This is a genomic window from Mycobacterium sp. E2699, assembly GCF_001666745.1.
Lineage (GTDB): Bacteria > Actinomycetota > Actinomycetes > Mycobacteriales > Mycobacteriaceae > Mycobacterium.
Genome location: NZ_LZJH01000048.1, coordinates 56242 through 167989, shown reverse-complemented (window position 1 = coordinate 167989; position 111748 = coordinate 56242). Strand labels below are relative to the sequence as shown.

The following is a 111748-nucleotide window of genomic DNA, read 5'->3' as shown; positions in this document are numbered from 1 at the left end:
ACCCGACCCTGCCGAACCCCAACCTGTACCCACTGGGCGACCCGCCGTATTACGCGTTTCGCATCGTCCTCGGCGATCTCGGCACCTCGGGTGGCCTGCGCACCGACGAGTACGCCAGGGTGCTGCGCACCGACGACACGGTGGTGCCGGGCCTGTACGCGGTCGGCAACACCGCGGCACCGGTCATGGGCCGCAGCTACGCCGGCGCCGGGGCGACCATCGGACCGGCCATGACCTTCGGTTTCGTCGCCGCGAAACACCTTGCGAGCCAATCCCTTAGTTCTCATAGGAGGTAGCACATGAAAATATCGCTGTTCTACGAATTCGCCCTGCCGCGGCCGTGGGCGCCGGACGACGAGCGGGTCTTGTTGCAGGACTGCCTCGATGAGGTCGAGGCCGCGGACAAGGCCGGCTTCTCCACCGTCTGGCTCACCGAGCATCACTTCCTCGAGGAGTACTGCCATTCCACCGCGCCGGAGATCTTCCTGGCCGCGGCCAGCCAGCGGACCAAGAACATCCGGCTGGGGTTCGGCATCATGCACCTGTTGCCCGCGGTCAATCACCCCGCCCGGGTGGCCGAACGCATCGCCACCATCGACCTGCTGTCCAACGGGCGGGTCGAGTTCGGCACCGGCGAAGGTTCCTCCGTCGGTGAACTCGGCGGATTCGACGTCGATCCCGCCGACAAGCGCGCGCAGTGGGAGGAGGCCCTCGAGGTGGCGATCCGCTGCATGATCGAGGAGCCGTTCACGGGATTCAAGGGCGAGCAGATCCAGATGCCGCCCCGCAACGTCATCCCCAAGCCGATGCAAAAGCCGCATCCCCCCGTCTGGGTGGCCTGCACGCGGCCGGCCAGCGTCCAGATGGCCGCCCAGAAGTGCATCGGGGCATTGAGTTTCGCCTACACCGGTCCCGGGCCGCTGACCGACCGGGTCAACGGCTACTACAAGGAGTTCGAGGAGAACGGCGTGCCGATCACCCCGCAGATCAATCCCAACATCCTGGCCATCGGTGGTGACCTGTCGATGATGGTCGCCAAGACCGAAGAGGAGGCCCTGCAACGCCTGGGCCAGGGCGGTGGATTCTTCTCGTTCGGGATCATGCACTACTACCTGACCGGGATGCACACGCCGGGCCGCACCGGGGTGTGGAAGCGCTACCTCGAGGAGGTCGAGAAGGACCCCACGCTGGCCTACGGCCCCGGGCGCGGCGCGATCGGATCCCCGGCCACCGTCCGCGAGTTCCTGCGCGGCTACGAGGACAGCGGCGTCGACGAGATCATCCTGCTGCTCAACCCGCGCAGCCACGAGGGCACGATGGAATCCATCGAGCTGATGGGCAAGGAGGTGCTGCCCGAGTTCATCGAACGCGACGCGAAGGCCGTGGCCGCCAAGGCCAAGCGGCTCGCACCGGTCATCGAGAAGGTCGAGGCGCGCCGACCGGCCTCGGCCGCACCGCTGTTCGATGAAACCTACGCGTTCGGCGGGCTGCCCACCGGCCGCGACAAGTTCACCGCCAGCGAGATCCCCGAAGCCATGGCGGAAATCAACGAGGGCCGCGTCCAGGCGGCGCAGCGCCTGAAGGAGCAGCAGCGCGCCAAGGAGCAGTAGGACGCGCGCGATACCGGAAGCGGTTTGAGCCTTGGGACGAATCGAGGAGCTGTGGCGCTACGACGGCCGCCGTGCGGTGGTGACCGGATGCGCATCGGGCATCGGAGAGCACGTGGTGCGGCAGCTCACCGAAGCCGGGGCGGACGTCGTCGGGCTGGATAAGCGCCGCCCCTCGTTGGAGCTCAGCGGTTTTCACGAGGTCGATCTCGCCGACCCGGATTCGATCGATCGCGCGGTGGCGTCCATCGACGGGCCGGTCGACGCGCTGTTCAACGTGGCGGGCGTCTCGTCCGGGATCGGCGACCCGCCGCTGGTGGTCACCATCAACTTCCTGGGGCTGCGGCAGGTCACCGAGGCGCTGATCGGCAAGATGCCCGCGGGGTCGTCGATCGTCAGCGTCTCCTCGCTCGCGGCGGCGGGCTACCGCGACCATCTGCGGGCGGTGGCGCCGCTGCTCAAGACCGCGACGATGCGGGATGGCGTCGACTGGTGTCATGCCCACCCCGACGCGGTGGGCACCGGCTACCAATTGTCCAAAGAGGCGATCATCCTGTACACCATGCAAAACGCCGCGCCCCTCGGCGCGCGGAGCATCCGGATCAACTGCACCGGCCCGGGCGTCACCGAAACCCCGATCCTCGATCAGCTGCGGACCGCGTACGGGCAGGGCTTCCTCGACGACATCCCCAAGCCGCTGGGACGCGTGTCCGGGCCGGCCGAACAGGCCTCGGTTCTGCTGTTTCTCAACAGCGATGCGGCCAGCTACATTACCGGCCAGGTGTTGTGGGTCGACGGCGGAAACGTGGGCGCCGCGATCGCCCGGGAACTCGAGGAAGGACGCGCTCCGTGGCCGGCTTGACGGACTTTCGGAAGGTCGCTCGCGACGTGTCCAACTGGGGGCGGTGGGGAGACGACGACGAGCTGGGCACGCTGAACTTCATCACCGCGGACAAGGTCGCCCAGGCCGCGGGCCTGGTGCGGCACGGCAAGGTGTTTCCGCTCGGCGTGGACTTCGGTGCGTCGGGGCCGCAGGGCGCCTTCGAGTTTCGGCACAACCCGGTGCACGTCATGACGGTGGACGGCGGCGACGTGCACACGCTGGCCAAGTACGGAGCAGAGTGGGCGCGGAATCCGTTGGCGAAACAGCTGAGTGGATACATGACCGCCGACAACCCCTTCCGCTTCAACGACGACATGATCATCATGCCGTTGCAGGCGGCCAGCCAGTGGGACGCGCTGTCACACGTCTACTACGACGACCAGCTCTACAACGGCTTCCCGGCGGATTCGGTGACCAGCATGGGTGCCTACCACTGCGGCATCGACAAGGTCGACGTCAAGGGCATCACGTCGCGCGGCGTGCTGCTCGATCTGGTTCGGCATCGTGGCGCCGAGGTCTTCCTCGAAGCCGGCAACCCGATCACCCCGGAGGAACTGGACGACGTGGTGCGCGCCCAGGGGGTGACCGTCGGGCGCGGCGACATCGTGTTGATCCGCACCGGTTGGTGGACAAGGTTTCTCATGACCGGCAACAAGTCGGAGGGCTACTCCGGGCTGGACTGGCGCTGCGCGCCGTGGCTGCACGATCACGAGGTCGCGGCGGTCGCGGCCGACAACCTCCAGGTGGAGGACCTGGTATCCGGCGTCGACGGGATCACCTTCCCCCTGCACCTGCTTTGCCTGCGCGATATGGGGTTGATCTTCGGCGAGTACTGGGACCTCAAAGCGCTGGCGGACGACTGCGCGGCCGACGGCGTCTACGAGTTCCAGCTCATCGCGCCGCCGCTGAGAGTCGTTGGCGCCGTGGGCTCCCCGGTGAATCCGATCGCGATCAAGTGATGGACGTCCAACGCAGGACGATGCTGGTCGACGGGCTGGTCACCAGCTACCTCGAGGCGGGCGAAGGCGACCCGGTGGTCCTGCTGCACGGCGGGGAGTTCGGCGGCAGCGCCGAACTCGGGTGGGAGCGCAACATCGCCGCCCTCGCCACGCGGCACCGTGTGGTGGCGCCCGACCAGCTGGGCTTCGGACAATCGGCCAAGGTCATCGATTTCGTCGATGGTCGCGGCATGCGGATTCGGCACGTGGCGCGGTTCTGTGAGCTGCTCGGCATCGACTCGGCGCACTTCGTCGGCAACTCGATGGGCGCCATCAACCTGCTCACCGACGCCACGGCGGACGAGCCGAGGCTGCCGATCCGCAGCCTGGTCGCGATCTGCGGGGGCGGGGAGATCCAGCAGAACCGGCACTTCGACGCGCTGCAGCAGTACGACGCGACCCTGCCGGCGATGCGGCGCATCGTCGAGGCGCTGTTCCACGACCCCGGCTACCCGGCCGACGAGGACTACGTGCGACGCCGGTACGAATCGAGCACCGCGCCCGGGGCATGGGAAGCCGTGGCGGCGGCCCGATTCCGCCGCCCCGGTGCAACACCGTCGTCGACCCCGTCGAGCGCGCGGGCCTACGAGCGCATCAACGTGCCAGCGCTTGTCGTCGAGGGGGGAGACGACAAGCTCCTGCCGTCCGGGTGGGGCGAGCAGATCGCCAAACAGATCGCGGGCGGCCGCTCGGAGGTGATTGCCCGCGCCGGTCACTGCCCGCAGATCGAGCGGCCGTCGGCGGTCAACGGGTTGCTGTTGGACTTTTTCGCGGCGGCGGGGCGTCAGAAGGCGTAGTCCAGCCGGGTCTGCATGCCCGCCTCCTGGTGGTAGGTGTTGTGGCAGTGCAACTGCCACAACCCCGGATTGTCGGCGACCAGCACGGCGAGCACCTTCTGCTTGGGCAGCACGATCACGGTGTCCTTGCGGGCGCCCGGGCTACCGTCGGCGTTGACCAGCTGAAAAGTGTGTCCGTGCAGGTGAATCGGGTGATACATCATCGTCGGGTTGTCGAACGTGATGGTGGGCCGTTCGCCCAGTCGAACGTGCAGCGGATCCGTGTCGCTGTAGGGCCGCCCGTTGATCATCCAGTTGTATTGCATCATGTTGCCGCCCAGCATGACCGGGAGGTTGAGATCGGGCTGGGGCGGGCCCAGATTGACGGGTGTTGTGGCCGTGAACATTTCGATGGTGCCCACCCGCTTGCCCAGTTCGGCCGGTTGAAATCCCGCGTCGGGCGGGCTGCCCGTTCCGGTGGACAGCAGCGCGCGCGCCAAATCGTTCTTCCCTTCGGCGAGCGCGACCAACGGGAAGACGCCGTCGGCCGCGGTGACGATCACGTCGTAGCGTTCCGCCATCCCGATCAGAAGTGCGTCGACCTCGGTCGGCACCACGGGGTAACCATCGGTATGGGTGACCGTCATCGAATGGCCGGCCAGCGCGACGCGAAAGGCGGTGTCGGAGCCGGTGTTGATGAAGCGGATCCTGATGCGCTGGCCCGGCTTGGCATTGAAAGTCGTGGGCGCCGCGGGGATGCGGCCGTTGATCAGGTAGTAGGGGTAGTCGATGTCTCCGGCGTCGCCGCCGAGCAGATCGCTCGTCCCGCCGCCGTTGTCCGGCATCCCGGGCATAGCTGATGTCGGCGTCGTCGAGGTCGCGGAGCCGGCGGCCGACCTGGGGGTTGTCGCGGTGGTCGGTCTCGTCGACGACGTCGTCGGCATGCTCGACCGGCTCGGCTTGTTCGGGCTGGTGAGCTCGCTGTAGAGCTGCTGCGGGCTCTTCCCGATGCCGTCCGTCCAATCGTCAAGGACGACAACCCATTCGGCGTCGTAGTCGCCCTCACTCGGGTCGTCGACGATGACCGGCAGATAGAGGCCCATGTCGGCGTCCAGGCCGGTGTGCGGATGGCCCCAGTAGGTGCCCGAATCCGGCACGGAGAACCGGTAAGTGAAGTCCCGGCCGGCCGGGATGTTCGGGGTGGCCGGCGCGGCGCCGTCCATGTCGTTGCGCAACGCGATGCCGTGCCAATGCACCGACGTCGGATGATCGAGCCGGTTCGAGACGGTGACGACCAGCTCGTCACCGACCCTGGCCCGGATCAGCGGTCCCGGGATGGCGTTGCCGTAGGCCAACGTACGGGCGATGGGCCCACCGAGATCGACCTGGGCCGGCTGGGGGGTCAGGCTGGCGGTCACGGTGCGCCCGCTGTGCGGCCGCGCCTTCTCGGCGGCGGCGATGGCGGCGGCCATCTTCGCGGCGGCGCCGGATGCCTGGGTGTCGGATTGGCTGCAGCCCGCCAGCGCCAGGCCGCCGGCGATGCCGGCGGCCATGAAGCCGCGCCTGGTCAACTGAGCCCCGTCGAAGGGGACGCCCCTTATGGGCAGCACGGGCATTGAGCGCTCCTCGTCTGGCGTCGAACCGCCCCGGCGCCTTATACCGTGCTCGGCCGCCGGCTGGAACGCAAGTGCTGAATCGTCGGGTTACCGGGCGTACTGGTAGATCTGGTCCGCCGGTACCGGCGCCACGCCGGGTTCGGCGGCGACCTCGTCGACCCCGGTGATGATCGCAACCCGCGGCATCGCTACACCCCCCGGTCAGTCCCGCGGCGCCTAATGCGCACCGCTGGTCGCCCGGGTGGCCGTCCAATCGCTGAAGCGGGTCGGGTAGATCGTCGCGTCCTCGCTGTCGAGGGGAACGATGGTGTGCTCATCGAGCCGGGTGCCGAAATATTGCGCCTCGGGGTCGCCCACCACATGGCGGGGATCGTCGGCTGCGGCAAGCGCGGTCCGGATGAACTCGTCCATGCCGCGCTTTTCGGGCCCGGCGATGTTGGTCCTGCCGTTGGTCGGGTCGCTGATCGTCGCCCCGGTGACGGCGGTGGCGACGTCCTTGGCCGCGATCGGCTGGAATGCGCCGACCGGCAGGCGGACGGTGTCGCCGTCGGTCGCGGAATCCGCGATGGCGCCGACGAATTCGAAGAACTGGGTCGCCCGCACGATCGAATACGGGGCCCCCGATTCCTCGATCAGCTTCTCCTGGGCGACCTTGGCCCGCATGTAGCCACTGTCCGGGGCGCGGTCGGCGCCGACGATCGAGAGCGCGACGTGGTGCCGCACACCCGCCGCGCGCTCGGCGGCGAGCAGGTTTCGGGTCGACGTGGTGAAGAAGTGCATGACGGGGTCGTCATCGAACGAGGGCGAGTTGGACACGTCCACGACGGTGTGCATCCCCGCCACCGCCTCCGCGAGGCCCTCGCCGGTGACGGAGTCGACGCCCGAACGCGGTGAGGCCGAGATCGCCTCGTGTCCCAGCGCGGTCAGATTGGCGATGACCTGCGAGCCGATGAGTCCGGTGCCGCCGATAACCAAGATCTTCATGATCAAGCCCTCCCAAAGTAGCCGATTAAGCGGTGCACTCAGCCTTCCACTTCCGAAAGTGGATTGATATGCCTCCAGGTGCCGGGCGAGGGCTTAAATCAACTGCTTGACTTAACCCCACCGTCGCCGATTAACTCGTCGTGTGGTCAACGAACTCGCCGGCAAGGTAGCAATCGTCACCGGCGGCGCATCGGGCATCGGTCGCGGCATCGTGGAGAAGTTTGTGGCCGAGGGCGCGCGGGTCGTCGTCGCCGATGTCGAAACGGATAGGGGCGAGGCGCTCGCGACAGGGTTGGGACAAGACACCGTCTTCCGGTGGACGGACGTCTCGGATCCCGAGCAGGTCGGGACCCTGGTGGCCGCGGCCGTCGAGAAATTCGGCGGTCTGCATGTGATGGTCAACAACGCCGGCGTCTCGAGCAAGATGCATCGCCGATTCTTCGACGACGATCTGGCCGATTTTCACCGGGTCATGGCCGTCAACGTCCTGGGCGTGATGGCGGGAACCCGAGATGCCGCTCGGCACATGGCCGCTCACGGCGGGGGATCGATTATCAATATCAGCTCGATCGGGGGGATCCAGGCCGGCGGGGGCGTGATGAGCTACCGCGCGTCCAAAGCGGCCGTCAACCAATTCACCAAGTGCGCGGCAATTGAGTTGGCGTACTTCGAGGTTCGCGTCAACGCCATCGCGCCGGGCAGCATCCCGACGCCGCTGGTGGCGAAGTCGGCGGCGGACGTGGACCCGCAGGAGCTCGAGCGGTTCGAGGCCGCGATCCGCCAGACGATGCGGGACGACCGGCCGCTGAAGCGCGAGGGAACGGCCGAGGACGTCGCCGAGGCGGCGCTGTACTTCGCCACCGATCGGTCGCGGTACGTGACGGGCACCGTGCTGCCGGTGGACGGGGGCACGTCCGCGGGCAAGCCGATCCGCTCCAAGAAGCGCGAGGGCTGATGATGCGACGTCCGCCGTCAAACGTTTAAATCAAGCGCTTGACTTAAAGCGCGGGGCGGGGTTGACTGGCGGAATGACGACCGCGGGCCGCACCGTTCGCACCGAGCGGGCCAGCTCCACCCAGGAGGCGATCCTGGCGGCGGCCGAGCGGTTGTATGCCGAGCACGGCATGTTCGCGGTGTCCAACCGGCAGGTCAGTGAGGCCGCCGGGCAGGGGAACAACGCCGCGGTTGGCTACCACTTCGGCACCAAGGCCGACCTGGTGCGCGCCATCGAGCAGAAACACCGCGGTCCCGTCGAGCGGCTGCGCGAAGACATGGTGGCCGACCTGCTGGAGTCGGGCGGCTCGGCCGACATGCGGGGCTGGGTGGCCTGCCTGGTGCGCCCGCTGACCGACCATCTCGAGGAGCTCGGAAATCCCACCTGGTACGCGCGCTTCGCCGCGCAGGCGATGACCGATCCGGCCTACTACAACATCATCGTCAAGGGTGCGCTCAGCTCTCGGTCGCTGGTTGAGGTCGTCGACGGGATCAACGCCTGCCTGCCCGACCTGCCGGCCGAGGTGCGATTCGAACGCAACATCATGGCTCGCAACCTGTTGATGCACACCTGCGCCGACCGCGAGCGGGCGCTCGCGACGGGTTCGTCGATGCACCAGTCGTCTTGGCGCGCGGCCGCGTCCGGGCTCATCGACGCGATCGTCGGCCTGTGGCTGGCGCCCGTGACGGCGGACGAGTAGGGGGACCGCGATGAAAGTGACCGTGGACCAAGGTATCTGCGCATCGTCGGGTAACTGCGTGATGAACGCGCCCGAGGTGTTCGACCAGCGCGACGACGACGGCGTGGTCGTTTTGCTCAATTCCCATCCAACACCCGAGCAGGCCGAGGGCGCTCGCCGCGCCGCCGCGGCCTGCCCCGCGCTGGCCATTCACATCGAGGAATGAAATGTCGGACACGTTGACGAGCACGAGAACCGAAGCGGATCGCCAGATTCCGGACTATCCGATGGCGCGGGACGCGGGCTGCCCGTTCGCCCCGCCTCCGGACGTCATGGCGCTCGCCGGAGCGAAGCCGCTGTCCAGGGTCCGAATCTGGGACGGCAGCACCCCCTGGCTCATCACCGGCTATGACCAAGTGCGGGAACTGTTCTCCGATTCACGGGTCAGCGTCGACGACCGCACGCCCGGGTTTCCGCACTGGAACGCGGGCATGTTGTCCACCGTGCACAAGCGCCCGCGATCGGTTTTCACATCCGACGGCGAGGAACACACGCGATTCAGGCGGATGTTGTCCAAGCCGTTCACCTTCAAGCGAGTCGAGGGACTGCGCCCGAGCATCCAGCAGATCACCGACGACCACATCGACGCGATGCTCGCCGGGCCGCAGCCGGCCGACCTCGTCACCGCGCTGGCCCTGCCGGTCCCGTCGCTGGTGATCAGCCAGCTGCTCGGCGTGCCTTACGAAGACGCCGACATGTTCCAGCACCACGCCAACGTCGGGCTCGCGCGCTACGCGACGGGGGAGGACACCGTCAAGGGCGCGATGAGCCTCAACAAGTACCTGGCCCGGCTGGTCGAGGCGAAGATGGAAAACCCGGCCGAAGATGCTGTCTCCGACCTGGCCGAGCGGGTCAAGGCCGGCGAGCTCAGCGTCAATGAGGCCGCGCAGTTGGGCACCGGGCTGCTGATCGCGGGCCACGAGACGACGTCGAACATGATCGGGCTGGGTGTGCTTGCGCTGCTGCAGAATCCGGACCAGCTGGCCGTGATCCGCGACGCCGAGGAGCCCAAGATCGTCGCCAACGCCGTCGAGGAACTGTTGCGCTACCTCAGCATCATCCAGAACGGTCAGCGCCGCGTGGCCCTCGAAGACATCACCATCGCCGGCGAGGTCATCCGCGCCGGCGAGGGCATCATCATCGACCTGGCCCCGGCGAACTGGGATGCGCGCGTCTTCACCGAGCCCGATCGGCTCTACCTGCACAGGTCGGGGGCGGATCGCAACGTCGCGTTCGGATACGGCAGGCACCAGTGCGTCGGTCAGCAACTCGCCCGCGCGGAGTTGCAGATCGTCTACCGCACGCTGTTCCGCCGAATCCCGACGCTGGCGTTGGGCATCCCGTTCGAGGAGGTGCCGTTCAAGCATGACCGGCTCGCCTACGGCGTCTACGAATTGCCGGTGACCTGGTAACCGCGCCGATTTCAATTCCGAATGGAAGGGTCAATGATGACGACTCAAACAAGCACCGTTTCGCTTTACCCGCCCGGAGGCTTTGGCGCACCGAAGGATCGCCGCGGGCACGCCAGCGGCAGCAACGTGGGGCTGCCGGAAGGGACGGTGGTTTTTTCCGCCGACAACCACGTGTCGCTGGCCGCCGACATCTTCTACGAGCGCTTCCCGGAGGAGCTGAAGGACAAGGCGCCACGAATCTGGTATGAGGACGGCGCCTATCAGGTCGGGCGCAAGGGGCAGTCGTTCCTGCCGGGTGACTTCAGTGCGGTGCTGATGCAATACGACGACCTGCCCGGCGCCGCCAGCACCAACATCGAGGCCCGCATCCAGGAGCTGCACGACGACGGAGTCGACAAGGAACTGGCGTTCCCCAACGCGGTGCTCGCGCTCTTCCACTACCCGGACAAGAAGCTTCGCGAGCTCGCATTTCGCATCTACAACGAGTACATCGCGGAGCTGCAGGAGCGCTCCGACGGGCACTTCTACGGCGCCGGGTTGATCAACTGGTGGGATCCGCAGGGCGCGCGCCGGACGCTGGACGAGCTGAAGTCGTTGGGCCTCAAGACGTTCCTGATGCCGCTGAACCCGGGCAAGGACGACGACGGCAACCCGATCGACTACTCGAGCACGTCGATGGACTCCGTCTGGGACGAGATCGAAGCCTCCGGCCTGCCGATCACTCACCACATCGGGGAGACGCCGCCGAAGAGCCCGACCGAGTTCAACAGCGTCGTCGTGGGGATGATGATCAACATCGACGGATTCCGGGAGACGTTCGCCAAGTACATCTTCGGCGGCATTCTGGACCGGCACCCCTCGCTGCGCCTCGGCTGGTTCGAGGGCGGAATCGCCTGGGTGCCCTGGGCGCTGCAGGATGCCGAGCATCTGGTGGCCTCCTATCAACACATGTTCAATCGGCCTTTGGAGCACGACGTGCGCTACTACTGGGACAACCACATGAGCGCATCGTTCATGGTCGACCCACTGGGGTTGCAGCTGATCGACAAGATCGGTGTGGACAAGGTGATGTGGTCCAGCGACTACCCGCACAACGAAAGCACCTACGGTTATTCGGAAAAGTCGCTCGCCGCGGTCGTCGAGGCGGTCGGGCCGGAGAACGCGGCGCGCATCGTCAGCGGCAACGTCACGAAGTTCCTGGGGTTGTAGTGACGGCCTTCGCGCAAGCGGGCGGGCTGGCGATCCCCGAGGCGCCCGACCTGACGCGCATGCGCCGCGAGACGGGAACTCGGCTGCGGGCGGCGATGGCCGAGCGCGGTGTGGACGCGCTGATCCTGCTGGGCAACAGCGCGGTGGTCTACGCCACCGGGACGAGCTGGCCGCTGGGCGATGCCGGGCTTTCCTACGTCGAGCGGCCCGTGGCCGTGGTGGTCGCCGGTGATGAGTGGCCGCACCTGTTCCTGCCGTTCCGCGAGGGCGCGGCCCACGAGTCGGAGCTGCCGCCCGACCACCTGCATGGGCCTGTCTATCTCGAATTCGAAGAAGGGGTAAGCGATTTCGCCCGCAAGCTGGCCGATCTCATTCCGGCAGGGGCGGTGGTCGCGGTCGACGAGTGCACCGGTGCCATGTCGCGCGCGACGAAGTCGTTGTTCCCCAACGGCGGTCCCGCCGACGCGTCGGCCATCGTCAGTGCCGCCAAGGTCATCAAGACCCCGGACGAACTGGCCTGCATCCGCACCGCCGTTCGCATCACCGACGAGGCGATGGTCGATGTGCACAAGGCCCTGGCGCCCGGCGTCCGGCAGATCGACCTGTCCGCCGGCTTTCTGCGGCGAGCCTTCGAACTGGGCGCCATGGCCAGCATGCTGGAACCGATCTGGCAGGTGATGCCGCCCAGCAAGGCGGAAGGGGTGTGGACGACGCACGGCGATCTGGCGTTGCCGCTGCTGAGCACCGAGCGCGAACTGGTCGAAGGCGACGTGCTGTGGACCGACGTCAGCATCACCTACCACGGCTATTGCTCGGACTTCGGGCGCACCTGGCTGGTGGGCCGCGACCCGTCGCCGCGTCAGCAGGCCCAGTTCGACAAGTGGCAGGAGATCATGACCGCCGTCGAGAGCGTGGCGCGCGCCGGGGCAACCGCCGGTGACCTCGGCCGAGCGGCCATCGCGGCCAACGGCGGCAGCCGGCCCTGGCTGCCGCACTTCTACCTCGGCCACGGCATCGGCGTCAACGCGGCCGAGATGCCGATGATCGGAACCGATCTCGGGCAGGAGTTCGACGACAACTTCGTCCTGCAGCAGGGCATGGTGTTGGTGCTCGAGCCGGTGGTCTGGGAAGACGGCACCGGCGGCTACCGCAGCGAAGAGGTCGTGGTGATCACGGAGGAAGGCTCGACTCGATTGACCGACTATCCCTATGCCCCCTATGGCCCCCATGTCAGTTGAAGTTCGCCCTGACGATCGGACGCTGCGCCTGGGCCGCCGCGAGCGGGTGCTCGAGCAGATGGCGGCCCACGACCTCGACGTCCTGGTCCTCGGGCGCCAGGCCAACATCCGCTACGTCACCGGCGCCCCGCAGCTCTGGGTCGCCGGCACCCGGCCCTTCGGCCCGTCCTGCGTGCTGGTGCGCGAAACCGGCGCCATCCACCTGCTCAGCACCTGGGACGAAGGCGTTCCCGACGACATCCCGCACGAGAATCTCTATGGCATCTCGTGGAACCCGGGGAACACCATATCCGCGCTGCAGCGTATCGACGGTGCGGCCGCCGCGCACCGCGTCGGAACCGACGCCATCTCACCGGCTTTCGCGCAGCTGCTGCCGACCGCGTTCCCCAATGCCGAGCTGGTCGACGGGGAACCAGCCATGCGCGCCGCCCGGCGCATCAAGACGGCCGAGGAGGTGGCGGCACTGCGGGCGGCGATAACGATCGCCGAATCCGGCCTGGCCGCCGCGGTGGCCGAGCTGCATCCGGGCGTGCGCGAACAAACGCTTGCCGGCGTCATGCTTGAGGCCATGGCGGCCGGCGGCGTGAGTACGCCGTCCAATCAGGAATTCGCCTGGATCACTTCGCCGGAGAGCTCGTGGCGGCGGGTCAACGGTGACGGCCGCGTGAAAGGCGGTGATCTGGTGGCGTTCTCGGCGGGTGTGCTTGCCGGGGGCTACATGGGCGAGGTCGGCCGGACGTGGCCGGCGGACGGCGCCGGCGGCGCGGCGCTCTATCGGCGCTGGGATGGCCTGTGGGCCAGGCTGTTAGGGGCATGCCGGCCCGGCGCCGCGGCCAACGAACTGCTGGCCGCCTACGACGCCGCGGGTGAGCCCGAGCCCCCGATGCCGGTGGCCCGGGGCCTGGGCATGGGCTTCGACCCGCCGGTGGTGTCCAAGCACCTGCCACGCACCGCGGCCGGCGAGCGACTGGAGCCGGGCATGGTGCTCGCCGTGACGGGCTACGTCTGGGAGCGGGGCGTCGGGGCGGTGTTCGGGCGCGAGGCGGTGCTGATCACCGCCGACGGCCCCGAAGTGCTGACCACCAGCCCGCATCGGCAGGGATGATGTCGCGACACATAAACCGTTGCGACGACCCGCCGATGACCTTCGCAACCACTTATGTCTCGCGGCCCTGACGCGCCATCCGAACCGGATGACCAGGTGGACAAGGTCATCCGGTATGAGAAGGACGCCAAGACGCGCATCGCGACGATCACCTTCGACCGGCCGAGCCACCTCAACGCGCCCACGATCGCCGCGCGGCTGCGCTATGCCGACCTGCTGCACCGCGCCGGCATCGACGACGACGTCAAGGTCCTGGTGATCCGTGGCGAGGGTGACGACCTCGGGTCGGGCGCCGACCTGACCGAGGAAATGCGGGTACGGGATTCCGACGACCAGGGCCCGCGGCTCGCCGAATACCGCGTAGGCGGCGACGAAGTGACTTTCCCCCCACCCGGTTCGTTTCGCAACGGCGGCACCCTCGGCCAGTGGTATGCCAACCCGAACTCCGGCATCCGCGGCCTGCAGGACTTCAAGAAGATCAGCATCCTCGAGGCCAAGGGCTACTGCTACGGCTGGCACTTCTACCAGGCGGCCGACGCCGATCTGGTGATCGCCAGCGACGATGCCCTGTTCGGGCATCCCTCCTTCCGATACTTCGGCTGGGGCCCCCGCATGTGGTGGTGGGCGCAGACCATGGGCATTCGCAAGTTTCAGGAAATGGTCTTCACCGGAAGGGCTTTCACCGCCGCCGAGATGTACGACTGCAACTTTCTCAACAGGGTTGTGCCGCGAGATCAGCTCGAGGCGGAGGTGCACAAGTACGCCCTGGCGTGCGCGCGCAACAGGCCCACCGACACGGTCTTCATGCAGAAGGTGTTCTTCGAAATCATGAAGCAGTTCCAGGGTGAATATCTGGGCAGCATGCTCGGCGGCTTCTTCGAGTCGGTGGGCGGGAAGGTCCGGCCGGATTCCGACGGCGACTTCATGCTCGATGACGCGATCCGGCGGGGCCTGAGCGACGCGGTCAAGGACAACGACGGCAAGTTCCCGGCGGACTGGCGCCTCAGCAAGAAGGGGCGCAGCAAGAAGGACGTCAAGCGGAAGAGAAAGCGCTAGTGCCGCAGCCCCCGCCCGGATTCCCGCTGGCCGGCTACACGGTGGTCGACCTGTCCACCGGGATAGCGGGCGCCTACTGTACGAAGCTGCTGGCCGACGGCGGCGCCGACATCGTGAAAGTCGAACCGCCGGAAGGTGATCCGCTGCGCTCGTGGTCGGCCTCCGGCGCCGCCATCCCGCCCGGCGCGGATGGTGCGCTGTTCAGCTTCCTCGCCGGCGCCAAGCACAGCGTCGTCGCCGATCCCGGCGTCGACGACGACGTCGATCTGGTCGACGGCCTGCTTGCCACCGCGGACGCGGTGGTGTGGTCCGGCGGTTCGAAAGTGGTTGAAATTCCACACTTTACGCCCGTAGCCATCCGCGGCCGCCACCCGCACCTCGACATCATGTCGATCACCCCCTTCGGCCTCGAGGGACCCTGGCGGGACCGGGCGGCCACCGAGTTCACCCTGCAGGCCTGGTCCGGGGGGATCATCGGACTCGGACGCGGCGAGCCGGACCGCGCACCGGTCTTCGTCGGCGGACAGGTCGGCGAATACCTGGCCGGGGTCTACGCCAGCGTCGCCCTGCTGGCGTCGCGGCACGGCCGAAACGGCGGCGGTCCGGGCCGGCTGCTGGACCTGTCGATGCTGGAAACGCAGATCCTCAGCCTGACCTACTATCCGGTCACCTACTTCGAAATGCTCGGGCGGCCATGGCGAGACCAGCGGCGACTGACCGTGCCGGGCGTGGCCCGCGCCAAAGACGGGCTGGTGGACCTCGGGTGCGGCACCGCGCAGCAGTGGTTCGACCTGTGCGCGATGGTGGGTCACCCCGAATGGATCGACGAGGAATCCCCGCTGACGATCACCGAGCAGGCCAACATCCATGCCGACGAGATCTACGCGTGGGTCGAGAGCAACAGGGTTGACGACATCCGGGAATTGGCGACGGCGTTCCGAATCCCGAACGCCCCGGTTGCCAACGGCGCCAACGTCGCAACGCTGGACCACTTCCGCGAACGCGGTTCGTTCGTCCGCAACCCGCGCGACGGGTTTGCGCAGCCGGGACATCCGTACCGCATGCGGCCGGCCCGGCTTCGTCCGCCGGCCCCCGCGCCGCGGCTGGGCGAGCACACGTCGCGCTACCGGGCTGCCCGCCGCGCTCCCCGTGCCGCACCGGGAACTCCCCGACCAGTAAATCCATTGCCGCTCAGCGGGATTCGCGTGCTGGACATGACAACGTTCTGGGCGGGCCCGTGCGGCACCCACTTCCTGGCCATGCTCGGAGCCGAGGTCATCCACCTGGAATCCGCCCGCCGCCCCGACGGCACCCGGCTGATCGCCGGCCTACCGGTCACCGAAGCCCAATGGTGGGAGAAGTCACCGATATTCGCGGCGCTGAACACCAACAAGAAGGGGCTGACGCTGGACCTGCAGAGTCCGCGCGGCCGGGAGCTGTTGTGCCGGCTCATCGCCACGTGTGACGTGATCGCCGAGAACTTCACGCCCCGGGTGCTGGACCAGATCGGGCTCGATTTCGCTGCGATTCAGGCGATCAAGTCCGACGCGGTGCTGGTGCGGATGCCCGGGTTCGGCCTGGACGGCCCCTGGCGCGACAATCCGGCGTTCGCGTATGTCATCGAGGCGGCGGCCGGTGTGAGCTGGATGACCGGTTACGCCGACCGGACCCCGTACGACCCGTATTCGATCGGCGATCCCAACGCGGGCATACATGCCCTCAACGCGTTGCTGCTGGCGCTGGAGCACCGTCGCCGCACCGGTCAGGGCGCGCTGGTGGAAGCGGCCATGGTGGACGCCGCGTTGAACATCTCCGCCGAGCAGGTCATCGAGTATTCCGCGTACGGGGCGCTGCTGCAGCGCGCCGGCAACCGCGGACCGACGGCGGCGCCGCAAAACCTCTACCGCAGCGCCGATATCGACGAATTCGGCCGCCCGGACAGTTGGGTCGCCATCGCGGTCGCGACCGACGACCAGTGGGAACGGCTCGGCAAGGCGCTCGGATCGCCCTCTTGGGCAACGGATCCCGAGCTGTCGACGGCGGCCGGCCGAGCGGCGCACCACGACCTGATCGATGAACACCTGGCCGACTGGTGCGGGCCCCGCAGCCGCGACGAAATCGTCGGCACCCTGTGGGACGCCGGCGTGCCCGCGGCCAAGGTCATGCAGCCGCACCGCCAAACCGAGCTGGAGCAGCTGGCATTTCGCCACTTCTTCGAAGAGGTGGATCACCCGGTGGGCGGTCCGGCGAGGCTCAGCACCGTGCCGATGAGGTTCTCGGACGGGCCGGCCAGCTTCCACACCCGGCATGCGCCGCTGCTCGGCGAGCACAACCGCGAGTTGCTCTCGGAGCTCGGCTTGGCCGACTCGCAGATCGCGCAACTGGAAGCCGACGGCGTCATCGGCAGCGCACCCGCGATGCACGCCGTGAACCAGCCCGGCGGTTGAAAGCTCGCCGGCGCGGGCGCAATCACTGCTTCCGCAGGGTGAACTGGTTGAGGTCGGTGTAGCCCTTGCGGAAGAGATTCGCGCAGCCGGTGAGGTACTTCATGTACATCTCATAGACCTCTTCGGACTGGATCGCGATGGCCTCGGCCTTGTGTGCCTCGAGGCCCGCGGCCCATACGTCGAGGGTCTTCGCGTAGTGCCGCTGCAAAGACTGGCGACGCTTCAGCTTGAAGCCGGCCTTCGCCGAGAACTCTTTCACCATGTCGATGGTCGGCAGGTAGCCGCCGGGGAAGATCTCGGTCTTCATGAAGTCGCTGAATTCGACGATCGCCGGAGTGAGTGGCAGGCCGGACTCGATGATCTCCTTCTCCGACAGGACGGTGATCGTGTGCAACAGCATCGTGCCGCCGCTCGGCAACAGCTCGTAAGTCCTTTCGAAGAAGGCGTCGTACCGGTCGTAGCCGACGTGTTCGAACGGGCCGATCGCCACGATCCGATCCACCGGCTCGTGAAACCGCTCCCAGCCCTCGAGCAACACCCGCTTGGAGCGCGGGCTGTCCGATGCGGCGAACAGCTGCTCGACGTGCGCGACCTGGTTCTTGGACAGCGTGATGCCGACGACGTTGACGTCGTATTTCTCGATGGCTCGCATCATGGCCGCTCCCCAGCCGCAGCCAAGGTCGAGCAGCGTCATGCCCGGCTTGAGGTCCAGCTTGCTCAGCGAGAGATCGATCTTGGCGATCTGCGCCTGTTCCAGGGTCATGTCGTCGCCCCCAAGCCAGTAGGCGCACGTATACATCTGAGTGCGGTCGAGGAACAGGCGGAAGAAGTCGTCGCTCAGGTCGTAGTGCGCCTGCACGTCCTCGAAATGCGGCGTCAGCTCTTCGGCCATGTTCCCGGTGCCCTTCCTGGTCGGTCGTGGTCCACTGTAGGGCGAATCCGGCCGGCGTACGAAGGGCTCACGGCGGCCCTTGCCGGTCCCGGTCCCGGTCGGGTCGTCACATCTTTCACCGCTGCGGTGTCTGAAGGGTATGAACGCACTGTTCCATCGAATCTTGTTGGCCGTTCTTGGCGCCGGCGGCGCCGTCACGGGTGTGTGGGCCTACGTGGCGCCGCGCCACTGGTATGACGATTTCCCCGGTCTGGGCATGAGCTGGCTCCCGCAACTCGGCCCGTACAACGAGCACTTCGTCAAAGACGTCGGGGCGATGTTTCTGGCATTGGCGACGCTCACCGCCGTGACGTTCCTCTTGATCGCCAACCAAACCCTGGTCAGGGTCACCGCGCTGACGTGGCTCGTCTTCAACACACTGCACTGCATTTATCACCTGTCGATGCTGCAGATGTACAACACCCGGGATGCCACCGTGAACGGAATCCTGTTGCCGCTGGCCGTGTTGGCGGCCGCGGCACTGTTCATCCCGGTGCGCGTCTCTAGTGGGCCCAGCCCTCAGCGGCCTGCTGGTCGAACGTACGGTCAATCCGCTCGAACCGACGCTTGACCGAGGCGCGCGCCGCCTCGTGCGGCAGGATGTACAGGCGGTTGGCCAGGATCGCGTCGGCGGTCAGCCTGGCCACGTCGACCACGTTCACGCCCTCGTCCTGTGCCGGCAGCGGACCGAACGCGCCCTCGGGCGAGGACGCCAGCCCGTAATCCGCACCGCGGATTCGTTCCGAGTTCGAGACCAGCTTGGTCTCGACCACCATCGGGCACAGCACCGAAACGCCGATGCCGTTGTCCTTGACCTCACGCGCCAGCGTCTCGGCCAGGCCCACAACGCCATATTTGGCAACGCCGTACGCCCCCAGGCCCGTGTTGGGCACCAGTCCGGCGAAGGACGCGGTGAACGCGATATGGCCATCCGTGCCCTGCTCCAGCAATCTCGGCAGGAACGCCTCGACGGCATGGATCGAGCCCCACAGGTCGATGTCGATCACCCAGCGCCAGTCGTCGTGCGTCATCGCCGCGATCGGCCCCGCGACGACGATTCCGGCGTTGCTGAACAGCACGTCGACCTGGCCCAGCAGGCGAAAGGCCTCGTCGGCGAGGTGACGCATTTCGCCCAGGTGCCGGACGTCGCACATCACGCCGTGCGCGTCGTACCCCTGGGCGCCCAGGTGCGCCACGGCCTGTTCGAGCGCGGGCCGGTCGACGTCGGCGAGCACGACCCGCGCTCCGCGGCGGGCAAATTCCGTGGCGGTGGCCAGACCGATGCCACTCGCCCCGCCGGTCACGACGGCGCCGCGTCCCTCAAATCCGGCAATTCCAGTCACCGACCGGATGCTACTTAAGGCAGCTCCCCGCATCGATGGGCAGGGTCACCCCGGTGACGTAGCGGGACTCGTCGGAGGCGAAGAACAGCACCGCGTTGCTGATGTCGATCGGGTCCACCCACGGGATCGGCAGCGTGTGGAACATCTGGCAGATCGGCGCCATGTCGTCGGGGCCCGGGTTCTCGAGATCAGGCCGGAACATCCGCCACGTCCCCTCGTTCATGATCATCGCGGTGCTCACGTGGGTGGGGTGTACGGAGTTGACGCGAATCATCTTCTGCCCCAACTCAACCGCGAAGGCGCGCATCAATCCGACGACACCGTGCTTGGCGGCGACGTAGTGCCCGGTGTGCGGGTAGGCCTTGAGGCCGCCGACCGAGCTGGTGAGGATGATCGACCCGCCGCGGCCGCCGGACACGATGTGCGGGACACCGGCTTTCACGGTCTTCCACACGCCCGAGAGGTTGACGTCGATCATCTCCGTCCAGTCCTCTTCGCTGGTCTTGTCCAGCGTTTCACCGCCGTTGCCGATGCCCGCGTTGGCCACGATGATGTCGAGCCGGCCCAGCTGCTCCACGCCGCTGTCGACGGCGGCCTTCAGCGCGGCGTAGTCGCGCACGTCGACTTCGGCCGTGACGATCCGGCGGTTGTGGCCCTTGACGAGGTCGGCCGTCTCCGCCAGATCCTCGGGCGTCGACGCCGGAATCGCCGTGTCAGCGAGGCCCTCGCGGATGGGCTTGCAGATGTCCACGGCGATGATGTCGGCGCCCTCCTGCGCCAGCCGCACCGCGTGACTGCGGCCCTGACCGCGCGCCGCCCCGGTGATGAAAGCGACTTTGCCTTCGACACGTCCAGTCATTGGCTACTACCTCATTTCCTGATTCGCTCAGCCGAGAACGGCCGGCATGGTCTCCCATCCCCGCACGGTGGAAGTCGGGGACAGCTGGCGTCGGCGAGGTCGGCGCCCCACTCTTCGACGCGCTCCAAGGTCCCTTCGAGCGCGATGCCCCCGCCGGGCCGAGGCAGTATGGGTGCGGCGCGCTGAGTGTCACGGGGTCAATCGCCTCTCGCCGGAACCGCGTTCCCCCGGAAGCGCGGATCGTGCCGCCTGTGACTCTGTCATCACCCGACAGCGGGTGTCAACGACGAATCCGTTTCCGTCAATCGTCGTTCTAGATATTAGAGAATAGGATTCTCGTTGGGCAACCGGCGTGCGCTATTTGCTCGGATCCCTTGCGGACGGGCCTCGGCGCGCGGCGTCAGCCGACGAATCCGCGTGAGCAGAAATCCCACACCTCGTCGGCGGTGATGGGGTGGGTCGTCGCGTCGTCGGAGCCGCCGCTGGATTGCGCGATGAACATGACGGTCTGCATGGTCATGGCGGCCATCCGGCGCGCGTTGACGCCGCTGCGCAGCTTGCCGGCGTCGGCGGCCGCCTCCATGAGCTCGGTGAGCAACGCCAGCAGCGGTGCGTGGGCAACCTTCACCTCGGCCGGGTGCGTGACCAGTAACCGCGGGGCAAAGTCGGTGAACAGCGGCCGCTTGGCCGTCGGGTCGGGGCGCGACGCCTCGTACAACAGCTCGACGGCGACCTTGAGACGCTCCAGCGGGTCGGTCTGGCTCTCCGTGGCCGCTCGGATCTGGTCGGCGGAACGGCTCAGGGCGTCTTCGAACAGGGCGAGCAGCAGCTCGTGCTTGCCGTCGAACTGCAGGTAGAAACTGCGCAACGACTGGCGGGAACGGTCGACGACCTCCTGGACGGTAAAGTCGGTGCTGCCCTTCTCGATGATGATCGCCTGCGCGGCGTCGAGGAAGCGCTGAACGCGTTGCGCCGCCCGCAGTTTCGCGGTTTTGATGGACCGTTCGACGGCGCGCTGCTTCCAGGCGGGCTCTTCGCTCGGGCTCGTCACGGGCGGCTCAGACGATTGCCGCGTGGGGAGAACATGGTTGGACTCTACCGGAGAACGCCGTGCCATCGGTTCGCTCGACCCCCTATGGACGCCGTGTCGGAGATTGTAACTTTCTCACGGCGAGAATACTATTCTCTTAGACGCGTGTATGGAAGCGCAAACGCAAGAGCAGACCCCGCCATGCCGGAGAATCCGGGAACCGCCGTTCGGGGAGTCTTTCTGAGAGTCCTTCAAGGAGTGCCGTGCAGCTGACTTTTGACGCCGACGTCGAGGCGTTCCGCGCCGAGTTCGTGGCCTTTCTGGACGCACATCTGCCGTCGGAGGCCGAGGCGGTCGAGCGGCCAAGGTCCAGTTCGCACATCCCCGAGTGGGCCCGGCGCTGGCAACGGCTGCTGTTCGACAGCGGGTGGCTGCTGCCCGGGAACCCGCCTGAATTCGGTGGCCGCAACGCCACGCTATTGCAGCAGTACGTCTATCTGGAGGAATTGGGCCGTCGGCGCATCTATCAGAGTTTCAACCCGCAGGGCGTGGGCATCATCGCGGCGTCGTTGCTGACGTTCGGCACCCGAGAGCAGAAACAGCGGTGGGCGGTGCCGATCCTGCGGGCCGAGATCACCGCATCGCTGGGGATGAGTGAGCCCGGCGCGGGCTCGGACCTGGCCTCGTTGCGGACGCGGGCCCTGCTTGATGGGGACCACTTCGTGGTGAACGGGCAGAAGGTGTGGACGTCAGGCGCGCACGACGCGGACGTGCTGTTGGCGTTCGTGCGCACCGATCCGGACAAGCCGAAACACAAGGGCATCAGCGCGTTGATGATTCCCACCGATACCCCGGGCGTGGTGCGCCGCCCCTTCGCGTCGATGTGTGACGACGACGAAATCGACTTCAACGAGGTGTTTTTCACCGACGCGCGCGTGCCGGCCGAGAATCTGGTGGGTGAACTCAACGGGGGCTGGCGCGTGGCGACCGGTTCGCTCGGCCACGAACGGGTCATGCTGTGGATGGGTTATGTCGACTTATTGCACGAGCTGACCATCGATTTCAGCCCGTCGGGATCGCTTGAGCGCGACCGCTACGCGACCCTGGTGATGGATTCCTATGCGCTGCGGCTGTTGGGGTCGGCGGCCCTGGCGCGCGCGGCCCGCGGGGAAGAGGACGTGCCCGCGCAGTCGGTGCTCAAGCTGCTCGGCTCCGAGGCCCTGCAACGCGCCTCCGAGGCCGCGCTCGACGCCGCGGGCACCGACGGGCTCGTCTATCACGCCGTCACCGCCCCGTTCGCCCCACTGAACCTCGACAGCCACTACCGCAGCTGGTTCGATCGATACGCGCGAACCTTCGCCGCGACCATCGCCGGCGGCACGTCAGAGATTCAGCGGAACATCATCGCCGAGCGGGTGCTCGGCCTGCCGCGCAATTAGCGGGCGTCCAACCAGGCGTAGTAGCCGATCGCGACGAGCCCCGCCGCGATCGCCACCGCGCCCAATACCATGCCCGCGAGGGCGATTCGGGGATTGTCGGCCTCGCCGCGCTGCACGCGCCGGCGTGCGACGTCGCCGGTTATCACCGCCGCGATGCCGAAGGGCACACCGATGAGCAGCCAGCAGGTGAGGAGCGCGACGAGGCCCACAAGCAGCGAAGCGACTCCCACCTCGTTTCGGGGTGCATCGGGCTGAGTCATCGCGTCCTGTCCTCGTGGTTGCCAGACGAGTGTACGCGCAGGAGCGCGGTCGGCGGTTACAGCTGAGCCAGCCGTGGCGCAAAGCCGTTGGCTCGCAGTATCGTTCCGGCTTCGCGGGTCAATTCCCGGCTGCAGCCGAGCAGGGCATCCAGCATCAGCGACCGCTTGACGTGACGGTGCAGCGGGTGCTCCGCGGTGAAACCGATGCCGCCCAGCACCTGCTGACAGTGGCGCGCGGCGGTCAGCGCCGCCTGGCCGGCCGCGGCTTTGGCGAGCAGGGAAGCCAGCCCATCGGGGTCGTCCGGCTCAGCGGCGGCGTTCAGCGTCGCCTCGGCGCCCTCGATGGCGACGAGGGTCTCGGCCAGCCGGTGCCGGATCGCCTGGAACGAGCTGATGTGCCTGCCGAATTGGACGCGATCCAGGGCGTGCCGGCGGGCCAGGGACAGCATCGCCCGGCTGGTCCCGATCAGCCACCAGCCGACCGCCCGCCGGCCGGCGGCCAGTGCGGCCTGCGGCAGTGGATCCCCCTGCGCCACACGGTGTATCGGCAGCTCGCCGTCGATCGCCGGGCCGGAACCGTCGCTGCGCTCCCACACCACCCAGCCGCGGCCGGCAAACGGCAGCGGCAGGGTGCCGCCGGCCGCGCCCAGCACGACGTCGTTGAGGACGGGGGCGTGCGCGCCGGTCTCGCCCAGCAGCCTGAACACCAAAGGTATTGCGATGTCTGGTATCTCATCGAGCATGTCGCGCCAGCCGAGGTCGGACAGCGCCGCGTCGAGCTTGGCGCCGCTCGCGGCGGTCATGGTGGTGCGCAGGGAATCGGCCAGCATGCGCAGCGCCTCGGGGTCCACGATCACTCCTTCCCGAGGTCGAGCAGCCGGCGGGCGATGATGTTGCGCTGGATCTCGGCGGTTCCGCCATAGATGGTGGCCGCGCGCGAGTACAGGTACTCCGCGCGCCACGGCGTGTCGTCAAGTTCAAGCGTCGCGGGCAGGAGGTCGCGGACGGTGTCGTAGAGCCGTTGCTCGGCGGTGGCCAGCAGCACCTTGTCGATGGAGGTGTCGGCCCCCAGCCGCGCACCCTCACCCAGCCGGTGCTGGGTGTCACGGGACCGGCAGCGCACCGTGTGCAGCGCGAGATAGGCGGCGCCGAGCGCGGATTCGTCGGTGTCCCCGGCTGCCGCAGTCTCGGCGATGAGTTCGTCGAACCGCGAATACAGGTAGGCGATGCGCTGCCAGAAGCAGGTGGAACGCTCGTAGGGCAGCAGGTCCATCGCGAGTCGCCAGCCATCGCCCGGCCGGCCCAGCATCCGGGCCGCCGGGACCACCACGTCGTCGTAGTACACCTCGCAGAACTCGTCGACGCCGTGCATAGTGCGCAGCGGACGAATCGTGATGCCCGGGGTGTCCAGGTCGACGAAGAACGCCGTGATGCCATCGTGGCCGGGAGCGGTGCGGGTGAGCAGGACGCAGCGCGTCGAGAACTGCGCGAAGCTGGTCCAGACCTTCTGTCCGTTGACGATCCAGTTGTCGCCGTCGGGCGTGGCGCGGGTGGTCAGCGAGGCGAGGTCGCTGCCGGACCCGGGCTCGGAAAAGCCCTGACACCATTGCTCGCGACCGCTCAGCAGCCGCGGCACCATCTCGGCGGCGAGTTCGGCCGGTGCGTAATCGATCATCGTGGGCGCGAGCACCTCGAGCATCGAGTACGGACCCGGCTCGGCGAGACGCCGGCCGACGACCTCTTCGCCGACGATCGCGCGCAGCACGGCGGGCCCGCCCAGCCCGCCCACTTCTTGCGGCCAGCCGTAGCGCATCCACTCGGCGTCATAGAGCGCCCGGCTCACCCGGGCGAATTGCTCCATATGGCCCTGCAGCGAGTGGTCGGCCCCCGGCGTCAGGTCGTTCTCGTCGAGCCACGCGCGCAGGCCCGCCCGGAACTCCTCGACATTCACGGCTCGGCTTTCAGGGCTGCGGGCGGCCGACCGCGTGCGGGCGCCCGGAATCGTGCACGCCGCTGCGCCGGATGAACGTCATGGCGCGGGTCTTCAGCCGCCACCCGTCGGCCGTGCGGGAGTAGGTGTCGCGGTAGTAGCCGATCCGCATGTCGTGCGTGGCATGGTCGATGAAGCACAGCGGCTGGGTGCCGCTCGCGGAGTCGCCGTCGATGTTTTCGACCAACGCGGTTCCGGTGAGGAAAAGGCCCTTTGGGGCCGCGGCCACCAGCTCGGGAAACCTGTCCAACTTGTAGGTGGATCCGAAGGCGCTGTAGGTCCCGTCCGGCGTGAAGACGCCGATGAGCCCGTCGATGTCTTCCTGGGTGATGGTGACCGCGTAGCGGGCCAGCAGCTGCTGGATCTCGACCAGGTCGTCAGTTCTGGTGGGTTGACTTGTCGACATAGACCTTGCCGCCTTTCATGACGAAACTGACGTTCTGGGTAACCCGTATGTCTTGCAACGGGTTTCCCGGAACCGCGATGATATCGGCGAGCTGGCCCGGCGCGAGCCGTCCCCGGTCGGTGGCGTTGATCAGCTCGGCGGCGGTCACCGTGGCGGCGCGCAGCACCGCCAGCGGCGGCAGGCCCCAATCCACCAGGGTGACCAGCTCATCGGCGTTGCGGCCGTGCGGAATCGCGGGGGCGTCGGTGCCCACCGCGATCTTCACGCCCGCCTGGTAGGCGGCCAGTATCGAGGTGCGCGCCTTGGGAAACATCTCGGCGGCCTTGGCCTGCAGCTCCGGCGGGGCGTGCGAAACGTCCATCGCGTCGCCGTCGGCCAGCCGCCGGGTGCTCACCAGGAAGGTGCCGTGCTCCACGAGCTGCGCGATCGCCTCGTCGTCGATCAGAAAGCCGTGCTCGATGCAGTCGATGCCGACGGCGACGGCATGCTTGACCGCGTCGGCCCCGTGGGTGTGCGCGGCGACGCGCAGCCCGCGCCGGTGCGCCTCGTCGACGATGGCGCGCAGTTCGTCGTCCGAATAGTGTTGCGCGCCAGGCGGTCCCGTCAGGGACATCACACCCCCCGAGCAGCAGACCTTGATCAGCTCGGCGCCGTGTTTGATCTGATAGCGCACCGCCTTGCGGATTTCGTCGATCCCGTTGGCGATGCCCTCCTCGACGGTGAGGTCCAGCACGTGCGGCGCGAACGCGGCGAACATCGTCGGATCCAGATGCCCGCCGGTCGGGGTGATGGCGTGTCCGGCCGGTACCACCCGCGGTCCGTCGATCCAGCCCGCGTCGATCGCCTTGCCCAGCGCGACGTCGAGGAGATAGCCACCGGTCTTGACGAAAAGCCCGAGGTTGCGCACCGTGGTGAACCCGGCGCGCAACGTGCGGCGCGCGTTGCCGACCGCCCGCAGCACCCGCGTCGGCGGGTCGTCCTGCACCTGGGAGAGGCCGGGTTTCTCCCCGCGCCCGCCCATCAGGAGGTTGACCTCCATATCCATCAGGCCCGGCAGCAGGATTCGGTCGCCCAGGTCGATCAGTTCGCCCTCGGATTGCCCACCGATGCCGACGATCCGGTCGCCGTCCACTCGCACGATGCCGGGCGAGATGATCTCGCCGCTGTCGACGTCGAGCAGCCCGGTGGCCTTGAGCGTCAACACCGGTTAGATCACCGGTTCCCGGACGCATTCCACCCAGGCCGCGCCGCTGTCGGGTACCCGCGCCTGTTTCCACGCCTCGATCGGGAACGACACCATGACCAGCGACTGCATGATGTGCATGAGCGTACGGGCGTCCTCGGGCAGATCGTCCAGCGGGAACTTGTCGCAGTAGGCGATGGCGTCGTTGAGGCGGGGGAATGCCGCATCGTAGAACGCCTGCATCTCTGTCATGCTAGACGCCAGCCGCTTGGCGTAGCGCTCGGGCTCGGTGGCCAGGTCCCAATCCAAAAAGGGTGCCAGGTCGGCGAATTCAGACGGTAACTTTGCCATTGCCCTGGTACTCCTTCGCCCAATTAGCCACATAGTCACCGGTCGTCTTGTGCAGGTGACGGATCAGGACTTCCTGATCGCACAGCAGGAATTCCGTGACGGCCCGGGTGCCGATCATCGTCTGGGTTGCTTCCAAGGTGTTGGCGTCCTGCAGCGCGTACTCCTTGAACGTCACCGCCGCCAGCTCCTGGGCCAGGCGTTCGCGCGCGTTGCGCGGCGGAACGAAATACAGCGTGCACTCGAAGACGTGCTTGTCGACGGCGGTCGGCCAGTAGTGGTAGGTCAAAAACCAGCCGGGCTCCCAGATCAGCAACATGAAGTTCGGGTAGAAGAGCAACGAGTCGATGCCCCACTGCGGCACCCGCTTCACGTTGACGCCCGGCGGCAACTCGAGGTTCTCGATGATCTCGGGCTTGTCCCACGGGCCGAACAAACCGCTGCGCAGTACCCGGTCCATCGGCTTGACCATGCTCATGTCCGCGGGTGGCGCCTGACCGCCCCAGGTCGATTGCAGGCTGTGCGGGCCGGCCAGTTCGTAGTGCAGCGCCTCATAGCCGTACTTCTGGATCTTCGCGGCTTCTTCCTTGGTGTACTGCCCCTGGTGCAGGATCGGCGCGTGGTAGAACTCGACGAACGCATCGATGAACAGCTTCCAGTTGCTGCCGACCTCGGCCCGGTAGGAGTAGGTCTCCGTCATCTCGCCGAAGGGGTAGCCCTCGATGCTCTTGGCCAGCGGCCCGAGGTAGTCGGTGAGCGGCGCCGCGTTGTTGTCTAAGTTGATGAAGATGAACCCTTCCCACACTTCGCAGCGGACGGGCACCAGGCCGTACCGGCTCTTGTCCACGTCGAAGAACTCGTCCTCCTGCTGGACGAAGGTGAGGTCGCCGTCGAGGCTGTAACGCCACGCGTGGTATTTGCAGGTGAACTGCCGGCAGGTGCCGGCGGTCTCCTCGTGCGGAAAGTCGTTCCACACCAACTTGTTTCCGCGGTGGCGGCAGATGTTGTGGTACGCCTTGACCGCCCCCTCCTTGGTCTTGACGACGATGACCGACATGCCCTTGCCCGCCGAGGGCAGCTCCTTGGTGAAGTAACTGCCGGTGCGCGGCAGCCGCTGCACCCGACCCACGTTGAGCCAGGTCTTCTTGAAGATCGCCTCGCGCTCGGCCTCGAAGAATGCCGGGTCGACGGAATCGGTGTAATCGACCGGCGCGGTGCCCAGTTCGGGGTAGTTCTCTGTCCAGCTGCCTGCGGCCGGCTTGGGGAAATGGGGCAAGGCTCTACCTATCTATTCCGGGTCTCGGTGTTCTCGATTTGAACGCCAAAAGCGTTGATGGCCATCGCGAGCGCGATGTAGCCGCCGATGGTGAACACCAGGTCCATCCGCTGGCGTTCGTCAAGCCGTTCGCAAAGGGTGGCCCACGTCCGGTCCGAGATATTCGACTTCTCGTCGAGCTCATCGACGGCGGTTAATACCGCGCGCTCGAACTCGTCGTCGGCTTCGCCGGATCGCGCGGCCGCGATCTCGGCGTCGGTCAGTCCCGCCTTCATGGCGATGTCGACGTGGTGTGACCACTCGTAGGCGCATTCGCGCCGATGGGCGACCCGCAGGATGGCCAGCTCGCGGATGCGCGCCGGGAGGGATGACTCGAGCAGCAGATATCCGCCGAACCGCAGGTATGCGCGCGCCAGCTTCGGGTGGCGCGCGAGCGTCGACATGAGCGTGCCGGCGTCTTCGGGATTACGCCGTTCCGGTGGCAGCATGCCCGACAGCGCCTGCTCGACGGCGTCGTCCCATTGATCGGCAGGCAGCGGCTGCAGACGCATCCGCGGTCTCCTCTCGGCGTCCTCGCGACCAACTCTCGGTCAAAGAGAATCAGATTCTCATTTCTAACTAACAGAGTTGCACGATTCGGTCGGCGGGTCAATGCCGGCGGCGAAGATATCCCCCGGCCCATCGGCCGTGCTGCGTCAGCGGCGATGCTGTCGGTCCGGCGCTGCGGCGATCCGTCGCCGGCCGCGCAAGTCCGGCATTTCTGTTGGCGCTTCGTGGCTTCGGGGACTGCACCCGGCCCGGTTACTTAGTCGCTGGTCAGACGGGCGCGCTGTCCCGGCGGCAGTGCTGGATGTTGATTCTCTCTGCACGAGAAGATAGTTTTCAAAATAGTGATCTTGGCGCCGGGCGGTGACCCGCCGATGCCGTGCCGGAGCGGCGCGTCCGAATCGCTCAGCTGGATCGGACTTGGAGAGGACTGGCCATGAACAAAGAAGACATGATCCTGATCAGCGTGGACGACCACACCGTCGAGCCGCCGAACATGTTCAAGAATCACCTACCGTCGAAGTACCTGGACGATGCGCCGCGACTCGTGCACAACCCGGACGGCTCCGACATGTGGAAGTTCCGCGACACGGTGATCCCGAACGTGGCGCTCAACGCGGTGGCCGGCCGCCCCAAGGAGGAGTACGGCATCGAGCCGACCGGCCTCGACGAGATCCGGCCGGGTTGCTACAACGTGGACGAGCGGGTCAAGGACATGAACGCCGGCGGCATCCTCGCCTCGATCTGCTTCCCGTCTTTCCCCGGCTTCGCCGGGCGGCTGTTCGTCACCGACGACCACGACTTCTCGATCTCGCTGGTGCAGGCGTACAACGACTGGCACATCGACGAGTGGTGCGGGGCTTACCCCGCGCGGTTCATCCCGATGGCGATCCCGGTGATCTGGGACGCCGAGGCGTGCGCCGCCGAGGTGCGCCGCGTGTCGAAGAAGGGCGTGCATGCGCTGACCTTCACCGAAAACCCCGCCGCGATGGGCTACCCGAGCTTCCACGACGAGTACTGGAACCCCCTGTGGAAAGCCCTGGTGGACACCGACACCGTGATGAACGTGCACATCGGCTCGTCAGGCCGGCTCGCGATCACGGCGCCGGATGCGCCGATGGACGTCATGATCACGCTGCAGCCGATGAACATCGTGCAGGCCGCCGCAGACCTGTTGTGGTCGCGGCCGGTCAAGGAATACCCGGATCTGAAGATCGCGCTCTCCGAGGGCGGAACGGGCTGGATTCCTTATTTCCTGGAGCGCGCGGACCGGACCTACGAGATGCACTCCGCCTGGACGCACCAGGACTTCAAGGGCAAGCTGCCCAGCGAGGTTTTCCGCGAACACTTCCTGACCTGCTTCATCAGCGACAAGGTCGGCGTGGCGCTGCGCAACATGATCGGTATCGACAACATCTGCTGGGAGGCCGACTACCCGCACAGCGACTCGATGTGGCCGGGCGCGCCCGAAGAGCTGTGGGATGTGTTGTCCCTCAACAACGTTCCCGACGACGAAATCAACAAGATGACGCACGAGAACGCGATGCGGTGGTACTCGTTCGACCCGTTCACGCACATTTCGCGCGAACAGGCGACCGTCGGTGCGCTGCGCAAGGCCGCCGAGGGGCATGACGTGTCCATCAAGGCGGCGGGCCACGCGAAGGACTCCCGAGGGGGCTCGTCGTTCGCGGAATTCGCGGCTAACGCGAAGGCCCTCACGGGCAACAAGGACTAAGCCGCACCGGCGCCGAGCAGTCCCCCGCAAGCGGGAGGTACCCCCAGCAAAAGCGCCAAATTCGTCGGCGTGTCGGGCACTTGTGTCTGCTCGCGCTGAGAGGAGATCCAGCAGTGCCCGGCGCCGGAATGAACTTCGAGCTGACCGACGACCAGCAGCTGATCCGCCGGTCGGTGGCAGAGTTGGCGCGGAAGTTCGACGACCAGTACTGGATGGAAAAAGACCAGGCGCACGAGTTTCCCACGGAGTTCTATCAGGCCATCGCCGATGGCGGCTGGCTGGGCATGACGATCCCGACCGAGTACGGCGGCCACGGCCTCGGAATCACCGAGGCCACAATCCTGCTCGAGGAGGTCGCCAAGTCCGGCGGCGCCATGAACGCCGCCAGCTCGATTCACCTGTCCATCTTCGGCATGCAACCGGTGGTGGTGCACGGCTCCGACGAACTCAAGGCGCGCACGCTGCCCAAGGTTGCGACGGGCGAGGTGCACGTCTGCTTCGGGGTGACCGAACCGGGTGCGGGGCTGGACACCTCGCGCATCACGACGTTCGCCAAGCGCGACGGCGATCGCTACATCGTCAACGGGCGCAAGGTGTGGATCTCCAAGGCCATGGAGTCCGACAAGATCCTGCTGCTGACCCGCACCCAGAGCTACGAGGAAGTCACCAAGAAGACCGACGGGATGACGCTGTTCATCACCGATCTGGACCGCAGCCGCGTCGACGTCCGCCCGATCCGCAAGATGGGCCGCAACGCCGTCAGCTCCAACGAGTTGTTCATCGACAATCTCGAAGTGCCGGTCGAGGACCGAATCGGCGAGGAGGGCAAGGGTTTCCAGTACATCCTGGACGGCCTGAACCCGGAGCGGATGTTGATCGCCGCCGAGGCGCTCGGCATAGGGCGGGTGGCGCTGGACAAGGCGGTGAAGTACGGCAACGAGCGTGAGGTGTTCGGCCGGCCCATCGGCATGAACCAGGGCCTGCAGTTCCCGCTCGCCGATTCCCTGGCCCGCCTCGACGCCGCCGAGCTGATGCTGCGCAAGGCGACGTGGCTCTACGACAACGGCAAACCCTGTGGGCGCGAAGCCAATACCGCCAAGTACCTGTGCGCCGACGCCGGCTTCGCCGCCGCTGACCGGGCGTTGCAGACCCACGGCGGCATGGGCTACGCGGAGGAGTACCACATCACGCGCTACTTCCGTGAGGCCCGGCTGATGAAGATCGCGCCGGTCAGCCAGGAGATGATCCTGAATTTCCTGGGATCCAATGTGCTGAAACTACCGCGGAGCTATTGACCAGGGCGCGCCGCAGAAGCCCGATTGCATGGCTCAGCGCACCGACGGTCGACCCCCTTCCGCGGGGTGATATCAAGATCCAAGGACCAAGAGCCATCGGAGAGCACATGCGTGAGACAGTCATCGTCGAGGCGGTACGGACGGCAGTGGGGAAGCGCAACGGCGGGTTGTCCGGCATGCACGCCGCCGACCTGTCCGCGGTGGTCCTCAACGAATTGCTCGCTCGTGCCGGGGTTGGACCGGAGATCGTCGACGATGTGATCTGGGGCTGCGTGTCCCAGGTCGGCGACCAATCCAGCAACATCGGGCGCTACGCGGTCCTGGCCGCCGGCTGGCCGGAAACCATTCCGGGAACCACGGTCAACCGGGCGTGCGGTTCCAGCCAACAGGCGCTGGATTTCGCCGTGCAGGCGGTGATGTCCGGTCAGCAGGACGTCGTCGTGGCCGGCGGTGTCGAGGTGATGAGCCGCGTCCCGCTCGGTGCGGCCAGGGCGACCGGCATGCCGTACGGCCCGAAAGTCCTTGCGCGCTATGACGATTTCTCGTTCAACCAGGGCCTGTCGGCGGAGATGATCGCCAAGAAGTGGGGTTTTTCCCGCAGTCGGCTCGACGACTACTCGGTCCAGTCCCACGAGCGGGCGGCCGCGGCCCAGGACGCCGGCGCGTTCGCCGACCAGATCGTCCCGGTTTTCACCGACGACGGGACGGTCGTGGCCGACGAGGGGGTGCGCCGCGGAACAACCGCCGAGAAGCTGGCGGGGCTCAAGCCCGCCTTCGTCGACGACGGCCTGATCCACGCGGGCAACTCGTCGCAGATCTCCGACGGGGCGGCCGCGCTGCTCGTGACCACCTCGGAGATGGCGGTCGAGTTGGGTTTGACGCCGCTGCTGCGCTACCGCGCCGGCGCCGTCACCGGGGCGGACCCGGTGCTCATGCTGACCGGTCCCATTCCGGCCACCGAGAAGGTGCTGACCAAGGCCGGTGTCGCGCTGGCGGACGTGGGAGTTTTCGAGGTCAACGAGGCGTTTGCGCCGGTCCCGCTGGCCTGGCTGGCGGAAACGGGGGCGGACCCGCGGCGGATGAATCCGCTGGGCGGCGCCATCGCGCTGGGGCACCCGCTCGGCGCCTCCGGTGCGGTGCTGATGACGCGCATGGCGCACCACATGCGCGACAACGGCATTCGCTACGGGCTGCAGACGATGTGCGAAGGTGGCGGCACCGCCAATGCCACCCTGGTGGAGCTGGTCTCCTAAAACGGCCCTGCGCGCGGACCGGCGAGACCCTTGTCACAGCGACCAAACCAACCTACTGTGTGTTCAGTAGGTTGATCCGCGAACCAGGGAGCCCGTTTGCCCGTCGCCCGCCGATACGACACGTTGCTCGCCAAAGGCGAGGACCGCAAGCAGCGGATCCTCGACGTCGCCCAGCGCCTGCTCACCCGCAACGGCTGGCGTAACACCACCCTCGCCCAGATCGCCGGGGAGGCCGGTGTCACGCCCGCCGGGCTGCTGCATCACTTCGAGTCCAAGGAGCAGCTGCTGAACGCGGTGCTGGACGCCCGCGACGCCGACGACGACTCCCATGCCGACCGGACGGGTGATCTGCTGGTCGAGATCGCCCGAGTCGCCGACCGCTTCACCCGGGCGCCCGACATGGTGGGCACGTTCACCGTGCTGCTGATCGAGAACATCGATCCCGACGCCCCGCTGCACGACCGCATGCTGTCCCGCCAGCGCGAGGCGATCGACATCGTCGGCGACCTCATCCGGCGCGGCCAGGCCGACGGCCGCTATCGCACCGACATAGACCCCGCCGTCAAGGCCGTAGAAATTCTCGCCTTCGTCCACGGAATGGAAACAATATGGTTGCTCGACCCTTCGATACCGCTGACCGACGCGTTCAAGGAGTACGCGGAGGCGTTGGCGCGGGACTTCGCGCCGCCGAAGACGAGCGAGCGGACATGAGGTATCGGCTCGACGTCGTCGCCTCGAGCGTCGTCGACGTCGTGCGGTTCGCCGGCGGCTGGCTCTTCGACCGGGCGATGGCCGGCTGGGACGTCACGGTGCTGCTCACCGACCTGGCCGACCACCCCGACACCCGGCCGCTGCAGATCCTCGGCGCCCAGCCGCTCGACCTCGAAGACGCGCTGGCCGCGGTGGACTCGCACCCCCGCCCCCAGGCCCTGGCGGCCGCGGCGGACCTGTTCGGATGCGACCCGCGGGTGCGGCAGGGCGTCTTGCAGGCCCTCGATCACGGGGTCACCGAGGTGACGCTGTGGGGGGAAAGCTGGCCCGCCGAGCTGGACGACAGTGTCGGCGTGGTCCAACACCGATTGAGCATGGCCGCGAAGATCTTCAAGGCCCAGGCGCTCACGGCCGCCCTGTCAGGCGGCGGCGCGCCGCAGGCATCGATCGGCTGCCTCGAAACCTTCCGAAGCGGGCTGCTGGCCTGCCCGTCGGTCGCCGCCGACCTGGTTCCCGCGGGCTGATCGACTCGCCTGACTCACCGTCGGCGGGTCCGGCCCGTCGTTGACTGCGCTCGGGCCCGTGTGGAAATGTAATACTCATCTCTGAGAGGATCATTCTCACTGCTGAGATTCGAACGGAGCAAGATGGCGAACGACTTCTCCAAGATGGACTTCTTTCGGGGAACCGAGCTCATCGCGGACCCCTACCCGTACTACGAGTCGCTGCGGCAGCAATGCCCCGTAACGCGGGAAAACCACCACGGCGTCACCATGGTGACGGGTTGGGACGAAGCCTGTGCGGTGCTGAACGACGCCGAGACGTGGTCGTCGTGCATCTCGGTAACCGGACCGTTCCCGGGATTCCCGGTACCGATCGAAGGTGACGACATCACCGACTTGATCGAGGAACATCGCGACGAGCTGCCGTTCAGCGACCAACTGCCCACCCTCGACCCGCCGACCCACACCAACCACCGCTCCCTCATGATGCGGCTGATCACCCCGAAGCGCCTCAAGGAGAACGAGGACGCCATGTGGGTGCTCGCCGACCAGGCGCTCGACGACTTCCTGGCGCCCGGCCGCGGAGAATTCATCAAGGGCTTCGCGAGCCCGTTCACGCTGCTGGTCATCGCCGACCTGCTCGGCGTGCCCATGGAGGATCGCGACAAGTTCGTCAAGGGCATCGCCCAGCACGCGGGCGGCGGCATCGGCGGCACCAAGGGATCCCTGGCCCACAGTCCGCTGGAATTTCTCTACGGCCTGTTCTCCGAGTATGTCCGCGACCGCCGGCGCGCACCCCGGGACGACGTGCTGACCGGCCTGGCGACCGCCACCTACCCCGACGGCTCGATTCCCGAGGTGGAAGACGTGGCCCGCGTCGCCAGCAACGTCTTCTCGGCGGGGCAGGAGACCACCGTCCGCTTGCTCGGTGCGGCGCTGCAGGCCATGGGGGAGCGGCCCGACATCCAGGCGCAACTCCGCAAGGACCGCAGCCTCATCCCGAACTTCATCGAAGAGTCGCTGCGCTTCGAGAGCCCGGTCAAGGGGGACTTCCGGCTGAACCGCAGGCCGGTCAACGTCGGCGGGGTCGACCTGCCCGCCGGCACCACCGTGATGATCGTGCAGGCGGCGGCCAACCGGGACCCGCGCCGGTTCGAAGATCCGTCCACCTTCGATCCCGCCCGCAAGAACGCGCGCCAGCACATCTCGTTCGGGCGCGGCATCCACAGCTGCCCGGGCGCACCGCTGGCGCGCGCCGAAACCCGCGTGGCGATCGAGCGCCTGCTCGACCGGACGTCCGACATCAGGATCAACGAGAGCAGGCACGGGCCGGCGAACGACCGCCGCTACCAATACGTTCCGACCTACATCCTGCGCGGCCTGACCGAACTGCACCTGGAGTTCACGCCGGCATGAAGGTCTCGGTCGACGACCAACGCTGTCGGGGCCACGGCGTGTGCGTGACGCTCTGTCCCGAAGTGTTCAACCTGACCGACGACGGCTACGCCGAGGCGATAACCGCCGATGTGCCAACGGAATTCGAATCGGCCACGCAGGAGGCGATCCAATGCTGCCCCGAGCAGGCCATCAGCGACGTGACGAAGGAGACGTGAGTGGCGAAAGGCTATGTCATCCTCACCGAGGCCATCAAAGACCCCGAGGGCATGAAGGCCTACGGCCAGGCCGCGGGGGCGGCGATGGGCGGCGTCAACATCCTGGCGGTGGACACCGCTCCCACCCTGCTGGAGGGCGCCTGGCACGGCGACCAGACCGTCGTGCTGGAGTTCGAATCGGTGGATGCCGCCCGGGAATGGTACGAGTCCGAGGCCTATCAGAAGGCGGCGAAGCTGCGCCAAGCGGCGGCCGACTGCAACGCGGTGATCATCGCCGGGTTCGAAAGGCCTTCGGCAGGTAGCTGAATCGCTACTCCACGATGGAGATCGCCTGGCGGGGACACTGGCGCACGGCCTCGCGGACATCTCCCTCGGTCTCCGGGGTGATCTCCGGCTGCAAGACGGTCAGCATGTCGTCGTCGCCCAGGTGGAATATCTCGGGATTGATGCCCATGCAGACGCCGTTGCTCTCGCACAGGTCCCAATCGACTTCGATTCTCATTGCGGCCCCCTTACCGAAGCACCTTGACGGGTACATTCTTCCAGCCGGCGACGTTTTGCATGTTCACCCGCTTGCAGCCCGCCCAGTCCACCTCGTAGCGCGGCATGAAGTCCAGCAGCCGGTCCAGCGCGATCCTGCTCTCCATGCGGGCCAGGGCCGCTCCGAGGCAGCTGTGAATCCCGTACCCGAGGCCCAGGTGCTGCGCCTCGGTCTGGTCGCGCTCGATGTTGAAAGTCTCGGCGTCGGTGAAGGCATCCGGATCGCGGTTCGCCGCGGCGCCGCAGAGGAACACCGGCTTGCCCGGGGGAATCACGCCACCGCTGACGTGCGCCTCCTTCAGGGTGTAGCGGACGTTGTATTGGACCGGTCCCTCGTAGCGCAACAGCTCTTCCACCGCGCCGGGGATCTTGTCGCGGTCTTCCTGCAGCATCTGCCACTGGTCCGGGTGGCGCGCGAAGATCACGGCCGCGTTGCCCAGCAACTTGGTGACGGTCTCGGCGCCCGCCCCGCCCAAAAGGGTGGCGAAGGCGGTGATTTCGATGTCGTCGAGCTTGCGGGGCGCACCGTCGTCGCCGGGAATCTCGGCGGCGATCAGCCTGCTGATCATGTCCTCCTGCGGCTCCGCGCGGCGCTCCTGGATGAGGCCGAAGTAGTACATCGCGGTGTCGATGTTGGCCTGCATCCCGGCTTCGCTGATCTCGATCTGCCCCGGTTCGTGATGCAGGCTGGTGTCGATCCAGTGCCGCACCTGCTGGCGGTATTCCTCTGGCACCCCGGCCATTCGGGTGATGACCTCCACCGGAAACGGCCCGGAGAAGTCCTGCACCACGTCGAACGTGTCGGGATCGGCCGCGCTCAGGTATTTGTCGATCACCTCGATGACCGTCTCGCGCTGCGATTGAATGGCCCGCGGCGTGAACGCCTTGTTGAGCAGGCTGCGCATGTGCCGGTGCTCCGGCGGGTCCATGAAGATGATCGACTTCTGTTCGGGGGACAAGCCGCGGCGCACCATCGCGAGGTCGCAGCCACGGGCCGAGGAATACGTCTCGAAGTCTTTGAACGCCGCCGCGACGTCCTCGTGGCGGGTCAGCGCGTAGAAGTCCTCTTTCTCGTCGTAATAGAGTGGCGCGTCCTCGCGCATCCGCCGGTAAATGTCGAACGGGTTGTTGAAATACTCCTCGGAGAACGGATCGAAGACAACCTTCGGCTTGGTCACTGCGTGCTCCTCATCGGCGGGCTGAACCGTTACAGCGGATTGCCTGACTGTAACGCTAACGGTAGCGCTTTCGTGTGGAACCGGAAAGATCAAAACGCCGCCTCGTCAAACGCTCAGGCTTTATTCGCACAGCGGCCGACGACCTCGATGACATCGTCCAGAGCCCCCAGATCGCTGCCCAATTCCGCGGCGACGGCGCGGGCGACAGCCACGTCTTTGCCGACGAATTCACCGGCCAGCTCGACGAACGACCGGACGGAACCCGTGGCCGCGACGATGTCCAGCACCCGGCTTGCGGCGCTGCCATGGGGCAGGGCGTTCAGCAGGGTCGATTCGGGCACGCCGAGGCGTTCGGCCAGCCGGACCGACTCCGCCAGCAGCCCGATCTGGCCGGCGAACAGCGCGTTGTTGACCAGCTTCACCTTTTGGCCGGCGCCGATCGGCCCCACGTGCAGTATCGGGTCGCCGTAGCAGCCCAGCATCGCCCGTACCCGCGCCACGGCGTCTTCTTCGCCACCCACGAACAGCGTCAGCCTGCCGGCCGCCGCGTCGTGCGGGCCGCCGCTGACCGGCGCGTCGACGACGCCGACATCGTCGGCACAGGCGGCTCGGGTTGCAACGGCCTCGATGGTCTTCGGGCTTGCGGTGGTGTGCACCACCAACGCCGAACCGGATGGCATCGTGGGCAACAGCTCGCCGTCGAGGCAGACCCGCCGCACCTGTTCGTCGGTGAACACGCACACGACCACCGCGTCGGCATGCGCGCCGGCCCCGGCGACGTCGCCCACCGGGCGGGCACCCAGTTCGTTGAGGTCGCGGCGCCGCTCGTCCGTGCGGCCCAGGGCGCGGACGTCATGGCCGGCCTCGACGAGGCGGGCCACCATCGGGCGCCCCATCCGGCCCGCGCCGATGAACCCGATTCTCATCGCGGATGCCCCATCGAAGCCAGCGTGGCGTCGGCGGCATCGAGCACCGCGCCGGGTTCGGCCGCGGCCCGCTCGGCGAGTTCGGCGATCAAGCGGACGTCCTTGCGCAGCAGCGTCCCCGCCAGGCCGGCCAGCCGCTCGAGGCCACCGGCATCGCCAAGCGCGTTGAGCGCGAAGCTGTTTCCGCTGCCGCGCGAGACGACGTCGACGAGCCGGTCCGCGGACACGCCCAGCGCTTCGGACAGCGACAGGGCGGCGGCCGCCGTGCCCAGGTTGGCGGTGAACAGCAAGTTGTTGAGCAGTTTGGTGGTCTGCCCGGACCCCACGTCGCCGAGGTGAACCACCGGATCGGCGTAGGTTTCGAACACCGGGCGGCAGCGCTCGACGACGTCGGCGTCGCCGCCGACCATCACCAGCAGACGCCCCTCCGACGCCGCCCCACCACCGCCGCTCACCGGCGCGTCGACGACCGAAATGCCTCGTGTCTCGGCCTTTTCGGCCAGGCCGCGACACGTGCCGGGGTGCACCGTGCTGTGCACCGCGATGACGCCGCCCGGTTCCATGGCCGCCAGCAGGCCGCCCTCGCCGCCGGTGAGTTCCTCGATGTCGGCGTCGCCGACCACGCACAGGCAGACCAGGTCGCTGGCCGCGGCGAGGTCGGCCGGCGACGCGGCGAGGGTGGCCGGGGTGTCGGCGAACGGCTCGAGCGTCGCGGGCCTGCGTGCCCATAGCGTCGTCTGGTAGCCGGCCTCGACGATCCGCCGTGCCATCGGGCCGCCCTGGCTGCCCAGCCCGATGAATCCGACCCTCATCCGGCCTCCAGATCGTCTTGCGTTCGGGCCGCCACGCATTCGTCCGCGAACGAAAGAACCTCCGCGTGATAGTCCGGGGCGGTGTGACCCAGGCTGATGTTGTGCCCGGCCCCCGGTTGTCGGTGCACGACGAAACGAGTCGCACCGGAGAACAGGGCGGTGATCTCGGCTACCGCCGAATCATCAGCCTGCCAGACCTTTTCGTGCTCGGCGATGCTGAAGTGCACCGGGACGCGAACGGCGGGCGCGAGCTCCGGGAAGGTTTGGCGGGCCCAGTCCGACACCATCTTGTCCTCGTAGGCCGGCGCCGAGGGGGAAACCGTCGCGCCGCCGAGGACCTCGGGCGGGTACAGCTCCTCGGGGCTCCACAGCAGGCCGCGCATGCCCGGCGGGCGTCTTTCGCGGGTCGCCGTTTTCAGTATTTCGCGAGCCGCGGGGTGATAGTGCCGGCCGGTGCCCGCGAGCTCGATGCCGAGCAGGTCGGCGCCGCGCTCGACGGCGGCCATCCGCATCGTCAACTCGCACCCGCCCGAATGGCCCCACACGAATAATCCGGCGCCGCTTGATCTTTCGCCGAGGATGCGGTCGATCGCCCCGTAGGCCAGGTTGACACGCTGCTCGCCCTCGACCATCGCCTCGGGATAGGGTGCCGAGCTGCCATAGCCGGGACGGTCGAGCGCCACCACGGTGAACCCCGCCGCGGCGCCCGCCCGTAGCAGCGAATAAGAAGGGTGGCCGGGGCAGTCGAAATAGACCGCGGTGGTGCCGCCCCCGTGGATGGCCACGATGACGGCCTTCGGGTCGGCCGCCTCCGCGACCAGCGCCGACATCGGCACCCCGTCGACGATCACCAACCGGGGCCGAACCGCGCTCATGCTCGCCTCATTCCGGGGCTCGCAGCAGCAGGACGCCGCTGGGGGTGAGGCCGCCGCTGCTGACGACGCCGACACGGGCGCCGGCGACCTGCCGGTCGCCGGCCTCACCGCGCAGCTGGCTGATGGCTTCGTGCAGCAGCCCCATGCCGTGGGTGCGGCCGTGCGACAGCTGGCCGCCGTGCGTGTTGAGCGGCAGCAGGCCGTCGCGGGCGATGTTCTTGCCGCCGTCGAGAAAATCCCTGGCCTCGCCGATGCCGCAGAAGCCCAGCGCCTCGATCCAGGACAGGCAGTTCATGGTGAAGCCGTCGTAGAGTTCGGCGACGTCGACGTCGGTGGGGCGCAGCGACGTGCGGGTCCAGACGTGCGCGGCCTGGCCCAGCACCTGCGGCTCGTGGGTGAGCGTGCTTTGGTCCCAGTCGATTCGCTCGATGATCTGCGTACCCACCGCCTCCACCAACACGGGCGGCTTGGCCAGGTCGCGCGCGGCGTCGACGGCCGAGACGATGACGGCGATCGCGCCGTCGCAGGGCACGTCGCAGTCGTAGAGCCCGAACGGAGTGGTGATGGGCCGCGCACCCAGATAGTCGTCCATCGTCATCGGGGTGCGATAGACCGCGGTGGGGTTGAGCTCGGCGTTGGCACGCTGGTTCAGCGCGATCCAGCCCAGCGTCTCTTTCGTTGTGCCGTAACGGTGAAAGTGCCGCTGCGCGTTCATCGCCAGGGTGTGTGCGGCCGAGGTGGCGCCGAACGGGTACGTCCAGCCGGCGATGCGGCCCATCGAGGGGGTGATCTTGCCCTGCTTCATCAGCTCGCCGTGGGTGGCCTCCCACAAGGTCCTGAAGCACAGCACGTGCCGGGCCAGCCCGCACGCGACGGCGAGCATCGCGGCGATCACCGATCCGCCGGGGCCGAACGTTTCGATGCCGCCGTTGTGCCACGTGGGGCGGATCCCCAGCGCCGCCTCCAGCGCGGTGACCCCGCCCTCGCCGAAGCCGCCGAGGTTGCCGCCGCCGGGGTAGGTCGACAGGCCGTCGATGTCGGCGTACGTCAGCCCGGCATCGGCGATCGCCGCCTCGCACGCCTGCACCGTCAGCGACAGCGGCGGCTCCATCAGCCGGCGTCCGATCGGCGACATGCCGATTCCTGTGAGCGCGACCTTGTCCTCGAACTTCTCCGTCGTCAGCATGGGGCTGACGTGTTCGCCGAACCGCTCGGGAGCGATCTCGTCGGTCGGCAGGGGTCCGGGTTCGGTGGCCGGAACCGGCCGGAACAGCGGCAGCCAGACGTCCTCGATGTGCTCGAAGACGACCTCCACCTGCTGGCCGAGCTCGAGCCCGTCGGGATCGCACTCGACGATGTTGGTGGTCAGCCGGACCCGGGGATCATCCGCGATCGCGACCTGCGCGACCACGTACGGGGCGGGCATGCCGGGCAGGCTGAATCGGTGGTTCACCGTGAACCCGGCCAGCGTCGCCCTCCCGGAGACGGCCCGCACGCCCACGTCGCGGGCGCGGCAATACCGGCACACCGGCGCCGGGGGATGGATCAGCGAGTCGCAGGCCCTGCATTCCTGAAACCGCAGCGTGCCGTCGGCTCCCGACGCCCAGAAGAATTCGTTGTCCAGCGTGATCAGGGGCAACGGCCGTCCCGGTGCTGCTGCTGACACGTCACCTCCGAAGTCGGCCGAAGTCCTGGTAGGGCCGTTATACAAATCGGAGAATTACGTTATCACTTCCGCGTGCGCACGATCCAGGACGTGCGCGTCAGCGCGTGAAGCCCCACTCCGCCTCGTTCTTTTCCGTCTTGAGGTGCTCGGCCGGATCCTCTGCCTCGGCGAGCGGCAGTTCGGGGGCGCGGGATATCCGCTCGCCGATCTCGGCGATGGCGTGCACCGGGCAATCCATGAGCGCGCGCATGACGGCGTCGCGATCCGACTCTGCCACCGTGCCGTCCCCGATGAGGGAGGCGTATCCCCAGTCGTCGAGCGAGAAGTATCCGGGCGCGTACTTGGCGCAGATGCCGAAGCCGTCGCACACGGTGCGGTCCAGACGAATTCTCATGCTTGTCCCACAGCTTCCGCCTCGTAGGGACGGTCGGCGCGGAAGGCGCCACGGATGCAGTCCGGGCACGTGCCGCCGAGATGCGCGGCGACCTCGCCCGGGAACTGATCGAGCAGGGTGGCGGCCACGTTGGTGGCGGCGTCCAGCGTCGCGCACGCGCCGCGGCCCCGCAGCAGCACCGACCAGCGGCGCAACCGGTCGACGTCTTCCGTCGTCGCCGCGCCGTCCCGCAGCGCGCCGGCGGCGGCGGCCATCGCGGCCGTCCCGTTGAAGCATGACCCGCATTGCCCGGCGTTTTCGCGGTCGAAGTAGGCCAGCACCGACGCCGCGACCGCCACGGGGCAGTCGTCGGTGATGACCGAGATCGCGCCGCAGCCCAGGCCGCTGCCGAGCCGCCGCATCGTCTCGTGGTCCAGGGTCGTCTCCAGCACCCTGCGGTTGAGCAGGCCGGCGAAATACCCGCCCATCAGGGCCCCGCGGACCTGGTCCGGCGAAACCTGGTGCAGCGCAAGCAGTTCGGTAAAGGGCAGGCCGTGCGGCAGCTCGTAGAGCACCGGCGGCCGGCCGGCGCCGGTGATGGTGGCCAGGAAGGTCCCCGGGGACAGCGCGGTGCCCTGCGAGCGGAACGCCGCCGAACCGTGGCGCTGCAGGTAGGGCAGGTTGGCCAAGGTTTCGACATTGCTCACCAGCGTGGGCAGATCGTCCACGCCCGCCTCGAAGGGGCGCGGCGGCTTGTCGGTCGGCTTGGCCGGGCCGCCGTTGATCGCGCGGACCGCGGCGGTCTCCTCGCCGGCCACGTATCCGGGCTGCACCGTTACCATGCCGACCGTGATACCGCCCAGCGCAACGGGATCGAGCTCGCCGAGCGCGGTCTCGACGTTGTGCGCCGACTCCGGATCGGACACGAAAACGTAGGCGCGGTCGGCACCGACCATCGCCGCGGCCAGCCGCAGGCCGTCCAGGACCAGGTGCGGGCGGTTACGCAGCAGCCACCGGTCCTTGACCGAAGCCGGTTCTCCCTCTTCGCCGTTCGCGACGACGACGGTGCCGCCGGAGACAAGCCCGTTGTCGCGCACCGCACGCAGCTTGACCGCCAGCGGAAAGGCCGCACCGCCGCGGCCGACCAGCGCGCTGGAGTCGACCTCGCTCAGCAGGTCGCCGGGGTCGCCGAGGGGGTGGTATCCGCCCGAGCTTCGATACGCCGCGAGGTCTTCGCGTTGTCGGGCCAGCAACCGGGGTTCGAACCCGGTCGGGACGGCGGTGGTGACGGTCGTGGAGTGGGCGGTGTTCACGGCTGGCCTGCCATCGTCTTGGTTAGGCTTGCGCGCATGCGAACTGCGGTGGTGCGCGTCAACGTCGATCCGGAAAGCGTACTGACCGCTGCGCAACTACGAGACGGCATGGCCGCGCTCCTTGCGGTGGTCGGCGAGTCGGGCGCCGACGTGGTTCGCAACGACCTCGCGGCCATGCCCGCCGACCGCCGCGAGGTGGAACTGCTGATCGCGGCCGAGGACGGCGACACGGCCAGGACCGCCGCGATCGAGTTCTGCGCCAAGGTGTTCGGCGTTGCCCCGGTGCCGGGTGTGGTCACCTTCATCAGCCGGGGAACCGATGACGACGCTCGCGGTGTGTTGTCCGGGTTCGGGCTCGCCGGTGACATCGAGCGGACCGCGGGAGGCGACGGCTTCGACATCGTGTACGTGACGCTGCGCGAGGAGGACCTCGAGCGGATTCCGGAGAGCCGGGTTCACACCGCCCTCGAGGCGTCGCTCAACTGCGAGGTCCACATCCGTACCCGGTAGGAATCTCCAAAAACGACGTAGGGCCATTACGATTCCAGGAATTCGAGGATTGCGGGTGCCGCCTGGACCCACGTGTCGAACATGTTGAAGTGCTGCACCCTGCCCGCCGCGCGGTCCTCGGACGCGCGCTCCCACGCGTCCTCCGGCCAGGGCGGGTCGATGAGCTTCGATCCCTTGATCAGGCAACTGACTTCCAGCGAAGTCCGTTTCGGGTGATCCATGTCGTTCTCGCCGCCGCGAATGATGAGTGTCGGGACCTTGATGCGGTCGAACATCTCGTCCTCGACGCCCGGGATCGTCTGTCCCGGTTTGGAAACGAAGGCGTTGAGCCAGCGCAGCATCACCTTGAGGAATTCGTCTTGGTCGAAGTCGAGGAACCGCTGCTTGTTGTTCGGGTTCTCCTCGATCCGGTCGCGCCACTCCTGGACCTTCACCACGCCGTCCATCCCGGTTCCGCGCACCGCGAGGATGCTCGGGATGATGTAGAAGGACCCCAGCACGAAGGTGCCGTAGATGCCGCCGACGATGTTCCACACCACCAGCTTGGTGACCATCTCGGGATAGAGCATCGTGGTCAGCATGGAATCCCTTGCGCCGCCGGACCCTCCGGCGAGAATGCAGCGCTCGAAGCCCAGCCCGGTCACCAGCTTGTGCAGCGTCTCGGCGCGCATGTGCGACTCGCTCTGGCCGTAGAACTGCACGTCGGACGCGCCGCAATTGGGCCGGTCCCACAGCAATACGCGGTAGCCCCCGGCGGCGAGCGCGTCGGCGAGCGGGCGCAAGCCCTCGATCTCCTTGCTGAACCGGCCGCCGGGGGTCAGGGCGATGAGCTCGCCAGAGTCGCCGAGGATTTCGTAGACGACGTTTCCCCCGTTGATCGCGATTGAAGGCACCCGATTCTCCTGTGGTTAGGCCTGCACCAGAACGTCGTTGCCGACGACGCGCACCGGATAGGTGCGGATACTCCATTCGGGCTTGACCGCGGTGGTGCCGGTCGCCAGCTCGAAACCCCATTGGTGCCAGGGGCAATAGATGAACTCCAGGTCGCGCACCATGACCGAGTCGCCCGCGGCGGTCTCGTCGACGATCGTGCGGCCGCGGGAGCGTCCCGAACACAGCGGACCGCCTTGGTGCGGACAGTAATTCGCGATGGCATAGAAGCTGCCGTTGACGTTGTAGACGCCGACACCATGCCGTCCGATCGGTACCAGCTTGTGCTTGCCCGGCGGGATTTCGTCCACGGTGGCGACAACGTGCTCGCGGCCCTGGGCGAGGCGGGGCTCGGGCCGTTGGGATTCTTCGGTCAACTCAGAGCACCCGGGTCTGACCCTCGAGGACCGGAACGGTCTCGGGCAGGTGATAGGTCGCGATGCCGTTCTTGTACATCACCGCGTCGCGGGCCGCCTTCGGAAGGTGCTTGACCAACCAGCGCGGGTCGTCGAACGTCCAGTGCGGGTAGTCCGACGAGAACAGCAAGATCTTTTCGCACTCCATCCATTCCAGCGCCCGGGTCAGCTCGGTCTTGTCCTCGGGGTAGTCCAGCGGCTGGGTGGTGAACTTGATGTGGTCCTTGACGTAGTCGGACGGCTTGCGCTTGATGTCCACCCACGACTTGCGCGCCGCGTAGATCGCATCCATGCGCCACATCAGCGGCAAGATCCAGGTGAACGCGTGCTCGACGAACACGATCCGCAGCGTCGGGAACCTGTCGAAGACGCCGTCGAAGATCAGGCTCATCACCTGGTTGGCGGCCAGCAGCGAGTAGGTCACCATGAAGTCGTGGTTGTAGCTGGGGAATCCCACCGGCGGGATCGGCAGCTCCTCGAAATGGCTGCGCGACAGGTGGCAGCTGACGGTGATGTCGTGCTTGGTCGCCGCCGCCCAGATCGGGTCGTACTTCGGGTGGCCCCATGACGGGCGCGGCTCGGCCTTGATCAAGATCTGCGCCATGTAGGGGTGCCCGGCCCAGCGCTCGATCTCGCGCACGGACGCCTCGGGCTCCTCGATGGCGGCGCATATCGAACCGCGCCACCGCTCGTGCCAGTTGTTGTGGCTGTCCAGCCAGTGATTGGCCTGCCAGTCGTTCAACGCTTGCGACATCGCGTGCTGCGCCTCCGGCAGCCGCGCCGGGTAGGCGGCCGGTTCCAGGATCGCGATGTCGGAGCCGGCCTCCATGATCAGCTGGCGGAACGCCAAGTCCGGGTCGCTGCAGGGGAATTCGCCGTTGGGGGGGAACGTGTCCACGCGCATGGCGTAACTGTGCGCGTAGTCCGGGGCGTCGTAGTAGATCTGCTCACCGATGTTGCGGGTGAGGAAGTACTTGCTGCGCCAGGGCTCGGGGATGTACGGGACGAGCTCGCCGCGCTTGGGCGACGGGTGGACATCCGAGTCGACGCACCGGACGGCTATGCGCTCGGCGGCGGGAAGCCGCTCCTGCGAATGGGTCAACGTCATCTGAAACTCCTCGGTCTCACGTCGTACTTCTACTGTGCGCCCACCTCGGCGGGGATGTCTATGCCGTACAGCCCCGCCGCGTTGCGCCAGCACAACTTTTCCCGCTGTTCTGCCGACAGCGCACTGGGCAGCTTTTTGGCGTCGGCGCACTGCCAGTGCGGATAACTGGAACCGAACATGACCATGTCGTCCTTGCCGGTGAAGCCGAACCATTCGCCGGCGAACTCGGCGTCACCGGGTCCGTCGAGGCTGCCCTGGATGAAATAGACGTGACCGGGCAGGTAGTCGCTGGGGATCCGCGGCGCCCAGGGCGTCTGTTCGAGGTGCGGCCGGCCGAACGTGTCCATCCGCCAGATGAACGGTGTCACGAAGTCGGCCGCGCCATCGCCCCAGACGAACTTCAGACCGGAGAAGCGCTCGAACACGCCCTCGGCGATCATGTTCATCAGGTGATAGATGTAGTTCAGCGCCATGAAACTCACGTACTGCTCGTAGGTGCGGGTGTTCCCGGACGGCGTCGGCGCGAAGGCGATGCCCGAGCCGACCTCGATGTGCGCGGCAACGGGAAGGCCGGCGTCGACCGCGGCTTCCCACAGCGGCCAGAACTGCGGTTTGCCGTAGAGCTCTCGCGACTGCAGCGGAACGCCGATCTGAACCACGCGTGGATGCCCGCGCCATTTCTCGATCTCCCGCAGGGCGCCGGCGATGTCGTCGGGATTCACCCGAATGGTGCCGCGGAACCGCTCGCCGAACTCGCCGGACTCCAGCCAGTCGGCCACCATCATCTCGTTGTGGGCCGCGTGCAGCGCGCTGCCCAGGTGCCGGTCCGGCATGATGCCCCGCCCCATCGGGTGCAGGACCGCCACGTCGACACCGCGCTTCGAAAATAGTTCTCGGGCAACGAATTCGGGATCCGAACCGGGGTACTGGCGGTCCGGGCCCTCGGTGTTGGGCGCGTACTCGCCGCCCGGGGCGCCGTACCAGTCCATCTCGTAGTCGGGGAAGCCGCGGCTCTTGAACGGCTCGCGGAGCACCTTCCGCAGCGCCTTGTTGGACGGGAAGAAGATGTGCACGCTCGCGTCGATGAGCGGCGTGCGCGTTCCGTCGGCGTGTTCGATCACGAATGCCATCCTTCGGCGCGGTTAGCCAAAGTGGGCCCAGGCGGGCCATATGATAGATAATCTAACATTCTCTTCAACGGTCGATCAACGGGGTTCCGGTAAGCGTTTCGATTAATCATCGTCCCTGGTCGCGGGCACTTTCGCGGTCGTCGTGCAAGTATGGTTCTTAAAACTGGATAATACCATTCTCCTGGCCGTGGATAAGTGCCATCCGCCTCTATCCTGAGCCGCAACCCGGCAGGCCGGCGACGGGCCTACGGTCACGCCGGCCGCCTCTTCAAGGGGTTTGATGACCGCGGTGAAGTCGGAGCCGCGCCCTGGTCGCGTGCGGTGGCCTCCCACAGCCGGCCGATCGTTTCGGCGATCTGTGCCGGGACGCCGAGCCCGTGTGCCTCGTCGAGGTAGAGCTGCACGTCTTTGACCATCAGCCCGGCCCATGTTTCCCAAGCCGACAGACCCGATCAGCATCGTGGACGCCTAGTCCCCGTCTACTTCGGCGAACGCCTCACTCGCGATGCGAAAGCTGTCGACGGCGGCGGGCACGCCGGCGTAAATCGCGACCTGGAGGAAGATCTCGCGGATCTCGTCGCGCGTGACGCCGTTGGTCAGCGCCGCCTTGACATGCGTGCGTAATTCGTTGGGCCGGTTGAGCACTGAGATCATGGCCAGGTTGAGCATGCTGCGCGTCTTCAGCGTCAGGCCCTCGCGCCCCCAGACCGCGCCCCAGCAGTACTCCGTGACGAGATCCTGCAGAGGCTTGGTGAAGTCGTTCGCGTTGGTCAGCGCTCGGTTGACGTATTCCTCGCCCAGCACCGCGGAGCGGATCTCAAGTCCTCGTTGGTAGGTTTCGCTGGCCAATGGTCTGCTCCTTCGACGGCTTCGGGCGTCCTGCTGATATGACCTTCGTATAGCAGCCACGGCCCGAGGAGAAATCCTGAGTGAGCGGGCAGCGACGTCTGGGTGTGATGTCGGCCGCCCGGACCATCCGGCGATTCACCGACGAGGCGGTCGCCACCATCTGGCGCTCTCGGGCACTCCATAGTCGCTTTTCGAGATTACCGCTTCCGTGTTAGAGAATGTTATTCTCGCGAAGGCGGTGAAGACAGGAGGCGGCCCGGATGCTGTTGGAGTTCGATGCTGATCAGCGGCTGTGGCAGAAGACCGTTCGCGACGCCGTTGCCAAGCAGTGCCCGCCCTCGTTGGTGCGCGGCGTCGCCGAGGACAATGGCGACCCAACGCCCCTCTGGGAAGGATTGTGGAAGTCGTACGTCGACCAGGGCTGGACCGAGCTCAACGACCCGGCCGGCGCCGTGGAACTCGCCATCGTGCTCGAGGAGTTGGGACGCGCGACCGACCCCACCCCGTTCCTGGCGACGATGAGCCAGTTTGCCCCGCTGACCGCCGACCGGTTCGACCCGCACGAGTCCGGGACCGCCGTGTACGGCGGAGTCTGGGCGCACCGGGACGCCGACGGCTGGGTGCTGGACGGCACCGCGCGCCACGTCCTCGACGGCGATCGCGTCGACCGGGTGGCCGTGGTGACCGACGCCGGGGTGTTCGTCGTCGCGGCCAACCAGGTGTCGGCCCGCCGCTCGGCGGTGTTCGACCCCGTCCTACACGTCGCCGACCTTTCTTTCGGTGAGGTCCGGGTGCCCGACAGCGCCCGGCTCGCCGTCGACGCCGAGCGCGCGCACCACGTCGCGCTGACCGGCATGGCGATCACGATGGTCGGCGCCTGCCAGCGCATCCTCGACATGGTCCTCGACCACGTCCGCAACCGGCAGCAGTTCGGTGTACCGATCGGCTCGTTCCAGGCCGTCCAGCACAAGGCCGCCGACATGCACGTCGCGGTGGAGCGCGCCCGGGCGCTGGCCTACTTCGCGGCGCTGACGATCGCCGCCGACGACCCGCGGCGCCGACTCGCCGCCGCCATGGCCAAGGCGTCGGCGGGGGAGTGCCAGTCGCTCGTATTCCGGCACGGCTTGCAGCTTTTCGGGGCGATGGGCTTCACGTGGGAGAACGACCTGCAGTTCGCGCTGAAGCGGGCCAAGGCGGGCGAGCTCATGCTCGGCGGCGCCGCGGAACACCGGGCGCGGATCGCCGAGGAGTACCGTGCAGCTGACTTTTGATCCCGACGTCGAGGCGTTTCGGGCGGAGTTCGCGGCGTTCCTGGACGAAAACCTGCCCGACGCAAGCGAGACGCTGGAGCGCCCGCGCTCGGTCTCCCACATGCCGCAGTGGGCCCGTCGTTGGCAGCGGCTGCTGTTCGACAACGGCTGGCTGCTGCCGAGCCAGCCACCGGAGTTCGGTGGCCGCAACGCCACGGTGCTCCAGCAGTTCGTCTACCTGGACGAGCTCAGTCGCCGCCGGATCTATCACAGCTTCAACCCGCAAGGCGTGAATATCGTTGCGGCATCGCTGTTGTCGTTCGGCAGCGAGGAACAGAAGCGGCGGTGGGCGGTACCTATCCTGCGTGCCGAGATCACCGCGTCGCTGGGGATGAGCGAGCCGAGCGCCGGCTCCGATCTGGCGTCGCTGCGCACCCGCGCCGTGCTTGACGGCGACCACTTCGTCGTGAACGGGCAGAAGGTGTGGACCTCGGGGGCGCACGACGCCGACGTCTTGTTGACCTTCGTGCGGACGAACCCGGATGCGCCGAAGCACAAGGGAATCAGCGCGCTGATCATCCCCACAGACAGCCCGGGGCTGGTGCGCCGGCCGTTCCCGTCGATCTGCGGCGCCGACGACCTGGATTTCAACGAGGTGTTCTTCACCGACGTGCGGGTGCCGGCGGAGAACCTGGTCGGCGAGCTCGACCAGGGCTGGCGGGTCGCCAACGGGTCGCTGGGGCACGAACGCACGATGATGTGGCTGGGCTTCGCCGATCGGCTGGACAACATGATCGACGACTTCCATCCCGGCACCGACGTAGAGCGCGACCAGTACGCCAGCATCATCATGGACAAGCAGGCGCTGCGCCTGCTCGGTTCGGCAGCGCTGGCCCGCGCTGCCCGCGGCGAGGACGATGTGGCGGCGATCTCGGTGCTGAAGCTGTTGGGTTCGGAAGCGGAGCTGCGCGGGATGGACCTCGCGCTGACGTCCGCCGGGGCCGACGGGCTGGTCCATCCGGGTCAGACCGGGCCCTACGCGCACATGAACCTGGACCACTATTTCGGCAGCTGGTTCGAGCGTTATGCCCGAAGCTTTTCCGGCACGATCGCCGGCGGCACCTCGGAGATCCAGCGCAACATCATCGCCCAGCGAGTGCTCGGCCTGCCGCGCGGCTGACTTTTCTCTTCGAATGTGCGACCAGCTTCACACTCGACGCCGAGTGTGCGGCCAGCTTCACGTTCGGCGGTCGGCCGCGGAGGCCATGCCCGGCAACGCAATCCGGGCGACGCCCGGGGTGCCCAGCCGGCCGGCCAGCCATGGCAACGCCGTGGTGAAGACCGCCCCGGCGGTCGGCCAGTCGTGCTTGCCGGCGTGGGCGACCACAGCGCAGTCGACGCCGTTCGCCCGGCCGAGCGCGCAAAGGGAACCGGCGGCCGCCGCCTGGTTGCCAGGGTCGGCGGCGGCACCACGCCCGGCGACGGCCATCGCGGCGCTGTCGACGGTCGTGACATCGCGGTTCGGTGTCGGCGAGCCGCCCGACGAGATCGCGAACCAACCGGACACGCCGGTGTAGCGGCCGTGGCGGGCGATCACCGTCGTCGGGTCGAATGCGGCCCAGGTGTCGGCGTTCCCGCCGAACAGGTTGGCGATGGTTTGCGCCTTGGTTCCGGTGTTGGGGGTCAGGTCGCCTTCGATGTCGACGAACGCGTTGAACAGGTTCGGGTGCATGACGGTCAGATCCACGGCGCAGGTGCCGCCCATCGACCAGCCCACGACGCCCCAGTGCGACGGGTCGGCGCTGACCCCGAAGTTCGAGACCAGATACGGCACAACGTCTTTCGTCAGATGGTCGGCCGCGTTACCCCGGCTCCCGTTGACGCATTCGGTGTCGTTGTCGAAAGCGCCGCCCGCGTCAACGAACACCAGCACCGGCGCATTGCCGCCGTGCGCGGCCGCGAAGGCGTCGGCGCTCTCCACCGCGTTGCCGGCGCGTACCCAGTCGGCCGGCGAGCTGAGCATGCCGCCGATCATCATCACCGTCGGCAGTGCCGGTGGCGGGTAGCTGGCGAACCACGCCGGCGGCAGGTACACCAGTTCCTCGCGGTGCTTGAAATGCGATGCGTCGGACGGGATCTGCACCGGCACCAGGCTGCCGTGGGTCGGCTTGATGCCTTTGGCCGCCATCGTGGCAACGGTGGCCCCGTCGCTCTGGTCGGGCAGCGGGCGGGAGGTGAGCTGGTTCCACGCGCTCTGCACCGTCTGGAAGTACCCGACCCACTGGTTGAGCACCAGCAGCGAGCAGAGCAGGCACAGCGGCACGGCCAGGACCGCGGCCCCCCGCCGCCACCAGCGCGCGCCGCGCCAGCCCAGGATTGCGACGGCCGCGGCCATGCCGGCCAGCGCGATCCACACGTACAGCGCGTGGGGCGCCGGCCCGGTGTCCAGTCCGGCGGCGGCCACGGACCAGTACGTTCCGAACGCCGCGAGGCCGCCCACGGCCGCTGCCAGGGGCAGCCATAGCAGGCGCCAACGGCGGGAGCGCCACCCGACGGCCAGGCCGAGCGCGATCGCGGTGACGACCTCGACCGCCATCGGCACCCAGCCGTGCAGCAGCGAAATGTGGTTGCTCAGGGCCAGCTGCATCGTGATTCCTCCTCCCGGCCGTTAGCGCGCCATGTGGGAGAAGGGTCGAACGCGGGGCTCTACGAAGCCTCTACGAATTCTTGGAGGAACTCGCGAGCAGACGCAAAAGCCCCCAACACGCCGAGGATGTGGGGGCTTTTGCGTCTGCTCGCGAGAGAAACGCGGCTAATCGATGACGGCGGCTTCCTTGCGCTCGGTGATCGGCCTGGCCAGTTCCTGCTCGTCGCAGACGCGCTGCAGTTTGTCCAGCGTATCCGCGAGGCCCGCGCCGATCCTGTTGCCGGGCGTGAAGGTGGCCGGCAGCTTGCGCATGCCCTGGATGACGCCGATGGTCTCGTAGTGGACGGTGCCCTCGGGGTCGCATCGGTAGTCGGGCATCCGGTCGAGAACCGCCGTGAGCATGGACTTGAACACGGTGCGCGCCACGTTTGATCCGGCGCATCGGTGCAGGCCGAGCCCAAAGCTGAAGTGCCGGTTGCCTTTGCGGTCGAGGATGATGTCGTCGGGATCGTGAAACACCGCGGGGTCGCGGTTGGCCATCGCCCACGAAATCCAGAGCCGCTCACCCTCTTTGAACTTGATGCCGTCGAGCTCGACGTCATCGGAGAAGGTCCTGCCATCACCCGGCGCCGGGGTGAAATAGCGCAGAAACTCCTCGGTCGCGGGGTCCAGCAGCGTTTCGCGTTGCTTGCTGAGCAGTTCGCGCTTGTCGGGGTGCTCCGAAAGCCATTCCAGCGAATGGGCGGTCAGCGCCGTGGTGGTGTCGAAACCGCCGCCGATGATCAGTCCGAGGTTTCCGATGATCTCCAGATCGGGCGCCGGCTCACCGTCGATCCGCATCTCGAGCAGGGCATTGACCAGGCCGGGCCGCGGATTGTTGCGGATCTCGATCATGTTGTTGATCAGGTCGATCCCCATCTGCCGGTGCATCTCGGTGACCCGTTGGATGTCCGGGGAGTGCTCCGGGGTATACACCGCGGCATGCGTTGGCTCGCTGTACATCTGCCAGTTTTTCAGCGGGATGCCCATCATCGCGAGCGTCAGCACGGCCGGCACGATGTTCGCCAGGTCGTCGACGAAGTCGATGCGGCCTTCCTCGATCTTCTCGTCGAGGCAGGCGCGCGTCACGTCGTCGATGAACGGCTCCCAGCGCTTGACCGCGGCCGGCGACAGATAGGGATTGAGCACCGAGCGGTAGGTCTTGTGTTCGGGGTTGTCCATCTCGAGGATGCCGCCCCGGATGCCGTTGATGCGACTGGCCGTCGGGATCGAAATGCCCTTGTAGCCGCGGCGTTCGTTGTTGACGTCGTGATCGTTGGAGACCGCCGGGCAGCGGGCGAGCTCGAAGACCTCGTGGCTGCCGGCCGCCACCCAGTGCCCGCCGTAGGTGTCGCTCCAGGCCATCGGGCACCGGGCATGCATCTCCTCGGTGATGTCCTTGAACTTCGATCGGTACTCCGCGGAGTGCCGATCGAAGTGATACCGGTTCCGCTTACGGTCGCTGTCGCTGTCGCTGACTTGGTCATCAACGCTGTCGTCGACACTCAAGGCGCTGTCTCCCTTTACGTTTCATCCGTGATGATGATGGCCTGCTCCGGGCAGGAGTGGGCGGCTTCGCGGACCTGGTCCTCCTTGTCGGCCGGCACCACCTCGTCGATCGCCGACGAACTGCCGTCGATGTCGCTGAGCTGAAAGGACTCCGGAGCGATCATCGAGCAGAGGGTGTGGCCCTGGCAGCGTTCCGGATCAACCCAGACCTTCACGGTGTCTCCTTCGAAATCGTCGGTGGCTCAAGTTGTCGCATTCTCAATTGTCGTGGTCGTACCACTTGAGGTAGCCGCCGGCGTCGACGCGCAACTGCACGCCCGTCACGTACCTGGCCTCCTCGGAGGCCAACCACAAGACGGCATTGCTGATGTCCTCGGGTTCGACATAGGGAATTCTCATCGCCTGTTGCACGCCGAAAACCGGCTCGGCGTCGGCGCGGGTCGGGTGTTCGAGGTCCGGCCGGAACGAGCGGTACATCGGCTCGCTTTGCAGCATCGGGGTGTTCGTGTTGGTCGGGTGAATGACGTTGGCGCGGATACCCATCGGGGCGAGCTCGGTCGCCAGGTCGTGGACGTAGTGCGACAGCGCCCGCTTGGAGTGGATGTAGGCCATGCCGCCCGGGTCGTTGCCGGGGTTGTCCTTCTTGGCGGTGTCCATCAGCGCGGCGGTGGATCCGGTGGCGATGATCGAGGCGCCCGCACCCAGGTGCGGCAGCGCGACCTGGATGGCGTTGATGGTGCCGATGAGATTGGTGTTGATGACGTCGCACCACGCCTGCAGGGGAGGTCGCCCCCTCATGCCGGCGACGCCGGCCTGCGCGACGACGATGTCGAGCCCGCCCAACTCGCGGACGCCGTCGTCCAGCGCGGCGCGCAGTTGCGCCGCATCGCGCACGTCGGCCTGGGCGATGACCGCCGACCGGCCGGTCTTCTCGACGAGCCGGGCGGTCTCGTCCAGGTCTTCCGGTGCCGCCATCGGGTAGCCGATGGTGTCGATGTCACGGCACACGTCGACGGCGATGATGTCGGCGCCCTCCTCGGCCAGCCGCACGGCGTGGCTGCGGCCCTGGCCGCGGGCCGCGCCGGTGACGAAGGCGACCTTGCCCTCAACGCGCCCTGGTGCGCCGTCTGCCACTGTCTCTCCTCTAATCGATGCTCAGGTGTTTCGGCCGCCGTTGACGCCCAAGATCTGACCGGTGATGTAGCCGGCCTCCTCGGAAATCAGAAAGGCGCATGCCGCCGCGATGTCTTCCGGCTTGCCCATCCGGCGCACCGGGGTTCGGGCGATCGTCTCCTCGACGTTGCCGAGGAACCCGTTTTGTTCGGCGGCGCGCAACATAGGGGTATCGATGAATCCCGGCGGCACGGCGTTGACGGTGATGCCGCTGGGCCCGTATTCGAGCGCCAGCGATTTCGTCAGGCCGTTGACCGCGGACTTGGCCGCCACGTAGTGGCTCATGTAGGGGGCGCCGGAGTGCGTGCTCGACGAGGAGATGTTGACGATCCGGCCCCACCCGGCCTCGACCATGTCGGGCAGCACCGCCTGAATCGTGTGGAAGACGCCGTTGAGGTTGACGTCGATCACGCGCTGCCAGTCCGCGAAGGTGATGTTGCCGAAGCGCTTGAAGCCGTCCAGGCCGGCGGCGTTCACCAAAACCGTCACCGGCCCGAGCCGGGCGCGGATCGCCGCCAGCGCGGCATCGACCTGGGATCGGTCGGTGACGTCGGCGGTGAAGGCGAAATCGGCTTCGGACGGCCGGAGGTCGATCGTCGCGACGTCGAGGCCATCGGCGCGCAGGCGCTGCGCGACCGCTTGACCGATGCCGGATCCGCCACCGGTGACAACGGCGGTCTTCACGCGGCCGACACCACGCGGGCTTCGACTCCAAATGTGGCCGTCTCAGTCACAAAGAATCTCCCTTGCAATTATGAGAACCTTACTCTCGCCGCGGAGCGGCATGCAACACGGGTCTAAAACCGTCTTCGGCCTGCGCCGAGAGGTCGTCTGCCGCAACGCCTCCGCGGCAACGCCGCTGGTCGGTGGCCCTGTCCCATTCCTGAGAGTTTCTTGAATTATCGAGACTCGAATGTAAGATTCGCCGGAGACGAGAATCAAATTATCGTGACCGTCACCACAGCAGGGAAGTAGGGGATGCCAGTGCAGGACACGGCAGACGCCGCCTTGGGGACCACCTCAGTGACCATCGCGGCTGCCGCGCCCCAGCCACCGGCCGACCGCCGGCTGCTCATCGACGGCCGGCTCGTCACCGCCGAGGCGACTTTCCCCTCGATCAATCCGGCCACCGGCGCCGTCATCGGGCACGCTCCCGACGCCGACGCCATCCAGGCCGAAGCGGCGATTGCGGCGGCAAGGCGTGCGTTCGACACGACGAGCTGGCCGACCGACGTCGAGGCGCGGGCCCGCTGCCTCGACCAGTTGCACCGGGCGCTCGTCGACCATGCCGAGGAGCTTCGTGAATTGACCATCGCGGAAGTCGGCGCCACCCGCGCGCTGACCCACGGCGCTCAACTCGACGACCCGATCAAGATCGTGCGTTTCTACGCCGACCTGTTGCGCACCTATCAGTTCTCGGAAGACCTCGGCGAGGTCGAGTCGCGGGGCATGCGGCACCACCGCTGGGTGGATAAGGAAGCCGCCGGGGTGGTGGGTGCCATCATCGCCTACAACTATCCGAATCAACTCGCGCTGGCCAAGCTGGCCCCTGCCCTGGCCGCGGGCTGCACCGTGGTGCTCAAGGGCGCCCCGGACACCCCGCTGATCACGCTGGCTCTCGGTGAGTTGATCGCCAACCACACCGACATCCCGCCGGGCGTGGTCAACGTGCTCACGTCGTCGGACGCCGCCGCCGGGGTCGCGCTGACCACGAGCCCCGACGTCGACGTGGTCAGCTTCACCGGGTCGACCGCCGTCGGCCGAAAGATCATGGCGGCCGCGAGCGAGACCGTGAAACGCGTCTTCCTCGAGTTGGGCGGCAAGTCGGCCGTGATCATGCTCGACGACGCCGACTTCGCCGGCGCCGCCATGTTCGCCGCCTTCAGCATGGCGACCCACGCCGGCCAGGGCTGCGCGCTCACGTCCCGGCTGCTGGTGCCCAAGTCGCACCACGACGAGATCGTCGCGCTGATCGCGCAGAACTTCGCCAAGGTGCGCCACGGGGATCCGGCCGATCCGAAGACGTTCATGGGGCCGCTGATCAACGAGCGCCAGCGCGACAAAGTCGACGCCATGGTCCAGCGCGCGATCGCCGCCGGTGCGACCCTGGTCACCGGCGGCAAGCGGTTGGATCCGGGCTACTTCTATGCGCCCACACTGCTGACCGACGTCGACCCCGACAGTGAGATCGCCCAGGACGAGGTCTTCGGGCCGGTGCTCGTCGTCATCGGCTTCGACGATGACGACGACGCAGTGCGCATCGCCAACAACTCGATCTACGGGCTGGCCGGCGCGGTGTTCAGCCGCGACCAGGACCGGGCGCTGGCGGTCGCGCGGCGGATCCGGGCCGGATCGTTTTCGGTCAACGGCGGCAACTACTTCGGGGCCGACAGCCCGTTCGGCGGGTTCAAGCAGTCCGGCATCGGCCGCGAGATGGGCGTGGCCGGCATGGAGGAATTCCTGGAAAGCAAGACTTTCGCCGTCCCGGTCGTGGGGACTCCGGCGTGAGGCCGCTCGAGGGCATCCGCGTCCTGGAGGTCGCGATGTACGGCTTCGTCCCGTCGGCGGGAGCGGTGCTCGCCGAATGGGGAGCCGACGTCATCAAGGTCGAGCACGCCGTCACCGGGGACCCGCAACGGGGACTGCGGCAGACCGGCATGCTGCGGGTCGAGGGCGACCCGAACCCCAACATCGAACACGCCAACCGCGGCAAGCGCAGCATCGGGCTGGACATGTCGGTCCCCGAGGGCAAGGACGTGCTCTACGAGCTGGCGCGCCGAGCCGACGTTTTCCTGACGAGCTTCCTTCCCGCTCACCGGAAGAAGTTCGGCATCGACGTCGACGACATTCGCGCGGTCAACCCGAACATCGTCTACGCCCGCGGCAGCGCGCTCGGCCCGCGGGGCGCCGAGTCGGAAAAGGGCGGCTACGACATGACCGCGTTCTGGTGCCGCGCCGGCACCGCCGCCACCATCACCCCGGCGGGCATGCCCGGCATGATCGCGCCGCCCGGACCGGCCTACGGCGACACCATCTCCGGCACCAACCTCGCCGGCGGCATCGCAGCGGCGTTGCTCAAGCGCGAACGCACCGGCGAACCGTCGGTCGTCGACGTGTCGCTGCTGGGCAGCGGCCTGTGGTCCATGGGACACACGGTCGCGCTGACAAAGCATCTGGGCCAGCGGATGGAAGCGCCGCCACCCGGTGTGCACGGCGCGCCGAACAATCCGTTGGTGGGCCTCTACACCACATCCGACGGCCGGTACATCTCCTTCGTGATGATGCAGCCCACCAAGTTCTGGGCGGACGTGTGCCAACACGTCGACCTGCCGGACCTGGCCGAAGATCCGCGCTTCGCTACCGTCGAGTCGATCGCGGCCAACACCGCTGATGCGGTCGAGATCTTGACCAAGGTGATCGCGACCCGCACCCTTGCCGAGTGGAGCGAGCGGTTCGCCACGCTGGCCGGGCCGTGGGCGCCCGTGCAGGACACCCTGCAGGCGGTCGACGACGCACAGATCCGCGCCAACGAGTACCTGGTGCACGCCGGTGAACTCGACCTGGTCGCCAACCCGGTCCAGTTCGATGTCACGGCGCCGCGCACCGGCCCCGCGCCCGGATTCGCCGAGCAGACCGACGAGATCCTGATGGAAATCGGGCTCGATTGGGACCGCATCATCGAACTCAAGACGGCCGGCGCCGTCACCTGAGTGCTAACGGGACCGGAACTGTGTCAAATGTCAAAGCCGAATGGCGCTTTTCACTCGAAGGGAGCTCCGATAACGGTTTTAGATTTTTCATTCCAACGGGACGCGGCATGAGTCATAATCGCCGGACGCTTCAAGACACCGGGCCCCTCGTTTTGGAGCGCCAACTCACGCGACAGAACGGAGGTCTGGCGTGAGGATGGTAGCGGTTGCCACGCCGACGGTCGACGCCGGAACATGGCTGCCTGCTAGACATTTCACCATCGGCGGCGCGCATTCATGGTCGCCTGCTCACTCGAACGTACAGCAGCCGGCGAACCGGAACAAGACTACCCGTCTCGAAAAGTGCGAAGGGCTTTGGTCTCATGGCGGTTAAGCGGGCGGGCCCGGAGCGCTGGACCGGCGGCATCTCGCTCGGCCGGGGTTCCAAGCCGATGGAAGCGGTCGGCGGCCTGTTCGCGATGTCGGCCGACGCGATCAAGTTCGCGTTCCGCCGGCCCTGGCAGTGGCGCGAGTTCCTGGAGCAGTCGTGGTTCATCGCGCGCGTCGCGCTGGCGCCCACGCTGCTGGTCGCCATCCCGTTCACCGTCCTGGTCAGCTTCACGCTCAACATCCTGTTGCGCGAACTGGGCGCGGCGGATTTGTCCGGCGCCGGTGCGGCTTTCGGCGCGGTGACCCAGGTCGGTCCGCTGGTGACCGTGTTGATCGTGGCGGGTGCCGGCTCCACGGCGATGTGCGCGGACCTGGGTTCGCGGACGATCCGCGAGGAGATCGACGCCATGGAGGTGCTGGGCATCAATCCGGTGCAGCGCCTGGTGACCCCGCGCATGCTGGCCTCGGGCCTGGTGGCCCTGCTGCTGAACAGCCTCGTGGTCATCATCGGCATCGTGGGCGGCTACGTCTTTTCGGTGTTCGTCCAAGACGTCAATCCCGGGGCGTTCGCCGCGGGCATCACCCTGCTGACCGGCGTGCCCGAGGTGATCATTTCGTGCGTCAAGGCAGCGCTTTTCGGCCTGATCGCCGGGTTGGTCGCCTGCTACCGGGGGCTCACGGTCTCCGGCGGTGCCAAGGCCGTCGGCAACGCGGTCAACGAGACGGTCGTGTATGCGTTCATGTCGCTGTTCGTCGTGAATGTGGTTGTCACCGCCATCGGCATCCGAATGTCGACCAAGGGCCACTGAGGAGGTATAGGGACAAACCGTGATCACGCTACGCGCCACCTACCCGCGCCTGACGCGACAACTCGACAAGCCGGTCGCCACCCTGAGCCGAATCGGCGACCACACCCTGTTTTACGGGCAGGCCCTTGCCGGAGTCCCGTTCGCGGTCCGCCACTACCGGCGGGAGGTGATCCGGCTGATCGCCGAGATCAGCATGGGCGCGGGAACTTTGGCCATGATCGGTGGCACGCTGGTGATCGTCGGCTTCTTGACGCTGGCCGCGGGCGGCACCCTGGCGGTCCAGGGCTACAGCTCGCTGGGCAACATCGGCATCGAGGCGCTGACCGGGTTCTTGGCTGCCTTCATCAACGTTCGAATCGCGGCGCCCATCGTCGCGGGCATCGGCCTGGCCGCCACGTTCGGCGCCGGCGTGACCGCGCAGCTCGGTGCCATGCGGATCAATGAAGAGATCGACGCGCTGGAATCCATGGCCATCCGGCCGATTTCGTACCTGGTCAGCACCAGGATCGCTGCCGGGATGATCGCGATCACGCCGCTGTATTCCATCGCCGTCATCCTGTCGTTCCTCGCCAGCCAATTCACGACCGTGGTGCTGTTCGGCCAATCGAGCGGCCTGTATCAGCACTACTTCTCGACGTTCCTCAACCCGATCGACCTGTTGTGGTCCTTCCTGCAGGCCGTTCTGATGGCGATCACGATCTTGTTGATCCACACGTATTTCGGCTACTTTGCTTCGGGCGGACCCGCCGGCGTCGGCGTCGCGACCGGTAACGCGGTGCGAACCTCGTTGATCGTGGTCGTGTCGGTGACGCTGCTCGTGTCGCTGTCCATCTACGGCACCAACGGCAACTTCAACCTGTCGGGCTAGGGAGGGTGGTGAACGGACAGTGACGCAAAACCTCGGGCCGGGCCCCATCCACCGCTCCGAAACCACCAGCGCCGCACGGCCTGTCGCCGCCTCACCCGGCCGCCACTTCGGCGCGCAGTCATACGCGCGACCCCTGGCGGGGCTGGTGACCATCGTGCTGATCGGCCTGATCTTCGCCGTCGCGATCGGGCTGTTCCAGGGCTCCTTCACCACCAGCGTGCCCGTCACCGTCGTCTCGCCGCGCGCGGGCCTGGTGATGAACCCGGATGCCAAGGTGAAGATGCGCGGCGTCGAGGTGGGCAAGGTCGCCTCGATCGACACGCGGCCGAACGGCGAAGCCGTGCTGCACCTTGCGATGCAGCCGGCGCAGATGCACTTCATCCCGGCCAACGTGCTCGTCGACATCGCATCGACGACGGTGTTCGGCGCCAAGTTCGTTGAGCTGGTGCCGCCGGCCGAGCCGTCGGCGCAGCCGCTGCACGCGGGCCAGGTGCTCGAGGGCAAGCACGTCACCGTCGAAATCAACACGGTATTCCAGCAACTCACGTCGCTGCTGTCGACGATCGACCCGGCCAAGCTCAACGAGACCCTCGGCGCGATAGCGTCCGCGGTCAACGGCCGCGGCCACAAGATCGGCCAGATGCTGCGCGACCTGGATTCCTTCCTCGCCACCCAGGAGCAAAGCCTTCCGGCGCTGCGGCACGACCTCGAGACCCTGCCCGCGGTGAGCGACGCCTACGCCGACGCGGCGCCGCACCTGCTCGCCACGGCCGACAACGCCGTGCGGATCAGCAAGTCGATCGTCGACGAGCAGCAGAACCTGGATGCCTTCCTGATCAGTGCGATCGGCTTGGCGGACATGGGCAATGACGTGGTGGGCGGCAACAGGCAAGCGCTGACCGATGTCCTGCATCTGCTGGTTCCCACCACCGATCTGCTCAGCCAGTACCACCAGGCGCTGTACTGCGGCATAGCCGGGTCGCTGGGGAACCTGCACGCGCCGGACCTGCCCGAGCCGATGGTCAAGGTCACCGTCGTCCTCGGCCTCGGCGCCGAGCGCTACCGCTACCCGTCCAACCTGCCCAAGGTCGCCGCCACCGGCGGTCCGCAGTGCATGGATCTCCCGACGGTGCCCTTCGACGTCGCGCCGCCGTTCGTGGTGACGGACAACGGCTCCAACCCGACGCAGTACGGCAACCAGCAACTGCTGCTCAACTCCGACGCGCTCAAGCAGCTGCTGTACGGGCCGATCGATGGGCCGCCCCGCAACACCATGCAGATCGGAATGCCCGGATGACCGGCTCGCGCGGGATGATCCTCAAGTTCGGAGCGTTCGCCACCGTGATGGTTCTGCTGACCGTGTTCTTGTTCTTCATCTTCGGGCAGTACACCACCGGTTCGACGAACGGGTATTCGGCGCTCTTCACCGACGTGTCGCGGCTCAAACCCGGACAGACGGTGCGCGTGGCCGGGATTCGGGTGGGCACGGTCAACAGCGTCAGCCTGCGCGCCGACAAGAAAGTCGAGGTGAAATTCGACGCCGACCGCAGCGTGGTCCTCACCACCGGCACCCGCGCCCAGGTTCGCTACCTCAACCTGGTTGGTGATCGCTACCTCGAGCTGACCGAGGGCCCCGGATCCACCAAGGTGCTGCCGGCCGGGGCGCAGATCCCACTCGATCGCACCGCGCCGGCCCTCGACATCGATCTGCTGCTCGGTGGGCTGAAACCCGTTACCCAGGGCCTCAATCCGCAAGACGTCAACGCGCTCAGCGCGGCGCTCATCCAGGTCTTCCAGGGCGAGGGCGGAACCCTGCAGTCGCTGCTGTCGAAGTCGACGTCGTTTTCCAACACGCTGGCGGACAACAACCAAACCGTGCAGGAACTGATCGACAACCTCAATACCGTGGTGGCCACCGTCGACAAGGACGGCAGCAAGTTCTCCGGCGCCATCGACCGCCTGGAGAAACTGGTCAGTGGATTCGACCAGGACCGTGACACCATAGGCACCGCGATCACCGCCCTGGACAACGGGACCGCATCCATCGCCGATCTGCTCACCCGCGCCCGCCCGCCGCTGGCCGCGACGGTGGACCAAACGAGCCGGCTGGCCCCACTGCTCGACCAGGACAAGAACCTCATCGACACCTCGCTGCACAAGTTGCCGCACAACTACCGCAAACTGCTCAGGCTCGGTTCCTACGGCGCCTGGTTCCCCTACTACCTGTGCGGGCTGGCGCTGCGGGTGTCCGATCTGCAGTACCGGACCGTGGAAGTGGGCATCAAGCACCAAACCACCGGGCGCTGCGCGGAACCGAAGGATCCCGATGAATAAGTATCGCGGAGCGGGCCTCATCAAGGCCGGATTCATCGGCGCCGTCCTGATCGCGCTGGTCATCGCCGTCGGGTTGAACCCCGATCAGCTGGTGCAGCGGGCCACCACGGTCCGCTACCAGGCGCTGTTCGCCGACGCCGGCGGCCTCGCGCTGGGCAATGACGTGACCATCTCGGGAATCAAGGTCGGCAGCGTGACGGGCATGTCGCTGCAGAACGGCGACGTCCTGGTGACGTTCACCGCCAAGGGCAACGTGCTGCTCGGCTCGGCCAGCACCGCGCACATCAAGACCGGTTCACTGTTGGGCCAGCGGGTGCTCACCATCGACTCCGCGGGCACCGGCAATCTGCATCCGATGGCCGTCATCCCGGCATCGCGCACTTCCTCCCCCTACTCGCTGTCCGAGGCGGTGAGCGACCTCACGACCGACCTCCAGGGCACCAACACCGAGTCGCTCAACCAGTCCCTTGACACGCTGTCGGCGACCCTGAATCAGGTTGCGCCGCAACTGGGTCCCGCGTTCGACGGGATCAGCCGGCTGTCCCAGACGCTCAACGCCCGCAACCAGACGCTCGGTCAGCTGCTCAAGGGCGCCGCCGACGTCACCGGCGTGCTCGGGCAACGCAGCCAGCAGCTCAACACCCTGATCCTCAACGCCAACGACTTGTTGTCGATGCTGGTGGCGCGGCGGCAGGCGATCGTGCGGCTGCTGGCCAGCACGTCCGCGGTGGCCAAGCAGCTGTCCGGCGTGGTGCATGACAACGAGGCGAAGCTGGCGCCGACGCTGGAGAAGCTCAACTCCGTGACGGCGATGCTGGAAAAGAACCGCGACAATCTCGCCAAAGCCCTTCCGGGACTGGCGAAGTACGAGCTGACGCAGGGCGAGACCGTTTCCAGCGGCTACTACTACAACCCGTTCATTCCCAACCTTTTCCAGCTGGAATTCTTCCAGTGGTTGTTCGACTATGCCTTCGGGTTCCGCGCCTACGGCGCGCCCGGTCAACCACCGGACACCGCCGGCCCGCGGGCGTTCTTCCCGTGGCCGTTCAACCAGGACCCGGGAGGGCGGCCGTGACCGGGCTCGGGGCGATTCCGCGCAACAAGCTCAAGGTGGGGCTGGCGATCGCGCTGGCGGGGATCTTGGTCGTCGGCGCGGCGATCGCCACCCGCAACACCTTCTTTCGCCCGACGACGATCACCGCCTACTTCCCGACCGCCACGGCGATCTATCCGGGCGACGACGTGCGGGTGTCCGGCATGAAGGTCGGCACCATCGCGTCCATTCAGCCGCAGGGGACCCGGGCCAAGATGGTGATGCACGTCGATCGCGGGGTCCCCATCCCGGCGGACGCGAAGGCGGTGATCGTCGCCCAAAATCTCGTGGCGGCGCGCTACGTGCAGCTCACGCCGGCCTACCGGTCGAGCGGCCCCACCATGCGTGACGGCGCGGTGATCCCTGTCGAACGGACGGCGGTGCCGGTCGAATGGGACGAGGTCAAAACGCAATTGATGCGTCTGGCAACGGAATTGGGTCCCAACAGCAAGGTTTCCACCCCGGCGGTGTCGCGGTTCATCGACAGCGCCGCCGACGCGCTCGGTGGCGGCAACGGCGAGAAGTTGCGCCAGACGCTGGCGCAACTGTCCGGGGTGGCCCGGATCTTCGCCGAGGGCAGCGGCAATCTCGTCGACATCATCAAGAACCTGCAGACCTTCGTCGGGGCGCTGCGCGACAGCAACGTCCAGATCGTGCAGTTCGACAATCGGCTGGCGACGCTGACCAGCGTGCTCGACGACAACAGGTCCGATCTGGATGCGGCCCTGACGGACCTGGCGAGCGCGGTCGGTGACGTGCAGCGGTTCATCGCGGGCAGTCGCGATGCGACCTCCGAACAGGTCGCGCGGTTGGCCGACCTCACACAGATACTCGTCGACCAGAAGATGGCGTTGAAAAACGTGCTGCACATCTCGCCGACCGCGCTGGCCAACGCCTACAACGCCTACGACCCGGACACCGGGAACATCCGCGGCGGGGTCGGCCTGCAGAACTTCACCAACCCGACGTATGCCTGGTGCGCGGGCATCGGCGCCATCGAGAACGTCACCGCCGTCGAGACGGGCAAGCTGTGCGGCCTGTATCTGAGCCCGGCGCTGAAGGTGTTCAACCCGAACTTCATCGTCAACTTCAACTACCTCCCGATTCCGGTCAACCCGATCCTCGCCCCGTCCTTTGCCCCGCAAAACGTCGTCTACAGCGAGGACCGGCTCAAGCCCGGCGGGGAGGGCCCCCGGCCCGGCCCGCCGTTGCTGCCGCCGGCCGTGTCCGCGTACACCGGGCTGCCGGGCGACCCCGTCGGGCCGCCGGGTTCGGTGCCGCTGGGGCGGATACCCGGCGCGGCGATGCCGGAGCCCCCACCGGGCGAACCGCCGCCCGTCCCGCCGCCGCCGGCCTCGTCGCCACCGGCCGCACCGGCGAACGTTCAGGACATGCTGCTCCCGGGCGACGGAGCGCAACCGTGACCGCCCGGATCGCGATCCGGCGGGTGCTCGGCATCGGCTGCGCCGTCATGCTCGCCGTGAGCGGGTGTGCATTCAACGGCCTGAACTCGCTGCCGCTGCCCGGCGCGGTAGGACGCGGCCCGGGCGCCAACACCTACCACGTCGAGCTCGCCAATGTCGTGACGATGGAACCGAATTCGCCGGTGATGATCGACGACGTCATCGTCGGCAGCATCAGCAAGATGACGGTGCGCGGGTGGCACGCCGATGTCGAGATCTCGGTCAAGCCCGGCACGGTGATCCCGGCCAACGCGGTCGCGAGCGTCGGCCAGACCAGCCTGCTGGGCTCCATGCACCTGGCGCTGAATCCCCCGCTGGGCCAGCAGGGCACCGGACGGCTGCAACCTGGCGCCACGATTCCGCTGAACCGGTCCTCCACCTATCCGTCGACCGAGCAGACGCTGTCGTCGCTGTCGGTGGTCCTCAACGCCGGCGGGCTGGGGCAGTTCGGGGACATCATCCACAACTTCAACGCCGCGTTGTCCGGAAACGAAGGCGCGGTGCGCGATCTGCTCGAGCGGCTCGACAGGTTCGTGGGCACGCTCGATGAGCAGCGCGACAACCTCGTCGCGTCGATACGCTCGCTGAATCGCCTGGCCGGCACGTTCGCCGCGCAGCGCGACGTGATCACCCAGGCGCTGTACAAGATTCCGCCGGCGCTGGACGTGCTCATCAAGGAGCGCCCGCGCATCACGACCGCGCTGAACAAGCTCGGGACGTTCAGCAACACCGCGACCCGACTCGTCAACGACGCGGGCGACGACCTGGTGACGAACCTGAAGAATCTCGCGCCGGCGCTCGGTGCGCTCGCCGACATCGGGCCGGATCTCGACGCCGCCATCGCGTACGCGCCGACGTTCCCCTGGACCCAGAGCATCATCGACCGGTACATCCGGGGCGACTACCTCAACGGGTATTTCATCATCGACCTGACGAACGCCGGGCTCCGCAAGGGCATCCTGCGGGGCACGCACTGGGAACGGATCGGCGCCGAGGCCGTACCGGGGCCCGCGGATCCGGAGTACCTGCAATTCCGGTACGGCGCCCCACCCGGTGCGCCCGGCGGATTGGTGAAGCCCGGGCCGGTCGGCGAACCGGCACCGTTCGGGCCGCCGCCACCCTGGGCGCCGGTCCGGCCGGGACCGCCGCCCGCGGCGCAAGGGCCGGTCAACCCACAGTCGGGAGACGCACCACCCGCGGCGCCGCCGCCGGTGTCACCGTTGATCGCGGGCTTGACGTGGCTCGGGCCCGATGCGCAGAAGGGCCCCTCGTCGCTGCCGGGCCCGGCGCCATCCGCAGCGCCGGCGCCACCGGCCGACCAGGGTGCCCCGGTGCCCGCCGCGACGCCGACGGACGGGGGCTCGTAAATGCTGACCCGCTTCGTCCGCATTCAGTTGGCGATCTTCACGATCGTGGGGATCATCGGCGTGGTCGTCATGACGTTGTGGTACATCCAGGCCCCGACATTGCTCGGCATCGGCAAGATGACCGTGACGCTGAAACTGCCCGCCACCGGGGGCCTGTACCGCTTTTCCAACGTGACCTACCGTGGGGTGCAGATCGGCAAGGTGACCGCGGTGGGTCTGACCCCCGACGGCGCGAAAGCCACTCTGTCCCTTGATACTTCGCCGAAGATCCCGGCGGACCTGAAGGCGGAGGTGCTGAGCATCTCCGCGGTGGGCGAGTACTACGTCGATCTGCGGCCGCGGAACGACTCACCGCCCTACCTCCACGACGGCTCGGTCATCGCCGCGAACGACGCGACGATCCCCCAGCCGATCGGCCCCGTGCTCGACCAGTCCAGCAAGTTGATCAACAGCATTCCCAAGGGGAAGCTCGGTCAGCTGCTCGACGAGTCGTTCGACGCATTCAACGGCGCCGGTTACGATTTCGGGTCGCTGTTCGACAGTTCGTCGAGGTTGTCGGGTGACCTCAACGGCGTCGCCGACCGGACGCGAAGCCTGACTGAAGACACCGGACCTTTCTTGGACGCGCAGGCCCAGACCGCCGATTCGATCCGAACCTATGCGCGCAGCCTGGCCGGCTTCAGTGGACAGCTGGCGAAAGACGACCCGCAGTTCCGCACCCTGCTGCAACGGGGACCCGGAGCCCTGGACGAGGCGTCGCGGCTGCTGGACCAGATCAAGCCGACGCTGCCGGTGCTGCTGGCGAACCTCACCACGATCGGCCAGATCGGCGTGACCTATCACGCGTCACTCGAGCAGATGTTGGTCCTGCTGCCGCCGTTCACCGCGGCGATTCAGTCGTTCGTCGGCACGAAGTCCCCGACCGGGTTGGCTACGGGCGCCTTCAACCTCATCATCAGTGACCCGCCCGCGTGCACGGTCGGTTTCCTGCCGCCGAGCCAATGGCGTTCGGCGGCCGACACCCGTACCATCGACACGCCGGACGGGCTGTATTGCAAACTGCCGCAGGATTCACCCATCGCGGTGCGCGGCGCCCGCAACTATCCCTGCATGGGGCAGCCCGGGAAACGTGCGCCGACCGTCGAAATCTGCGAGAGCGACAAGCCTTTCCAGCCGCTGGCGATGCGACAGCACGTCTTCGGCACTTACCCGCTGGACCCCAACCTCATCGCGCAGGGCATCCCGCCCGACGACCGGGTCAACTGGAACCGAGAACGGATCTTCGGGCCGGTGGAGGGAACGCCGCTTCCCCCGGGTGCGGTCCCGCGCGGAACGCCCCCGGGTTCATCGTTGCCGCCGCCGGCGGCGCCGCTCAGCCCGCTGGCGCAAATGGGGGAGGTGTCACCCATAGCGCCGATCGATGTTCCGGCTTCCCCCGGCGGGTCACCGGCGCCCGCAGCGGCGAGCGCGCCGCCGCCCGCGCCGCCGCCGGCACCGCCCGCGCCGCCGTCGGCGGCGCCAAGTGCGTTCGGGCACAATGAATCTCAGGCCGGTCCATCGGTGGCGATCGCCCAGTACAACCCGCACACCGGCACCTACGTGACCCCGGACGGTCAGGTTTACCGCCAGTCGGATCTGGCGGCACCCACGACGCCCAAGGCGCCGAAAACCTGGAAAGACCTGTTCGCCACCTGATGCCGGCGTCAAGCCGGGTCAGGTGAGCCGGATCATCCGATCTTGTCGAGCCGGAACGGCTGGTCGATGTAGAGCGGCTTGTTGGTGCCGCAGGCGCCGCTGGGCCCGGACGTCTGTTCCCGTCCGGCGAGGACCGGCGACCCGTTCACTTTCTCACCGGTCTCCGGGTTGGCGGGATAGAAATGGATGACGTCGTGACCGGTGAATGACGTGCCGTCGGGACAGGTTGTCCAATTGGGAATGTCGCGTTTGACGAACCAGGTGGAGCCCTCGTTCATGAATATCGGTGCGGTCCAGCCCTGATCGCTGACGACCGTACCGTCGCACCGGTAGGCCGTGGAGCACGACGTGGTGATGGTCCAGGTGCTTCGCACCACCGGTTCCTGGTGAAACACCTCGTTCGTCCGGGCCCAGTCACCGACCACCGTGGCCGTGTACTTCCCGTTGATAGAGGGGTCGTAGGCCCGTGCGGACGGGGCCGCGTGCACGGCGCCGGCCACGCCGACGGCCACCAGGGTTGCGCTGATCGCCATATTTACCGGACGCATCATATGCTCCTTGACGCGCTGAATACCGCCAATTCCAAGCGAATCGAATTCACAGACTAACACCGCTGCGGCATGTCACGGAATGGTTTAGCCGATGCTCAGGGAAGGCGCTCACATGACATCGAATTTATCGATGAGCCACGATCCTTTTACCTTTGCCATCGTTACCTTCAGGCTGCTCGACGTCACCACCGGTTCCGGCTTGGCCCTACTCGTGGTCTTCTGCCTGATGAAGACAAGCACGACAGCCGAATTCGGGTGCAGTTCCGACACCGCGGCCTTGACCACGCTGGCGGTCGTCGTGACCTGGCCGCGCTGCGCCGACGGCTCCACAACCTGGTCGGCGAACCGTTGGTAGTAGGCCAGATAATCCTCGGTGAGCCGGGATTTGGCGTTCGCGAAATCGCGGTCAAGAGTCTCAGGAGAGTAGGACAGCAATGCCACCGCACCATCGCCGGCCGCCCTGATGACCTGTTGCGCCGCGGTGCGGTCGGTCTGCAAATCCGGATTGTAGTCGAAATAGAATATCCGGGCCGCATTGCCGAGGGTGGCAATCAGCAGGAGGGTCAACAGGATTGGACGCCACCGTGCCAGGCCACGCCGCGCCCAGCGCCTGATCGCGCCGGTTCGGCGGGTGGGCGCCGGCTGCGGAGTCGCGTCTGCGGGCGCCGCGCTGTCGACCGTCACGGGACGAACTCGAGTCTCGAAACCTTGAGCTGCCCGTTGTCGCGCTGGATGGTGACGACGATCCGCATCGACCGCGATTCCGGCTTAGGGTCACCGGGTTTGGTGATCTCGGACTTCGCCGCGATGAGGACAACCGCGGAATCCTGGCTCATGGACTGCACAGCCGCGGCTTGCACCGTGCCCTTGGAACTGACCTTGGACTGCTCGACAGCCTTGACGGCGTCCTCACCGCCCATCAAGATGCTGACCTTGAATGTCCCGGTAGTGTCGTCGACGAAGCGCTGCAGATCTTCTCGCGCCCTGGTCGCATCGATCGTCATCATCGTCACGATGGCATTGCGGGCCGCCGCGGCGAACTCCGAGCTGCGCTGCCTTTGCTGCACGACGCCGCGGTGATGCCACACCAGGTACCCGCTGCCCGCCAACGAGGCGCAGACGACGCCGACCGCTGCGATCGCGGCCACGGCCCTCCGGCGTGGGCGACGCAGCCGCCGCCGGCGCGGCGCCGACTCGGTCGCCTCGGCGGGGCTCCCGCATTTATCGCCCAGGGCCGCCTCGGCCTGTTGGCGCAACCGCATCGCCCGGGCGCGCGCGGCTTCGGCACGGGCTTCGGCCTCGGCGATTTCTGCGGCTTCTCCGACCGGGGAAGACGCTGGCGCCGACGGGGCCACCAGGGGTCGAGAGCCGGCGACGGTGGCCCCAGCGGGAAGCTTGCGCCGAGGCACTGGATCACCTCCTCGTCCGCGCCTACAGGAGAGCCACATTATCACTGCCAGGCGGGCATGCCGGCGGCGGCGACAGGCGCATTGGATGCATATCTTCTCGGAGCCGGAGAATTCTATTCCCAGCGGTGGGCCAAGTAATTTAAAGTGATCCCGTGCGATTCATCGTGGCAGCGGTCGCCGCATTTCTGGGCCTCGGCGTGTGCGTGGCGCCGACGGCCGGTGCCGCACCGGTGAATTGCGATTATCCGGACTGCACGCCGGGCATCATGCCGCATCAGGTGCTCGGTGCGCCGTGCGACAACACCACCTACTACGTCTTCGGAACCGCCGACTACTACGTGTCTTTCGCCACGCAGCCCGGGCGCCTGATGTTCTGCGGCTCGCCGAGGCGCTATCAGCCCCGGTGGTTCCGGTCCCCCCCGATGGCCGGGGTCAAGGACGAGGGCTCGTCGTGCGTCGACTACCCGGAGTACTACGTCGCGCAGGCGCCGGACGGCCTGTTCCTGGTCTGCAACGCGCACGACGGAACGCAGGTTTGGGAGCGCGGCGACACTTAGCCAGCGTCAGGGCCGGTTGTTCGGGATCTCCGGCCAGTCCTGGAACGGACTGGGTCCCCAGTAGTCGAAGTTGTGGACCGTGCCGTCCATGTCCCGATGGTGCGCGTCGTGGCAGGTGGTCGGATCCCATTGGGGTCCCCATGACGGGTCAAACGCCTGGCCCGGGCACCAGTGGTACCCGACGAACGGCCAGGGCGGGTTGTCGGCCTGAGCGACCGGGGTGGTGCCCAAGCCGGCGCTGACGATGATCGCTGCGGCGGCGACGCGCGCGACTGTCTTCATGAAAAGAACCGTACCCGAGCGCCCGGCGAACCGGTCAAAAAATTTGCGGAGCTCGCGGCCTCAGTCGAGCGCGCCGATCAATCGGCGCGTGATGCGCCCCAGCTGGGCACGCAGGGCGTCGTCGTCGATGTCGGCCACCAAGGGCGACACCACCCCGACCGCGATGGCCCCCGACAGCACCGCCGCCGACACCCGCGCGTCCTCGGCGGCGTCGTCGAGCAGCACACCGTAGAGGCGCTGGATGAATTCCTGGAATGGTTCGTGCTCACCCAGCAGCCGCACGATGACGGGATCGAACTGCAATGTGCTTGCCGCGCCGCGCCGTTCGACGGCGACATCGATGACCCGGTCGAGCAGCACATCCCGGGCCCTGCTCCGATGGTCATCCGCTTCCGCCGCCTCCAGGGCCTCCTCGAGACCGCCGAGTTCGCGCTCGGTGAGCGCGATGACGATTTGCTCCTTGGTCTTGTACTGGTGGTAGACGGCGGCCTTCGTGACCCCGATGGCGTCGGCGATCATCTGCAGCGAGGTCCCGCCCACACCATGCTCGGCGATCAACTGCAGCGCGGCATCGAGGATGCGCGTCTGTGCGGCGCTGCGCGTGATGAAGCGAAACCGGCTCCTGGTCGGCGGTGAAACCACACTCCGAAGCGTAGCCGATCGGCTATTGACCCCGGCTAGCCGATCGGCTAGTTTCCTGACTAGCCGAGCGCGGCCAACCGACCGGCGCGCTGGAGGGAGTCACCGATGACCGGCGTCGCCGCCGACAACGCTCCCGGCCACCCGCGAAAGGCATTGCGGCGCACCGACGGCGAGTTGATCCTGTTGTGGACGTTGCCCGTCACGCTGATCATCTGGATCGCCTGCTTCTTCCTGTTTCCGGGCTTCAACCCGCCGATGTCGCCGACGATGACGGCGGACCAGGTGGCCGCGTTCTACCGGGATCCGGCCCACCTCCCGCAAATCCGCTACAGCATGATCGTGTTCAACTGGTTCGGCGTTTGCCTGGTGCCGATTCTGGCGCTGATCGTCCTGCAGGTCCGCAGGATGGCCCATCGGACCCCGATCTTCTCCTACGCGCTGCTGGGCTGCGTGGCCGGCGGTCCGACCCTCTTCCTCATCGCGAACGTCTGCTGGCTGCTGGCCGCCTTCCGCACCGAACGCAGCCCCGAGCTGACCCAGTTGCTCAACGACTTCGCGTGGATAACGTTCACGATTCTCGTTCCCTTTCTCATTGGGCAAAGCGTGATCCTCGCCCTGGCAATCTATTTCGACGATCAGCCGCGCCCCGTCTTCCCGCGCTGGGTGGCCCATTTCAACCTGGTCGTGGCGGCCGCGCTGGTGCCCGCGGCGTTCGTCGGCGTGGCCCTGACGGGCCCGCTGGCCTGGAATGGCGTCCTGTCGTTCTGGGTGAAGAACGTTGCCATCGGCGTGTGGATCGTCATGATGGGCGTCGCGCTGGGCCGGGCGGTTTATCGCGAGCGCGCCGAGAACGCCAGGCGCGGAACGGAACTGGCCGGCGCATGAAGACAGTCCTCACGCCGTCGGCGTCCGAAGACACGCCGCCTTCGGGGCCGTTGCATCGCCGGCTCGGCTGGCACCTGCGGTACGGCCCCAAGCGCGAGTTGTGGCTGGCCTGGGCGGTGCTCGTCGTCTTCTACACCCTCTTCTTCCCGGTGTTCTTCATCGTGGCGCAGGTCCAGCCGCCGCCGCAGCCCACCTGGGACCTCGCGACGCAGGCGCACTGGTTTCACGAGCGCCACCTCGGGATACCGGTCGGCTTCGGCATCATCTTCGCTGTCGGCGGCATGATCGCGATCAATAACGCCCTCATCGCGTATTCGATGCGGCGAATGTCGGTCAGCCCGGCGTTCGGGTATTCGTACCTGGTCATCTACTCGCTCAGCGCCGTTCCCGGCATGCTGCTGCTCAACATCGCGCTGATCGTGGGGACGCTGCGACCCGAGCGAGACCCCGAAGCGCTCGGCTGGCTCTACGATTTCGCCTTCTTGTCCTTCGACGGGACCATGGGGGTTTTCCTGATCGGCTCGCTGATCTGGATGGCCGCGATCCTGCTCGACCGGAATCGGGTATTCCCCAAATGGTTCGGCTACCTCAACCTGTGCAACGCGCTCACCGAGGTCGTGGTGGCGCCGTGCTGGATCTTCCGGCGGGGCGTGCTGGCGTGGAACGGTCAGATCGCCTGGTGGCTGGACATGGTCGTGTTCGGCGTCTATCAGGTCACGTTCATCGTGATGCTGTTTCGCCTGATCCAGCGCGAGGACTTCGGCACCGGGCCGCTCCCGCTGTCTAAGGCCCGCCCGTCCGGGGAATCGGTGCCCGCGTGATTACCGAGGGGGCCGACCGGAGCACGCGCGCCCGATTCGTGCCCGGCCAGCCCGACATGTGGGTGTTCGTCCTGTTCGAAACGCTGGTCTTCACCGGGTATTTCGGCTTCTACCTGTTCTATCGCAGCCGAAGCCCGGAGCTCTTCCTGCACTCGCAGGCGCAGCTCGACCTGCGCATCGGGGTCGTCAACACGCTGGTGTTGTTGCTGAGCTCCTGGTCGGTGGCGCGCTGCGTCCAGTCGTCGCGGGCCGGCGCATACCGAGCGGCTCTCCGGGACGTCTTCATCACCTTCGCCTTCGCCGCGGTGTTCCTCTTCTTCAAGGTGTTCGAGTGGGTTCGGTTGGTCCGCGGGGGAAACGGCTTCGCCAGCAACGACTTCTTCACCTACTACTTCTTCCTCACCGGAATTCATTTCGTGCACCTGCTGATCGGTTTCTTCGTGCTGGGTGTCGTCGTCTACCAACTTCGAACCACCGCCCGGCGATCTCAGGAAATCATCGAAACCTGCGCCACCTACTGGCACACGGTCGATTTCCTGTGGGTGCTCATCTTCGCGCTGCTGTACGTGGTGAGGTGACCGGTGATCGCATTCAACAAACGGCTGTTGGTGGTTTGGCTGGTGCTGGCGTCGCTCACGCTGGCCTACCTGGCGATCGACCACTCGGCGGGTGGTTCGCGCGGGCCCAGCGCGGCGGTCACGTCCAGCGTCATCGTGATCGCGGTTATCAAGGTGCGCATCATCTTTCGCGAGTTCATGGAAGTCAGGCAAGCGCCGGCCCTGCTGTGCCGCCTGACGGACGCCTGGGTGATCCTGATCGCCGTGAGCCTGCTGGCGTGCTACTTCGCCGGGATGACGATGCGGTGATGCGCGGCGCCGATGCCTGCTCGGCAGTCAGGCCGGCGTGAAGGTCAGGTGCAGCTCGCTGAGCCCGCGCAGGATGTACGTCGGCTCATACGTGTAGCGGCGGTCGCCGGCGGGCCCGTGCTCGGCCTCGTCGATCTTGATGTCGACCATCCGGTCCAGGATGCGCTCGATGGAGACACGGCCTTCGACTCGGGCCAGCGGCCCACCCGGGCACGAGTGCACGCCGCGCGCGAACGCCATGTGCTCGCGGACGTTCTTGCGGCGGAGGTCGAACTCGTGCGGGTTCTCGAACCGGCGTGGATCGCGGTTGGCCGCGCCCGGCAGCACCATGACGACGGTGCCCGGAGCGATGTCGACGCCGCCAACCGTGGTGGCCTTCCGCGCCAGCCGCGAGTCACACTTGACGGGGCTGTCCATCCGCAGCGATTCCTCGATGAACCCCGGGATCAGGGTGCGGTCGTCACGCAGCTGTTGCTGGATGTCGGGCCGGTCGCCCATCACCTGCAGCGCGGCGCTCAGCAGCTTGGCCGTGGTTTCCTGCCCGGCCGCGAACAGGAACGTCGCCGAACGAACCACCTCGATGACCTCGGGCGTGGATCCGTCCGGATACTTCGCGGTCGCGAGGGAGGTGAGCACGTCGTTGCGCGGTTCGCGCCGCCGTTCCTCGATGTAGGAGCAGAACTTGTCGTCGAGCCATTCCAGCGGGTTGATGCCGACGCTCTCATGGTCGAGGGCACCCACCCGCGCGTCGGGGCGGTCGGCGCCCAGCACGACCCGAAACTCCTTGTGGTCTTCCTCGGGAACGCCGAGCAGGTCGGCAATCACCAAGGTGGCGAACGGTTTTGAGTATTCGCCGATGAATTCGCAGCGGCCGGTGACCAGAAATTCGTCGAGCTGGCGGTCGGCGAGCCGCCACATGAACTCCTCGTTCTGTTTCAGCCTGCTCGGTGTCAGCAGCTTGGCCAGCACCGACCGGGCGCGGGTGTGATCCGGCGGGTCCATGGTGACCATGTGCTCGTTCATCGGGAAGTAGCTGCGGTGCTCGTCGATCTGCGGGCTGATGTCGTCGCCCTCGGGCGCAAACGGCAGCGGCGGGAACGGCCCGCCCAGCGCGACGATGTTCGAAAAGGTGTCGGGGTCCTTGTAGACCTCGCAGGCCTCCTCGTAGCCGGTGACCGCGACGACGCCGTGGTGCGGCAGTCGCAGCACCGGGTTCCGGCTACGCAGGTAGTCGAAGTAGGGGTGCGGATCGGGAACGAGAGATTGATCGGTGAAGAAATCGATCGTGTCGAAGTCGCTCATGTTGTGCGTGCCTCCAAAAGCGGCGCCGGCCGAAGGGTGGTTCGGCGGCGAGACTCTGCGCCGCCCAAGTCCGATATGCGTGAAGTGCTGAGCACCTGCTTAGCATGGCGGTAATGTCAGGGTCAAGGTCGCCACGCCCGGCCGACTCCCGACCTGGCTACGATCGGGCATGGCGACACCGAGGTGTCGCCGGTACGTCGAGAGTACGGAGTCAAAGGCATGTCGTCTGCTTCCGCGGCCCGCAGGCTCGGGGCGCCGGACGCGAAGAACCGCGGCCTGCTGCTCGATGCGGCCGAGCAGTTGATGATCGAAGAGGGCTATGCGGCCGTCACGTCGCGCCGGCTCGCCAGCCGCGCCGGGCTCAAACCCCAGTTGGTGCACTACTACTTCCGCACCATGGACGAGCTTTTCCTCGACGTCTTCCGCCGCCGCGCCGAGGAGGGCCTGCGCGTGCAGGCGCGAGCGCTGCAAAGCCGTCAGCCGCTGTGGGCGCTGTGGAGATTCGGCACCGATCCCGGGTTCACCCGCATCTCAATGGAGTTCATGGCGCTGGCCAACCACCGCAAGGAGATGCGAGCCGAAATCGCCTATTACGCCGAACGTTTCCGCGAGGAGCAGCGTCAGGTGGTGGCCGCGGCGCTGCAGCGTTACGGCGCCGAGAGCGAGGACGTGTCGCCGGTGGTGTGGACGGTCCTGATGACCAGCCTGTCGCGGTTCCTGGTGCTCGAGCAGGCCGTTGGGATTGCCGGCGGTCACGCCGAAACCCTGGAGCTGGTCGAGAGTTACCTGCGCCGACTGGAGGGTGAGCCGCAGCCCATTGCCGGGGTGCCGCCCACCTGGGTCGTTCACCAGGTTCGCAACGAGCAGAGCGCCCCTTTGGGGCCGATCTTGGAGACCACTACCTTGCCGTCCACCGACAAATCGCATTGAATGCCGCCCGCTGCCATCGGTTCATGACCGGTGGTGGCGGTGACCATCGCCCACTGATCGGGGTTGAGCAGGTTCACCGGCTGCACCCATGGCTTACCCGGCCCGACATCGGCGTGGACCTGCGGCGTGAAGACATAGGGGTTGTGGCTGTAGTCGGAGAACAGCGTCGGATCCTGATCCTGGTAGAAGATGTCCACGTAGGCCGGGCTCGTGGACGTGACGACGTACACGACCTGGTGGAAGACCGGGTCGGCGTGTGCCCGCCCGGGGTTGACCGCCCAGGCCGCCAGTCCGAGCAACATCGCCGAGCCGAGGCCCAACAGTTTCTTCGCGGTGCTGGTCATCTCGCTCCTCCGGCTGCCGGGCGCGGACTGGCGGTGCGGTTCATCACCCGCTCTGCGGCCTGCCAGTGGGCGTCGGCAACCCACAGCCGTGCAAAGGATGCTATCGCTTCATCAGCGGAAACGCCGCTGATTACCCGTTTTATCTCGGCAGCCGGGTGGCGGGCCAGCGACGTGGCAACCGATCGCCACCCGTCGTCGAACGAGGCGCGGGGCAAAACCAGGTCCACCAAGCCGATCCGCTCCGCCTCCGCGGCACCGAGGGTCATTCCCGTGCCCGCCAGCAGCAACGCCTTGCTCTTTCCGACGATCGCGGCCAGTCGTTCGGCGCCGCCCCACGCCGGCATGATCTCCAGCGTCACCTGATTGAAGGCGATCTTGATGTCGTCGGCGGCCACCCGGATGTCGGCGGCGACGGCGAATTCGGCGCCGCCGCCGAAGGCGTGGCCGTTCAGGGCGGCCACGACCGGCGCCGGAAACGCCGCCAGCTGGTCGCAGATCGACCTCATCCGTCTGGCCATCGCGGCGGCGTCTGCCTCGGTGCGCAGCGCGCTCAGCTCCTTGAGATCCCCGCCGGAGACGAACGCCCGATCGCCCGCGCCCTTGATGACGAGGGTGCGCGCACCCGCCGCGGCGTCGATCGCCTTCTCCAGCTGCTCCATGGTGTCCAGGGCGATGGCATTGCGCGCGTGCGGGCGATCGATGGTGAGCACCGCCAGCCCGTCATCGAGCTCCAGGTCCACCATGGGGTCATCGCTCCAGTGATCGGGACGGCCGGGAATCGCCGATATTGGCATTCTCTTGCGGGGAGAATAACATCATCGCGGCAGGCCAAGAACTGTCGTCAGCGGGATCGAGGTGGCCGAGTGCGTAACCGAATCGTGGCGATTGCCGCCGCGGCGCTTGCCGTAACCGGCGTCGGCGCCTGCAGCCCGAAGCCGCAAAGCCCGATCTCCAGCTCCGCGTCGGTGTCGGTCAACGGCAACGACGCGAACATCCATGTGGTCAAGTGCAGCCAGCTGGAGTGGTATCGGACGATCGAGATCGGCGGCGATTTCGCCGGGGCGAAGGTCGTCATCGACCAACGCGCCGAGCCGCTCACCGCCGAGTCGGTGCGAATCCAGAATCTGGGCGGCTTCACCGGCATGTACTCGGCGCATGACGGGGGCAACGCGGACATGACCCTGAGCGGTGAGAGGTTCACGATCACCGGGACCGCCAACGGCTACAAGACCGACAAGCCGGGCGAACCGGCTTCCGCGTCGTTCAAAATCGTCGCGACCTGCTGACCGGGGGGTTCGTTAGTCGCCGCCGAGCGTCCCCAAAAGGCCGTACTCTCTAGGGCTCTCGCCGCTCGCTGGACGCGGTCGCACGTAACGTCTTCACATAGGCCTCGGCGACGGGTCGCGGTCGCGCCAGCGGACCGCGGTGGTCCAGGCCCGGCATGTCGGTGACGCCCGCGGCTGGCAGCCTGGCGGCGATTGCGGTCGCCGCCGTCCGGAAGTAGGGCGGGCTGTGTTGGCCGACCATGAAGTGCACTGGCGTCGAGATCGCGTCGTATGCCGACGCCGGTCCGTCCAGACGCAACGCCTCCCGCCCTTCCTTGGGAACCGTTGGCAGCACCTCGCGTTCGGCTTTCCACACGGTGTTCACCCCGAGCCGGCTGACCGCCAGAGTCACCCCGAAAGGCAGGTTGTCGAGGTGACGCCCGATCTGGAGGCCGCGGGTCAGCTCGGCTATCGCACGTGCGTGACGTCCCTCTTCGACGGACCGGGTGAACGAGGGCAGGAATCCCAGTGGCATGGAACCGGCGACGCTCACCGCGGCGTCGTAGACCACCACGGAGTGAAGTTGCTCGCGATGCGCCCGCAGGGCCGTTTGCAGGGCGGTCAGTCCGCCGAAGCTGTGTCCGAACAGGTGTCGGGAGCCGGTCTCCTCCAGGACCGCCAGAGCGTCGTCGCACTCTCGATCCATCCCGTACGCCTCGCCTTGGGGACCGCTTGCGCCGCGACCCCGTCGCTGGACCACATGTACGGTGTGTGATCCGGCCAAAGCCTGCGCGAAGCGGCGATATCGGGCCGGCGGCGCCAGCGAGCCGGACAGAACGACGACGCCGGGCCCCGCGCCGATGCTGTCGAAGGCAATGCGGGTGCCGTCCGGGGAGGTGACGAATCGGCGGCGGAAATGGCGGCTGGCCATGTGACTCCATTCGTGTCCTGTGCCCCGCGTGCAATGTATCGCGTCTGTGCCCACGAACGACGAGACCACTGGCAGTTGCGGCATCCGCGATACGAGAATAATATTCTCCCAAATTGCGAAGGAGGATTTCATGGGGCAGCTGTCACATCGGGAGGACGTCCCGTTCCCGATCTTTGACGCGGATAACCATCTCTACGAGCCGCCGGAGGCGCTGACCAAGTTCCTGCCCAAGGAGTACAAGGACTACGTCCAGTACGTGCAGATCAACGGGCGCACCAAGATCGCGATCCGCGGCCACATCAGCAACTACATCCCCAACCCGACCTTCGAGGTCGTCGCCCGCCCGGGCGCGTGGGAGGAGTACTTCAAGTACGGCAACCCGGACGGCAAGAGCAAGCGCGAGCTGTTCGGCGAGCCGATGCGCGCGATCCCGGCGTTCTTCGAGCCCGGCCCGCGGCTGGAGAAGATGAACGAACTGGGCCTGGACCGCACCCTGATGTTCCCGACGCTGGCCAGCCTGCTGGAGGAGCGGCTGCGCGACGACCCGGTGGCCATCCACGTCCTGATCCACGCGCTGAACGAATGGCTCGATGAGGTCTGGGGCTTCAACTACCAGAACCGGATCTTCACCACCCCGGTCATCACGCTGCCGATCGTCGAGAAGGCGATCGAGGAGCTGGAATGGGCGGTCAAGCGCGGTGCGCGCTGCATCCTGATCCGCCCGGCTCCCGTCCCCGGCTTCCGCGGCCCGCGGTCGTTCGCGGTGCCCGAGTTCGACCCGTTCTGGGAGCGGGTCGTCGAGCACGATGTGCTGGTCGGCATGCACTCGAGCGACAGCGGCTACTCCCGCTACACCTCCGAGTGGGACGGCGCCGAGCAGGAGATGCTGCCGTTCCAGACCAACGCGATGGGCATCCTCAACGAGTGGCGGCCGATCCAGGACGCGGTGGGCTCGTGGGTGATCCACGGCGCGCTCTACCGCCACCCGAAGCTGAAGGTGGCGATCGTCGAGGCCGGTTCCAAGTGGATGACCCCGTTGCTGGACGGGCTGGCCGAGGTCTACCGCAAGGCGCCGGAAGTCTTCCCGAGCGACCCCGTCGAGATGGTCAAGAGTCGCATCCACGTCAGCCCGTTCTTCGAGGACGGCATCGACGATCTGGTCAACCTCGTCGGCGTGGACCGGGTGCTGTACGGCTCGGACTGGCCGCACCCCGAAGGGCTGGCCGAGCCGACTTTCTACGTCAACGCGCTGTCGCACTTGTCCGTTGACGACCAGGCGAAGATCATGGGCGGCAACCTCGGTCGGCTCGTCACGGTGTGACGGCTCGCCGCCGGTCGGCGACGTCGCAGTGGGGGTGCCCCCAGCCGTGAAGCGGCGAGGGGGACGCGAAGCGCGATGAGGAGCCGGCCAATCGAACCTGAGTGGCGGACCATCCCCGAGATGGTCTTGAGCGCGGCGGACCGGTTCGGCGACGCGGAAGCGGTCGTCGACGGTCCGCTGCGTTTCACGTTTACCGAAATCGTCGAGCGGATTCGTTGTGCCGCAGGAGCTTTCGCGGACTTCGGTGTCGACAAGGGCGATCGGGTCGCGATCTGGGGACCGAACTCGGCCGAGTGGATCATCGCCGCATTCGGACTGCTGACCGCGGGCGGCGTGCTGGTGCCGGTGAACACCCGATTCAAGACCGAGGAAGCGGGCGACATCATCGCGCGCAGCGGCGCCAAGGCCGTGCTGGTGCAAAAAGGATTTCTGGACCAGGACTACGTTGCGCCGCCGGCGATACCCGTCTTCGATCTGAAGTCCGACTTCCTTTCCAGCGGTTCGCCGTTCGAGCGGCCGGTGGACGGCAACGACGTCTCGGACATCATCTTCACGTCGGGCACGACGGGGCGCCCGAAAGGCGCGATGATGAATCACCGCCAGACGCTGCGCATGTACGACGAGTGGGCGACGCTGGCGGACCTGCGCGAGGGTGACCGCTATTTGCAGATCAACCCGTACTTCCACACGTTCGGTTTGAAGGCCGGGCTCATCGCGTCGTTCCTGCGCGGCGCGACGATGCTGCCGGTCGCGGTGTTCGACGTCGACCTGGTCGTGGATCTCATTGAGCGCGAACGCATCACGATGCTCCCCGGTCCGCCGACGCTGTATCACTCGCTGCTGACGGTCCGCGACAAGGCCAAGTTTTCGACGTTGCGGGCGGGCGTGACAGGCGCGGCCGACATTCCCGTCGAACTGGTGCGCCGCATCCACGGCGAATTGCCTTTCCAGACGTTGATGACCGGATACGGCCTCACCGAGGCCGGCAACGTGACGCTGTCCCGGCCCGGTGATTCCTTCGAGGACGTGGCCACCACGGCGGGGCTGCCCTGCGACGGGGTCGAGGTGCGCATCGCCGAGGACGGCGAGGTGTTGGTCCGCGGCTACGGCGTCATGCAGGGCTACCTCGACGATCCCGTTGCGACCGCTGACGCGATCGACGCCGACGGCTGGCTGCACACCGGAGACCTGGGCAACCTGGATGAGGCGGGCCGCCTGCGCATCGTCGGACGCAAGAAGGACATGTTCATCGTCGGCGGATTCAACGCCTACCCCGCGGAGATCGAAGGCTTCCTGATGCACCACCCGGCCGTCGCGCAGGCGGCGGTGATCGGCGTTCCCGACGAGCGGCTCGGGCAGGTGGGCAAGGCGTTCGTGGTCTGCAACGACCGCAAAAATACTGTCAGCGCTGAGGAATTGATCGGCTGGTGCCGCGAACGCATGGCGGGCTTCAAGGTGCCGCGGTCGGTGGAGTTTCGGGAAGCGCTGCCGCTCAACGCCACCGGGAAAGTGGTCAAGGACTTGTTGAGTTAGGACCGGGTCTGGCTGTCGTGGGCCCGAAACGTCTCGCGTCAGGCGTCGAAAAATGTCGTTCCAACACCGGCGGGGCTGTTCGAGACGTAGATCGGTTCCAGCGTGAACGGATAATTCCCACTGTTGAACGGGTTACCCGACGACGCGACCTGCGGGGTGTAGGGCGCGGTGACCGTCTGCGAGTACAACTCCTGGCCGGTGCTGGTATAGACCGTGATCGTCGTTCCGATCGGCAGGGGCTCGTCGACGGGAAAATTCGGCGCGGCGGACATCGGGATGGATCCGGCCCTCCCGCCGGAGTCGATGAGCGAGTCGCTCACGGTGTGGAGTGGCCCGTTGTCGATCTGTACCTGCAGGCCACTGGTATGCGGCGCTCCGGAAACCGATGCGACGGGAGTTAGCGGGTTGGGGCCGAAGGCAACGACACCGGCCGGTTCGTTGATGAGTTCACCCTGGCTGAGGTTTCCCGGCAACGCCAGCGTCACGGGGTCGGGGAATGGGTGCCCGTCGTTCGGGCCGACGCCGAGAAACGCGGTCAGGGACGAAAGCGGGATCTGTATCGGAGTGCCCCCGTTTATCGTCTGCGTCGCGGAGGTGGCCACGCCAACGGTGATCGGCGTGGTGACGATTCCATTCCCGAGATCCACCGTGGTTGTGTACTTGTTGTAGTAGACGGTTTTGAAGTTGGAGCTGTTGTCCTCGTACGTGACTTGACTCGACCCGGTGCTCATGCCGAGCTTCGCCAAGTCGACGTCTTGGGGCGGGACCACGAGGCCGGTGGATCCGGTGTCGAACACGACGGGTGCCGTCGGTCCGCCGCCGATGGAGATGTTCACGATCGGCCTGCCGAACTGATCCACCTGCACGAGGATTTCGTTCGCCGGTAATGGTGTACTCGCCCCGGTGGCGCCGGACGTGCCCCATAGCCAGCCGCCGCGTCCTCCCGGTCCGCCGGGACCGCCCGGCCCGCTGACCCCGCCCATGCCGCCGTTGCCGATCAGACCCGCGGGCCCGCCGGCACCCCCGGCGGCCCCGGCGAAGGTGCTGTCGCCGCCTTTGCCGCCGCTGCCGTATAACCATCCGCCGGCCCCGCCCGGGGTCCCTACCCCTTGGGAGTTGGTGTAGCCGTTGGCGCCGTCGCCGATCAGCGGTCGCCCGGTCAGCGCGTTGCTGGAGGCATTGACCAGCCCCAAAACGTCGTTCTCCAGGGTCTTCAGCGGCGACGCACCGGCCGCCTCCGACACCGCGTAAGACTCCCCGGCGGCGTTCAGCGCCTGCGCGAATCGGGCCTGAAATGCGTTGCCTTGAGCGCTGAGTGCCCGATAAGCGTGCGCGTACGAAGAAAACAACGACGCGATCGCAGCTGAGACTTCGTCCCCGGCGGCGGCTGCCACGTCGCTGGTCGCCGCCGCCGCCGCGGCGTTGGCTGCGTCCAGTGCCGCAGCGATGCCCGCCACGTCGGTCGCCGCCGCACCGAGCATCTGCGGAGCCGCCAGCACGTACGACATCGTTGCCCTCTCACCGCGAATCGCGCACCTGCCATCGGTGCAACGCAGTTTAGCGCCATACGACACGTACCGGCAGCCTGTCTGATCGGCCTGTCAAGGGTTGGCCAGCGCGTACGGCGGTAGACGCACACGCGCTGCCGTATGCCAGATACGAGAACCACGTTTCCACAGCATGTTACGCATTTGTGCAGCGCCGGCGCGCCAGCATCGGCCGCACGCACAGGAGAAGGTGATAACGTGGCTCTCCTGGTCTTCACGAGATTCGCGGCGGAAGGATATCGGCGCAAGTGCTCGCGCGCCGGCGCGCAGCCCGAGTAGGGTTGCCCAACGGCGACGGCCGGAAGCGGACTTGCCGCGACGGGCAAGCGATAGAGGAGTTTGGCATTGAGTCACGGACAGCCGTGTTGTCGGGCTGGTGAGCGGTGAGTGGCGGCACCCGCCAGAATGCCGCCGAAAAATCGGTTCCGGTGAACGAGGACGAAACCCCAAGCACTGCCGCCGAAATCCGGGCGCTGGCCGAACAGGCCGAGGCTGAGGCCGAAGAAGCGGAGGCCCTGGCCGCCGCAGCGCGCGCCCGCGCCCGGGCCATCCAATTGCGCCGCGAGGCCGAACTCGCCGAAACCAAGCAACGGGTCACCGAAGCGGCCGTCCCGGCAGAACCGGCCGAGGCGGATGAAACGGAACCCGCCGAGACCGAGGCACCCGACTCCCAGGCGGACGTCGACGACACCGAGGCGGTGGGCGAGCCGGAAACCGCCGAGACCGAAGAACCGGTTGCGGAGGCCGAGGATGCGTCCGCCGACACGGCGCAGCCGGCACCGCGCCGGGGCCGACTTGCCGGACGCCTGCGCCGGCCCAAGTGGTCCACGCTTGCCGCAAGCCTGGCGATCGTTGTCATCCTCGCCGCGCTGGCGGGAAGCGGCTACATGATCAAGGAGCATCGCGACGCGGTCCAGCAGCGTCAGCGTGCGGCCGAGTTCGTCGCCGCGGCGCGCCAGGGCGTCGTGACCCTGACGTCGCTGGACTTCAACAACGCCAAGCAAGGGGTGCAGCGCATCCTGGATAACTCCACCGGCTCGTTCAAGGACGACTTCCTGAAGATGGCCGACGATTTCACCAAGGTGGTGGAGCAGTCGAAGGTGGTGTCGCAAGGCAGCGTTCAGGCTGCGGCGGTGGAACTGGACACGATGACCAAGGATTCGGCGGTGGTACTGGTTGCCTCCACCTCTGAGGTCACGAACGCGGCCGGCGCCAAACAGGATCCACGCAATTACCGGCTGATCGTGACGGTCGCCCGCGACGGTGGCCAGCTCAAAATATCGAAAGTCGAGTTCGTGCCGTGACCGCAGAAGAAACATCGGCCCAGAAGACGGCTGAGGTCGAAGAAACCGGGGAGGTCGCAGAGGTCGAAACGACCGACGCCGAACAGCCCGCCGAGGACGTCGACGCCGTCGACGGCGGGCGAAAGGGGCAGGGTCGGCTGAAGCACCTTGTGGCGCAGGCGAGAAAGCGCTCGTCGGGAAAGGTTCTCCCAGCTCTGCTGGCGCTGCTCGTGGTCGCGTCGCTGGGCTTGCTCGGCGGGCTGTACTGGTTCACCTACCGGCCCGACCGGGCCACCGATGCGGCCGCCAACAAGGCGGCGATCTCGGCCGCCAGCGAGGGCACGGTGGCGGTGCTGTCGTATTCGCCCGACACCCTCGACCGCGACTTTTCTTCCGCGAAGTCGCATCTGACCGGCGACTTCCTGTCCTATTACGACCAATTCACCCAGCAGATCGTCGCCCCGGCCGCCAAGCAGAAATCGGTGAAGACCACCGCCGTCGTGCTTCATGCCGCGGTGTCGGAGCTGCACCCGGGTTCGGCCGTCGTGCTGCTGTTCGTCAACCAGAGCACGCAGAGCAAGGACCGGCCCGAGCCGACCTTCACCAACAGCAGCGTGTCGGTCACGCTGACGAAAGCCAATGGCAGATGGCTGATTTCGTCGTTCAACCCGGTATAGGGCTGTCGCGTTGAGCACCGGCGATATCCACTCGATGGTGATCGCGTCGGATTATCGCGTCCCCGACCCCACCCGGGTGTGGCCCTTGCTCGAGCGCAACAAGGCGGCGCTCGCCGACATCGGCGCACACCATGTGCTGGTCTACACGTCCACCCACGACTACGGCCGCGTGCTGGTGATGATCGGCGTGCACAGCCGCGAGCCCATCGTGGAACTGCTGCGCTCACGGGTGTTTTTCGATTGGTTCGACGCCGCCGGGGTCGAGGACATCCCGGCCGTCTTCGCCGGCGAGATCGTGGACCGGTACGTGCCGCAGCCGCCCGCGCCGGGGGCGCCCGGCGTGGTGGTGTGCGCGATCGCCTCCGTCGAGGACGTGTCGACCCTGACCGCGGGCGTCCGCTCGGCGATCGACAGGTTCACCGCGGCCGGCATCCGAAAGACCTGGGTCTTCCAGGCTTTCGACGACGAGCACGAGGTCCTGATACTGCAGGAGTTTCCCGACGAGGAGGGCGCGCGGCGGTGGATCGAGCATCCCGACGCCGCGGCGCAATGGATGTCGGGCGCCGGCGTCGGTGCCTACCCGCCCCTGTTCGTCGGGCGGTTCTTCGACATGATGCGCATCGAGGGGGACTGAGCGCCCGCGATGTTCGTATGCCTGTGCAACGGCGTCACCAGCCAGACGGTGGCCGAGGCCGTCGCTTCCGGGGCGTCGACGACCAAGGATGTCGCCCGGGCGTGCGGGGCGGGCGCCGACTGCGGGCGTTGCCGGCGAACCATCCAGGCGATACTGCGCTCGTCGCCACCGGGACGGGCCGCGCACCCGTTCTAGCGGGCGCCCTTCGGCGACATGGGACCGACGAGTTGGCCGAGCAGATGCGGTATGTCCAGCCGCGGCAGGACGACCTCGACGAACACCATGCGATCCTGGTTCTCGGCCGCCGCGGTGAAGGCGTCGTCGAGCTCGCCGTAGGTCTGCGCCCGGAACGTCAGATGGTCGGCCACCCCGAGCGCCCGGGGGATCTCTGTCCAAGTCCAGTTCACAATGTCGTTGTAAGGGGCCGTCTTTCCGTGAATCGCCCGCTCGACGGTGTAGCCGTCGTTGTTGACCACGACGATGACGGGGGACAACCCCTCGCGGGAGAAGGTTCCGAGCTCCTGGACGGTCAGTTGCGCGGCCCCGTCACCGATCAGCAACACGGTCCTGCGCTCCGGATGCGCCACCGCGGCGCCGACCGCTGCGGGCAACGTGTAACCGATTGAGCCCCAGAGCGGTTGGCCGATGAAGGTGACTCCCTGCGGCAACCGGTGATCGGCCATGCCGTAGAACGACGTGCCCTGGTCGGCGAGGACCACGTTTCCCGGTGTGAGCGCCACGCAGAGCCGGTCCCACACCATCTGCTGGGTCAGCGGCTGATCGCGCGCCGGGGCGGGCGGCGGCGGGTCGGCCGGGGGCGACGCCACGGCCGGGGAGGTGATGCCGCGCCGGACCAGGATGCCGGCCAACGCCTCCAGCGCGGCGCCCATCTCCAGCGGGGCGAAAACCTCACCGGCGACGCTGCTCTGGTACTGCCCGACGTCGATGGTCCGCGCCGGGTCGATCCGCTGGCTGAAGAAGCCGCTGACCATGTCGGTGAACACCACCCCCGCCGTGACCAGCACCGGCGCATCTTCAATCGCCGTGCGCACCCATTCGGCGCTTGCCGAACCCGCGTAGATACCAAGGAAATTCGGGGAGCTCTCGTCCAGCAGGCTCTTGCCCCACATCAACGTGGCGTGCGGCACCACGTCCGCGGACAGCAGCGCCTCGAGCTCTTTGACGGCCTGCAGGCGGTGGACCAGCAGATCGGCGAGCACGGTCAGCCGGTGGTCCGCGATCAGCCCCGCCGCGGCCTCGACGAACAGCGCCAACGCGCGCGGACTGGTGCCGCCGGTGTAGCGCGGCAGCGGCGCGTCGGGCGGTTCGGTGGGGAAGCGCGCCACGTCGGTGGACAGCAGGATGTAACCCGGCCGCTTCTGTTCGCGCACCTCGCTCAGCACCCGATCGATTTCCCTGCAGGCGGTTGCCGGCATGAGATTTGCTTGGGCGCAGGTGATTTCGCGGCTGATCCGGAAGAAGTGCTCGAAGTCGCCGTCGCCGAGCGAATGATGCAACGCGCGCCTGGTGCCCTGCGCGTCCTTCGACGGGCCGCCCACGATGTGCACGACCGGCACGTGTTCGGCGAAGCTGCCCGCGATCGCGTTGGCCGCCGAGAGCTCGCCGACCCCGAATGTCGTTACCACGGCTGACATTCCACGCAGCCGTCCGTACCCGTCGGCGGCGTAACCGGCGTTGAGCTCGTTGGCGCTGCCCACCCACCGAATCGTCGGGTGCGCGACGATGTGATCCAGGAATGCCAGGTTGTAGTCGCCGGGAACGCCGAAGATCTCGGAGACACCGAGCTCGGCGAGGCGGTCCAGCAGGTAGTCACCGACGGTGTAGACGGGATCAGTCACAAGCACGACGGTACGCCCGCTCGAAACCGTTCCGGCCGGCACGCCGTTCGCCTATTGTGCGGGCCATGGCAATCAAAGAATCCCGCGACATCGTCATCGAAGCCGGCCCGGAGGAGATTCTGGACGTCATCGCCGATTTCGAAGCGATGCCGGAGTGGTCGGAACCCCATCAGAGCGCCGAGGTGCTCGAGACCGGGGACGATGGGCGCCCCCGCAAGGTGAAGATGAAGGTCAAGGTCGCCGGGATCACCGACGAACAGGTGGTGGCCTACACCTGGGGCGCCAACGAGGTCAGCTGGAAGCTGGTGAGCTCCGCCCAGCAGAAGGCGCAGGACGGGAAGTACACCTTGGTGCCGCAGGGCACCGGGGGAGAAGCCACGCTGGTCAAGTTCGATCTCTTCGCCGACCCCAACGTTCCCTTACCCGGCTTCGTCCTCAAGCGCGCCGTCAAAGGGACGATCGACTCGGCGACGAAGGCGCTGCGCGAGCGGGTGCTGCAAGTCAAGAAGGGCCAGTAATCACCGTGGGCGGCAGCGGCCCCCTGGCGGGGGTGCGGGTGATCGAACTCGGCGGCATCGGACCGGGACCGCACGCCGGAATGATCCTCGCCGACTTGGGCGCCGACGTGGTGCGGGTGCGGCGACCCGGCGGCCTGACGATGCCGCCCGAGGACCGCGACCTGCTGCACCGCGGGAAGCGGATCGTCGACCTGGACGTCAAGACCCAGCCGGAAACGCTGCTCGATCTCGCCGCCAGGGCCGACGTGCTGCTGGACTGCTTTCGTCCCGGCACCTGCGAGCGGCTCGGCATCGGCCCCGACGACTGCGCGGCCGTCAATCCCCGGCTGATCTTCGCGCGGATCACCGGCTGGGGGCAGCAGGGGCCGGTGGCCCACACCGCCGGCCACGACATCAACTACCTGTCGCAGACCGGTGCCCTCTCGGCGCTGGGCTACCGGGATCGTCCGCCCATGCCGCCGCTGAACCTGGTCGCCGACTTCGGCGGCGGTTCGATGCTGGTGCTGCTGGGCATCGCCGTAGCGCTGTACGAGCGGGAACGCTCGGGCAAGGGTCAGGTGGTCGACGCCGCGATGGTCGACGGCGTCAGCCTGCTCGCTCAGATGATGTGGACGATGAAGTCGACCGGTTCACTGCGCGACGAGCGTGAATCGTTTCTGCTCGACGGCGGGGCCCCGTTCTACCGCTGCTACGAGACCTCCGACGGCAAGTACATGGCCGTCGGCGCCATCGAGCCGCAGTTCTTCGCGGCGTTGCTGGCCGGGCTGGGCCTTTCTCCCGACGACGTGCCCGGCCAGCTCGACATCGGTTCGTACCCAAGGATGTACGAGGTGTTCGCCCAGCGGTTCGCCGGCCGGACCCGCGACGAGTGGACGAAAACCTTCGCCGGAACCGATGCCTGTGTCACACCGGTGCTGAGCTGGAGCGAAGCCGCCACGAACGACCACTTGACCGCGCGGTCGACGGTGATCACGGCCCATGGCGTCGAACAGGCCGCACCCGCGCCGCGCTTCTCCAGGACGCCGGCCGGGCCGGTCGGTCCGCCGCCGGCGACCACCACGCCGCTCGCCGAAATCGGCTGGTAAGCCGAGATTTCGGGCGAACACTGCCCACGCAGGGGGCGGCGGGGTTAAGTTGATCCGAGTGGCCGTAAAAGCATCACGAGAATTCGTCGTTGACGCGCCGCCAGCAGTGGTCATGGAGGCGCTGACGGATGTCGGCGTCCTCTCGTCGTGGTCGCCGCTGCACAAGCACATCGAGGTGATCGACCGTTACCCCGACGGCCGGCCCCACCACGTCAAGACCAAGATCAGGATCTTCGGGCTCGTCGACAAAGAGATCCTGGAATATCACTGGGGCCCCGACTGGGTGGTTTACGACGTCAAAGGGACCGCCCAGCAGCACGGCCAGCACGTCGAGTACAACCTCAAACCCGAGGGCATCGACAAGACCCGCGTGCGTTTCGACATCACCGTCGAACCGGCGGGGCCGATACCCCAATTCGTCGTCAAGCGGGCCACCGAAAACGTTCTCGATTCCGCGGTGAAGGGACTGAGCGACCTGGTCGGCGGCGGGGATTCGGCCACCCCGACCTAGTTGCAGCAGTGGCCGTACAAGCCTCGTCGGAAATCGTCATCGACGCGCCTCCCGAAGTCATCATGGACGCGCTCGCCGACATGGACACCGTGCCGTCGTGGTCCGCGGTGCACAAGAAGGCCGAAGTCATCGACACCTATCCCGACGGGCGGCCGTGCCACGTGAAGGTCACGATCCGGGTGATGGGCATTATCGACACGCAGTTGCTCGAGTACCACTGGGGACCGGACTGGATGGTGTGGGACGCCAAAAAGACCATCCACCAACACGGCCAGCACGGCGAGTACAACCTGACCCGCGAGGGCGACGACACGACCCGCGTGCGATTCGGCATCACCGTCGAGCCGTCGGCCCCACTGCCGGAGTTCTTGATCAACCGGGCCCGCAAGAAGATCCTGCACGCCGCGCTGGAGGGGCTCCGCAAGCGGGTGATGCAGGGCTAGGCTAGGCGCCCTCGCGCAGCGCGGCCAGTCGCCGGATGGCCTCGTCGAGGGTGTCGTCGCGTTTGCAGAACGTGAAGCGCACCAGGTGATTCCATACCTTGGCTTGTTCAGCCGCGTGGGACGCCGCCGGATCGCAGAACGCAGACATCGGGATGGCGGCCACGCCGACCCTCTCCGGCAGGGCCGCGCAGAACGCGGTGCTGTCGTCGTACCCGAGCGGGCGCGGGTCGGCGCACAGGAAGTAGGTGCCGTCGCTGTCGTGCACCGCAAAGCCGATCTCGGTGAGCCCGGCCGCCAGCCGATCCCGCCGGGCCTGCAACGACCGGCGCAGGCAGGCCACCCAGGCGTCCTCGGTGTCCAGCGCCAGGGCCACCGCCGGCTGGAACGGCGCCCCGCCGACGTAGCTCAGATACTGTTTCGCCGCACGCACCCCGGTGATGAGTTGCGCTGGCCCGCAAGCCCATCCGATCTTCCACCCGGTGCAGTTGAACATCTTGGCCGCGCTGGAGATGGTGATGGTGCGCTCGGCCATGCCGTCAAAGGCGGCCAGCGGCAGGTGCTTCCTGCCGTTCGGGCCGTCGAACACCAGGTGCTCGTACACCTCGTCGGTGATCACGAGGAGGTCGGCCGCCACCGCGATCTCCGCGATGGCCGCGAGATCGGCCGCGCTCAACACCGTGCCGGTCGGGTTGTGCGGCGAGTTGACGATCAGCGCGCGGGTCCGCGGCGTCACCGCGCGCCGCAGGGCGTCGGCGTCGAGGGCGAAGCCGCGCCCGTCGGGGACCAGCGGCACCGCGACGCGGTGCGCGCAGGCCATCGCCACCACCGGGGAGTAGGAGTCGTAGAACGGTTCGATCAGGATCACTTCCGAGCCCGGCTCGACCAGCCCGATCACCGCCGCGGCGATGGCCTCGGTCGCGCCGACCGTCACCAGCACCTCGGTGTCGGGGTCGTACTCGACGCCGAAATGCCGCCGCCGGTGCGCGGCGACCGCCTCGCGCAGCGGCGCGATCCCGATCCCGGGCGGGTACTGGTTCGCGCCCGCGGCGATGGCGTCCTGCGCGGCCTTCAGCAACGCCGGCGGCCCGTCCTCGTCGGGAAAGCCCTGGCCGAGGTTCACCGCGCCGATCCGCGTGGCCAGCGCCGACATCTCGGCGAACACCGTCGTCGCGTACGGCCGCAGCCGCGACACCGTCATAGAGGTTGAGCCTAAGGCCGGCGCTCCCACCGAGCGTGCGGCTGGCCGCACGTTCGGCGCCGAGCGTGCGGCTGGCCGCACATTCGGCGTTCTGGCCAGCGCCATTACTCCCAACCAACAGGTTGGTTTAGGGTGTAATCCGGATCCGAACCCCCATTTGTGAAGAGGAACCCGACATGTCCGAAGAAGCCTTCGTCTACGAGGCCATCCGCACCCCGCGCGGCAAGCAGAAGAACGGGTCGTTGACCGAGGTCAAGCCGCTGAACCTGGTCGTCGGCCTGATCGAGGAGCTGCGCAGGCGCAATCCCGACCTGGACGAGAACCTGATCAGCGACGTCATCCTGGGCTGCGTGTCACCGGTCGGTGACCAGGGCGGCGACATCGCCCGCACCGCGGTGATCGCGGCCGGCATGCCCGACACCGTCGGCGGCGTGCAGCTCAACCGCTTCTGCGCCTCCGGGCTGGAAGCCGTCAACACCGCCGCCCAGAAGGTCCGCTCCGGCTGGGACGACATGGTGCTCGCCGGCGGTGTGGAGTCGATGAGCCGCGTGCCGATGGGCTCCGACGGCGGCGCGATGATGGCCGACCCCGCCACCTCCTACGACGCCTACATCGTGCCGCAGGGCATCGGTGCGGACCTGATCGCCACCATCGAGGGCTTCTCCCGCGACGACGTGGACGCCTACGCGCTGCGCTCGCAGCAGCTCGCGGCCGAGGCGTGGTCGGGCGGCTACTTCGCCAAGTCGGTGGTGCCGGTCCGCGACCAGAACGGCCTGCTGATCCTCGACCACGACGAGCACATGCGCCCCGACACCACCATGGAGGGCCTGGCCAAGCTGAAGCCCGCCTTCGAGGGGCTGGCCGCGATGGCCGGCTTCGACGACGTGGCGCTGCAGAAGTACCACTGGGTCGAGAAGATCAACCACGTCCACACCGGAGGCAACAGCTCCGGCATCGTCGACGGCTCCGCGCTGGTGCTGATCGGCTCGGAAAAGGCGGGGAAGGCGGGCAATTTGACGCCCCGCGCCCGCATCGTCGCCACCGCCACCACCGGCTCCGACCCGACGATCATGCTGACCGGCCCGACGCCGGCCACCCAGAAGGCGCTCGACCGGGCGGGCCTGACCGTCGACGACATCGACCTGTTCGAGCTGAACGAGGCATTCGCGTCGGTCGTGCTGAAGTTCCAGAAGGACCTGAACATCCCCGACGAGAAGCTCAACGTCAACGGCGGCGCCATCGCGATGGGTCACCCGCTGGGCGCCACCGGCGCCATGATCTTGGGCACCATGGTCGACGAGCTGGAGCGCCGCAACGCCCGTCGCGCGCTGATCACGCTGTGCATCGGTGGCGGCATGGGCGTCGCGACGATCATCGAGAGGGTTTAAGACCATGGCAGAGAACACGATTCAGTGGGACAAGGACGCCGACGGCATCGTCACCCTGACCCTGGACGACCCGACCGGGTCGGCCAACGTGATGAACGAGCACTACAAGGAGTCCATGCACAAGGCCGTGGAACGCCTTGTCGCCGAGAAGGACTCGGTCACCGGCGTGGTGATCACCAGCGGCAAGAAGACGTTCTTCGCCGGCGGTGACCTCAAGCACATGATCAACGCCGGCCCGGAGAACGCCGGCGAGGTCTTCGCCGAGGTCGAGGACATCAAGCGCGACCTGCGTGCGTTGGAGACCCTGGGCAAGCCGGTGGTGGCCGCCATCAACGGCGCGGCGCTGGGCGGCGGGCTGGAGATCGCGCTGGCCTGCCACCACCGCATCGTCGCCGACGTCAAGGGCGTTCAGATCGGCCTGCCCGAGGTCACGCTGGGTCTGCTGCCCGGTGGCGGCGGCGTCACCCGCACGGTGCGGATGCTGGGCATCCAGAACGCGTTCGTCAACGTGCTGAGCCAGGGCACCCGGTTCAAGCCGGCCGCGGCGAAGGACAACGGGCTGGTCGACGAAATCGTTTCCAGCGTCGAGGAACTGGTGCCCGCCGCCAAGGCGTGGATCAAGGCCAACCCCGAGGCCCACACCCAGCCGTGGGACGTCAAGGGCTACAAGATCCCCGGCGGAACCCCGAGCAGCCCGGCGCTGGCGGCGATCCTGCCGTCGTTCCCGTCGCTGCTGCGCAAGCAGCTCAAGGGCGCGCCGATGCCGGCGCCGCGCGCCATCCTGGCCGCGGCCGTCGAGGGCACGCAGGTGGACTTCGACACCGCCACCCGCATCGAGAGCCGCTACTTCACCGAACTGGTCACGGGCCAGGTCGCCAAGAACATGATCCAGGCGTTCTTCTTCGACCTGCAGACCATCAACGGCGGCGGCTCGCGTCCGGAGGGGATCGGCAAGACCCCGATCACCAAGATCGGTGTGCTCGGCGCCGGCATGATGGGCGCCGGCATCGCCTACGTCTCGGCCAAGGCCGGGTTCGACGTGGTGCTCAAGGACGTCAGCCTCGAGGCCGCGCAGAAGGGCAAGGGCTACTCCGAGAAGCTGGAGGCCAAGGCGCTGGAACGCGGCAAGACCAGCAAGGAGCGCTCCGACGCGTTGCTGGCCCGCATCACGCCGACCGCCGACGCGGCGGACTTCGCCGGCGTCGACTTCGTGATCGAGGCGGTGTTCGAGAACCAGGACCTCAAGCACAAGGTGTTCCAGGAGATCGAGGACGTCGTCGAGCCGAACGCGGTGCTCGGGTCCAACACCTCGACGCTGCCGATCACCGGTCTGGCGACCGGCGTGAAGCGGCAGGAGGACTTCATCGGGATCCACTTCTTCTCGCCGGTCGACAAGATGCCGCTCGTCGAGATCATCAAGGGTGAAAAGACATCCGACGAGGCGCTGGCCCGCGTGTTCGACTACACCCTGGCGATCGGCAAGACCCCGATCGTCGTCAACGACAGCCGCGGTTTCTTCACCTCCCGCGTGATCGGCACCTTCGTCAACGAGGCGCTGGCCATGCTCGGTGAGGGCGTCGAGCCGGCCAGCGTGGAGCACGCCGGTTCGCAGGCCGGGTACCCCGCGCCGCCGCTGCAGCTGTCCGACGAGCTCAACCTGGAACTCATGCACAAGATCGCCGTCGCCACCCGTAAGGGCGTCGAGGACGCCGGCGGCACCTACGATCCGCACCCGGCGGAAGCCGTCGTCGAGAAGATGATCGAGATCGGGCGGTCCGGCCGGTTGAAGGGTGCGGGCTTCTACGAGTACGTCGACGGCAAGCGGACCGGCCTGTGGCCGGGGCTGCGCGAGACGTTCAAGTCGGGCTCGTCACAGCCGCCGTTGCAGGACATGATCGACCGGATGCTGTTCGCCGAGGCGCTCGAGACCCAGAAGTGCCTCGACGAGGGCGTGCTGACGTCGACCGCCGACGCGAACATCGGGTCCATCATGGGCATCGGCTTCCCGCCGTGGACCGGTGGCAGCGCGCAGTTCATCGTCGGGTATTCCGGTCCGGCCGGTACGGGCAAGGAGGCCTTCGTGGCCCGGGCCCGCGAGCTTGCCGAGAAGTACGGCGAGCGCTTCAACCCGCCGGGTTCGCTGACGTAGTTTCCGCGTGTGCGAAGGCCCCCGAACACGGTGTGTTGGGGGGCTTTTGCTCGCGTCGAGATATAACTGGCTGCGACGTTCGCCGGCGTGTCGTCGCAACCGTTTATGTGTCGCGGCCCGCGCGCCGGCCTCAGCCGATGGCGGCCGCGATGCGGCGCCACTGCTCACGGGGGAATTCCCTCGGGTCTCCCGTGAGCACCTGCACGCAGACGTGGTCGGCGCCGGCCGCGTGGTGCTCGGCGACCCGGGCCAAGACGGCCTGTTCGTCGCCCCACGCGATGATCGCGTCGACGAGCCGATCGCTCACCTGCGACAGGTCCTCTTCCGAAAACCCGCTGCGCAGTAAGTTGTTCGCGTAGTTCGGTAGCCCCAGGTATCCCCTGAGGAAGTCGCGCCCGATGCGGCGCGCCTCGTCCGCGTCCTCGGTGAGGACGACGCCCTGTTCCGGCAGCAGCAGCGGTCCCTCGCCCAGCACCGAACGGGCGAAGGCGGTGTGGTCGGGGCTCACCAGGTAGGGGTGGGCGCCGCGTCCGCGCTCGGCGGACAGCTCGAGCATCTTCGGGCCGAGTGCGGCGAGAACCCGCCGATCGACGGGGACCGGGCGCTGGGCCTCGTCCAGCCCGTCGAGGAACGACGCGGTGGCCGCGAGCGGCTTGCGGTAGCGCCCAGGCTCTTTGGCGTCGATCAGGGGCGCGTGGCTGACCCCGATTCCCAACAGGAAGCGGTCACCGTGCTCTTCGGTCAGCGTGGCGAGAGACTCGGCGACGTCACCGGCCGAGTGCATCCACAGGTTGAGGATCCCGGTGGCGATCACCGTGCGCTCGGTCGCCGCGAGCAGCCGCCTCACCGCGTCGAGCACGGACCCGCTGACGTCGGGTATCCACAGCGCCGTGAAACCCAACTCATCCAATTCCGCTGCGGCTTCGGCGGATTCGGCTGGGTCGCCGTAGTGCAATTGGCTGCTCCAAATGCCGACACCGGTCAGATCCATGCGGGTCATTCCTCTCGTGACTTGAGCGCTTGACTGTCGATTGCGTCGTAGTCGGGCACGCGCATCGATTCGTGCATCCGCACGCCCTTGGTGTTCAACTTCGCCAGCGTCCGGGAGAGCGAGCCCGGCATCGATGAGACCAGCTGTAGCCCACGGGTCAGCGCCCAGACTCCCGCCCGCGAACCGGGGATGATGGTTCGGGCGGCGCCGCGCGCGAAGGCCCGGCTGAGGTGCACGGGCTCGCGCATCGCCAGCTCGTAGGCGGCGAACGCGCGCAGGTGGTCGCCGTCCGCCCTGGCCAGCTCCCCGGCCAGCACGTAGGCGCCGAGGACGGCGAGGCTGGTGCTGCCGCCGACCGCGGGACCGGGGCAGTAGCCCGCGTCACCGACCAGGGTGACCCGTCGGCGCGACCAGATGTTCATGCTGAGTTGGCTGATCGCGTCGAAGTAGAAAGCCGGCGTCCGGTCGATTTCCTCCAGCCAGCGGTCCACGCGGGGATGCATGCCCGCGTACGCGCCGCGCAGTATTTCCTGCTGCCGCAACAAATCTCGGTGATCGTAGTCGAGTTCGGCCTTGCTGCGGAACATGAACACCACCCGGGCGTCGTCGAGGTGCTCGGCGGTGTAGATCGCCGCGAGCCGGCCGACCCCGAGGTGGCCGACCATCTCGTTGGGTTCGGCCAGCGACTTCGGTGCGGACATCACCGCCAGGTAGCCGCCGAGGAAGCGGGTCAGGCTGTCCTCCGCGCCGAAGGTCAGGCGCCGTACGTTGGAGTGCAGCCCGTCGGCGCCGACGATGACGTCGAACCTGCGGGGCGGGGCATGCTCGAATGTCACGGCGCCGTCGTGGTCGATGGCCGTGATGGAGTCGCCGAACAGGTACTCCACGTCGTCGCGGGCGGCGTCGTAGTAGATCTCGCTGAGATCGTCGCGCATGATCTCGACGTGCCGGTCCGACGCGACGCCGACGAGCTTGGTGAGGTCGACGACGGTGGCTCCCGGTCGGCCTTCCCGATACATGGTCATGCGATCGGTGCCCGTGGCGAGCGCCTCGATGCGCGGCAGGACGCCCATCTTCGTCGAGATCTCCATCGCCGGGCGGAACAGGTCGACGGCGTGGCCCCCGGTCTTGCGCAGCGTCGACGCGCGCTCGACCACGGTGACGTCGATGCCTCGGCGGGTCAGCCAATACGCCAGCACCGGCCCGGCGATGCTGGCACCGGAGATCAGAACCCGCATGGGCGTCAGCCTACGGCCGAGACCGGCGGCGCGGCTCAGCGGATGCTCGCGCTACGGGTCTAGTTCTGGTCCTGCGCGTTCTGGGTGAAGATGTCGCCGGACGTCTGGCCGTTGTCGTTGACGAAGTTGGTGTCGTCGGTGGCGAACGGCGCGGCGGCCGGCAGGCCGGACGCGAAAGCCGTTGCGGTGCCGGCTGTGTGCGCGGCGGCGAACAGCGCAAGCGTCGCGGCGGTCGCTGCGCCGGCGAAGATCAGTCGCGCCGTGTGGACGTGCCGACGCCGCGATGGATTGACCGGGTGCCCGAGGTTGGTCATGCATCCGGTTTAAGGGTCGTCCGTCAGCGGCGGCTGGGGCCGAGCTATTGATCCGCTGTGAGGCTGACGGCGCTAGAGTCCCGTGCTATGCGCTTTGGTCTCTTCATTCCGCAGGGCTGGCGAATGGATCTGGTCGGCATCGAGCCCGACAAACACTGGGCGGTGATGCGCGACCTGGCCGCCTACGCGGACGACACCGCATGGGACTCGCTGTGGGTCTACGACCACTTCCACACCGTCCCGATGCCGACGGGTGAAGCCACCCACGAGGCGTGGTCACTGATGGCGGCCTACGCGGCGACCACGTCGAGAATCAAGCTCGGCCAGATGTGCACGGCCATGAGCTACCGCAATCCGGTCTATCTGGCCAAGGTTGCAGCGACCGCCGACATCATCTCCGGCGGCCGGATTCAGATGGGCATCGGCGGCGGGTGGTACGAACATGAGTGGCGCGCTTACGGTTACGGCTTCCCGTCGGCCAGGGTACGGCTGGCCCGGCTGGACGAAGGTGTACAGATAATGCGCGACGCCTGGCGCGACGGCAAAGTGAGCTTCGACGGCGAGCACTACCAGGTCGACGGCGCGATCGTCGCCCCGAAGCCGCTGCAGGACAACGGGATACCGATGTGGATCGCCGGGGGCGGCGAAAAGGTGACGTTGCGCATCGCCGCCAAGTACGCGCAATACACCAACTTCAGCCCGGAGCCCGAGGCGTTCGCGCACAAGTCGGAGGTGCTGGCGCAGCATTGCCGCGAGGTGGGCACCGACTTCGGGGCGATCGTCCGTTCGGTCAACGTCAACGCGGTCGTCGGCCCATCGGAGGGTGACGTCAAGGACCGGCTGCAGCGGGTGCGCGACCGCATGGCCGGCTACGTGCCCGAGGCGGCGGCGGACGCGATGATAGCCAACACGAGCGGACCGGATTCGGCGGCGGGCACGCCCGAACAGGTGATCGAGCGGATCGCGAAGCTCCGCGACCTCGGCTGCGAATACGCGATCTGCTACTTCCCGGAGGCCGCGTACGACCGTTCCGGCATCGAGTTGTTCGAGCGGGAAGTGATTCCCGCGCTGAGCTAGCAGCGATCGCGAGCGCGGCGAAGCCGGGCGAAGCGGGTCGCGACCGTGAGTCAGATATCGGTGGTGGAGTAGCGGGTCTTGACGGGGGCGGCGGCGAGCAGCGGAGGCAGCTCGGTCAGTTTGCCTTCACCGGCCCGGAAGGCGCGGTACGCCTCGTCGTGCTCGACGCTCTGCCAGAGCTCGTAGATCAGCCAGTGCGCCTCGTCGTCCTCGTCGACGAGCACGTCGGTCCCGAGGTTGCCCGCGAAGGCGCGGGTGTCCTTGAGCGCTCGGCCCATGACCTCGCGGGCCGCCTGCACCGCGTCGGGCTTGAACCTGAGCTCGAGTGTCACCGTCACCGGCATGGTGGTCTCCTCACGTCGCACGCATCCTCGCCAAGATAGCTCGGCCGGCCAAGACCGCGGCGACCCGTATGCAACGAGAATGCGCTTTCCACTTTTCGGAAACCTGTTATACGGTTCAGTGAGCAATATTCTGTTGCGCACTGTGGACGCTCCTGGAGGATCCCTCGATGCAGAAGGCGCTGGCCCCCGAAATCTCGACCTGGCCCGACGAGAACCCGCAGCTCATCGGGAGTCGCTGTGGCAGCTGCGGTGCCACCACCTTCCCGGTGCAGCAGTGGTGCCCGCGGTGCAGCGGCGGGGAGATGACGGAATTGTTGTTGCCGCGCCGCGGAACCCTGGTCGCGTGGACCACCCAAGGTTTCCCGCCCGGGGCGCCCTTCGCCGGTCCGACCGGGAAGGACTTCGTGCCGTTCGGCGTCGGCCTGGTTCAGCTGGGCGACATCATTCGGGTCGAGGGACGGCTGACCGAGAACGACCCGGCCAAGTTGCAGTTCGGTCAGGAGGTCGAGCTGACCATGCTGCCGTTGACCACCGACGAGGAAGGCGCCGACGTCATGACATTCGCCTTCCAGCCGGTCTAGAAAGGAGCGTCAGATGACGAACGACGTTGCCATCATCGGCGTCGGCCTGCACCCGTTCGGCAGGTTCGACAAGACCGCCATGCAGATGGGGGCCGAGGCCATCCAGGCCGCGCTCACCGACGCCGGTGTGGAGTGGAAGGACATCCAGTTCGGCTTCGGCGGCAGCCACGAGGTCTCCAACCCCGACGCGGTGACCCGCCTGGTCGGGCTGACCGGTATCACCTTCACCAACGTGTTCAACGCCTGCGCCACCGCCGCGAGCGCCATTCAGCAGACCGCCGACACCATCCGGCTGGGCAAGTACGACATCGGCATCGCGATCGGTTTGGACAAGCATCCGCGTGGCGCGTTCACCGATGACCCCGCCAAGCTGGCGCTGCCGCAGTGGTACGCGCAGAACGGCCAGTTCGTCACCACCAAGTTCTTCGGCATGAAGGCCAACAAGTACCTCCACGACCACAACATCTCCCAGGCCACCCTCGCCAAGGTCGCCGCGAAGAACTTCCGCAACGGCGCGCTGAACCCGAATGCGTTCCGCCGCAAGCCGATTCCCGAGGAGGAGATCCTCAACTCGGCCGTGCTCAACTACCCGTTGACCCAGTACATGTTCTGCGCGCCCGACGAGGGGGCCGCCGCGGTGATCATGTGCCGCGCCGACATGGCGCACAAGTACACCGACAAGCCGGTCTATGTGCGCGCCTGCGAGATCCGGACCCGCCGCTACGGCGCCTACGAGGTGCACGCCACCTTCGCCCCGCCGGACGAGGACGTCTCGCCGACGGTGTACGCCGCCAAGGCGGCCTACGAGGCGGCCGGCATCGGGCCCGAGGACGTCGACGTGGCCCAGCTGCAGGACACCGACGCCGGAAACGAGGTCATCCACATGGCCGAGACCGGCCTGTGCGCCGACGGGGAGCAGGAGAAGCTGGTGGCCGACGGGGCCACCGAGATTCACGGCCCGATGCCCGTCAACACCGACGGCGGCCTGATCGCGAACGGCGAGCCGATCGGCGCGTCGGGCCTGCGCCAGATGCACGAGCTGGTGCGCCAGCTGCGCGGCGAGGCGGGCGAGCGTCAGGTGCCCGGCAACCCGCGCGTCGGCCTGGCGCAGGTGTACGGCGCACCGGGCACCGCGTCGGCGACGATCCTGTCGCGCTAGATCGCCGGGCCCAGCAGGTCGTCCGCGTCGCGGATGACGTAGCCGTAGCCCTGTTCGGCCAGGAAGCGCTGGCGGTGCGCGGCGTACTCGGCGTCCAGGCTGTCGCGGGCGACCACGGAATAGAAGATGGCGCCGCCACCGTCGGACTTGGGCCGCAGCAACCTGCCCAGCCGCTGGGCCTCCTCCTGGCGCGACCCGAAGGTGCCCGAAACCTGCACCGCGACAGATGCTTCCGGTAGGTCGATGGAGAAGTTGGCGACCTTCGACACCACCAGCGTCGACACCTCGCCGCGCCGGAAGGCGTCGAACAGCGCCTCGCGCTCCTTGGTGCGGGTCGAGCCCTGGATCACCGGGGCGTTCAGTTCGGCGCCGAGCTCGTCGAGCTGATCCAGATACGCGCCGATCACCAGGGTCTGCTCGCCGGGATGTTTCTCCAGGATCGACCTGACCACCGCGATCTTGGTGTGCACCGTCGAGCACAGCCGGTACCGCTCCTCGGGTTCGGCCGTCGCGTAAGTCATCCGCTCGCTGTCGGTCATGGTGACCCGCACCTCGACGCACTCGGCCGGCGCGATCCAGCCCTGCGCCTCGATGTCCTTCCACGGCGCGTCGTAGCGCTTCGGGCCGATCAACGAAAACACGTCGCCCTCGCGGCCGTCCTCGCGGATCAGCGTGGCGGTCAGGCCCAGCCGCCGCTTGGACTGCAGGTCGGCCGTCATCCGGAACACCGGCGCCGGCAGCAGGTGCACCTCGTCGTAGATGATCAGCCCCCAGTCGCGGCTGTCGAACAGCTCCAGGTGCCGGTACTCGCCCTTGGTGCGGCGGGTGATCATCTGGTAAGTCGAGATGGTGACCGGCCGGATCTCCTTGCGTTCGCCCGAGTATTCGCCGATCTCGTCCTCGGTCAGCGAGGTGCGCGCGACCAGCTCGCGCTTCCATTGCCGCGCGGCCACGATGTTGGTGACCAGGATCAGCGTCGTCGCACCGGCTTTCGCCATCGCGGCCGCGCCGACCAGTGTCTTGCCCGCGCCGCAGGGCAGCACCACCACCCCGGAGCCCCCGGCCCAGAACGAGTCCGCGGCCAGCTGCTGGTAATCGCGCAGATGCCAGCCGTCCTGATCCAGGCTGATCGGGTGCGCCTCGCCATCGACGTAACCGGCGAGATCCTCTGCGGGCCAGCCGATCTTGAGCAGCATCTGCTTGACCCGGCCGCGCTCGCTGTTGTGCACGACGACGGTGTCCTCGTCGATCCGCGCGCCCAGCATCGGCGCGATCTTCTTGTTGCGCAGCACCTCCTCGAGCACCGCGCGGTCCAGGCTGACCAGCGTCAGGCCGTGCGCCGGGTGCTTGATTAATTGCAGCCGGCCGTAGCGGGCCATGGTGTCGACGATGTCGACCAGCAGCGGCTGGGGCACCGCGTACCGGGAGAAGCTGACCAGCGCGTCGACCACCTGTTCGGCGTCGTGGCCGGCGGCTCGGGCGTTCCACAGCGCCAGCGGCGTGATGCGGTAGGTGTGCACGTGTTCGGGCGCGCGCTCCAGCTCGGCGAACGGCGCGATGGCGGCGCGCGCCTCGCCGGCCAGCTCGTGATCCACCTCGAGCAGCACCGTCTTGTCGGACTGCACGATCAACGGTCCGTCGGTCATAAGGTCATTATCCGGAGCCGGCCGACACCACCGACGTGATGCGGTGGATGGCGAAGTCACGCAGCCGCCCCGACGCCGAGTCGAAGGCCACCAGCTGCCCGCCCTTGATTGTGATCGGCGACACCACCCGCTGCGTGGCCACGCCGGCCGCGTCGAGGTAGCCGATCACCAGGGTGTCCTGGTCCTTGGCCGCGCGCTGCAGCAGCGACATGGTGACCGCCGGGTCGACGCGGATGTTCCCGAAGGGCGCGGCGGTCACCTTCCGCAGCACCGAGACGACGGCGTTCAGCGTCTCGCCGCTCGGGCGTGGCGGCGGGCGGTACGGGCGGCGCTGCTGCGGCGTGGGCACCCTGGCCCCGCGCGGCCGGACGTCGACGATGGAACCGGTGGAATCCTCGGCGGCCGGGGCGAAGCCCGCCTTGCGCAACGCGGCGAGCACCTCGGCGATCGGCGCCGGCGACACCGCCACCGTCGGCGCCAGCGCACGCAACTGCAGCTCCTCGGCGGCCGCCACGGCCTGTGCCAGCAGTGCCGGGTCCTCGCACCGCACGAACGAAGTGGCCATGCCGATCCGGAGCTGGCCATGCCGCCGGGCCACGTCGTCGATGAGATAGGTAAGCCCTTGCGGCACAGGAGTTTTGGAGTGCTTGGCGAAAAGGTCGTGCATCCAGTCGCGGGTCTTGCCGACGTCGAGGGCGTGTCGGATGGACTGCTCGCTGATGCGGTACACCATCGCAGTGCCGGCCGATTCGACGGTGGCGACCGTGGCCAGGTCGTCGGCGAGGTCGCGCTGCAACGGCCCGGGCACCACCACGGTCAGGTCGGCCTGCACCAGGAAGTGGTCGATCGGCGGCGGCATCGCCCGCGTCATCGCGTGCACCGCGGCCTCGGGGTCGCCGGCTTCGTCGAGCAGTGCCCGGCCGGGAGTACTGATCGCCCCGCGGCCCACCAGGCCCATCGCATGGCCCTCGGTCAGGAGGTCGGCGACGGGTTGCGGCTGCAGCCGCCTGGCCCAGCGCGGACGCCGCCAGATCAACGCCGCCGAAGCGGTGACCGCGTCCACGCCGGCACCGGGCGGCAGCCCGCACAGCATGCCGAGCAGCAGTCGGCGATCCAGCGGAGCGGCCGTCGAATACAGCGAATCCGTCAGCGCGCCATAGGGTTTGGCATCCGGGCCGCGAGTGCCGATCAGCGCCGGCCGGCTGGGCAGATCGAGCCAGGTGCCGGCCAGCAGGTGCCAGCGCTCGGCGGGGGGCATCGCGGTGAACCGTTCGGTGGCGGCCGTGGGGGCCCAATACGGCCCGTCGCCGTCGGGGGGCTCCGGGTCGGGCAGCCCGCTGGCGATCAATCCCGCCGCGGCGGCGATCTCCAGGATCAGGCCCAGCCGCGGCTCCTCGATGCCCGTCGCCTTGGCCAGCCGCTTGACCTCACGAATCCCCAGTCCGCCGCTGCGCAGCTCGGAAACCGGTGCGGCGCCCAGGGTTTGCAGCAGCAGGTCGAGCTCGCGCAACAGGTCGATGACGGCTCCCGCCGCCACCGCGTCGACGTCGGCGGGACGGTTGGTCGACACGATCGGGTCCGGGGCCGTCAGCTGCAGGGGGCCGGGGTCCTCGCCGCGCAACACCTGCCCCACATGGCGGGGCAGGATCACCGTCTCGGCATCGATGCGCCGCAGCAGGCCCTTCGCCAGCAGTTGCGGCACCGGCCGCTCCGCCGGGGCGCCGGGCGCGGCGTCGCGGGTGCGGCCCATCGGCGAACCTTCGAGCAGCTTCTCCAGCACGTCGAGCTGCGCCTGGTCGAGCCCGTCGATGAGGGCGGCGATCTCTTCGCCGGTCCGGGAGCTGTCCTCGAGCGTGACCTGCCCGGGATGCCACGGCAACGCCGTGCCGGCGTCGGCGGCCACCCGGACGGCCGTCTCGCCCCAGACCAGGGCGCGCTGCCTGAGGTCGTCGAGCGCGCCGAGCACGTCGGCCTCGTCGGCGCGATCACCGATGAGGGCCAGCAGCTTGGCGGTCGGCACCGGGGTGGAATCGGCCTGCAGCACCAGCAGCGCGTCGAGCACCGCCAGCCGGAGGAAGTCCAGGTCGTCGGTGGCGGCCTTGACCGACTGGCGCGCCTGTGCCCGCGCGGCCAGCGCGGCGATGCTGCCGGGCGGGGGCTGCGCGAGGTCTGGCCGGAGTTCGAGCAGCCGGATCAGCCGCTCGTCGGGTAGGTCGGCCAGCCAGGACCCCAGCGGGATATCCGGGGTGTTGTCGGTCATTGCTGACCAGCGTAAAGCAGGCGGCGGACCGAACGGCCACGCGCGCACGGCCTTGCGCTACACGCGCGTGCGCGACCTGTCAGAATGGACCGCGTGGCTGAAACTCCTGAGGGCAGGGCACGCAAGACCAACTACGTCGACAACGGCTGGCCGACGACGGACCCGGACGACCACGCCGTGAGCGAACTGGTCAGCGACCGGACGGGTGCGCTGTCGCCCTACGGCGAGCTGGTGTTCCCGCTGCCCGCGACCGACCTGCCCTACGTCCACCCGGTGACGGTCGTCAACCGGTAGGCCGCCCGGATGGCTAGGGCCTCTGAGGCCCCTGAGGTCCCCGAGGCCTCGGCGGGAACGCTGTCGCACCTCGACGAGCGCGGCGCGGCGCACATGGTCGACGTCACGGAGAAGGGCGCCACCAAGCGCACCGCCGTCGCCGCGGGCGCGCTGCGGACCTCGCCGCGGGTGGTGGCGCTGATCTCCACCGGCGGCCTGCCCAAGGGCGACGCGTTGGCCACGGCGCGGGTGGCGGGCATCCTGGCGGCTAAGCGCACCAGCGAGCTGATCCCGCTCTGCCATCAGCTGGCGCTCACCGGGGTCGACATCGACTTCGCCATCGGCGAGTCGGACATCGAGATCACCGCGACCGTGCGCAGCACCGACCGCACCGGGGTGGAGATGGAAGCGCTGACCGCGGTCAGCGTCGCCGGGCTGACGCTCTACGACATGATCAAAGCGGTCGACCCGGCCGCTCGCATCGACGACATCCGGGTACTGCGCAAGCAGGGCGGCAAAAGCGGAAGCTGGGAGCGGTGATGAGCGCGCGATCCGCACGGGTGATCATCGCTTCGACCCGCGCGTCGGCAGGGGCGTATGACGACCGGTGCGGGCCCATCATCGCGGAATGGCTTGAGCAGCAAGGGTTTTCGTCGGTACAGCCGGAGGTGGTCGCGGACGGGGAGCCGGTCGGGCAGGCGTTGCATGCCGCGCTGGACGCCGAGGTGGATCTGATCATCACCTCGGGCGGCACCGGGATCTCGCCGAGTGACAGCACGCCCGACCAGACGGTGGCGGTGCTCGACTACATGATTCCCGGGCTGGCCGACGCCATCCGCCGTTCCGGGCTGCCCAAGGTGCCGACCTCCGTGCTGTCGCGCGGCGTGTGCGGCGTGGCCGGCCGGACGTTGATCGTCAATCTGCCGGGTTCCCCCGGCGGGGTGCGCGACGGCCTCGGGGTGCTCGCCGACGTTCTCGACCACGCGCTGGACCAACTCGCCGGCGGGGATCACGAGCGATGACGCACGTCTTGCGCGCCGCCATGACCGAAGAGCCGATCTTTCTGGCCGAGCACGAAGAACTGGTCGGCCACCAGTCGGCCGGAGCCGTCGTCGGGTTCGTGGGCATGATCCGCGACCACGACGGCGGCCGCCGGGTGGTGCGGCTGGAGTATTCCGCGCACCCGTCGGCCGCGGAGGTCCTGGCCCAGGTGGTGGCCGAGGTCGCGGAGGAATCCAGCGGCGTGCGGGCCGTCGCCGCCAGCCACCGCATCGGCGTGCTGCACATCGGTGAGGCCGCGCTGGTATCGGCCGTCGCCGCCGACCATCGCGGGGCGGCGTTCGACACCTGCGCCCGCCTGGTGGACACCATCAAGGCGCGGCTGCCGGTGTGGAAGCACCAGTTCTTCGATGACGGCACCGAAGAGTGGGTGGGCTCGGCCTAGAGCCGCCGGGCCTGTTACCGACTCGGCGGCGTCAGCCTGCCTGAGGCGGCTGCGCCACCGCGTCCAGTGCGTCGTTCCCGTGGATGTCCGCGCCGCGGATGGCTTCCCACAGTTGCCTGGTGTAGCCGACGTTGGACGCGGGCTGCGGTGGGGCCGGCGCGTCGACGACGGGCGCGTCAGCGGGTGGCGCGGGCGGCAGGTCCGCGGGCGGCGGCGCCCGGGCGTCGGCCGGGGGAGCCGGCGGGACTGCGTCGGCCGGGGGAGCCGGCGGGACCGGCGCGTCGGCCGGGGCGGGCGCGGGCTGGCCGAAGGAGGTCAGCTGCACCGGCGGTGCCGGATCCGCGGGCGGCGGGGGGGCGGCGGCGGAGCGTCCGGCGGGGGCGCATCGGCGGGCGGCGGAGCCAGCGGGCCGGGGCCGCCGTTGAGCCCCGGCGCGTCCAGCGGGGCATCCATCCCCGCCGGCGCGGGGGCCGGCACCTCGCGCGGTGTGGCGCCCGACAGCGGGCCGCCGCAGACGGGCCAGGCGCCGCGGCCCTGAGTGGCCAACACCCGCTCGGCGACCGCGATCTGCTGTTCCTTGGTGGCCAGTTCGGCGGACGGGGCGTACTGGCCACCGCCGTGCGAAGCCCACGTGGCTGCGCTGAACTGCACGCCGCCGTGGTAGCCGTTGCCGGTGTTGATGGCCCAGTTGCCGCCCGACTCGCAGCGGGCTACTTGGTCCCACTCGCCGTCGGTGGCCGCGGCCGCCTGGCCGGCGAGGGCGATGCTGCCGCCACCAAGAACCGCCCCCGTGAAGGCGATCTTGGCGACGCTGATGCTGGAAGTGGTGGGCTTACGATGACGTCCACTCATGCGCGCGCGAATATTCCTCTCTCGTGACGCGCCTACGAGGTCAGCTGTCGGGTTCGGGTTGGAGAGGCCACCCGGCCAACGCCGTACTCCCATGGGAGCCGGCGTCGGCTTCACCCCAAGGAGCCGCAAGCGGCTCCAGTCCGATCGCGGTGGACCGGTGGGTCCCCCGCCTCCATCCAAAATGTCGGTGTCCCACACCTATGGATGGAGCTCGGCGCGATAGGTGTAGGAGGAACGCCGTTCGGTCGATTGACGAACCCTCGGAGACGCTAGCGCCTTCTGTTCGTCTCGTCACGTCTTGCGAAACCCGGCGTTTCCCTCACGGCCATGTGCGAAAAGCCCAGGAACACTAGGGATTTGCGCAGGTCATGGTGCCCGATATCGCGGCGTGATTTTGCCGTTATCGTTCCGTTACGTGAGGTATCTCACAGTTTCAGCCGCCGGCGAAGGGCGGTAAGACATCGATCGTGTTACCGGGGCGCAACGCCGCCGTTTCGTCGCGGACCGCGATGCCGTCGCAGAGATACGAGCAGCGGCTCAACACGGTGGCGAGGCGGGATCCACGAACGGCGAGCCGCTCGACCAGCCCGGCGACCGTCGTGCCGGCACGCACGACCAAATTCTCCGCGTCGACTCCCGCGGCGGCGCGCGCGGCGGCGAAGTAGCGGACCGTCACTTCGATGCCCTGCGCTTCGGCGGGGGCCTCCGTCGGGCTAGCCACCGATCGCGCTCATCGGCCGGACGGGCTGGACGAAGTCGGGATCGTTGATGCCGTGGCCGGCGGGCTTGGCCCACATCGCACCACGCCAGGCCGCCTCGATCGCGTCGTCGTTCGCGCCGCCGCGCAGCAGCCCCCGGAGATCGGTCTCCTCGGTCGAGAACAGGCAGCTGCGAACCTGGCCGTCGGCCGTGAGCCGGGTGCGGTCGCACGTGGAGCAGAAGGCATGAGACACCGACGCGATGACGCCGAATTTGCCGCTCGGGGTGCCCGGGCCGGTGTCGACCAGCCAGAGCTCGGCGGGCGCAGACCCGCGCGGCGCCGGGTCCGGGCGCAACCGGAAGTGCGGGCGCAGCGTCGCCAGCACATCGTCGGCGCTGAGCGCGGCGCCGCGGCGCCACTGATGCCCGGCGTCCAGCGGCATCTGCTCGATGACGCGCAGCTGATGGCCGTGCTCGAGGCAGAACCGCAACAGGCCGACCACGTCCTCGCGACCTGTCACCGGGTCGAGCACCGCGTTGACCTTGACCGGCGTCAGACCCGCCTCCTTTGCGGCCGCCAGGCCGTCCAGCACGTCGGCGAGCCGGTCCCGGCGGGTGATGGCCGCGAAGTGGTCACGGTCCACGCTGTCCATCGACACGTTGACGCGGTCCAGGCCCGCCTCGGCGAGCGCGGCGGCCCGCCGCGCCAGGCCCAGACCGTTGGTGGTCAGCGAGATCTCGGGGCGCGGCGTCAGTCCGGCCGCCGCGGCCACCACCTCTTCGAGGTGGCGCGCCAGCAACGGCTCACCCCCGGTGAACCGCACGCTGGTGATGCCGAGGCGGGTGACGGCGATGTACATCAGCCTGGCGAGCTCGTCGGGCCGCAGCAGTTGCTCTCCGGGCAGCCAGTCCAAGCCCTCGGCCGGCATGCAATAGCTGCAACGCAGGTTGCAGCGATCGGTCAGCGAGACCCGCAGGTCGGTGGCGGCACGCCCGTAGGTGTCCACGAGCGGGCCGCCGGCGGGAGCGTCTCGGGCCGCGGCGCCGGCAGTGCGGCCCGGCACCGTCGGTAGGCCCAATGCCGTCAGCGTCATGCGGGCACCGCCCCGAATCGGCCCGGCGAGTCGGGCGAGCTCACGGGAACGATCTCCTTGCCCAGCGGCATCAAAGACACCGGGATCAACTTGAGATTGGCCAGCGCCAGCGGGATGCCGACGATCGTCACCGCCATCGCCGCGGCGCTCACCAGGTGACCGATCGCCAGCCACAACCCGAACAGCACTATCCAGACGACATTTCCGATGAGGGCGCCCGTCCCGGCGGTGGGCTTGTCGACGATCGTCCGGCCGAACGGCCACAACGCGTACGACGCGATGCGAAGCGACGCGAAGCCGAAGGGAATGGTGACGATGAGCAGAAAGCTGACGAGCGCCGCGAGCAGGTATCCGGCGGCCATCCACAGGCCGCCGAACACGAGCCAGATGATGTTGAGGATCAGGCGCATAGCTCCCCTCCAAGCGGTAATGCCAGGGTACCCAGTGCCGGGTAACGGGGGTGCTCGGCAGGCGGGCAGCCGAGTAGGATCAGGATTCAACATGCGTCCTGCGCAGGCGGGACGCTTCTTGCGTCACCCAATCCAGTGATCCGTCAGACAAGCAGGTGAGACCAGTGCCGACCGGCAAGGTTAAGTGGTACGACGCCGAAAAGGGGTTCGGCTTCCTGTCGCAGGAGGACGGCGAGGACGTCTACGTCCGCTCGTCGGCGTTGCCCGCCGGGGTCGAGGGGCTCAAGGCGGGACAGCGGGTGGAATTCGGCGTCGCCTCCGGCCGGCGCGGACCGCAGGCCTTGAGCCTCAAGCTGATCGATCCCCCGCCCAGCCTTTCCAAGACGCGGCGGGAGGCGGCGCCCGTCGAGCACAAGCACAGCCCCGACGAGTTGCACGGGATGGTCGAGGACATGATCACGCTGCTGGAGGGCGCCGTGCAGCCCGAGTTGCGTAAGGGTCGCTACCCGGACCGCAAGACCGCCCGTCGGGTCTCCGAGGTGGTCAAGGCCGTGGCCCGGGAGCTCGACTCCTAACCGGCGTCGACTCGCAGCGAACCGGTGCGCCGTGAAGCTACCCGGTGGTAACTTCGACATTCGTAGGTCGTAATGTCTGGCCCACCAGCCGGTACTCAGGCCTCGAATGTGAGTCGTTAGCGAGGAGGCGGCGATGGCACAGCAAGCGCAGGTCACCGAGGAGCAAGCCAGGGCCCTCGCCGAGGAATCCCGCGAAAGTGGTTGGGACAAGCCGTCGTTCGCCAAAGAACTCTTTCTCGGCCACTTTCCGCTGGACCTCATCCATCCGTTTCCCAGGCCGTCGGCGGCCGACGAGGAGCGCATCCGCGCCTTCCTCGACCGGTTGCGCGAATTCCTCGAAGGCGTCGACGGTAGCGTCGTCGAACGCGACGCGCAGATCCCGGACGAATACGTCAAGGGTCTGGCCGGATTGGGCTGCTTCGGCATGAAGATCCCCACCGAGTACGGCGGCCTGGGCATGTCGCAGGTCGCCTACAACCGGGCACTGGTGATGGTTTCGTCCGTCCACCCCGCGCTCGGTGCGCTGCTGTCGGCCCATCAGTCGATCGGGGTGCCGGAGCCGCTCAAACTCGCGGGGACCCCCGAACAGAAGCAGAGGTTCTTGCCGCGGTGTGCCGCCGGCGCGATATCGGCGTTCCTGCTCACCGAACCCGACGTCGGCTCCGACCCGGCGCGCCTGGCATCCACGGCGACACCGATCGAGGACGGCAAGGCGTACGAGCTCGAGGGCGTGAAGTTGTGGACGACCAACGGCGTGGTCGCCGAATTGCTGGTGGTCATGGCGCGCGTGCCCAAGAGTGACGGGCATCGCGGGGGCATCAGCGCCTTTGTCGTCGAGGCCGATTCGCCCGGGATCACCGTGGAGCGGCGCAACTCGTTCATGGGTTTGCGCGGCATCGAGAACGGTGTGACCAGGCTGCACGGCGTGCGGGTGCCCGCCGAGAACCTGATCGGCCGGGAAGGCGACGGCCTGAAGATCGCGCTGACGACGCTCAACGCCGGGCGGCTGTCGATCCCCGCGAGCGCGACCGGCTCGTCGAAGTGGGCGCTGAAGATAGCCCGCGAATGGTCCGGCGAGCGCGTGCAGTGGGGCAAGCCACTGGCCAAACACGAAGCGGTGGCG

Annotated in this window: 118 protein-coding genes, 2 pseudogenes and 1 riboswitch (2 of these 121 running past the window's edge); of the genes and pseudogenes, 65 read left to right on the top strand and 55 right to left on the bottom strand. The window is 67.6% G+C overall.

Annotated features, from left to right (window positions below; translation table 11 throughout):
- The 5 genes in view from A5696_RS06660 to A5696_RS06640 are tightly spaced (at most 31 nt apart) and all read left to right on the top strand, a layout consistent with a single transcriptional unit that may run on beyond the window.
- A protein-coding gene (locus tag A5696_RS06660) for an FAD-binding protein (protein WP_067875233.1) crosses the window boundary here: on the top strand, window positions 1–296 show its final stretch. Its footprint begins 1441 nt before the window's first position; the window shows 296 of its 1737 coding nt (coding positions 1442–1737); its start codon lies off the left edge, out of view; its stop codon occupies window positions 294–296.
- 3 nt (window positions 297–299) lie between these two features.
- A complete protein-coding gene (locus A5696_RS06655) occupies window positions 300–1610 on the top strand; it encodes an LLM class flavin-dependent oxidoreductase (RefSeq protein ID WP_067875230.1) in 1311 nt (436 codons plus the stop codon).
- Window positions 1611–1641: 31 nt separating this feature from the next.
- Entirely contained in the window at window positions 1642–2469 is an 828-nt protein-coding gene (locus A5696_RS06650) for a coniferyl-alcohol dehydrogenase (protein WP_067875227.1), read from the top strand.
- On the top strand, window positions 2457–3449 hold the full coding sequence (locus A5696_RS06645) for a cyclase family protein (protein ID WP_067875224.1): 993 nt from the start codon (window positions 2457–2459) through the stop codon (window positions 3447–3449). Before A5696_RS06650 ends, A5696_RS06645 begins: the two co-directional genes overlap by 13 nt.
- Window positions 3449–4285, top strand: a complete 837-nt coding sequence (locus tag A5696_RS06640; protein ID WP_067875220.1) for an alpha/beta fold hydrolase — start codon at window positions 3449–3451, stop codon at window positions 4283–4285. The genes A5696_RS06645 and A5696_RS06640 overlap by 1 nt, the downstream gene beginning before the upstream one ends.
- Here the strand turns inward: A5696_RS06640 and A5696_RS06635 are convergent.
- Together A5696_RS06635 and A5696_RS06630 are read right to left on the bottom strand one after the other, a co-directional pair.
- Window positions 4273–5880, bottom strand: coding sequence for a multicopper oxidase family protein (locus A5696_RS06635; RefSeq protein ID WP_067875217.1), 1608 nt, complete (start codon window positions 5878–5880; stop codon window positions 4273–4275). The two genes, A5696_RS06640 and A5696_RS06635, sit on opposite strands and share 13 nt — an antisense overlap.
- Window positions 5881–6096: 216 nt before the next feature.
- Window positions 6097–6864, bottom strand: a complete 768-nt coding sequence (locus A5696_RS06630; RefSeq protein ID WP_067875312.1) for an SDR family oxidoreductase — start codon at window positions 6862–6864, stop codon at window positions 6097–6099.
- Between the two features lie 142 nt (window positions 6865–7006).
- Here A5696_RS06630 and A5696_RS06625 point away from each other — a divergent pair, with 142 nt between their 5' ends.
- From A5696_RS06625 to A5696_RS06585, 9 genes are all read left to right on the top strand, one after another.
- The gene (locus A5696_RS06625; RefSeq protein WP_067875214.1) at window positions 7007–7819 is read left to right on the top strand and encodes an SDR family NAD(P)-dependent oxidoreductase; all 813 of its coding nucleotides are present in this window, start codon (window positions 7007–7009) and stop codon (window positions 7817–7819) included.
- 73 nt (window positions 7820–7892) lie between these two features.
- Window positions 7893–8558, top strand: coding sequence for a TetR/AcrR family transcriptional regulator (locus A5696_RS06620; RefSeq protein WP_067875211.1), 666 nt, complete (start codon window positions 7893–7895; stop codon window positions 8556–8558).
- Window positions 8559–8568: 10 nt separating this feature from the next.
- Window positions 8569–8763: a ferredoxin gene (locus A5696_RS06615; protein ID WP_067875208.1), complete on the top strand. Its 195-nt coding sequence runs from the start codon at window positions 8569–8571 to the stop codon at window positions 8761–8763.
- A 1-nt stretch (window position 8764) separates the two neighbouring features.
- A complete protein-coding gene (locus tag A5696_RS06610; RefSeq protein WP_067875205.1) occupies window positions 8765–10009 on the top strand; it encodes a cytochrome P450 in 1245 nt (414 codons plus the stop codon).
- A gap of 147 nt (window positions 10010–10156) precedes the next feature.
- Window positions 10157–11218, top strand: a complete 1062-nt coding sequence (locus tag A5696_RS06605) for an amidohydrolase family protein (protein ID WP_197516905.1) — start codon at window positions 10157–10159, stop codon at window positions 11216–11218.
- Window positions 11219–11277: 59 nt separating this feature from the next.
- Window positions 11278–12456, top strand: a complete 1179-nt coding sequence (locus A5696_RS06600; protein WP_197516904.1) for a Xaa-Pro peptidase family protein — start codon at window positions 11278–11280, stop codon at window positions 12454–12456.
- Window positions 12446–13561, top strand: a complete 1116-nt coding sequence (locus A5696_RS06595; RefSeq protein WP_067875309.1) for a Xaa-Pro peptidase family protein — start codon at window positions 12446–12448, stop codon at window positions 13559–13561. The genes A5696_RS06600 and A5696_RS06595 overlap by 11 nt, the downstream gene beginning before the upstream one ends.
- A 54-nt stretch (window positions 13562–13615) precedes the next feature.
- The gene (locus A5696_RS06590) at window positions 13616–14617 is read left to right on the top strand and encodes an enoyl-CoA hydratase/isomerase family protein (RefSeq protein WP_067875198.1); all 1002 of its coding nucleotides are present in this window, start codon (window positions 13616–13618) and stop codon (window positions 14615–14617) included.
- Entirely contained in the window at window positions 14617–17064 is a 2448-nt protein-coding gene (locus A5696_RS06585) for a CoA transferase (protein WP_067875194.1), read from the top strand. The genes A5696_RS06590 and A5696_RS06585 overlap by 1 nt, the downstream gene beginning before the upstream one ends.
- A gap of 22 nt (window positions 17065–17086) precedes the next feature.
- Here A5696_RS06585 and A5696_RS06580 read toward each other — a convergent pair whose 3' ends face one another.
- Window positions 17087–17956, bottom strand: coding sequence for a cyclopropane mycolic acid synthase family methyltransferase (locus A5696_RS06580; protein ID WP_067875192.1), 870 nt, complete (start codon window positions 17954–17956; stop codon window positions 17087–17089).
- Between the two features lie 139 nt (window positions 17957–18095).
- On the opposite strand from A5696_RS06580, the gene A5696_RS06575 reads away from it, so the two are divergent.
- Window positions 18096–18566 carry a hypothetical protein gene (locus tag A5696_RS06575; RefSeq protein ID WP_067875189.1) on the top strand — a complete coding sequence of 157 codons (471 nt, stop codon included), beginning with the start codon at window positions 18096–18098 and terminating at the stop codon, window positions 18564–18566.
- Here the strand turns inward: A5696_RS06575 and A5696_RS06570 are convergent.
- The 3 genes from A5696_RS06570 to A5696_RS06560 all read right to left on the bottom strand — a co-directional run bounded on the left by A5696_RS06570 (window position 18499) and on the right by A5696_RS06560 (window position 21248).
- Window positions 18499–19329 carry an SDR family NAD(P)-dependent oxidoreductase gene (locus tag A5696_RS06570; protein ID WP_156738280.1) on the bottom strand — a complete coding sequence of 277 codons (831 nt, stop codon included), beginning with the start codon at window positions 19327–19329 and terminating at the stop codon, window positions 18499–18501. The genes A5696_RS06575 and A5696_RS06570 overlap by 68 nt on opposite strands.
- A 19-nt stretch (window positions 19330–19348) precedes the next feature.
- On the bottom strand, window positions 19349–20197 hold the full coding sequence (locus A5696_RS06565) for a mycofactocin-coupled SDR family oxidoreductase (protein ID WP_067875186.1): 849 nt from the start codon (window positions 20195–20197) through the stop codon (window positions 19349–19351).
- Window positions 20198–20597: 400 nt separating this feature from the next.
- Window positions 20598–21248: a TetR/AcrR family transcriptional regulator gene (locus A5696_RS06560; RefSeq protein WP_067875183.1), complete on the bottom strand. Its 651-nt coding sequence runs from the start codon at window positions 21246–21248 to the stop codon at window positions 20598–20600.
- A 242-nt stretch (window positions 21249–21490) separates the two neighbouring features.
- Here A5696_RS06560 and A5696_RS06555 point away from each other — a divergent pair, with 242 nt between their 5' ends.
- Window positions 21491–22666, top strand: a complete 1176-nt coding sequence (locus A5696_RS06555; protein WP_067875180.1) for an acyl-CoA dehydrogenase family protein — start codon at window positions 21491–21493, stop codon at window positions 22664–22666.
- On the opposite strand, the gene A5696_RS06550 is transcribed toward A5696_RS06555, so the two are convergent.
- From A5696_RS06550 to A5696_RS06515, 8 genes are read right to left on the bottom strand one after another with little or no spacing between them, the layout of a single operon-like run.
- A complete protein-coding gene (locus A5696_RS06550; protein ID WP_067875177.1) occupies window positions 22663–22926 on the bottom strand; it encodes a DUF4190 domain-containing protein in 264 nt (87 codons plus the stop codon). The genes A5696_RS06555 and A5696_RS06550 overlap by 4 nt on opposite strands.
- A 56-nt stretch (window positions 22927–22982) precedes the next feature.
- Window positions 22983–23756, bottom strand: coding sequence for an acyl-CoA dehydrogenase family protein (locus A5696_RS06545; RefSeq protein WP_067875299.1), 774 nt, complete (start codon window positions 23754–23756; stop codon window positions 22983–22985).
- A gap of 23 nt (window positions 23757–23779) precedes the next feature.
- Window positions 23780–24877 carry an acyl-CoA dehydrogenase family protein gene (locus tag A5696_RS06540; RefSeq protein WP_067875175.1) on the bottom strand — a complete coding sequence of 366 codons (1098 nt, stop codon included), beginning with the start codon at window positions 24875–24877 and terminating at the stop codon, window positions 23780–23782.
- 10 nt (window positions 24878–24887) lie between these two features.
- Window positions 24888–25322: a nuclear transport factor 2 family protein gene (locus A5696_RS06535; protein WP_067875172.1), complete on the bottom strand. Its 435-nt coding sequence runs from the start codon at window positions 25320–25322 to the stop codon at window positions 24888–24890.
- Window positions 25294–26526 carry an amidohydrolase family protein gene (locus A5696_RS06530; protein WP_067875169.1) on the bottom strand — a complete coding sequence of 411 codons (1233 nt, stop codon included), beginning with the start codon at window positions 26524–26526 and terminating at the stop codon, window positions 25294–25296. The genes A5696_RS06535 and A5696_RS06530 overlap by 29 nt, the downstream gene beginning before the upstream one ends.
- 3 nt (window positions 26527–26529) lie before the next feature.
- Window positions 26530–26856, bottom strand: a complete 327-nt coding sequence (locus A5696_RS06525; protein ID WP_067875166.1) for a hypothetical protein — start codon at window positions 26854–26856, stop codon at window positions 26530–26532.
- Window positions 26837–28129, bottom strand: a complete 1293-nt coding sequence (locus A5696_RS06520) for an aromatic ring-hydroxylating dioxygenase subunit alpha (protein WP_067875161.1) — start codon at window positions 28127–28129, stop codon at window positions 26837–26839. The genes A5696_RS06525 and A5696_RS06520 overlap by 20 nt, the downstream gene beginning before the upstream one ends.
- Window positions 28130–28137: 8 nt before the next feature.
- The gene (locus A5696_RS06515; protein WP_067875159.1) at window positions 28138–28680 is read right to left on the bottom strand and encodes a carboxymuconolactone decarboxylase family protein; all 543 of its coding nucleotides are present in this window, start codon (window positions 28678–28680) and stop codon (window positions 28138–28140) included.
- 431 nt (window positions 28681–29111) lie between these two features.
- Between A5696_RS06515 and A5696_RS06510 the strand changes: the two genes are divergently transcribed.
- From A5696_RS06510 to A5696_RS06475, 8 genes are all read left to right on the top strand, one after another.
- Window positions 29112–30410 carry an amidohydrolase family protein gene (locus A5696_RS06510; RefSeq protein ID WP_067875156.1) on the top strand — a complete coding sequence of 433 codons (1299 nt, stop codon included), beginning with the start codon at window positions 29112–29114 and terminating at the stop codon, window positions 30408–30410.
- A 128-nt stretch (window positions 30411–30538) separates the two neighbouring features.
- The gene (locus A5696_RS06505) at window positions 30539–31705 is read left to right on the top strand and encodes an acyl-CoA dehydrogenase family protein (protein WP_067875151.1); all 1167 of its coding nucleotides are present in this window, start codon (window positions 30539–30541) and stop codon (window positions 31703–31705) included.
- A 107-nt stretch (window positions 31706–31812) separates the two neighbouring features.
- The gene (locus tag A5696_RS06500; protein WP_067875149.1) at window positions 31813–32958 is read left to right on the top strand and encodes a thiolase family protein; all 1146 of its coding nucleotides are present in this window, start codon (window positions 31813–31815) and stop codon (window positions 32956–32958) included.
- A gap of 96 nt (window positions 32959–33054) precedes the next feature.
- Window positions 33055–33669: a TetR/AcrR family transcriptional regulator gene (locus A5696_RS06495; protein ID WP_067875146.1), complete on the top strand. Its 615-nt coding sequence runs from the start codon at window positions 33055–33057 to the stop codon at window positions 33667–33669.
- A complete protein-coding gene (locus tag A5696_RS06490) occupies window positions 33666–34193 on the top strand; it encodes a hypothetical protein (RefSeq protein ID WP_067875143.1) in 528 nt (175 codons plus the stop codon). Before A5696_RS06495 ends, A5696_RS06490 begins: the two co-directional genes overlap by 4 nt.
- A gap of 123 nt (window positions 34194–34316) precedes the next feature.
- Entirely contained in the window at window positions 34317–35588 is a 1272-nt protein-coding gene (locus A5696_RS06485) for a cytochrome P450 (protein ID WP_067875141.1), read from the top strand.
- A complete protein-coding gene (locus A5696_RS06480; RefSeq protein ID WP_067875139.1) occupies window positions 35585–35785 on the top strand; it encodes a ferredoxin in 201 nt (66 codons plus the stop codon). Before A5696_RS06485 ends, A5696_RS06480 begins: the two co-directional genes overlap by 4 nt.
- A 51-nt stretch (window positions 35786–35836) precedes the next feature.
- The gene (locus A5696_RS06475; protein WP_231964247.1) at window positions 35837–36091 is read left to right on the top strand and encodes a DUF1330 domain-containing protein; all 255 of its coding nucleotides are present in this window, start codon (window positions 35837–35839) and stop codon (window positions 36089–36091) included.
- A 4-nt stretch (window positions 36092–36095) separates the two neighbouring features.
- On the opposite strand, the gene A5696_RS06470 is transcribed toward A5696_RS06475, so the two are convergent.
- The 8 genes from A5696_RS06470 to A5696_RS06435 all read right to left on the bottom strand — a co-directional run bounded on the left by A5696_RS06470 (window position 36096) and on the right by A5696_RS06435 (window position 43468).
- Window positions 36096–36287, bottom strand: a complete 192-nt coding sequence (locus tag A5696_RS06470; protein ID WP_067875133.1) for a ferredoxin — start codon at window positions 36285–36287, stop codon at window positions 36096–36098.
- Window positions 36288–36297: 10 nt separating this feature from the next.
- Entirely contained in the window at window positions 36298–37503 is a 1206-nt protein-coding gene (locus A5696_RS06465; RefSeq protein WP_067875130.1) for a cytochrome P450, read from the bottom strand.
- A gap of 113 nt (window positions 37504–37616) precedes the next feature.
- Window positions 37617–38429 carry an NAD(P)-dependent oxidoreductase gene (locus A5696_RS06460; protein WP_082956555.1) on the bottom strand — a complete coding sequence of 271 codons (813 nt, stop codon included), beginning with the start codon at window positions 38427–38429 and terminating at the stop codon, window positions 37617–37619.
- On the bottom strand, window positions 38426–39241 hold the full coding sequence (locus tag A5696_RS06455; RefSeq protein WP_067875127.1) for an NAD(P)-dependent oxidoreductase: 816 nt from the start codon (window positions 39239–39241) through the stop codon (window positions 38426–38428). The genes A5696_RS06460 and A5696_RS06455 overlap by 4 nt, the downstream gene beginning before the upstream one ends.
- A complete protein-coding gene (locus tag A5696_RS06450; RefSeq protein WP_067875123.1) occupies window positions 39238–40116 on the bottom strand; it encodes an alpha/beta hydrolase in 879 nt (292 codons plus the stop codon). Before A5696_RS06450 ends, A5696_RS06455 begins: the two co-directional genes overlap by 4 nt.
- Before the next feature lie 7 nt (window positions 40117–40123).
- Window positions 40124–41782 carry an OB-fold domain-containing protein gene (locus A5696_RS06445; protein ID WP_067875120.1) on the bottom strand — a complete coding sequence of 553 codons (1659 nt, stop codon included), beginning with the start codon at window positions 41780–41782 and terminating at the stop codon, window positions 40124–40126.
- A 97-nt stretch (window positions 41783–41879) separates the two neighbouring features.
- Window positions 41880–42176, bottom strand: a complete 297-nt coding sequence (locus A5696_RS06440) for a ferredoxin (RefSeq protein WP_067875117.1) — start codon at window positions 42174–42176, stop codon at window positions 41880–41882.
- Window positions 42173–43468 carry an NADH-ubiquinone oxidoreductase-F iron-sulfur binding region domain-containing protein gene (locus tag A5696_RS06435; protein ID WP_067875114.1) on the bottom strand — a complete coding sequence of 432 codons (1296 nt, stop codon included), beginning with the start codon at window positions 43466–43468 and terminating at the stop codon, window positions 42173–42175. Before A5696_RS06435 ends, A5696_RS06440 begins: the two co-directional genes overlap by 4 nt.
- A gap of 36 nt (window positions 43469–43504) precedes the next feature.
- On the opposite strand from A5696_RS06435, the gene A5696_RS06430 reads away from it, so the two are divergent.
- Window positions 43505–43978: a hypothetical protein gene (locus tag A5696_RS06430; RefSeq protein WP_067875111.1), complete on the top strand. Its 474-nt coding sequence runs from the start codon at window positions 43505–43507 to the stop codon at window positions 43976–43978.
- A 26-nt stretch (window positions 43979–44004) separates the two neighbouring features.
- On the opposite strand, the gene A5696_RS06425 is transcribed toward A5696_RS06430, so the two are convergent.
- The 6 genes and pseudogenes from A5696_RS06425 to A5696_RS06405 form a co-directional block, all read right to left on the bottom strand.
- On the bottom strand, window positions 44005–44871 hold the full coding sequence (locus tag A5696_RS06425; protein ID WP_067875101.1) for an alpha/beta fold hydrolase: 867 nt from the start codon (window positions 44869–44871) through the stop codon (window positions 44005–44007).
- A 15-nt stretch (window positions 44872–44886) separates the two neighbouring features.
- Window positions 44887–45285, bottom strand: coding sequence for a Rieske 2Fe-2S domain-containing protein (locus A5696_RS06420; RefSeq protein ID WP_067875099.1), 399 nt, complete (start codon window positions 45283–45285; stop codon window positions 44887–44889).
- A gap of 1 nt (window position 45286) precedes the next feature.
- Window positions 45287–46432: an amidohydrolase family protein gene (locus A5696_RS06415; RefSeq protein WP_067875095.1), complete on the bottom strand. Its 1146-nt coding sequence runs from the start codon at window positions 46430–46432 to the stop codon at window positions 45287–45289.
- A 29-nt stretch (window positions 46433–46461) separates the two neighbouring features.
- Window positions 46462–47553 carry an amidohydrolase family protein gene (locus A5696_RS06410; protein ID WP_067875293.1) on the bottom strand — a complete coding sequence of 364 codons (1092 nt, stop codon included), beginning with the start codon at window positions 47551–47553 and terminating at the stop codon, window positions 46462–46464.
- 246 nt (window positions 47554–47799) lie between these two features.
- A pseudogene (locus A5696_RS26935) lies at window positions 47800–47984 on the bottom strand (NAD-binding protein); the annotation flags it as partial.
- 46 nt (window positions 47985–48030) lie between these two features.
- On the bottom strand, window positions 48031–48411 hold the full coding sequence (locus A5696_RS06405) for a carboxymuconolactone decarboxylase family protein (protein WP_067875091.1): 381 nt from the start codon (window positions 48409–48411) through the stop codon (window positions 48031–48033).
- 260 nt (window positions 48412–48671) lie between these two features.
- On the opposite strand from A5696_RS06405, the gene A5696_RS06400 reads away from it, so the two are divergent.
- Together A5696_RS06400 and A5696_RS06395 are read left to right on the top strand one after the other, a co-directional pair.
- Window positions 48672–49682, top strand: coding sequence for an acyl-CoA dehydrogenase family protein (locus A5696_RS06400; protein WP_067875088.1), 1011 nt, complete (start codon window positions 48672–48674; stop codon window positions 49680–49682).
- The gene (locus tag A5696_RS06395) at window positions 49666–50841 is read left to right on the top strand and encodes an acyl-CoA dehydrogenase family protein (protein WP_067875085.1); all 1176 of its coding nucleotides are present in this window, start codon (window positions 49666–49668) and stop codon (window positions 50839–50841) included. Before A5696_RS06400 ends, A5696_RS06395 begins: the two co-directional genes overlap by 17 nt.
- A gap of 57 nt (window positions 50842–50898) precedes the next feature.
- Here A5696_RS06395 and A5696_RS06390 read toward each other — a convergent pair whose 3' ends face one another.
- The 5 genes from A5696_RS06390 to A5696_RS06370 form a co-directional block, all read right to left on the bottom strand.
- Entirely contained in the window at window positions 50899–52308 is a 1410-nt protein-coding gene (locus tag A5696_RS06390) for an alpha/beta hydrolase family protein (RefSeq protein ID WP_067875082.1), read from the bottom strand.
- A gap of 165 nt (window positions 52309–52473) precedes the next feature.
- On the bottom strand, window positions 52474–53856 hold the full coding sequence (locus tag A5696_RS06385; protein ID WP_067875079.1) for a cytochrome P450: 1383 nt from the start codon (window positions 53854–53856) through the stop codon (window positions 52474–52476).
- A gap of 14 nt (window positions 53857–53870) precedes the next feature.
- On the bottom strand, window positions 53871–54071 hold the full coding sequence (locus A5696_RS06380) for a ferredoxin (protein ID WP_067875076.1): 201 nt from the start codon (window positions 54069–54071) through the stop codon (window positions 53871–53873).
- A 43-nt stretch (window positions 54072–54114) separates the two neighbouring features.
- Window positions 54115–54990: a mycofactocin-coupled SDR family oxidoreductase gene (locus A5696_RS06375; protein ID WP_067875074.1), complete on the bottom strand. Its 876-nt coding sequence runs from the start codon at window positions 54988–54990 to the stop codon at window positions 54115–54117.
- A 21-nt stretch (window positions 54991–55011) separates the two neighbouring features.
- The gene (locus A5696_RS06370; protein WP_067875071.1) at window positions 55012–55713 is read right to left on the bottom strand and encodes an SDR family NAD(P)-dependent oxidoreductase; all 702 of its coding nucleotides are present in this window, start codon (window positions 55711–55713) and stop codon (window positions 55012–55014) included.
- A gap of 294 nt (window positions 55714–56007) precedes the next feature.
- On the opposite strand from A5696_RS06370, the gene A5696_RS06365 reads away from it, so the two are divergent.
- From A5696_RS06365 to A5696_RS06320, 10 genes are all read left to right on the top strand, one after another.
- The gene (locus tag A5696_RS06365; RefSeq protein ID WP_067875068.1) at window positions 56008–57537 is read left to right on the top strand and encodes an aldehyde dehydrogenase family protein; all 1530 of its coding nucleotides are present in this window, start codon (window positions 56008–56010) and stop codon (window positions 57535–57537) included.
- On the top strand, window positions 57534–58739 hold the full coding sequence (locus tag A5696_RS06360) for a CaiB/BaiF CoA-transferase family protein (RefSeq protein ID WP_067875065.1): 1206 nt from the start codon (window positions 57534–57536) through the stop codon (window positions 58737–58739). The genes A5696_RS06365 and A5696_RS06360 overlap by 4 nt, the downstream gene beginning before the upstream one ends.
- 362 nt (window positions 58740–59101) lie before the next feature.
- Window positions 59102–59917 carry an ABC transporter permease gene (locus tag A5696_RS06355; protein WP_067875062.1) on the top strand — a complete coding sequence of 272 codons (816 nt, stop codon included), beginning with the start codon at window positions 59102–59104 and terminating at the stop codon, window positions 59915–59917.
- Window positions 59918–59939: 22 nt separating this feature from the next.
- Window positions 59940–60785, top strand: coding sequence for an ABC transporter permease (locus A5696_RS06350; RefSeq protein WP_067875291.1), 846 nt, complete (start codon window positions 59940–59942; stop codon window positions 60783–60785).
- Between the two features lie 19 nt (window positions 60786–60804).
- The gene (locus A5696_RS06345; protein ID WP_067875059.1) at window positions 60805–62082 is read left to right on the top strand and encodes an MCE family protein; all 1278 of its coding nucleotides are present in this window, start codon (window positions 60805–60807) and stop codon (window positions 62080–62082) included.
- Window positions 62079–63119, top strand: a complete 1041-nt coding sequence (locus A5696_RS06340) for an MCE family protein (RefSeq protein ID WP_067875056.1) — start codon at window positions 62079–62081, stop codon at window positions 63117–63119. The genes A5696_RS06345 and A5696_RS06340 overlap by 4 nt, the downstream gene beginning before the upstream one ends.
- Complete coding sequence (locus A5696_RS06335) at window positions 63112–64194, top strand: MCE family protein (RefSeq protein WP_067875053.1); 1083 nt, start codon at window positions 63112–63114, stop codon at window positions 64192–64194. The genes A5696_RS06340 and A5696_RS06335 overlap by 8 nt, the downstream gene beginning before the upstream one ends.
- Window positions 64191–65636: an MCE family protein gene (locus A5696_RS06330; RefSeq protein WP_156738274.1), complete on the top strand. Its 1446-nt coding sequence runs from the start codon at window positions 64191–64193 to the stop codon at window positions 65634–65636. Before A5696_RS06335 ends, A5696_RS06330 begins: the two co-directional genes overlap by 4 nt.
- The gene (locus A5696_RS06325; protein WP_082956557.1) at window positions 65633–67042 is read left to right on the top strand and encodes an MCE family protein; all 1410 of its coding nucleotides are present in this window, start codon (window positions 65633–65635) and stop codon (window positions 67040–67042) included. The genes A5696_RS06330 and A5696_RS06325 overlap by 4 nt, the downstream gene beginning before the upstream one ends.
- The gene (locus tag A5696_RS06320) at window positions 67043–68737 is read left to right on the top strand and encodes an MCE family protein (protein WP_067875050.1); all 1695 of its coding nucleotides are present in this window, start codon (window positions 67043–67045) and stop codon (window positions 68735–68737) included. It abuts the gene before it with no gap.
- A 32-nt stretch (window positions 68738–68769) separates the two neighbouring features.
- Here A5696_RS06320 and A5696_RS06315 read toward each other — a convergent pair whose 3' ends face one another.
- The 3 genes from A5696_RS06315 to A5696_RS06305 all read right to left on the bottom strand — a co-directional run bounded on the left by A5696_RS06315 (window position 68770) and on the right by A5696_RS06305 (window position 70697).
- A complete protein-coding gene (locus A5696_RS06315) occupies window positions 68770–69285 on the bottom strand; it encodes a hypothetical protein (RefSeq protein ID WP_067875282.1) in 516 nt (171 codons plus the stop codon).
- 111 nt (window positions 69286–69396) lie between these two features.
- Window positions 69397–69972, bottom strand: a complete 576-nt coding sequence (locus A5696_RS06310; protein ID WP_231964245.1) for a twin-arginine translocation pathway signal — start codon at window positions 69970–69972, stop codon at window positions 69397–69399.
- Window positions 69969–70697, bottom strand: coding sequence for a hypothetical protein (locus A5696_RS06305; protein ID WP_067875047.1), 729 nt, complete (start codon window positions 70695–70697; stop codon window positions 69969–69971). The genes A5696_RS06310 and A5696_RS06305 overlap by 4 nt, the downstream gene beginning before the upstream one ends.
- A gap of 152 nt (window positions 70698–70849) precedes the next feature.
- On the opposite strand from A5696_RS06305, the gene A5696_RS06300 reads away from it, so the two are divergent.
- Complete coding sequence (locus A5696_RS06300) at window positions 70850–71254, top strand: hypothetical protein (protein ID WP_067875044.1); 405 nt, start codon at window positions 70850–70852, stop codon at window positions 71252–71254.
- 6 nt (window positions 71255–71260) lie between these two features.
- Here the strand turns inward: A5696_RS06300 and A5696_RS06295 are convergent, their stop codons facing one another.
- Both A5696_RS06295 and A5696_RS06290 read right to left on the bottom strand, forming a co-directional pair.
- Window positions 71261–71536, bottom strand: a complete 276-nt coding sequence (locus A5696_RS06295) for a hypothetical protein (protein WP_067875041.1) — start codon at window positions 71534–71536, stop codon at window positions 71261–71263.
- A 60-nt stretch (window positions 71537–71596) separates the two neighbouring features.
- A complete protein-coding gene (locus A5696_RS06290) occupies window positions 71597–72178 on the bottom strand; it encodes a TetR/AcrR family transcriptional regulator (RefSeq protein WP_067875039.1) in 582 nt (193 codons plus the stop codon).
- Window positions 72179–72283: 105 nt separating this feature from the next.
- Between A5696_RS06290 and A5696_RS06285 the strand changes: the two genes are divergently transcribed.
- From A5696_RS06285 to A5696_RS06270, 4 genes are read left to right on the top strand one after another with little or no spacing between them, the layout of a single operon-like run.
- Window positions 72284–73063, top strand: a complete 780-nt coding sequence (locus A5696_RS06285; RefSeq protein WP_067875036.1) for a hypothetical protein — start codon at window positions 72284–72286, stop codon at window positions 73061–73063.
- Window positions 73060–73884 carry a hypothetical protein gene (locus tag A5696_RS06280; RefSeq protein WP_067875033.1) on the top strand — a complete coding sequence of 275 codons (825 nt, stop codon included), beginning with the start codon at window positions 73060–73062 and terminating at the stop codon, window positions 73882–73884. Before A5696_RS06285 ends, A5696_RS06280 begins: the two co-directional genes overlap by 4 nt.
- A 56-nt stretch (window positions 73885–73940) precedes the next feature.
- Complete coding sequence (locus tag A5696_RS06275) at window positions 73941–74462, top strand: cytochrome c oxidase subunit 3 (protein WP_369803302.1); 522 nt, start codon at window positions 73941–73943, stop codon at window positions 74460–74462.
- A 6-nt stretch (window positions 74463–74468) separates the two neighbouring features.
- Window positions 74469–74750: a cytochrome C oxidase subunit IV family protein gene (locus A5696_RS06270; RefSeq protein ID WP_369803301.1), complete on the top strand. Its 282-nt coding sequence runs from the start codon at window positions 74469–74471 to the stop codon at window positions 74748–74750.
- Window positions 74751–74777: 27 nt separating this feature from the next.
- Here A5696_RS06270 and A5696_RS06265 read toward each other — a convergent pair whose 3' ends face one another.
- A complete protein-coding gene (locus tag A5696_RS06265) occupies window positions 74778–76052 on the bottom strand; it encodes a cytochrome P450 (protein ID WP_067875029.1) in 1275 nt (424 codons plus the stop codon).
- A 219-nt stretch (window positions 76053–76271) separates the two neighbouring features.
- Here A5696_RS06265 and A5696_RS06260 point away from each other — a divergent pair, with 219 nt between their 5' ends.
- A complete protein-coding gene (locus tag A5696_RS06260) occupies window positions 76272–76982 on the top strand; it encodes a TetR/AcrR family transcriptional regulator (RefSeq protein WP_067875026.1) in 711 nt (236 codons plus the stop codon).
- Here A5696_RS06260 and A5696_RS06255 read toward each other — a convergent pair.
- Together A5696_RS06255 and A5696_RS06250 are read right to left on the bottom strand one after the other, a co-directional pair.
- The gene (locus tag A5696_RS06255) at window positions 76898–77326 is read right to left on the bottom strand and encodes a hypothetical protein (RefSeq protein ID WP_067875023.1); all 429 of its coding nucleotides are present in this window, start codon (window positions 77324–77326) and stop codon (window positions 76898–76900) included. The genes A5696_RS06260 and A5696_RS06255 overlap by 85 nt on opposite strands.
- Entirely contained in the window at window positions 77323–78069 is a 747-nt protein-coding gene (locus tag A5696_RS06250; RefSeq protein ID WP_067875020.1) for an enoyl-CoA hydratase/isomerase family protein, read from the bottom strand. The genes A5696_RS06255 and A5696_RS06250 overlap by 4 nt, the downstream gene beginning before the upstream one ends.
- A gap of 120 nt (window positions 78070–78189) precedes the next feature.
- On the opposite strand from A5696_RS06250, the gene A5696_RS06245 reads away from it, so the two are divergent.
- On the top strand, window positions 78190–78612 hold the full coding sequence (locus A5696_RS06245) for a lipoprotein LpqH (RefSeq protein WP_067875017.1): 423 nt from the start codon (window positions 78190–78192) through the stop codon (window positions 78610–78612).
- Between the two features lie 49 nt (window positions 78613–78661).
- Here A5696_RS06245 and A5696_RS06240 read toward each other — a convergent pair whose 3' ends face one another.
- Window positions 78662–79522 (bottom strand): alpha/beta fold hydrolase, encoded by an 861-nt coding sequence (locus tag A5696_RS06240; protein ID WP_067875014.1) that lies wholly within the window; start codon window positions 79520–79522, stop codon window positions 78662–78664.
- A 130-nt stretch (window positions 79523–79652) separates the two neighbouring features.
- Between A5696_RS06240 and A5696_RS06235 the strand changes: the two genes are divergently transcribed.
- Together A5696_RS06235 and A5696_RS06230 are read left to right on the top strand one after the other, a co-directional pair.
- The gene (locus tag A5696_RS06235) at window positions 79653–80843 is read left to right on the top strand and encodes an amidohydrolase family protein (protein ID WP_067875011.1); all 1191 of its coding nucleotides are present in this window, start codon (window positions 79653–79655) and stop codon (window positions 80841–80843) included.
- A gap of 75 nt (window positions 80844–80918) precedes the next feature.
- The gene (locus tag A5696_RS06230) at window positions 80919–82376 is read left to right on the top strand and encodes a FadD3 family acyl-CoA ligase (protein ID WP_082968935.1); all 1458 of its coding nucleotides are present in this window, start codon (window positions 80919–80921) and stop codon (window positions 82374–82376) included.
- A 38-nt stretch (window positions 82377–82414) separates the two neighbouring features.
- Here the strand turns inward: A5696_RS06230 and A5696_RS28815 are convergent, their stop codons facing one another.
- Window positions 82415–83884, bottom strand: coding sequence for a PecA family PE domain-processing aspartic protease (locus A5696_RS28815; RefSeq protein ID WP_067875004.1), 1470 nt, complete (start codon window positions 83882–83884; stop codon window positions 82415–82417).
- A 467-nt stretch (window positions 83885–84351) separates the two neighbouring features.
- On the opposite strand from A5696_RS28815, the gene A5696_RS06220 reads away from it, so the two are divergent.
- From A5696_RS06220 to A5696_RS06205, 4 genes are read left to right on the top strand one after another with little or no spacing between them, the layout of a single operon-like run.
- Complete coding sequence (locus tag A5696_RS06220; protein WP_231964244.1) at window positions 84352–85227, top strand: hypothetical protein; 876 nt, start codon at window positions 84352–84354, stop codon at window positions 85225–85227.
- Window positions 85203–85883: a twin-arginine translocation pathway signal gene (locus A5696_RS06215; protein WP_067874998.1), complete on the top strand. Its 681-nt coding sequence runs from the start codon at window positions 85203–85205 to the stop codon at window positions 85881–85883. Before A5696_RS06220 ends, A5696_RS06215 begins: the two co-directional genes overlap by 25 nt.
- Window positions 85884–85893: 10 nt before the next feature.
- Window positions 85894–86517 carry a fatty-acid--CoA ligase gene (locus A5696_RS06210; protein WP_067874995.1) on the top strand — a complete coding sequence of 208 codons (624 nt, stop codon included), beginning with the start codon at window positions 85894–85896 and terminating at the stop codon, window positions 86515–86517.
- Between the two features lie 9 nt (window positions 86518–86526).
- Entirely contained in the window at window positions 86527–86712 is a 186-nt protein-coding gene (locus tag A5696_RS06205; protein ID WP_067874991.1) for a bacterioferritin-associated ferredoxin, read from the top strand.
- Here the strand turns inward: A5696_RS06205 and A5696_RS06200 are convergent.
- Window positions 86709–88382, bottom strand: a complete 1674-nt coding sequence (locus A5696_RS06200) for an alpha-keto acid decarboxylase family protein (protein WP_156738273.1) — start codon at window positions 88380–88382, stop codon at window positions 86709–86711. The two genes, A5696_RS06205 and A5696_RS06200, sit on opposite strands and share 4 nt — an antisense overlap.
- 59 nt (window positions 88383–88441) lie before the next feature.
- Here A5696_RS06200 and A5696_RS06195 point away from each other — a divergent pair, with 59 nt between their 5' ends.
- The 4 genes from A5696_RS06195 to A5696_RS06180 are packed head-to-tail and all read left to right on the top strand — an operon-like array spanning window position 88442 to window position 90933.
- Window positions 88442–88894, top strand: coding sequence for an SRPBCC family protein (locus A5696_RS06195; RefSeq protein WP_067874985.1), 453 nt, complete (start codon window positions 88442–88444; stop codon window positions 88892–88894).
- Window positions 88894–89979: a CaiB/BaiF CoA-transferase family protein gene (locus A5696_RS06190; protein WP_156738277.1), complete on the top strand. Its 1086-nt coding sequence runs from the start codon at window positions 88894–88896 to the stop codon at window positions 89977–89979. The genes A5696_RS06195 and A5696_RS06190 overlap by 1 nt, the downstream gene beginning before the upstream one ends.
- 58 nt (window positions 89980–90037) lie before the next feature.
- On the top strand, window positions 90038–90490 hold the full coding sequence (locus A5696_RS06185) for an SRPBCC family protein (protein ID WP_082956561.1): 453 nt from the start codon (window positions 90038–90040) through the stop codon (window positions 90488–90490).
- Between the two features lie 8 nt (window positions 90491–90498).
- Window positions 90499–90933: an SRPBCC family protein gene (locus A5696_RS06180; protein WP_067874975.1), complete on the top strand. Its 435-nt coding sequence runs from the start codon at window positions 90499–90501 to the stop codon at window positions 90931–90933.
- Between the two features lies 1 nt (window position 90934).
- On the opposite strand, the gene A5696_RS06175 is transcribed toward A5696_RS06180, so the two are convergent.
- Window positions 90935–92131 (bottom strand): pyridoxal phosphate-dependent aminotransferase, encoded by a 1197-nt coding sequence (locus tag A5696_RS06175; protein WP_067874972.1) that lies wholly within the window; start codon window positions 92129–92131, stop codon window positions 90935–90937.
- Between the two features lie 176 nt (window positions 92132–92307).
- Between A5696_RS06175 and A5696_RS06170 the strand changes: the two genes are divergently transcribed.
- Both A5696_RS06170 and A5696_RS06165 read left to right on the top strand, forming a co-directional pair.
- Window positions 92308–93519: an acetyl-CoA C-acetyltransferase gene (locus A5696_RS06170; RefSeq protein ID WP_067874969.1), complete on the top strand. Its 1212-nt coding sequence runs from the start codon at window positions 92308–92310 to the stop codon at window positions 93517–93519.
- Window positions 93520–93523: 4 nt separating this feature from the next.
- The gene (locus A5696_RS06165; RefSeq protein ID WP_067874966.1) at window positions 93524–95668 is read left to right on the top strand and encodes a 3-hydroxyacyl-CoA dehydrogenase NAD-binding domain-containing protein; all 2145 of its coding nucleotides are present in this window, start codon (window positions 93524–93526) and stop codon (window positions 95666–95668) included.
- Window positions 95669–95798: 130 nt separating this feature from the next.
- Here the strand turns inward: A5696_RS06165 and A5696_RS06160 are convergent, their stop codons facing one another.
- From A5696_RS06160 to A5696_RS06150, 3 genes are read right to left on the bottom strand one after another with little or no spacing between them, the layout of a single operon-like run.
- The gene (locus tag A5696_RS06160; protein ID WP_067875272.1) at window positions 95799–96659 is read right to left on the bottom strand and encodes an LLM class F420-dependent oxidoreductase; all 861 of its coding nucleotides are present in this window, start codon (window positions 96657–96659) and stop codon (window positions 95799–95801) included.
- Between the two features lie 5 nt (window positions 96660–96664).
- Complete coding sequence (locus A5696_RS06155) at window positions 96665–97897, bottom strand: FAD-dependent monooxygenase (RefSeq protein WP_067874963.1); 1233 nt, start codon at window positions 97895–97897, stop codon at window positions 96665–96667.
- 59 nt (window positions 97898–97956) lie between these two features.
- Window positions 97957–98211 (bottom strand): hypothetical protein, encoded by a 255-nt coding sequence (locus A5696_RS06150; RefSeq protein ID WP_067874961.1) that lies wholly within the window; start codon window positions 98209–98211, stop codon window positions 97957–97959.
- A gap of 87 nt (window positions 98212–98298) precedes the next feature.
- Here A5696_RS06150 and A5696_RS06145 point away from each other — a divergent pair, with 87 nt between their 5' ends.
- Entirely contained in the window at window positions 98299–99288 is a 990-nt protein-coding gene (locus A5696_RS06145) for an LLM class F420-dependent oxidoreductase (RefSeq protein ID WP_067874957.1), read from the top strand.
- 50 nt (window positions 99289–99338) lie between these two features.
- On the opposite strand, the gene A5696_RS06140 is transcribed toward A5696_RS06145, so the two are convergent.
- Window positions 99339–99632 (bottom strand): putative quinol monooxygenase, encoded by a 294-nt coding sequence (locus A5696_RS06140; protein ID WP_067874954.1) that lies wholly within the window; start codon window positions 99630–99632, stop codon window positions 99339–99341.
- 167 nt (window positions 99633–99799) lie between these two features.
- Here A5696_RS06140 and A5696_RS06135 point away from each other — a divergent pair, with 167 nt between their 5' ends.
- Complete coding sequence (locus tag A5696_RS06135; RefSeq protein WP_067874952.1) at window positions 99800–100213, top strand: Zn-ribbon domain-containing OB-fold protein; 414 nt, start codon at window positions 99800–99802, stop codon at window positions 100211–100213.
- A 13-nt stretch (window positions 100214–100226) separates the two neighbouring features.
- Complete coding sequence (locus A5696_RS06130; RefSeq protein ID WP_067874950.1) at window positions 100227–101372, top strand: thiolase family protein; 1146 nt, start codon at window positions 100227–100229, stop codon at window positions 101370–101372.
- On the opposite strand, the gene A5696_RS06125 is transcribed toward A5696_RS06130, so the two are convergent.
- On the bottom strand, window positions 101369–103018 hold the full coding sequence (locus tag A5696_RS06125) for a DNA repair helicase XPB (protein WP_067874947.1): 1650 nt from the start codon (window positions 103016–103018) through the stop codon (window positions 101369–101371). The genes A5696_RS06130 and A5696_RS06125 overlap by 4 nt on opposite strands.
- A gap of 7 nt (window positions 103019–103025) precedes the next feature.
- Window positions 103026–105278, bottom strand: a complete 2253-nt coding sequence (locus A5696_RS06120) for a helicase-associated domain-containing protein (protein WP_067874944.1) — start codon at window positions 105276–105278, stop codon at window positions 103026–103028.
- 93 nt (window positions 105279–105371) lie between these two features.
- On the opposite strand from A5696_RS06120, the gene A5696_RS06115 reads away from it, so the two are divergent.
- The 4 genes from A5696_RS06115 to A5696_RS06100 are packed head-to-tail and all read left to right on the top strand — an operon-like array spanning window position 105372 to window position 106995.
- Entirely contained in the window at window positions 105372–105572 is a 201-nt protein-coding gene (locus tag A5696_RS06115; RefSeq protein ID WP_197516901.1) for a hypothetical protein, read from the top strand.
- Between the two features lie 9 nt (window positions 105573–105581).
- On the top strand, window positions 105582–106091 hold the full coding sequence (gene moaC, locus A5696_RS06110; RefSeq protein WP_082956562.1) for a cyclic pyranopterin monophosphate synthase MoaC: 510 nt from the start codon (window positions 105582–105584) through the stop codon (window positions 106089–106091).
- Window positions 106091–106573 (top strand): molybdenum cofactor biosynthesis protein B, encoded by a 483-nt coding sequence (locus A5696_RS06105; RefSeq protein ID WP_067874935.1) that lies wholly within the window; start codon window positions 106091–106093, stop codon window positions 106571–106573. The genes moaC and A5696_RS06105 overlap by 1 nt, the downstream gene beginning before the upstream one ends.
- Window positions 106570–106995 (top strand): molybdenum cofactor biosynthesis protein MoaE, encoded by a 426-nt coding sequence (locus A5696_RS06100; protein WP_067874933.1) that lies wholly within the window; start codon window positions 106570–106572, stop codon window positions 106993–106995. The genes A5696_RS06105 and A5696_RS06100 overlap by 4 nt, the downstream gene beginning before the upstream one ends.
- Window positions 106996–107026: 31 nt before the next feature.
- On the opposite strand, the pseudogene A5696_RS06095 reads toward A5696_RS06100, so the two are convergent.
- The 4 genes and pseudogenes from A5696_RS06095 to A5696_RS06080 all read right to left on the bottom strand — a co-directional run bounded on the left by A5696_RS06095 (window position 107027) and on the right by A5696_RS06080 (window position 110050).
- A pseudogene (locus A5696_RS06095) lies at window positions 107027–107847 on the bottom strand (transglycosylase family protein).
- Between the two features lie 13 nt (window positions 107848–107860).
- Window positions 107861–108074, bottom strand: a riboswitch (cyclic di-AMP (ydaO/yuaA leader).
- Between the two features lie 206 nt (window positions 108075–108280).
- Window positions 108281–108568, bottom strand: a complete 288-nt coding sequence (locus tag A5696_RS06090; RefSeq protein ID WP_067874930.1) for a MoaD/ThiS family protein — start codon at window positions 108566–108568, stop codon at window positions 108281–108283.
- Window positions 108561–109640 (bottom strand): GTP 3',8-cyclase MoaA, encoded by a 1080-nt coding sequence (gene moaA, locus A5696_RS06085; RefSeq protein WP_067874927.1) that lies wholly within the window; start codon window positions 109638–109640, stop codon window positions 108561–108563. Before moaA ends, A5696_RS06090 begins: the two co-directional genes overlap by 8 nt.
- Window positions 109637–110050 (bottom strand): YccF domain-containing protein, encoded by a 414-nt coding sequence (locus tag A5696_RS06080; RefSeq protein WP_067874924.1) that lies wholly within the window; start codon window positions 110048–110050, stop codon window positions 109637–109639. Before A5696_RS06080 ends, moaA begins: the two co-directional genes overlap by 4 nt.
- A 164-nt stretch (window positions 110051–110214) precedes the next feature.
- Here A5696_RS06080 and A5696_RS06075 point away from each other — a divergent pair, with 164 nt between their 5' ends.
- Both A5696_RS06075 and A5696_RS06070 read left to right on the top strand, forming a co-directional pair.
- Window positions 110215–110625, top strand: a complete 411-nt coding sequence (locus A5696_RS06075; RefSeq protein ID WP_067874920.1) for a cold-shock protein — start codon at window positions 110215–110217, stop codon at window positions 110623–110625.
- 133 nt (window positions 110626–110758) lie between these two features.
- On the top strand, window positions 110759–111748 hold the 5' portion of the coding sequence (locus tag A5696_RS06070) for an acyl-CoA dehydrogenase family protein (protein WP_067874918.1). 936 nt of this gene lie beyond the right edge of the window; the window shows 990 of its 1926 coding nt (coding positions 1–990); the start codon lies at window positions 110759–110761; its stop codon lies off the right edge, out of view.

Excerpts from the sequence above, each read along its gene's own strand:
- A5696_RS06655 (WP_067875230.1), top strand. The coding sequence starts at position 300 with ATGAAAATATCGCTGTTCTACGAATTCGCCCTGCCGCGGCCGTGGGCG.
- A5696_RS06640 (WP_067875220.1), top strand. The coding sequence starts at position 3,449 with ATGGACGTCCAACGCAGGACGATGCTGGTCGACGGGCTGGTCACCAGC.
- A5696_RS06635 (WP_067875217.1), bottom strand. The coding sequence starts at position 5,880 with ATGCCCGTGCTGCCCATAAGGGGCGTCCCCTTCGACGGGGCTCAGTTG.
- A5696_RS06630 (WP_067875312.1), bottom strand. The coding sequence starts at position 6,864 with ATGAAGATCTTGGTTATCGGCGGCACCGGACTCATCGGCTCGCAGGTC.
- A5696_RS06620 (WP_067875211.1), top strand. The coding sequence starts at position 7,893 with ATGACGACCGCGGGCCGCACCGTTCGCACCGAGCGGGCCAGCTCCACC.
- A5696_RS06615 (WP_067875208.1), top strand. The coding sequence starts at position 8,569 with ATGAAAGTGACCGTGGACCAAGGTATCTGCGCATCGTCGGGTAACTGC.
- A5696_RS06610 (WP_067875205.1), top strand. The coding sequence starts at position 8,765 with ATGTCGGACACGTTGACGAGCACGAGAACCGAAGCGGATCGCCAGATT.
- A5696_RS06600 (WP_197516904.1), top strand. The coding sequence starts at position 11,278 with ATGCGCCGCGAGACGGGAACTCGGCTGCGGGCGGCGATGGCCGAGCGC.
- A5696_RS06595 (WP_067875309.1), top strand. The coding sequence starts at position 12,446 with ATGTCAGTTGAAGTTCGCCCTGACGATCGGACGCTGCGCCTGGGCCGC.
- A5696_RS06590 (WP_067875198.1), top strand. The coding sequence starts at position 13,616 with ATGTCTCGCGGCCCTGACGCGCCATCCGAACCGGATGACCAGGTGGAC.
- A5696_RS06580 (WP_067875192.1), bottom strand. The coding sequence starts at position 17,956 with ATGGCCGAAGAGCTGACGCCGCATTTCGAGGACGTGCAGGCGCACTAC.
- A5696_RS06575 (WP_067875189.1), top strand. The coding sequence starts at position 18,096 with ATGAACGCACTGTTCCATCGAATCTTGTTGGCCGTTCTTGGCGCCGGC.
- A5696_RS06565 (WP_067875186.1), bottom strand. The coding sequence starts at position 20,197 with ATGACTGGACGTGTCGAAGGCAAAGTCGCTTTCATCACCGGGGCGGCG.
- A5696_RS06550 (WP_067875177.1), bottom strand. The coding sequence starts at position 22,926 with ATGACTCAGCCCGATGCACCCCGAAACGAGGTGGGAGTCGCTTCGCTG.
- A5696_RS06545 (WP_067875299.1), bottom strand. The coding sequence starts at position 23,756 with ATGCTGGCCGATTCCCTGCGCACCACCATGACCGCCGCGAGCGGCGCC.
- A5696_RS06535 (WP_067875172.1), bottom strand. The coding sequence starts at position 25,322 with ATGTCGACAAGTCAACCCACCAGAACTGACGACCTGGTCGAGATCCAG.
- A5696_RS06525 (WP_067875166.1), bottom strand. The coding sequence starts at position 26,856 with ATGGCAAAGTTACCGTCTGAATTCGCCGACCTGGCACCCTTTTTGGAT.
- A5696_RS06515 (WP_067875159.1), bottom strand. The coding sequence starts at position 28,680 with ATGCGTCTGCAGCCGCTGCCTGCCGATCAATGGGACGACGCCGTCGAG.
- A5696_RS06510 (WP_067875156.1), top strand. The coding sequence starts at position 29,112 with ATGAACAAAGAAGACATGATCCTGATCAGCGTGGACGACCACACCGTC.
- A5696_RS06505 (WP_067875151.1), top strand. The coding sequence starts at position 30,539 with ATGAACTTCGAGCTGACCGACGACCAGCAGCTGATCCGCCGGTCGGTG.
- A5696_RS06500 (WP_067875149.1), top strand. The coding sequence starts at position 31,813 with ATGCGTGAGACAGTCATCGTCGAGGCGGTACGGACGGCAGTGGGGAAG.
- A5696_RS06490 (WP_067875143.1), top strand. The coding sequence starts at position 33,666 with ATGAGGTATCGGCTCGACGTCGTCGCCTCGAGCGTCGTCGACGTCGTG.
- A5696_RS06485 (WP_067875141.1), top strand. The coding sequence starts at position 34,317 with ATGGCGAACGACTTCTCCAAGATGGACTTCTTTCGGGGAACCGAGCTC.
- A5696_RS06480 (WP_067875139.1), top strand. The coding sequence starts at position 35,585 with ATGAAGGTCTCGGTCGACGACCAACGCTGTCGGGGCCACGGCGTGTGC.
- A5696_RS06475 (WP_231964247.1), top strand. The coding sequence starts at position 35,837 with ATGAAGGCCTACGGCCAGGCCGCGGGGGCGGCGATGGGCGGCGTCAAC.
- A5696_RS06470 (WP_067875133.1), bottom strand. The coding sequence starts at position 36,287 with ATGAGAATCGAAGTCGATTGGGACCTGTGCGAGAGCAACGGCGTCTGC.
- A5696_RS06460 (WP_082956555.1), bottom strand. The coding sequence starts at position 38,429 with ATGAGAATCGGGTTCATCGGCGCGGGCCGGATGGGGCGCCCGATGGTG.
- A5696_RS06455 (WP_067875127.1), bottom strand. The coding sequence starts at position 39,241 with ATGAGGGTCGGATTCATCGGGCTGGGCAGCCAGGGCGGCCCGATGGCA.
- A5696_RS06450 (WP_067875123.1), bottom strand. The coding sequence starts at position 40,116 with ATGAGCGCGGTTCGGCCCCGGTTGGTGATCGTCGACGGGGTGCCGATG.
- A5696_RS06440 (WP_067875117.1), bottom strand. The coding sequence starts at position 42,176 with ATGAGAATTCGTCTGGACCGCACCGTGTGCGACGGCTTCGGCATCTGC.
- A5696_RS06430 (WP_067875111.1), top strand. The coding sequence starts at position 43,505 with ATGCGAACTGCGGTGGTGCGCGTCAACGTCGATCCGGAAAGCGTACTG.
- A5696_RS06415 (WP_067875095.1), bottom strand. The coding sequence starts at position 46,432 with ATGACGTTGACCCATTCGCAGGAGCGGCTTCCCGCCGCCGAGCGCATA.
- A5696_RS06400 (WP_067875088.1), top strand. The coding sequence starts at position 48,672 with ATGCTGTTGGAGTTCGATGCTGATCAGCGGCTGTGGCAGAAGACCGTT.
- A5696_RS06390 (WP_067875082.1), bottom strand. The coding sequence starts at position 52,308 with ATGCAGCTGGCCCTGAGCAACCACATTTCGCTGCTGCACGGCTGGGTG.
- A5696_RS06365 (WP_067875068.1), top strand. The coding sequence starts at position 56,008 with ATGCCAGTGCAGGACACGGCAGACGCCGCCTTGGGGACCACCTCAGTG.
- A5696_RS06355 (WP_067875062.1), top strand. The coding sequence starts at position 59,102 with ATGGCGGTTAAGCGGGCGGGCCCGGAGCGCTGGACCGGCGGCATCTCG.
- A5696_RS06340 (WP_067875056.1), top strand. The coding sequence starts at position 62,079 with ATGACCGGCTCGCGCGGGATGATCCTCAAGTTCGGAGCGTTCGCCACC.
- A5696_RS06335 (WP_067875053.1), top strand. The coding sequence starts at position 63,112 with ATGAATAAGTATCGCGGAGCGGGCCTCATCAAGGCCGGATTCATCGGC.
- A5696_RS06320 (WP_067875050.1), top strand. The coding sequence starts at position 67,043 with ATGCTGACCCGCTTCGTCCGCATTCAGTTGGCGATCTTCACGATCGTG.
- A5696_RS06315 (WP_067875282.1), bottom strand. The coding sequence starts at position 69,285 with ATGCGTCCGGTAAATATGGCGATCAGCGCAACCCTGGTGGCCGTCGGC.
- A5696_RS06295 (WP_067875041.1), bottom strand. The coding sequence starts at position 71,536 with ATGAAGACAGTCGCGCGCGTCGCCGCCGCAGCGATCATCGTCAGCGCC.
- A5696_RS06285 (WP_067875036.1), top strand. The coding sequence starts at position 72,284 with ATGACCGGCGTCGCCGCCGACAACGCTCCCGGCCACCCGCGAAAGGCA.
- A5696_RS06280 (WP_067875033.1), top strand. The coding sequence starts at position 73,060 with ATGAAGACAGTCCTCACGCCGTCGGCGTCCGAAGACACGCCGCCTTCG.
- A5696_RS06275 (WP_369803302.1), top strand. The coding sequence starts at position 73,941 with ATGTGGGTGTTCGTCCTGTTCGAAACGCTGGTCTTCACCGGGTATTTC.
- A5696_RS06265 (WP_067875029.1), bottom strand. The coding sequence starts at position 76,052 with ATGAGCGACTTCGACACGATCGATTTCTTCACCGATCAATCTCTCGTT.
- A5696_RS06260 (WP_067875026.1), top strand. The coding sequence starts at position 76,272 with ATGTCGTCTGCTTCCGCGGCCCGCAGGCTCGGGGCGCCGGACGCGAAG.
- A5696_RS06255 (WP_067875023.1), bottom strand. The coding sequence starts at position 77,326 with ATGACCAGCACCGCGAAGAAACTGTTGGGCCTCGGCTCGGCGATGTTG.
- A5696_RS06250 (WP_067875020.1), bottom strand. The coding sequence starts at position 78,069 with ATGGTGGACCTGGAGCTCGATGACGGGCTGGCGGTGCTCACCATCGAT.
- A5696_RS06240 (WP_067875014.1), bottom strand. The coding sequence starts at position 79,522 with ATGGCCAGCCGCCATTTCCGCCGCCGATTCGTCACCTCCCCGGACGGC.
- A5696_RS06235 (WP_067875011.1), top strand. The coding sequence starts at position 79,653 with ATGGGGCAGCTGTCACATCGGGAGGACGTCCCGTTCCCGATCTTTGAC.
- A5696_RS06230 (WP_082968935.1), top strand. The coding sequence starts at position 80,919 with ATGAGGAGCCGGCCAATCGAACCTGAGTGGCGGACCATCCCCGAGATG.
- A5696_RS28815 (WP_067875004.1), bottom strand. The coding sequence starts at position 83,884 with ATGTCGTACGTGCTGGCGGCTCCGCAGATGCTCGGTGCGGCGGCGACC.
- A5696_RS06205 (WP_067874991.1), top strand. The coding sequence starts at position 86,527 with ATGTTCGTATGCCTGTGCAACGGCGTCACCAGCCAGACGGTGGCCGAG.
- A5696_RS06195 (WP_067874985.1), top strand. The coding sequence starts at position 88,442 with ATGGCAATCAAAGAATCCCGCGACATCGTCATCGAAGCCGGCCCGGAG.
- A5696_RS06175 (WP_067874972.1), bottom strand. The coding sequence starts at position 92,131 with ATGACGGTGTCGCGGCTGCGGCCGTACGCGACGACGGTGTTCGCCGAG.
- A5696_RS06170 (WP_067874969.1), top strand. The coding sequence starts at position 92,308 with ATGTCCGAAGAAGCCTTCGTCTACGAGGCCATCCGCACCCCGCGCGGC.
- A5696_RS06165 (WP_067874966.1), top strand. The coding sequence starts at position 93,524 with ATGGCAGAGAACACGATTCAGTGGGACAAGGACGCCGACGGCATCGTC.
- A5696_RS06160 (WP_067875272.1), bottom strand. The coding sequence starts at position 96,659 with ATGGATCTGACCGGTGTCGGCATTTGGAGCAGCCAATTGCACTACGGC.
- A5696_RS06155 (WP_067874963.1), bottom strand. The coding sequence starts at position 97,897 with ATGCGGGTTCTGATCTCCGGTGCCAGCATCGCCGGGCCGGTGCTGGCG.
- A5696_RS06150 (WP_067874961.1), bottom strand. The coding sequence starts at position 98,211 with ATGACCAACCTCGGGCACCCGGTCAATCCATCGCGGCGTCGGCACGTC.
- A5696_RS06145 (WP_067874957.1), top strand. The coding sequence starts at position 98,299 with ATGCGCTTTGGTCTCTTCATTCCGCAGGGCTGGCGAATGGATCTGGTC.
- A5696_RS06140 (WP_067874954.1), bottom strand. The coding sequence starts at position 99,632 with ATGCCGGTGACGGTGACACTCGAGCTCAGGTTCAAGCCCGACGCGGTG.
- A5696_RS06135 (WP_067874952.1), top strand. The coding sequence starts at position 99,800 with ATGCAGAAGGCGCTGGCCCCCGAAATCTCGACCTGGCCCGACGAGAAC.
- A5696_RS06130 (WP_067874950.1), top strand. The coding sequence starts at position 100,227 with ATGACGAACGACGTTGCCATCATCGGCGTCGGCCTGCACCCGTTCGGC.
- A5696_RS06125 (WP_067874947.1), bottom strand. The coding sequence starts at position 103,018 with ATGACCGACGGACCGTTGATCGTGCAGTCCGACAAGACGGTGCTGCTC.
- A5696_RS06120 (WP_067874944.1), bottom strand. The coding sequence starts at position 105,278 with ATGACCGACAACACCCCGGATATCCCGCTGGGGTCCTGGCTGGCCGAC.
- moaC (WP_082956562.1), top strand. The coding sequence starts at position 105,582 with ATGGCTAGGGCCTCTGAGGCCCCTGAGGTCCCCGAGGCCTCGGCGGGA.
- A5696_RS06105 (WP_067874935.1), top strand. The coding sequence starts at position 106,091 with ATGAGCGCGCGATCCGCACGGGTGATCATCGCTTCGACCCGCGCGTCG.
- A5696_RS06100 (WP_067874933.1), top strand. The coding sequence starts at position 106,570 with ATGACGCACGTCTTGCGCGCCGCCATGACCGAAGAGCCGATCTTTCTG.
- moaA (WP_067874927.1), bottom strand. The coding sequence starts at position 109,640 with ATGACGCTGACGGCATTGGGCCTACCGACGGTGCCGGGCCGCACTGCC.
- A5696_RS06080 (WP_067874924.1), bottom strand. The coding sequence starts at position 110,050 with ATGCGCCTGATCCTCAACATCATCTGGCTCGTGTTCGGCGGCCTGTGG.